The sequence below is a fragment of the Citrobacter sp. U14242 genome (assembly GCF_046555775.1).
Classification (GTDB): Bacteria; Pseudomonadota; Gammaproteobacteria; order Enterobacterales; family Enterobacteriaceae; genus Citrobacter.
Window position 1 is genome coordinate 115344 of the sequence record NZ_JBKGLW010000006.1, and the last position, 109075, is coordinate 224418.

At 50.1% G+C, this 109075-nt stretch carries 130 protein-coding genes and 5 pseudogenes (2 of these 135 only partly in view); 87 read left to right on the forward strand and 48 right to left on the reverse strand.

The annotated features are described in order from the left end of the window. A protein-coding gene (locus ACLJXE_RS11510) for a tyrosine-type recombinase/integrase (protein ID WP_052463782.1) crosses the window boundary here: on the forward strand, window positions 1-517 show its 3' portion. The gene continues 713 nt to the left of window position 1, outside the view; 517 of the gene's 1230 nt are visible here — the last part of the coding sequence; its start codon lies beyond the left edge, outside the window; it ends in the stop codon at window positions 515-517. A gap of 218 nt (window positions 518-735) precedes the next feature. Here the strand turns inward: ACLJXE_RS11510 and ACLJXE_RS11515 are convergent, their stop codons facing one another. From ACLJXE_RS11515 to ACLJXE_RS11550, 8 genes and pseudogenes are all read right to left on the reverse strand, one after another. Then, window positions 736-978, reverse strand: coding sequence for a DUF4060 family protein (locus tag ACLJXE_RS11515; protein WP_216144117.1), 243 nt, complete (start codon window positions 976-978; stop codon window positions 736-738). 7 nt (window positions 979-985) lie between these two features. Continuing rightward, entirely contained in the window at window positions 986-1294 is a 309-nt protein-coding gene (locus ACLJXE_RS11520) for a hypothetical protein (protein ID WP_410750903.1), read from the reverse strand. Beyond that, window positions 1291-1839, reverse strand: coding sequence for a hypothetical protein (locus ACLJXE_RS11525; RefSeq protein WP_410750904.1), 549 nt, complete (start codon window positions 1837-1839; stop codon window positions 1291-1293). The genes ACLJXE_RS11520 and ACLJXE_RS11525 overlap by 4 nt, the downstream gene beginning before the upstream one ends. 34 nt (window positions 1840-1873) lie before the next feature. After that, a complete protein-coding gene (locus ACLJXE_RS11530) occupies window positions 1874-2914 on the reverse strand; it encodes a RecT family recombinase (protein ID WP_410750905.1) in 1041 nt (346 codons plus the stop codon). A gap of 14 nt (window positions 2915-2928) precedes the next feature. Continuing rightward, window positions 2929-5865, reverse strand: a complete 2937-nt coding sequence (locus ACLJXE_RS11535; protein WP_410750906.1) for a RecE family exodeoxyribonuclease — start codon at window positions 5863-5865, stop codon at window positions 2929-2931. Window positions 5866-5991: 126 nt separating this feature from the next. Continuing rightward, window positions 5992-6344 (reverse strand): annotated as a pseudogene (locus tag ACLJXE_RS11540) (DNA breaking-rejoining protein). A 21-nt stretch (window positions 6345-6365) separates the two neighbouring features. Next, window positions 6366-6527, reverse strand: coding sequence for a YdaE family protein (locus ACLJXE_RS11545; RefSeq protein ID WP_061360104.1), 162 nt, complete (start codon window positions 6525-6527; stop codon window positions 6366-6368). A gap of 11 nt (window positions 6528-6538) precedes the next feature. Beyond that, the gene (locus ACLJXE_RS11550) at window positions 6539-6745 is read right to left on the reverse strand and encodes a hypothetical protein (RefSeq protein ID WP_001568763.1); all 207 of its coding nucleotides are present in this window, start codon (window positions 6743-6745) and stop codon (window positions 6539-6541) included. Between the two features lie 328 nt (window positions 6746-7073). On the opposite strand from ACLJXE_RS11550, the gene ACLJXE_RS11555 reads away from it, so the two are divergent. Continuing rightward, the gene (locus tag ACLJXE_RS11555) at window positions 7074-7298 is read left to right on the forward strand and encodes a hypothetical protein (protein ID WP_060854835.1); all 225 of its coding nucleotides are present in this window, start codon (window positions 7074-7076) and stop codon (window positions 7296-7298) included. 28 nt (window positions 7299-7326) lie between these two features. Here ACLJXE_RS11555 and ACLJXE_RS11560 read toward each other — a convergent pair whose 3' ends face one another. The 5 genes from ACLJXE_RS11560 to ACLJXE_RS11580 form a co-directional block, all read right to left on the reverse strand. Further along, window positions 7327-7752 (reverse strand): hypothetical protein, encoded by a 426-nt coding sequence (locus ACLJXE_RS11560; RefSeq protein WP_060854836.1) that lies wholly within the window; start codon window positions 7750-7752, stop codon window positions 7327-7329. Then, a complete protein-coding gene (locus tag ACLJXE_RS11565) occupies window positions 7752-8198 on the reverse strand; it encodes a type II toxin-antitoxin system HicB family antitoxin (protein WP_223347465.1) in 447 nt (148 codons plus the stop codon). The genes ACLJXE_RS11560 and ACLJXE_RS11565 overlap by 1 nt, the downstream gene beginning before the upstream one ends. A 4-nt stretch (window positions 8199-8202) precedes the next feature. Continuing rightward, window positions 8203-8457, reverse strand: a complete 255-nt coding sequence (locus ACLJXE_RS11570; protein WP_060854837.1) for a type II toxin-antitoxin system HicA family toxin — start codon at window positions 8455-8457, stop codon at window positions 8203-8205. A 160-nt stretch (window positions 8458-8617) separates the two neighbouring features. Continuing rightward, window positions 8618-8716: a YoaK family small membrane protein gene (locus ACLJXE_RS11575; RefSeq protein WP_155021132.1), complete on the reverse strand. Its 99-nt coding sequence runs from the start codon at window positions 8714-8716 to the stop codon at window positions 8618-8620. Between the two features lie 12 nt (window positions 8717-8728). After that, window positions 8729-9451 carry an XRE family transcriptional regulator gene (locus ACLJXE_RS11580; RefSeq protein ID WP_060854838.1) on the reverse strand — a complete coding sequence of 241 codons (723 nt, stop codon included), beginning with the start codon at window positions 9449-9451 and terminating at the stop codon, window positions 8729-8731. Window positions 9452-9519: 68 nt separating this feature from the next. Here ACLJXE_RS11580 and ACLJXE_RS11585 point away from each other — a divergent pair, with 68 nt between their 5' ends. The 10 genes from ACLJXE_RS11585 (at window position 9520) to ACLJXE_RS11630 (ending at window position 14211) form a co-directional block, all read left to right on the forward strand. After that, window positions 9520-9747 (forward strand): Cro/Cl family transcriptional regulator, encoded by a 228-nt coding sequence (locus ACLJXE_RS11585; protein WP_155021131.1) that lies wholly within the window; start codon window positions 9520-9522, stop codon window positions 9745-9747. A 31-nt stretch (window positions 9748-9778) separates the two neighbouring features. Next, window positions 9779-10318 (forward strand): toxin YdaT domain-containing protein, encoded by a 540-nt coding sequence (locus tag ACLJXE_RS11590; RefSeq protein ID WP_060854840.1) that lies wholly within the window; start codon window positions 9779-9781, stop codon window positions 10316-10318. A gap of 147 nt (window positions 10319-10465) precedes the next feature. Further along, window positions 10466-11338 carry a DNA-binding protein gene (locus tag ACLJXE_RS11595; RefSeq protein ID WP_199985253.1) on the forward strand — a complete coding sequence of 291 codons (873 nt, stop codon included), beginning with the start codon at window positions 10466-10468 and terminating at the stop codon, window positions 11336-11338. Window positions 11339-11340: 2 nt separating this feature from the next. Beyond that, complete coding sequence (locus ACLJXE_RS11600; protein WP_155021129.1) at window positions 11341-12090, forward strand: ATP-binding protein; 750 nt, start codon at window positions 11341-11343, stop codon at window positions 12088-12090. An 18-nt stretch (window positions 12091-12108) separates the two neighbouring features. Continuing rightward, window positions 12109-12420, forward strand: a complete 312-nt coding sequence (locus ACLJXE_RS11605; protein ID WP_410750907.1) for a hypothetical protein — start codon at window positions 12109-12111, stop codon at window positions 12418-12420. After that, window positions 12417-12938, forward strand: a complete 522-nt coding sequence (locus ACLJXE_RS11610; RefSeq protein WP_410750908.1) for a hypothetical protein — start codon at window positions 12417-12419, stop codon at window positions 12936-12938. The genes ACLJXE_RS11605 and ACLJXE_RS11610 overlap by 4 nt, the downstream gene beginning before the upstream one ends. Then, window positions 12935-13102, forward strand: a complete 168-nt coding sequence (locus ACLJXE_RS11615) for a hypothetical protein (RefSeq protein WP_410750909.1) — start codon at window positions 12935-12937, stop codon at window positions 13100-13102. The genes ACLJXE_RS11610 and ACLJXE_RS11615 overlap by 4 nt, the downstream gene beginning before the upstream one ends. After that, complete coding sequence (locus tag ACLJXE_RS11620) at window positions 13099-13644, forward strand: ead/Ea22-like family protein (RefSeq protein ID WP_410750910.1); 546 nt, start codon at window positions 13099-13101, stop codon at window positions 13642-13644. The genes ACLJXE_RS11615 and ACLJXE_RS11620 overlap by 4 nt, the downstream gene beginning before the upstream one ends. A gap of 1 nt (window position 13645) precedes the next feature. Further along, window positions 13646-14017, forward strand: coding sequence for an HNH endonuclease (locus tag ACLJXE_RS11625; protein WP_410750911.1), 372 nt, complete (start codon window positions 13646-13648; stop codon window positions 14015-14017). Further along, window positions 14014-14211 carry a hypothetical protein gene (locus ACLJXE_RS11630; RefSeq protein ID WP_410750912.1) on the forward strand — a complete coding sequence of 66 codons (198 nt, stop codon included), beginning with the start codon at window positions 14014-14016 and terminating at the stop codon, window positions 14209-14211. The genes ACLJXE_RS11625 and ACLJXE_RS11630 overlap by 4 nt, the downstream gene beginning before the upstream one ends. A 223-nt stretch (window positions 14212-14434) precedes the next feature. Here the strand turns inward: ACLJXE_RS11630 and ACLJXE_RS11635 are convergent, their stop codons facing one another. Beyond that, window positions 14435-15430: an SDH family Clp fold serine proteinase gene (locus tag ACLJXE_RS11635; RefSeq protein WP_210941693.1), complete on the reverse strand. Its 996-nt coding sequence runs from the start codon at window positions 15428-15430 to the stop codon at window positions 14435-14437. Between the two features lie 416 nt (window positions 15431-15846). Here ACLJXE_RS11635 and ACLJXE_RS11640 point away from each other — a divergent pair, with 416 nt between their 5' ends. The 12 genes from ACLJXE_RS11640 to ACLJXE_RS11695 all read left to right on the forward strand — a co-directional run bounded on the left by ACLJXE_RS11640 (window position 15847) and on the right by ACLJXE_RS11695 (window position 22781). After that, the gene (locus ACLJXE_RS11640) at window positions 15847-16206 is read left to right on the forward strand and encodes a helix-turn-helix transcriptional regulator (protein WP_171859302.1); all 360 of its coding nucleotides are present in this window, start codon (window positions 15847-15849) and stop codon (window positions 16204-16206) included. Window positions 16207-16241: 35 nt separating this feature from the next. Continuing rightward, on the forward strand, window positions 16242-16685 hold the full coding sequence (locus ACLJXE_RS11645; RefSeq protein WP_234105141.1) for an ImmA/IrrE family metallo-endopeptidase: 444 nt from the start codon (window positions 16242-16244) through the stop codon (window positions 16683-16685). Between the two features lie 433 nt (window positions 16686-17118). Then, the gene (locus tag ACLJXE_RS11650; RefSeq protein ID WP_155021126.1) at window positions 17119-17715 is read left to right on the forward strand and encodes a DUF1367 family protein; all 597 of its coding nucleotides are present in this window, start codon (window positions 17119-17121) and stop codon (window positions 17713-17715) included. Further along, window positions 17715-17921 carry a hypothetical protein gene (locus ACLJXE_RS11655; RefSeq protein ID WP_155021125.1) on the forward strand — a complete coding sequence of 69 codons (207 nt, stop codon included), beginning with the start codon at window positions 17715-17717 and terminating at the stop codon, window positions 17919-17921. Before ACLJXE_RS11650 ends, ACLJXE_RS11655 begins: the two co-directional genes overlap by 1 nt. A 2-nt stretch (window positions 17922-17923) precedes the next feature. Beyond that, entirely contained in the window at window positions 17924-18535 is a 612-nt protein-coding gene (locus ACLJXE_RS11660) for a recombination protein NinG (RefSeq protein ID WP_410750913.1), read from the forward strand. Then, window positions 18532-18669, forward strand: a complete 138-nt coding sequence (locus tag ACLJXE_RS11665) for a YlcG family protein (protein WP_155021123.1) — start codon at window positions 18532-18534, stop codon at window positions 18667-18669. The genes ACLJXE_RS11660 and ACLJXE_RS11665 overlap by 4 nt, the downstream gene beginning before the upstream one ends. After that, complete coding sequence (locus ACLJXE_RS11670) at window positions 18666-19355, forward strand: bacteriophage antitermination protein Q (RefSeq protein ID WP_124021128.1); 690 nt, start codon at window positions 18666-18668, stop codon at window positions 19353-19355. Before ACLJXE_RS11665 ends, ACLJXE_RS11670 begins: the two co-directional genes overlap by 4 nt. Window positions 19356-19877: 522 nt before the next feature. Further along, the gene (locus ACLJXE_RS11675) at window positions 19878-20912 is read left to right on the forward strand and encodes a DNA cytosine methyltransferase (protein WP_410750914.1); all 1035 of its coding nucleotides are present in this window, start codon (window positions 19878-19880) and stop codon (window positions 20910-20912) included. A 137-nt stretch (window positions 20913-21049) separates the two neighbouring features. Continuing rightward, the gene (locus ACLJXE_RS11680; protein ID WP_137378995.1) at window positions 21050-21373 is read left to right on the forward strand and encodes a phage holin, lambda family; all 324 of its coding nucleotides are present in this window, start codon (window positions 21050-21052) and stop codon (window positions 21371-21373) included. Further along, entirely contained in the window at window positions 21357-21806 is a 450-nt protein-coding gene (locus tag ACLJXE_RS11685) for a lysozyme (RefSeq protein WP_410750915.1), read from the forward strand. Before ACLJXE_RS11680 ends, ACLJXE_RS11685 begins: the two co-directional genes overlap by 17 nt. After that, a complete protein-coding gene (locus ACLJXE_RS11690; protein WP_410750916.1) occupies window positions 21803-22273 on the forward strand; it encodes a lysis protein in 471 nt (156 codons plus the stop codon). The genes ACLJXE_RS11685 and ACLJXE_RS11690 overlap by 4 nt, the downstream gene beginning before the upstream one ends. 73 nt (window positions 22274-22346) lie before the next feature. Next, window positions 22347-22781: a hypothetical protein gene (locus ACLJXE_RS11695; RefSeq protein WP_410750917.1), complete on the forward strand. Its 435-nt coding sequence runs from the start codon at window positions 22347-22349 to the stop codon at window positions 22779-22781. 70 nt (window positions 22782-22851) lie between these two features. Here ACLJXE_RS11695 and ACLJXE_RS11700 read toward each other — a convergent pair whose 3' ends face one another. Next, on the reverse strand, window positions 22852-23184 hold the full coding sequence (locus tag ACLJXE_RS11700; RefSeq protein WP_410750918.1) for a hypothetical protein: 333 nt from the start codon (window positions 23182-23184) through the stop codon (window positions 22852-22854). A 53-nt stretch (window positions 23185-23237) separates the two neighbouring features. Here ACLJXE_RS11700 and ACLJXE_RS11705 point away from each other — a divergent pair, with 53 nt between their 5' ends. The 18 genes from ACLJXE_RS11705 (at window position 23238) to ACLJXE_RS11790 (ending at window position 38385) form a co-directional block, all read left to right on the forward strand. After that, window positions 23238-24236, forward strand: coding sequence for a terminase small subunit (locus tag ACLJXE_RS11705; protein ID WP_410750919.1), 999 nt, complete (start codon window positions 23238-23240; stop codon window positions 24234-24236). Continuing rightward, entirely contained in the window at window positions 24202-25620 is a 1419-nt protein-coding gene (gene terL / locus ACLJXE_RS11710; protein ID WP_410750920.1) for a phage terminase large subunit, read from the forward strand. Before ACLJXE_RS11705 ends, terL begins: the two co-directional genes overlap by 35 nt. After that, the gene (locus tag ACLJXE_RS11715; protein ID WP_410750921.1) at window positions 25620-26912 is read left to right on the forward strand and encodes a DUF1073 domain-containing protein; all 1293 of its coding nucleotides are present in this window, start codon (window positions 25620-25622) and stop codon (window positions 26910-26912) included. Before terL ends, ACLJXE_RS11715 begins: the two co-directional genes overlap by 1 nt. Then, window positions 26903-27754: a phage minor head protein gene (locus ACLJXE_RS11720; RefSeq protein ID WP_410750922.1), complete on the forward strand. Its 852-nt coding sequence runs from the start codon at window positions 26903-26905 to the stop codon at window positions 27752-27754. Before ACLJXE_RS11715 ends, ACLJXE_RS11720 begins: the two co-directional genes overlap by 10 nt. A 3-nt stretch (window positions 27755-27757) precedes the next feature. Beyond that, the gene (locus ACLJXE_RS11725) at window positions 27758-28906 is read left to right on the forward strand and encodes a DUF2213 domain-containing protein (RefSeq protein WP_410750923.1); all 1149 of its coding nucleotides are present in this window, start codon (window positions 27758-27760) and stop codon (window positions 28904-28906) included. Window positions 28907-28908: 2 nt separating this feature from the next. Next, on the forward strand, window positions 28909-29400 hold the full coding sequence (locus ACLJXE_RS11730; protein ID WP_410750924.1) for a hypothetical protein: 492 nt from the start codon (window positions 28909-28911) through the stop codon (window positions 29398-29400). Between the two features lie 3 nt (window positions 29401-29403). After that, complete coding sequence (locus ACLJXE_RS11735; protein ID WP_410750925.1) at window positions 29404-30372, forward strand: major capsid family protein; 969 nt, start codon at window positions 29404-29406, stop codon at window positions 30370-30372. Between the two features lie 14 nt (window positions 30373-30386). Beyond that, complete coding sequence (locus ACLJXE_RS11740; protein WP_410750926.1) at window positions 30387-30749, forward strand: DUF4054 domain-containing protein; 363 nt, start codon at window positions 30387-30389, stop codon at window positions 30747-30749. A gap of 20 nt (window positions 30750-30769) precedes the next feature. Beyond that, window positions 30770-31342: a hypothetical protein gene (locus tag ACLJXE_RS11745; protein WP_181549063.1), complete on the forward strand. Its 573-nt coding sequence runs from the start codon at window positions 30770-30772 to the stop codon at window positions 31340-31342. Further along, on the forward strand, window positions 31339-31695 hold the full coding sequence (locus ACLJXE_RS11750; protein WP_085348082.1) for a hypothetical protein: 357 nt from the start codon (window positions 31339-31341) through the stop codon (window positions 31693-31695). The genes ACLJXE_RS11745 and ACLJXE_RS11750 overlap by 4 nt, the downstream gene beginning before the upstream one ends. After that, window positions 31692-32180, forward strand: coding sequence for a hypothetical protein (locus ACLJXE_RS11755; RefSeq protein WP_155021110.1), 489 nt, complete (start codon window positions 31692-31694; stop codon window positions 32178-32180). Before ACLJXE_RS11750 ends, ACLJXE_RS11755 begins: the two co-directional genes overlap by 4 nt. Further along, on the forward strand, window positions 32181-33683 hold the full coding sequence (locus tag ACLJXE_RS11760; RefSeq protein ID WP_410750927.1) for a DUF3383 family protein: 1503 nt from the start codon (window positions 32181-32183) through the stop codon (window positions 33681-33683). Between the two features lie 10 nt (window positions 33684-33693). Then, window positions 33694-34125: a hypothetical protein gene (locus tag ACLJXE_RS11765; protein WP_137364436.1), complete on the forward strand. Its 432-nt coding sequence runs from the start codon at window positions 33694-33696 to the stop codon at window positions 34123-34125. 15 nt (window positions 34126-34140) lie between these two features. Then, on the forward strand, window positions 34141-34569 hold the full coding sequence (locus ACLJXE_RS11770) for a hypothetical protein (protein WP_137364435.1): 429 nt from the start codon (window positions 34141-34143) through the stop codon (window positions 34567-34569). Between the two features lie 153 nt (window positions 34570-34722). Continuing rightward, window positions 34723-36309 (forward strand): hypothetical protein, encoded by a 1587-nt coding sequence (locus ACLJXE_RS11775; RefSeq protein WP_410750928.1) that lies wholly within the window; start codon window positions 34723-34725, stop codon window positions 36307-36309. Continuing rightward, window positions 36309-37106 (forward strand): phage baseplate protein, encoded by a 798-nt coding sequence (locus ACLJXE_RS11780; RefSeq protein ID WP_155021107.1) that lies wholly within the window; start codon window positions 36309-36311, stop codon window positions 37104-37106. The genes ACLJXE_RS11775 and ACLJXE_RS11780 overlap by 1 nt, the downstream gene beginning before the upstream one ends. Continuing rightward, complete coding sequence (locus ACLJXE_RS11785; RefSeq protein WP_155021106.1) at window positions 37106-37441, forward strand: hypothetical protein; 336 nt, start codon at window positions 37106-37108, stop codon at window positions 37439-37441. The genes ACLJXE_RS11780 and ACLJXE_RS11785 overlap by 1 nt, the downstream gene beginning before the upstream one ends. Next, window positions 37441-38385, forward strand: a complete 945-nt coding sequence (locus ACLJXE_RS11790) for a hypothetical protein (protein ID WP_142879119.1) — start codon at window positions 37441-37443, stop codon at window positions 38383-38385. Before ACLJXE_RS11785 ends, ACLJXE_RS11790 begins: the two co-directional genes overlap by 1 nt. Here the strand turns inward: ACLJXE_RS11790 and ACLJXE_RS11795 are convergent, their stop codons facing one another. Further along, window positions 38386-38748 carry a hypothetical protein gene (locus ACLJXE_RS11795; RefSeq protein WP_155021105.1) on the reverse strand — a complete coding sequence of 121 codons (363 nt, stop codon included), beginning with the start codon at window positions 38746-38748 and terminating at the stop codon, window positions 38386-38388. Window positions 38749-38769: 21 nt separating this feature from the next. Here ACLJXE_RS11795 and ACLJXE_RS11800 point away from each other — a divergent pair, with 21 nt between their 5' ends. Genes ACLJXE_RS11800 through ACLJXE_RS11825 form a run of 6 tightly spaced genes read left to right on the forward strand, consistent with a single transcriptional unit; the run spans window position 38770 to window position 43099 of the window. Continuing rightward, window positions 38770-39387: a Gp138 family membrane-puncturing spike protein gene (locus ACLJXE_RS11800; RefSeq protein WP_155021104.1), complete on the forward strand. Its 618-nt coding sequence runs from the start codon at window positions 38770-38772 to the stop codon at window positions 39385-39387. After that, complete coding sequence (locus ACLJXE_RS11805) at window positions 39384-39764, forward strand: hypothetical protein (RefSeq protein WP_137364429.1); 381 nt, start codon at window positions 39384-39386, stop codon at window positions 39762-39764. The genes ACLJXE_RS11800 and ACLJXE_RS11805 overlap by 4 nt, the downstream gene beginning before the upstream one ends. Next, on the forward strand, window positions 39748-40929 hold the full coding sequence (locus tag ACLJXE_RS11810) for a baseplate J/gp47 family protein (RefSeq protein ID WP_410750929.1): 1182 nt from the start codon (window positions 39748-39750) through the stop codon (window positions 40927-40929). The genes ACLJXE_RS11805 and ACLJXE_RS11810 overlap by 17 nt, the downstream gene beginning before the upstream one ends. Then, window positions 40926-41648, forward strand: a complete 723-nt coding sequence (locus ACLJXE_RS11815; protein WP_410750930.1) for a DUF2612 domain-containing protein — start codon at window positions 40926-40928, stop codon at window positions 41646-41648. Before ACLJXE_RS11810 ends, ACLJXE_RS11815 begins: the two co-directional genes overlap by 4 nt. After that, the gene (locus ACLJXE_RS11820; protein ID WP_410750931.1) at window positions 41641-42690 is read left to right on the forward strand and encodes a hypothetical protein; all 1050 of its coding nucleotides are present in this window, start codon (window positions 41641-41643) and stop codon (window positions 42688-42690) included. The genes ACLJXE_RS11815 and ACLJXE_RS11820 overlap by 8 nt, the downstream gene beginning before the upstream one ends. Window positions 42691-42694: 4 nt before the next feature. Further along, a complete protein-coding gene (locus tag ACLJXE_RS11825) occupies window positions 42695-43099 on the forward strand; it encodes a tail fiber assembly protein (protein ID WP_208469302.1) in 405 nt (134 codons plus the stop codon). Here the strand turns inward: ACLJXE_RS11825 and ACLJXE_RS11830 are convergent. Together ACLJXE_RS11830 and ACLJXE_RS11835 are read right to left on the reverse strand one after the other, a co-directional pair. Then, a complete protein-coding gene (locus ACLJXE_RS11830; RefSeq protein WP_410750932.1) occupies window positions 43071-43472 on the reverse strand; it encodes a tail fiber assembly protein in 402 nt (133 codons plus the stop codon). The two genes, ACLJXE_RS11825 and ACLJXE_RS11830, sit on opposite strands and share 29 nt — an antisense overlap. Next, entirely contained in the window at window positions 43469-43792 is a 324-nt protein-coding gene (locus ACLJXE_RS11835; protein WP_410750933.1) for a hypothetical protein, read from the reverse strand. Before ACLJXE_RS11835 ends, ACLJXE_RS11830 begins: the two co-directional genes overlap by 4 nt. A 47-nt stretch (window positions 43793-43839) precedes the next feature. On the opposite strand from ACLJXE_RS11835, the gene ACLJXE_RS11840 reads away from it, so the two are divergent. Next, on the forward strand, window positions 43840-44397 hold the full coding sequence (locus tag ACLJXE_RS11840; RefSeq protein WP_155021098.1) for a recombinase family protein: 558 nt from the start codon (window positions 43840-43842) through the stop codon (window positions 44395-44397). A gap of 177 nt (window positions 44398-44574) precedes the next feature. On the opposite strand, the gene sapB is transcribed toward ACLJXE_RS11840, so the two are convergent. Together sapB and sapA are read right to left on the reverse strand one after the other, a co-directional pair. Beyond that, the gene (gene sapB, locus ACLJXE_RS11845) at window positions 44575-45540 is read right to left on the reverse strand and encodes a peptide ABC transporter permease SapB (RefSeq protein ID WP_286628743.1); all 966 of its coding nucleotides are present in this window, start codon (window positions 45538-45540) and stop codon (window positions 44575-44577) included. Beyond that, window positions 45537-47180: an ABC transporter substrate-binding protein SapA gene (sapA, locus tag ACLJXE_RS11850; RefSeq protein ID WP_410750934.1), complete on the reverse strand. Its 1644-nt coding sequence runs from the start codon at window positions 47178-47180 to the stop codon at window positions 45537-45539. Before sapA ends, sapB begins: the two co-directional genes overlap by 4 nt. A gap of 546 nt (window positions 47181-47726) precedes the next feature. Between sapA and ACLJXE_RS11855 the strand changes: the two genes are divergently transcribed. Then, window positions 47727-48179 (forward strand): SgcJ/EcaC family oxidoreductase, encoded by a 453-nt coding sequence (locus ACLJXE_RS11855; protein ID WP_410750935.1) that lies wholly within the window; start codon window positions 47727-47729, stop codon window positions 48177-48179. Window positions 48180-48244: 65 nt separating this feature from the next. On the opposite strand, the gene ACLJXE_RS11860 is transcribed toward ACLJXE_RS11855, so the two are convergent. From ACLJXE_RS11860 to pspF, 7 genes are all read right to left on the reverse strand, one after another. After that, window positions 48245-48889, reverse strand: a complete 645-nt coding sequence (locus ACLJXE_RS11860; protein ID WP_410750936.1) for a QnrB family quinolone resistance pentapeptide repeat protein — start codon at window positions 48887-48889, stop codon at window positions 48245-48247. Between the two features lie 75 nt (window positions 48890-48964). Further along, window positions 48965-49606: a transcriptional regulator gene (locus ACLJXE_RS11865; protein ID WP_410750937.1), complete on the reverse strand. Its 642-nt coding sequence runs from the start codon at window positions 49604-49606 to the stop codon at window positions 48965-48967. Between the two features lie 126 nt (window positions 49607-49732). Then, complete coding sequence (locus ACLJXE_RS11870) at window positions 49733-50701, reverse strand: threo-3-hydroxy-L-aspartate ammonia-lyase (RefSeq protein ID WP_410750938.1); 969 nt, start codon at window positions 50699-50701, stop codon at window positions 49733-49735. A gap of 26 nt (window positions 50702-50727) precedes the next feature. Continuing rightward, window positions 50728-51123 (reverse strand): RidA family protein, encoded by a 396-nt coding sequence (locus ACLJXE_RS11875; RefSeq protein WP_286628751.1) that lies wholly within the window; start codon window positions 51121-51123, stop codon window positions 50728-50730. A 376-nt stretch (window positions 51124-51499) separates the two neighbouring features. Next, entirely contained in the window at window positions 51500-52072 is a 573-nt protein-coding gene (locus ACLJXE_RS11880; protein WP_410750939.1) for a TetR/AcrR family transcriptional regulator, read from the reverse strand. An 85-nt stretch (window positions 52073-52157) separates the two neighbouring features. After that, entirely contained in the window at window positions 52158-53021 is an 864-nt protein-coding gene (locus ACLJXE_RS11885; RefSeq protein ID WP_410750940.1) for an arginase family protein, read from the reverse strand. A 222-nt stretch (window positions 53022-53243) separates the two neighbouring features. Further along, on the reverse strand, window positions 53244-54233 hold the full coding sequence (gene pspF / locus ACLJXE_RS11890; protein ID WP_286628755.1) for a phage shock protein operon transcriptional activator: 990 nt from the start codon (window positions 54231-54233) through the stop codon (window positions 53244-53246). A 155-nt stretch (window positions 54234-54388) separates the two neighbouring features. On the opposite strand from pspF, the gene pspA reads away from it, so the two are divergent. The 8 genes from pspA (at window position 54389) to tyrR (ending at window position 60608) form a co-directional block, all read left to right on the forward strand. Continuing rightward, a complete protein-coding gene (gene pspA / locus ACLJXE_RS11895) occupies window positions 54389-55057 on the forward strand; it encodes a phage shock protein PspA (RefSeq protein ID WP_006684341.1) in 669 nt (222 codons plus the stop codon). Window positions 55058-55111: 54 nt separating this feature from the next. Beyond that, window positions 55112-55336, forward strand: coding sequence for an envelope stress response membrane protein PspB (pspB, locus tag ACLJXE_RS11900; RefSeq protein ID WP_048211519.1), 225 nt, complete (start codon window positions 55112-55114; stop codon window positions 55334-55336). Continuing rightward, entirely contained in the window at window positions 55336-55695 is a 360-nt protein-coding gene (pspC, locus tag ACLJXE_RS11905; RefSeq protein WP_137381742.1) for an envelope stress response membrane protein PspC, read from the forward strand. The genes pspB and pspC overlap by 1 nt, the downstream gene beginning before the upstream one ends. Window positions 55696-55703: 8 nt before the next feature. Further along, on the forward strand, window positions 55704-55925 hold the full coding sequence (gene pspD / locus ACLJXE_RS11910; RefSeq protein ID WP_286628756.1) for a phage shock protein PspD: 222 nt from the start codon (window positions 55704-55706) through the stop codon (window positions 55923-55925). Window positions 55926-56001: 76 nt separating this feature from the next. Further along, a complete protein-coding gene (gene pspE, locus ACLJXE_RS11915; protein WP_410750941.1) occupies window positions 56002-56319 on the forward strand; it encodes a thiosulfate sulfurtransferase PspE in 318 nt (105 codons plus the stop codon). Window positions 56320-56461: 142 nt separating this feature from the next. Beyond that, complete coding sequence (locus ACLJXE_RS11920) at window positions 56462-57859, forward strand: YcjX family protein (protein ID WP_286628758.1); 1398 nt, start codon at window positions 56462-56464, stop codon at window positions 57857-57859. Further along, complete coding sequence (locus ACLJXE_RS11925) at window positions 57856-58917, forward strand: TIGR01620 family protein (protein ID WP_410750942.1); 1062 nt, start codon at window positions 57856-57858, stop codon at window positions 58915-58917. The genes ACLJXE_RS11920 and ACLJXE_RS11925 overlap by 4 nt, the downstream gene beginning before the upstream one ends. A 146-nt stretch (window positions 58918-59063) precedes the next feature. Then, window positions 59064-60608, forward strand: coding sequence for a transcriptional regulator TyrR (tyrR, locus tag ACLJXE_RS11930; RefSeq protein WP_199973940.1), 1545 nt, complete (start codon window positions 59064-59066; stop codon window positions 60606-60608). Between the two features lie 56 nt (window positions 60609-60664). Here the strand turns inward: tyrR and tpx are convergent, their stop codons facing one another. Then, window positions 60665-61171 (reverse strand): thiol peroxidase, encoded by a 507-nt coding sequence (tpx, locus tag ACLJXE_RS11935; protein ID WP_040230898.1) that lies wholly within the window; start codon window positions 61169-61171, stop codon window positions 60665-60667. 115 nt (window positions 61172-61286) lie between these two features. Here tpx and ycjG point away from each other — a divergent pair, with 115 nt between their 5' ends. Further along, on the forward strand, window positions 61287-62273 hold the full coding sequence (ycjG, locus tag ACLJXE_RS11940) for an L-Ala-D/L-Glu epimerase (RefSeq protein ID WP_286628761.1): 987 nt from the start codon (window positions 61287-61289) through the stop codon (window positions 62271-62273). Here ycjG and mpaA read toward each other — a convergent pair. Next, window positions 62248-62955, reverse strand: coding sequence for a murein tripeptide amidase MpaA (gene mpaA / locus ACLJXE_RS11945; RefSeq protein ID WP_005126515.1), 708 nt, complete (start codon window positions 62953-62955; stop codon window positions 62248-62250). The genes ycjG and mpaA overlap by 26 nt on opposite strands. Window positions 62956-63139: 184 nt before the next feature. Here mpaA and mppA point away from each other — a divergent pair, with 184 nt between their 5' ends. Further along, window positions 63140-64753 carry a murein tripeptide ABC transporter substrate-binding protein MppA gene (gene mppA, locus ACLJXE_RS11950; RefSeq protein ID WP_286628763.1) on the forward strand — a complete coding sequence of 538 codons (1614 nt, stop codon included), beginning with the start codon at window positions 63140-63142 and terminating at the stop codon, window positions 64751-64753. A 1209-nt stretch (window positions 64754-65962) separates the two neighbouring features. On the opposite strand, the pseudogene ACLJXE_RS11955 reads toward mppA, so the two are convergent. After that, a pseudogene (locus tag ACLJXE_RS11955) lies at window positions 65963-66073 on the reverse strand (SOS response-associated peptidase); the annotation flags it as partial. 275 nt (window positions 66074-66348) lie between these two features. Between ACLJXE_RS11955 and ACLJXE_RS11960 the strand changes: the two are divergent. Continuing rightward, window positions 66349-66930 carry a YrbL family protein gene (locus tag ACLJXE_RS11960; protein WP_410750943.1) on the forward strand — a complete coding sequence of 194 codons (582 nt, stop codon included), beginning with the start codon at window positions 66349-66351 and terminating at the stop codon, window positions 66928-66930. A gap of 130 nt (window positions 66931-67060) precedes the next feature. On the opposite strand, the gene ACLJXE_RS11965 is transcribed toward ACLJXE_RS11960, so the two are convergent. Further along, window positions 67061-67624 carry a MarR family winged helix-turn-helix transcriptional regulator gene (locus tag ACLJXE_RS11965; RefSeq protein ID WP_410750944.1) on the reverse strand — a complete coding sequence of 188 codons (564 nt, stop codon included), beginning with the start codon at window positions 67622-67624 and terminating at the stop codon, window positions 67061-67063. 115 nt (window positions 67625-67739) lie between these two features. On the opposite strand from ACLJXE_RS11965, the gene ACLJXE_RS11970 reads away from it, so the two are divergent. Both ACLJXE_RS11970 and ACLJXE_RS11975 read left to right on the forward strand, forming a co-directional pair. Beyond that, window positions 67740-67970 carry a glutaredoxin family protein gene (locus tag ACLJXE_RS11970; RefSeq protein ID WP_410750945.1) on the forward strand — a complete coding sequence of 77 codons (231 nt, stop codon included), beginning with the start codon at window positions 67740-67742 and terminating at the stop codon, window positions 67968-67970. A 6-nt stretch (window positions 67971-67976) separates the two neighbouring features. Continuing rightward, a complete protein-coding gene (locus tag ACLJXE_RS11975) occupies window positions 67977-68309 on the forward strand; it encodes a Rho-binding antiterminator (protein WP_410750946.1) in 333 nt (110 codons plus the stop codon). Window positions 68310-68337: 28 nt separating this feature from the next. On the opposite strand, the gene ACLJXE_RS11980 is transcribed toward ACLJXE_RS11975, so the two are convergent. After that, window positions 68338-69108, reverse strand: a complete 771-nt coding sequence (locus ACLJXE_RS11980; RefSeq protein ID WP_410750947.1) for a DeoR/GlpR family DNA-binding transcription regulator — start codon at window positions 69106-69108, stop codon at window positions 68338-68340. A 119-nt stretch (window positions 69109-69227) separates the two neighbouring features. Here ACLJXE_RS11980 and ACLJXE_RS11985 point away from each other — a divergent pair, with 119 nt between their 5' ends. From ACLJXE_RS11985 to ACLJXE_RS12000, 4 genes and pseudogenes are all read left to right on the forward strand, one after another. Beyond that, window positions 69228-69611 carry a VOC family protein gene (locus ACLJXE_RS11985; RefSeq protein ID WP_410750948.1) on the forward strand — a complete coding sequence of 128 codons (384 nt, stop codon included), beginning with the start codon at window positions 69228-69230 and terminating at the stop codon, window positions 69609-69611. 195 nt (window positions 69612-69806) lie between these two features. Further along, window positions 69807-70364, forward strand: a pseudogene (locus ACLJXE_RS11990) (carboxymuconolactone decarboxylase family protein); the annotation flags it as partial. 105 nt (window positions 70365-70469) lie between these two features. Continuing rightward, entirely contained in the window at window positions 70470-70877 is a 408-nt protein-coding gene (locus ACLJXE_RS11995) for a cupin domain-containing protein (RefSeq protein WP_410751034.1), read from the forward strand. Between the two features lie 42 nt (window positions 70878-70919). Further along, window positions 70920-71972, forward strand: a complete 1053-nt coding sequence (locus ACLJXE_RS12000; protein WP_410750949.1) for an NAD(P)-dependent alcohol dehydrogenase — start codon at window positions 70920-70922, stop codon at window positions 71970-71972. Between the two features lie 37 nt (window positions 71973-72009). On the opposite strand, the gene ACLJXE_RS12005 is transcribed toward ACLJXE_RS12000, so the two are convergent. Further along, window positions 72010-73041: a mechanosensitive ion channel family protein gene (locus ACLJXE_RS12005; protein WP_410750950.1), complete on the reverse strand. Its 1032-nt coding sequence runs from the start codon at window positions 73039-73041 to the stop codon at window positions 72010-72012. 245 nt (window positions 73042-73286) lie between these two features. Between ACLJXE_RS12005 and ACLJXE_RS12010 the strand changes: the two genes are divergently transcribed. Further along, a complete protein-coding gene (locus ACLJXE_RS12010; protein ID WP_048211538.1) occupies window positions 73287-73547 on the forward strand; it encodes a DUF2534 family protein in 261 nt (86 codons plus the stop codon). A gap of 47 nt (window positions 73548-73594) precedes the next feature. Here ACLJXE_RS12010 and uspE read toward each other — a convergent pair whose 3' ends face one another. Then, a complete protein-coding gene (gene uspE, locus ACLJXE_RS12015) occupies window positions 73595-74545 on the reverse strand; it encodes a universal stress protein UspE (protein WP_410750951.1) in 951 nt (316 codons plus the stop codon). A 278-nt stretch (window positions 74546-74823) separates the two neighbouring features. Between uspE and ACLJXE_RS12020 the strand changes: the two genes are divergently transcribed. Next, window positions 74824-74946: a hypothetical protein gene (locus tag ACLJXE_RS12020; RefSeq protein WP_410750952.1), complete on the forward strand. Its 123-nt coding sequence runs from the start codon at window positions 74824-74826 to the stop codon at window positions 74944-74946. Window positions 74947-75174: 228 nt separating this feature from the next. On the opposite strand, the gene fnr is transcribed toward ACLJXE_RS12020, so the two are convergent. Beyond that, window positions 75175-75927: a fumarate/nitrate reduction transcriptional regulator Fnr gene (gene fnr / locus ACLJXE_RS12025; RefSeq protein WP_003020397.1), complete on the reverse strand. Its 753-nt coding sequence runs from the start codon at window positions 75925-75927 to the stop codon at window positions 75175-75177. A 194-nt stretch (window positions 75928-76121) separates the two neighbouring features. Next, window positions 76122-76637, reverse strand: a complete 516-nt coding sequence (gene ogt, locus ACLJXE_RS12030) for a methylated-DNA--[protein]-cysteine S-methyltransferase (protein ID WP_410750953.1) — start codon at window positions 76635-76637, stop codon at window positions 76122-76124. A gap of 199 nt (window positions 76638-76836) precedes the next feature. On the opposite strand from ogt, the gene smrA reads away from it, so the two are divergent. Continuing rightward, window positions 76837-77400: a DNA endonuclease SmrA gene (gene smrA / locus ACLJXE_RS12035; RefSeq protein WP_286628781.1), complete on the forward strand. Its 564-nt coding sequence runs from the start codon at window positions 76837-76839 to the stop codon at window positions 77398-77400. A 12-nt stretch (window positions 77401-77412) separates the two neighbouring features. On the opposite strand, the gene ACLJXE_RS12040 is transcribed toward smrA, so the two are convergent. Both ACLJXE_RS12040 and ACLJXE_RS12045 read right to left on the reverse strand, forming a co-directional pair. Continuing rightward, window positions 77413-78645: a GGDEF domain-containing protein gene (locus tag ACLJXE_RS12040; RefSeq protein ID WP_410750954.1), complete on the reverse strand. Its 1233-nt coding sequence runs from the start codon at window positions 78643-78645 to the stop codon at window positions 77413-77415. A gap of 67 nt (window positions 78646-78712) precedes the next feature. After that, entirely contained in the window at window positions 78713-80827 is a 2115-nt protein-coding gene (locus tag ACLJXE_RS12045) for a putative bifunctional diguanylate cyclase/phosphodiesterase (RefSeq protein WP_410750955.1), read from the reverse strand. A 410-nt stretch (window positions 80828-81237) separates the two neighbouring features. On the opposite strand from ACLJXE_RS12045, the gene ACLJXE_RS12050 reads away from it, so the two are divergent. The 4 genes and pseudogenes from ACLJXE_RS12050 (at window position 81238) to dbpA (ending at window position 85405) form a co-directional block, all read left to right on the forward strand. Beyond that, window positions 81238-82404 carry a methyl-accepting chemotaxis protein gene (locus ACLJXE_RS12050; RefSeq protein WP_410750956.1) on the forward strand — a complete coding sequence of 389 codons (1167 nt, stop codon included), beginning with the start codon at window positions 81238-81240 and terminating at the stop codon, window positions 82402-82404. Window positions 82405-82561: 157 nt separating this feature from the next. Next, window positions 82562-83545 carry a zinc transporter ZntB gene (gene zntB, locus ACLJXE_RS12055; RefSeq protein ID WP_286628784.1) on the forward strand — a complete coding sequence of 328 codons (984 nt, stop codon included), beginning with the start codon at window positions 82562-82564 and terminating at the stop codon, window positions 83543-83545. A 329-nt stretch (window positions 83546-83874) separates the two neighbouring features. Beyond that, a pseudogene (locus ACLJXE_RS12060) lies at window positions 83875-84003 on the forward strand (hypothetical protein); the annotation flags it as partial. Between the two features lie 28 nt (window positions 84004-84031). Next, complete coding sequence (gene dbpA, locus ACLJXE_RS12065) at window positions 84032-85405, forward strand: ATP-dependent RNA helicase DbpA (protein WP_410750957.1); 1374 nt, start codon at window positions 84032-84034, stop codon at window positions 85403-85405. A 76-nt stretch (window positions 85406-85481) separates the two neighbouring features. Here dbpA and ttcA read toward each other — a convergent pair whose 3' ends face one another. The 3 genes and pseudogenes from ttcA to ACLJXE_RS12080 all read right to left on the reverse strand — a co-directional run bounded on the left by ttcA (window position 85482) and on the right by ACLJXE_RS12080 (window position 88778). Continuing rightward, window positions 85482-86417 (reverse strand): tRNA 2-thiocytidine(32) synthetase TtcA, encoded by a 936-nt coding sequence (gene ttcA / locus ACLJXE_RS12070; RefSeq protein ID WP_061067980.1) that lies wholly within the window; start codon window positions 86415-86417, stop codon window positions 85482-85484. A gap of 49 nt (window positions 86418-86466) precedes the next feature. After that, window positions 86467-86959 (reverse strand): annotated as a pseudogene (locus ACLJXE_RS12075) (site-specific integrase); the annotation flags it as partial. A gap of 301 nt (window positions 86960-87260) precedes the next feature. Beyond that, window positions 87261-88778 (reverse strand): EAL domain-containing protein, encoded by a 1518-nt coding sequence (locus ACLJXE_RS12080; RefSeq protein WP_410750958.1) that lies wholly within the window; start codon window positions 88776-88778, stop codon window positions 87261-87263. A 370-nt stretch (window positions 88779-89148) separates the two neighbouring features. On the opposite strand from ACLJXE_RS12080, the gene ACLJXE_RS12085 reads away from it, so the two are divergent. Continuing rightward, entirely contained in the window at window positions 89149-89442 is a 294-nt protein-coding gene (locus tag ACLJXE_RS12085) for a YciI family protein (protein ID WP_410750959.1), read from the forward strand. A gap of 216 nt (window positions 89443-89658) precedes the next feature. On the opposite strand, the gene uspF is transcribed toward ACLJXE_RS12085, so the two are convergent. The 4 genes from uspF to nifJ all read right to left on the reverse strand — a co-directional run bounded on the left by uspF (window position 89659) and on the right by nifJ (window position 95566). Then, window positions 89659-90093 (reverse strand): universal stress protein UspF, encoded by a 435-nt coding sequence (uspF, locus tag ACLJXE_RS12090; protein WP_005126652.1) that lies wholly within the window; start codon window positions 90091-90093, stop codon window positions 89659-89661. Window positions 90094-90174: 81 nt separating this feature from the next. Next, a complete protein-coding gene (locus ACLJXE_RS12095; RefSeq protein ID WP_286628790.1) occupies window positions 90175-90387 on the reverse strand; it encodes a KTSC domain-containing protein in 213 nt (70 codons plus the stop codon). Window positions 90388-90537: 150 nt separating this feature from the next. Beyond that, entirely contained in the window at window positions 90538-91671 is a 1134-nt protein-coding gene (gene ompC, locus ACLJXE_RS12100; protein WP_410750960.1) for a porin OmpC, read from the reverse strand. 370 nt (window positions 91672-92041) lie between these two features. Next, entirely contained in the window at window positions 92042-95566 is a 3525-nt protein-coding gene (gene nifJ / locus ACLJXE_RS12105) for a pyruvate:ferredoxin (flavodoxin) oxidoreductase (RefSeq protein ID WP_410750961.1), read from the reverse strand. A 274-nt stretch (window positions 95567-95840) separates the two neighbouring features. On the opposite strand from nifJ, the gene ACLJXE_RS12110 reads away from it, so the two are divergent. Continuing rightward, on the forward strand, window positions 95841-96107 hold the full coding sequence (locus tag ACLJXE_RS12110) for a DUF333 domain-containing protein (protein ID WP_003020360.1): 267 nt from the start codon (window positions 95841-95843) through the stop codon (window positions 96105-96107). 13 nt (window positions 96108-96120) lie between these two features. On the opposite strand, the gene hslJ is transcribed toward ACLJXE_RS12110, so the two are convergent. Continuing rightward, window positions 96121-96540 carry a heat shock protein HslJ gene (hslJ, locus tag ACLJXE_RS12115; RefSeq protein WP_410750962.1) on the reverse strand — a complete coding sequence of 140 codons (420 nt, stop codon included), beginning with the start codon at window positions 96538-96540 and terminating at the stop codon, window positions 96121-96123. Between the two features lie 113 nt (window positions 96541-96653). Continuing rightward, on the reverse strand, window positions 96654-97643 hold the full coding sequence (locus tag ACLJXE_RS12120; protein ID WP_137381769.1) for a 2-hydroxyacid dehydrogenase: 990 nt from the start codon (window positions 97641-97643) through the stop codon (window positions 96654-96656). A 707-nt stretch (window positions 97644-98350) separates the two neighbouring features. Between ACLJXE_RS12120 and ACLJXE_RS12125 the strand changes: the two genes are divergently transcribed. From ACLJXE_RS12125 to ACLJXE_RS12170, 10 genes are all read left to right on the forward strand, one after another. Beyond that, window positions 98351-100990, forward strand: coding sequence for a YdbH family protein (locus tag ACLJXE_RS12125; RefSeq protein ID WP_410750963.1), 2640 nt, complete (start codon window positions 98351-98353; stop codon window positions 100988-100990). Next, the gene (locus tag ACLJXE_RS12130; RefSeq protein WP_003020350.1) at window positions 100987-101178 is read left to right on the forward strand and encodes a YnbE family lipoprotein; all 192 of its coding nucleotides are present in this window, start codon (window positions 100987-100989) and stop codon (window positions 101176-101178) included. Before ACLJXE_RS12125 ends, ACLJXE_RS12130 begins: the two co-directional genes overlap by 4 nt. 7 nt (window positions 101179-101185) lie before the next feature. Then, window positions 101186-101509 carry a YdbL family protein gene (locus ACLJXE_RS12135; RefSeq protein ID WP_135321923.1) on the forward strand — a complete coding sequence of 108 codons (324 nt, stop codon included), beginning with the start codon at window positions 101186-101188 and terminating at the stop codon, window positions 101507-101509. 87 nt (window positions 101510-101596) lie between these two features. Continuing rightward, the gene (locus ACLJXE_RS12140) at window positions 101597-102202 is read left to right on the forward strand and encodes a CDP-alcohol phosphatidyltransferase family protein (RefSeq protein ID WP_410751035.1); all 606 of its coding nucleotides are present in this window, start codon (window positions 101597-101599) and stop codon (window positions 102200-102202) included. Then, window positions 102199-103116: a phosphatidate cytidylyltransferase gene (locus ACLJXE_RS12145; RefSeq protein WP_286628798.1), complete on the forward strand. Its 918-nt coding sequence runs from the start codon at window positions 102199-102201 to the stop codon at window positions 103114-103116. The genes ACLJXE_RS12140 and ACLJXE_RS12145 overlap by 4 nt, the downstream gene beginning before the upstream one ends. 6 nt (window positions 103117-103122) lie before the next feature. Further along, complete coding sequence (locus tag ACLJXE_RS12150; protein WP_410751036.1) at window positions 103123-103761, forward strand: lysophospholipid acyltransferase family protein; 639 nt, start codon at window positions 103123-103125, stop codon at window positions 103759-103761. Next, window positions 103754-105514: a bifunctional alpha/beta hydrolase/class I SAM-dependent methyltransferase gene (locus ACLJXE_RS12155; RefSeq protein WP_410750964.1), complete on the forward strand. Its 1761-nt coding sequence runs from the start codon at window positions 103754-103756 to the stop codon at window positions 105512-105514. The genes ACLJXE_RS12150 and ACLJXE_RS12155 overlap by 8 nt, the downstream gene beginning before the upstream one ends. Continuing rightward, on the forward strand, window positions 105465-106808 hold the full coding sequence (locus ACLJXE_RS12160) for a phosphatase PAP2/dual specificity phosphatase family protein (protein WP_410750965.1): 1344 nt from the start codon (window positions 105465-105467) through the stop codon (window positions 106806-106808). Before ACLJXE_RS12155 ends, ACLJXE_RS12160 begins: the two co-directional genes overlap by 50 nt. Next, window positions 106784-107185 (forward strand): hypothetical protein, encoded by a 402-nt coding sequence (locus ACLJXE_RS12165; RefSeq protein WP_410750966.1) that lies wholly within the window; start codon window positions 106784-106786, stop codon window positions 107183-107185. Before ACLJXE_RS12160 ends, ACLJXE_RS12165 begins: the two co-directional genes overlap by 25 nt. Before the next feature lie 84 nt (window positions 107186-107269). Beyond that, complete coding sequence (locus tag ACLJXE_RS12170; RefSeq protein ID WP_286628804.1) at window positions 107270-107455, forward strand: hypothetical protein; 186 nt, start codon at window positions 107270-107272, stop codon at window positions 107453-107455. 45 nt (window positions 107456-107500) lie between these two features. On the opposite strand, the gene azoR is transcribed toward ACLJXE_RS12170, so the two are convergent. Next, window positions 107501-108106 carry an FMN-dependent NADH-azoreductase gene (gene azoR / locus ACLJXE_RS12175; RefSeq protein WP_286628805.1) on the reverse strand — a complete coding sequence of 202 codons (606 nt, stop codon included), beginning with the start codon at window positions 108104-108106 and terminating at the stop codon, window positions 107501-107503. A gap of 201 nt (window positions 108107-108307) precedes the next feature. On the opposite strand from azoR, the gene hrpA reads away from it, so the two are divergent. After that, on the forward strand, window positions 108308-109075 hold the 5' end (the start) of the coding sequence (gene hrpA / locus ACLJXE_RS12180; protein ID WP_410750967.1) for an ATP-dependent RNA helicase HrpA. Its footprint extends 3135 nt past the window's final position; the window shows 768 of its 3903 coding nt (coding positions 1-768); the start codon lies at window positions 108308-108310; the stop codon falls past the right edge of the window.

The window sequence follows — 109075 nt, forward strand, 5'->3', positions numbered from 1 at the left end:
GCTGATTATGAAGTTCCTCATCATGACCGGTTGCCGTAGCACAGAGATCAGGACAGCTAAATGGGAATGGTTCGATTTCAACGAACATACGTGGACAATTCCGGCAAGTGATTATAAAACCGGAAAGACCGTAAGAAGGGCTCTTCCTGAAGCTGTAGTTAGAATGATGAAAGAGGAAAAGGAAACGTCTCTCTCAAATCATGTCGTCACGCTGTCACGATATAAAGGACCAGAAGATGACCGGCCACCTCTTCAGCCAAATGTTGCTATGTTTTCAACCCAGATAATTGCAAAAAATGGAATGAAAACGTGGTCGCTTCACGACCTGAGAAGAACGGTTGCGACGCGCCTATCCGAATTAGGCGCGCCACCACACGTAGTAGAAAAACTGTTGGGTCATCATATGTCAGGCGTTATGGCGCGGTATAACCTACATGATTACCTGGATGATCAGCGGCATTGGCTCGCAGTATGGCAGGATCATCTGGAAAAACTGATTGGTCAGCCTCTGGTTTAATGCCTACGTTTTCCTCCCATGCCAGCAAGTCTGACATTCTCCATCGTTTGGGACTGCCATTTATTCTCGGTTTCGGAAATGGCTGAGTAAAGTAGGATGGCATCCTGGACGGAGTGCTCCAGAAATACAGTGTGCTGCGCGATATCTTATACCGGGACAAAACTTCATTTGTTATTAAAATAGCGTCTGCCTGCAATGCGTTATCCATATATTACCTCTTAATTACATTGTCCCGGCAGCGCACGCAGCCGGCGCATACCAGTCATAGCCGTGGCCACGTAGCTTGCCTTACGGTTAACCACCTCAACCCATACCTTCACGCCTTCAACTCTCACAGTGTATGTCTCCTTCATCTTGCTGCGCCCGTAGTCGCCATAGCGTTCGTGATGAGTGGCCAGCGCGATGTCGCATGCCTGACGTGCTAACGGGGATTGCTGATTGCCTCGGTTAATTAGTCGCATACCCACCTCACACAAACACATCAATAGGGTCACCGGCGGCGCGTGCGTTATCGTTCGCCTCCCGCCGCAGTCCCAGCACATAGCCAACCGGATCCCAACTTGACATGATGGCGGCAAGCTCTTTCTGGCTGTGCCAGGTCGTCAGGCGCTTCTTCAGCTCAACGGCGCAGGCGCGGACGTTCGCCCGGGTCGGCCCGGCGATCTTCATGCACAGGCACATCGTCAGCAGCAGGTCGGAATACTCATCAGCTGCAACGCGCAACGCTGCTGGATCGATAGTGGCTTCGATTTCGGGCAATCTGTGTTTCAGGCTCATTGTTCGACTCCTTTCATCTGTGATGCCGCGTGCAGCCTTTTAACTTCCCTGATTAGCGACTTAACGCGCTTCTCCTCGTGGTGGAGCCTGCGATATAAATCCCTCCGCACATCGTCGTACTTAATGATTTTTTCGTACTCCCAATACGGGTAAACGCAGCCCGTGTAGGATTCACGGAGGGCCTGAAAATCACCAGGCGTTATAGCCATGCCGCCGAAAAATACGTAACACTTCTGGAGCGATGCCTGGTCGCATGCGGTTACGTCTCGGTGCCCAGGTAGGCAGCCTGACCACCAGTGATCTTTAACTTTTCTTTGGCTTCCATCCCGCATATTTAGCGTCATCTCGCTCCCAGCAAACGCTTTGAATGCCGAACTTGCTGGTGAATACAGGAGTGGACGCTTAAATGGACCGTCGCTGCCAATTAAATCCCTGCCAATCTCGTCGTAGATAAAATTGAGCGGGCGGTTTAACACCAATGCTTCGCCACTGTTGAACTGAACCACTGCGACGATTTTTAGCTCTTCATTCTGTAATTTCGCCATGTTGTTACCGGGAGGGCAAACCCTCCCGCCTCCCTTAGCCCACGTATTCCGGTTTCATATCTGCTAGGGTGATGCTGAACTGATCGTGCAGCTCGTCGCCCAGGTGACGTTTTGCAGTTGCAAGAACTCGCTCAACTTCCCCGAAACGCGTTGCTGCATCCGGTTCGTCCGGAGACGGCAGGGAGTTGATTGCGGCCTCAACCTTGTTGCGTGAATCAACCAGGTAGTAGCGTTTCACTGCCTTATTCTTCAGCTCGGTGAACAGGGCGGAACCGAGCGTGGTCTTTGCACTTTCGATATCAGCCCGGACCGTTTTGGCGCTGTCTACATCCTGCGCAGCATCGATGCGTTCGCGGAACTCATCAGCCAGTGAGTCGATATTTGCCGGTGATTCCTGCGCGCTTTGCGTGGTTGTGACGGTGTCACCTGAGATATCAGCCAGGTTAACGTGTTTCGGTGCTGGGTTAATCTCTTTCTCAGTGCGTGGCTCAACGTCATCTGGACTGTAGACGCCGAGGATGACTTCTGGGCAGTACAGGCGAGCCCAGTACTTCACTGCCAGATAAGCGATCTGCTGCTTCGGCGCTGTTTTCCACAGTGGCGAGTTACGTGTGGTGATATCTGCAAGGTAGATTGGCTCACCCCAGGTAATTTCATCTTCGCCTCGCAGTACGGCACCGACCCTGATAAACAGGCCTAATTCATCGCGGCCGTCTTTTTTGCCGGCGATCTTCTCCCAGTCACCGCCGTATTCGTAATGGAAGCGACCAACAATGGCGCTGGAGCTGGAGATTACTGCGTTAACCAGCTGCGCTTCGTAACCCAGAACGCCATTCACCAGGTGCGTTTTCTGGGCAACCGCATATGGGTTCATTCCCCACTGCATAGCCTGCATGACGATAGCCATACAGTCGGCGGGTTTCCCCGCCAGGTGTTTGGGGACGGTGACTGCAGACTGCGCCATCAATTCAGCGAAAGAGCTAAGCTGGCCGAGTGCCTGCACGTTGAACACAGCGTTGCTGGCGGAAATGGTGTTTGGTGCCTGCTCGGTCGTAATGATGTTGGTATTTTGCATGGTCAAATCCTCCATTAAGCCAGACGCAGCGCTTCAAGGCGGCGCAGGTCGAAGTCGTTCAGTTCGTCGGTGTAATCAGCGGTGATCGGCGCTGGCCATTCGCCAGTGTCAAAGCCGGTAGCGATGGCGCGCATTGATTTGCGGTACTCAAGCATGCCCAGCTCCAGTAGTTCGGCGGATGCCTCGATGATGGCGATCCAGTGGTAGTTCTCGTCTTTGTTGACGAAAATCCAGAAGAACTGGTCCAGTGCTGCGGTCTCGCAATACATTGCCGCGCTCAGGTGGTAGTCACGGTCGATGATTTCGCGGTGCAGTTTGGCGCGCAGGCCTTCCTGCTTAATGTTCCACATGCTGATGGTTTTCAGGTCGGCGCCGATGCGCACCCCGTCAAGGTCGATTTCCAGATCCGGGCGCACACGGACTTCCAGACCGGTTTCGTCGTCGAAGCCAAAGTAGCTGACTTCTACTGCGCGGCCCGGGTGTGTCAGTAGCTTGCCCGCGGTCGGGTGCCGGAGCAGGGCTTTCTGAATGTTCAGTGCAGTGCTCAGTTGCTGGCGGGTGACCAGCACTTTCCCATGCGGATTCTCGCGCCACGCATCCAACAGTTCGTCGGCGAAGACGGCTTCCGGATTAACAGACTTCACGGCCTGAATCAGATCCGCTTTGGTACCGGATACTTTCAGCGGCGCCAGTTTCTGCGCTTCCTGTGCAACCAGGTCAGGATTGATGATTGCCAGCTGCTCGAGTAACGCGTCACGGCTACCACTGGTTTTCACCTGTGCAGGCAGAGTGGCGTTGTATTCCTTGATGCAGGCTTTCATTGCCGCTGCGGTCTGCTTCTGATCCGCTTCGATACGCTGGTACTCTTCGGGCAGCGACATATAGCTCTGGCCGGTTTCCTCGGCTGAACCACCCAGCGGCACCTGTGCAGGCAGAGTGGCGTTGTATTCCTCGAGTAAAGCTTTGATATCGTCTGCACTCAGCAGCGCTGGCAGGCTGGCGTTGTACTCATCAATAAACGCGCGGATCGTTGCCGTGGTGGTAAATGCGCCTTCCGGAATTATGGGTTCAACGCTAAATTCTTCATCGAGCTGCTCTGGTTGCAGCGCCAGCGCATGCACCAGGTTGCCCATATCCAGAACCGGAGAGCGCTCTTTCGTGATGGTCTTCTCGATGTGGCGCGCATTGAAGTACATCAGCGACACACGTGCGTCTTTCACCTGGGTAGAGCTGATACCGTTGGCTGCGTGATAAACCTCGTTAGGCAGGCCTTCATAGCGGCCAGGCTCGAAGAAAGCGGGGTAAACTACAGCTGGTTCGTCAGATTGCGCTTCTGGCTCGGTTTGTGCCGAAACTGGTTCGGTTTGGTTTACAGAATCGCTGTTTTGGCTAACAGAATCCGTATTCTGGTTTACATCGGCCTGCTGGCCGGTATCTGACTCTTCACCAGTTTCCAGACTGCTCTTGCCTGTATGCAGCGCATCACCAGCCTGTTTTTCATCACTGACAGTTTCTTGAACCTGCACATTGCTGGTGGTCTCCGTAGCCTTTTTTGTGCCATGAGTTGCTGAGTTCTGCAGCAAAGCCGTAACGTCGAATATTCCGTTGCCGACATTTTTAACCAGTTCTTGTTCGACTTTCTGCGGTTGTGCTGTCGCTTCCTCTGCGCGGTGGCGTGCTCCTTCTTCACGCACGCGTTGCAGGTTATCTTCGTGAGTGCAGAAGGATTTGCGCGGAGGCTCCTTACTTTCAGGTTGGGGTATTCCCTGTGTTGCGGGTTCGGCTTCATGCAATGGCAATAACTCGATCGCGGAATTAAACGCTGCAGTCATGGTCTGGTTAACAAATTCCAGGTGAGCGACAGGAGTTAGATGAATATTTTCCGGCGCGATACGTACCAGGTTAAAAATAGCCGTGCGGTTAACGCCAAGAACGCCAGGCTGATTGCGCAGAATGCTGCTCCATGATTTCCACGGTTCCTCTTTTTTGGTCACGATTTCTTTAGCGCGACGAAGAATGCTGCCCGGAATTTCGAAGTGGTTGAAGTCCATCGGCAGAAGGGCGCAGGTAATCTCTAAATCCAGTGTATCCAGCGTGTGGTGTGCGTCCTCGCCACGGTCAGTGACGTAACCGCCGTCGGCATTGGTGCCGGAATCAGTACGCTGCACGCTACTGATGCGATTACCTGCAGCCCATTCGCGAACAAGGATACCGCGGTCAATATGATCCGTAGCGAACCACAATTTCAAAAATTGAATTAAGGTCGCGAGTTCAGGGATTTTTCCATCTACAGGGAACGCTTTCTTAACGGCATTCACCACTCTGTGGATATCGATCTCCTGTGCTTTCTTAAATGGTTCTACGTTTTCAGCAGCCAGCAGCAGGTTCTGGATGTACGATTCATCAGTATCCATTTCGAGGCCAACGATTTCTATTTTCTGCGCGGCATCGACGTGATAGAGATATTTACCATCACCGATGAACTGAGCCAGTACGCGATGACGGAAAGGCATGGTGGCGATAACAGTGAGAGCAGGCGTCGAAGTATTGCCTGTGCTCTTGCTGTCAACAGCACCTGCGCTTTCCTCCAGGATTTCGCCGGTTTTGGTATCCACGCCGTTAACGATATGCTGACGTGCTTCGGCGGCGGCATCAGAAGAGGGCAACGTAACGCTGGGGATTTGTTCCCATGTCATGTTGTCGTCGCGGAGGCGGTAGAAATCACAAAATGTTAAGCTGAGTTCACCTTCTGGAGGCAATTCGTTAACGACAGGGAAATTAGTGGACACAGCTTTAAAATAATCTTTCAGCTTTGCGCCGGTTTTAATCAACAAATAATCCAGCGTTGCATTTACAGCCTCAAAATCATCGCTGCACCAGAGCACCGCATCTTTATTACCGGATTGTTTTTTTGCTCTGCGGACTAAAAATACAGGATTAGTTCCACTCATTACTTTATCCTCGATTCGTGTAGAATGGATGTGCCTTAACAGCACCCCGATATATCAGGTTGTTATGTCCGGTACGCTTTGGTCGGTTGGACCGGACAGGGCACGCCCGCTTCGGTGGGCGTTTTCTTAATGAACGGTGATGAAAACTCTTTCTGAGTAATCGAGTTTGTAGCTGCGGTAGTTACCAAACCCGGCCTTATCGCCATCGTTTACCTGAACCGCAAGCAGTGAAATAGCTGTTACTGCACAGTGAGGGCAATCGAACTGACCGAACACATAGCCGCCATCGAGAACTACGGTTGTTTCACCGTTTTGGGCTGAGTGAATAACGCCAGACACTTTCTTTTCGCAGTTGAATAATGCGATTTCTTTATTTACTGCTTTCAGATTTAATTCGACTTTTACGATTCGCATAAATTATTCCTGTTGGTTTATTCAGGGTGTAAGAATCCACGCCAAACTAATGGCGAATTTTTAATTTCATATTTCTGGACTGCTATTTAGCCTTCGTGCGCCATCTGGTCGTGCGAAGCGCAACGTCTGGAGCAATACTCTTTCTCTTTGCGCGCCAGCTGTGAGCCGTTGCGATAGAGAAGGGTGCTTTTGATTACTTCTTCCGGTTTAACCGGCTTGCCGCAGTAACCGCATTTCTTGTCTAACATGACATCCTCCGCTAGTGGCTGAGTCCATGCCCCAGACCGTTCAGATAAACTTCAACCAGCAAATCCTTGGTGTAAGTCATCTCCACGCCGCGATGCAGATACAAACGTCCGCGAGCGTTAGCTGATGCCGTCCAGGTTGAGTCTTTGTGTTTGACGAGCATCCCCGGCTGAACTGCGCCGCGGTTTACTGTCTGTGTACCGTAGTGCTGATGAACCATGATGTTCTCCAGTTTTTCTGAGTGAACTTCGCTGGTGGCGCCGCGGCGCTGATCTTCACGGTTGAGCGTTTTAACTCTGCAGTTCACCACCGCGAAGCTCACTCTTTCCTGTGCGCCTTAAAGCCGGCCAGCTGAGAATTTGAAGTCTTATGCGCTTAGTGTTTCGCGATGGGATGATAATGTACTATAAGTTCACCAATGTAAAGTACCAAAAGTACAATTAGATGATTTGACAAGTTCATAAACACATAACAATATGAACTTTAAGATTATTTATTTTTTTCTCTACTCTTGCTATGCACAAAAAAACACCAAGTAGGGTATTGTTATGGGCTTAGGTATAGATATGTCACGTGATGAACTGCTGGAAGATCGCGCAGGTTTCATAGTTGGCGAGATTGGTGGGGCGGTGGTTGAATTAATAGTCGACAGGATGGTGATAGAACGCGATGCCATTGTCGAGAGACTGGAAGCGAAGCGAAAAACCGTGGGCAATATGATTCACAAGGGAGTGCTAAGGGATGCTGCGGAGTTCGTGAGGAAAGGGCAGTAAAAACCCGGCGCGGTGGCCGGGTTGGATATTATTTTCTAGATGATGTTGGGGACCAAGGTAACGTTATAGTATCTAATACTGTGTTTTTAAACATATTTTCAAAAACTGTTTTTGTACACACATATACATAATTTTCAAAAAACCAAGAATTTTCATTATAAAAATCCTCAGTTACTTCTTCGTCGAGGTCACACTCAAATGTTAGTGTCAAGGTAGCCTCTGCCTTGAACAATACATCCTCACCATCATCAAAATCTTTTTTGTCGCGAGGGAAACCTGTTATGGATGGCTTAACTTCAATAAAGAGCCAATTTCCATCTTCATCTTTTTGAGGAACAACGTGATGCTCAGAAAATTTTAAGCTATATTTTCCGCCTTCAGAATTATCACTGTCGTCGATAAAAAGGGAAGAACCCTCGAGATCAAATCCCTTAAAGCGAATTTTATCAAGCATCAATGTGGCACTCCGTTGTCTACTGAAACTTCCCAATAGGTCTCTTCTGTACGTCTACGGGATGAAAAGAAAGTAACTTCTCTAACATCCCTCGGTTTCTCAAAGTGGTAGTGAACCTCTTTTTTCCCATTAACTGACTCACTGACAGCCTGTTTTACATAATCGTTTAAAGTCATATTCTTAGCTTTAGCTGCTAAATATGCTTTTTTATGCAGGGATTCACCTATCCGGATGTTAAACGAACCACTCATTGTCTTATCTGGAGATTTTCCTATCTCTTCACAAGTGGAGAGGTAATCGTCCACGGCCTCCTCAAAGGCTGCACGAAGTTCTGCAACCGTTGCACCCTCATAAGTGACGAGATCATTTATACATTCGAGTTTTCCATGCATCACTCCATCTTCAAATGAAATGCTGGAGCTACCATAGTAACCTTTGTATTTCATCAAGTTATTCATGATCATCAATCTCATCTAACAGCTGTTTAACTTCTTCCAAGACGTACCTTTTGAGGGTGTTTTCAGGATGAGGCTCATGAAAAATGACCAATCTATCAACACGTTGGTTGTAAAATTTACGGCCAGAACCTCGTTTAGCATTCAAAAGCTTGAAGCCATACTGGTTCATGAGAGTAACGAACTCATCCCAAGTAAAATTTTTGGGTAAGTCGTCTAACTTTGACTTTAGCTTTTCCTTTCTTCCCACGAAGGATACATCCTCTGTTAAAGGTAGTGCAACTGAAATCTAGTTGCAAGCTATGCTATCTATAGACAAAATGTTTCATTGTTATATCAGAAGATACCCGATCTGTTTCACCTTCAACTACTATAATTTGTTATAAGCTATCAATCGGTGGATCTGCGACTTAGCCGCTGGGTGTTGCATATCCATCGATGATAAACCACACCATAAACCCCACAGCTACGATAAACACCAAGATCGGAAACACTATACCAATTCTCATGATTTTCCCTTTCTACCCATGCTTCCTGTAGGTCTGCGGCATGCTGCCGATCACCTTTCCGAAGACGAAAATCTTGTTCATCTCTTCCTTCTCAATGGGCTCCCATGGTCGATAGGTAGGGTTGTCGGAGATGACCAGTAACTTATCTTTCATCTTCTGCAGGCGCTTAACATGAGCTGTTTCGTCGTACAGGAAAGCGTAAATCCCATCACCATCAAAGTGCTGAACGCTGATATCGACAAAAAGCAGATCACCCGGCTCTATCGTGCCAGACATGCTGTCGCCGCGGACGTTAATGATGCGGATTTGTTCCTGCTTTCGTCCGTTGAACATTTGGCACGCATCTTCAACTGAGTATTCCACAGAGCGAAGCACCTCAACGAACTCGCTATTGATCACGCCCGGGCCTGCACTGACAGATACATCGAGCACATCTATGCGAAATATTTCTGTCGATTTCTGCAAGCGCCCCTCAGAGATTCCATCGGCCTCGCTGTCACCTAACAGGTAAGTTGAAGTTGTACCAATACTCGCAGCAAGCTCTTGCAGCTTCCCGCGCCTTGGAATTGATTCCCCGTTAAACCATTTGCTTACGGCCTTTGGTGTCAACTTCATCTTTTTGGCTATCTCAGCCTGACGACCATGAACCGGCAAACCAGCTTTATCGCAGGCCAGCGCTAGCCTATGGGAAAAGTCTTTTCGCGCTTTATCTTCCTGAACCATAGGTTCAATCATAATATCTCTTGCGTGAACTATCAGTTCCGATACAATATGTACTTACAGTTCATATCGAGGGTTAAAAAATGCAACCAACAAGCCTTGGCGAAATCATCAAGTTGATTCGCGTACCCGTGGTGGCCAAAGCATGCGAGCGGACTCCGCGAGCAATTTACAAGTGGATCAATAGTGGATGCTTGCCACGTACTGATTACACCGGTGAGACAGCTTATGCATCGAAAATTGCTGAGGCCTCAGGTGGTCGCTTTACCACCACCCAAATTCTTGAAATCAGCAAACCAAAAGCAGCCTGACAGGCACTTTAACAACGAAAGGGAAGGCACTATGCAATCACTTACGTTTTACCAGGATACAGGATCGCCGCAGCAGGCAATGATAAATCGCGCTCAAACGCACAAGGGACCGAGTCACGAAGATATTCGTGATGCCGTTCGCTCATGGGCGGGTGTAGATGGTCAGGATGTCGTTTCTGCTCTGATCATCGAAGAGTACCTGGCGCAAGGGGGGGACGAGATCACTTTCCCTGACGATCTCTGCCGAAAGCGTCAGAAGCTTTTCCGCTTCCTGGACAACCATTTCAACAGCGAACGATACCGCGAGAACGTTCGCCAGCTGACTCCTGCAATCCTTGCTGTTCTGCCGATTGAGTTTCGCAACCGCCTGCTGCCAGAAGACAACGTTATGGCCCGCCTGGCTCGGCTGGAGAAGGAGACCAGTGAAGCGAAGATTGCCGTCGCTATGAATGCGCCACGGCATCAGAAGCTGAAAGAGTTGAGCGAGGGGATCGTGGAGATGTACCGCGTTGACCCTGGCTTAACCGGTCCACTGATGGAGATGGTGCAGATGATGCTGGGGGCTATATGACGGGTTCAAAAAAAGGTAAAGGCCGGACCGCGCCAACGGAACCGACCTTCAGTGTAATTCCAGGCAGAAATTACGAGGTAAGTATGTCAGAAAAATCAGCCTTCAGAAAGATAGATGGGCCACCACTTTAGCGATTAAGAGGTCTTTATGCGTGATTACGCAACTGTTGCACCTCAGTTCTGGCTTGGAATAACAGGTCGTGAACTGAGGAAGCTAGGCGCGGAGGCGCAGGTGGTTTCGTTCTATCTGATGACCTCGCCACACGCAAACATGCTCGGGTTGTATTACCTGCCAATTCTGTACATAGCCCATGAAACGGGTCTGGGCTTGGAAGGGGCTTCGAAGGGGCTAAAAAGCTCCATTGAAGCGGGATTTTGTAGCTATGACGAGGACACTGAGATGGTTTGGGTGCATGAAATGGCCGCTTATCAGGTGGGTCGATCACTGAAGCCAGGGGATAACCGTTGTGCTGGCGTCAGGAATGAGTATGTTTCATTACCTGAAAACCCTTTTTTATCATTGTTTTATGAGCGTTATAAAACAGATTTTCACCTTAATTTAAAACGTGAATCGCGCCAAATTTCCGAAGGGGCTTCGAAGGGGCTACGAAGCCAAGATCAGGAACAGGATCAGGAACAAGATCAGGATAAAGATATTTCGGGGCATGGCGCCGCCACACCCCAGGGGAAAAATACTTATCCGGATGATTTTGAACTGGCGTGGCAGGAATACCCAAAACGCGCAGGTGGTAACAGCAAGGCTGATGCGTTCAAAGCCTGGACTGCGCGTATTAAATCTGGCGTAACAGTGCAGGAACTTATCGATGGAGTTCGGCGATATGCGGATTACATAACTGCTGCTGGAAAACTTAACACCGAGTATGTGAAACAGGCATCCACGTTTTTTGGACCCTCAAAGCACTACGAAGAGTCGTGGTCTTTTGCGGCGTCAGATGGAAAAAGAGATCCGAACAAAATTTCTCAGCCAGATAAAGCGATTCCGAGCGGATTCAGGGGGTAGCGATGAAAAACATGGTGGGTACCGGAAGTGCGCTCGAACGCCTGAAAAAACTCATTCCACCTGGGGTTCAGCCGAAGTTCACCAGCGCCGCAGAACTACTGGCGTGGCAGCGTGAAGAGGGTCTGAAGCGGTGTGAAGAACTTGACAGGCTGAACCAGAAAGCCAGGACAGAGAAAATTTTCGGTCGCTCAGGAATTCAAAGCCTGCACCGCAACTGCACGTTCGCTAATTACCAAGTAACCGGGGAAGGGCAGCGCAAAGCCTTCACGATGGCAAAGAGCTACGCACAGAATTTCGGTGCCGGATTCGCAAGTTTCGTGTTTAGCGGTAGTCCTGGTACCGGGAAAAACCATCTGGCGGCAGCGATCGGAAATCATCTGTTGTCTGGCGGACATAGCGTGCTGGTAGTGACTATCCCTGACCTGATGCTGCGCGTTCGCGAGTGCTACGACGGTGGACAGTCAGAGGCTTCGCTTCTCGATGACCTCTGCAAAGTCGATCTGCTGGTGCTGGATGAAGTGGGTATTCAGCGCGGTAGCAGTGGCGAGAAAGTCATTCTGAATCAGGTTATAGACCGTCGCCTGTCATCGATGCGTCCTGTAGGCGTTCTCACAAATCTTAACCACGACGAACTTCTCGGTGCGTTGGGAGCGCGGGTTATCGATCGCCTCCAGATGGATGGCGGGATGTGGGTGAACTTTGACTGGAAAAGCTTTCGCAAGAACGTTAGCCATCTCCGGATCGTTAAATAACTTCGAGGGAAAAACACTATGGCAAGCAAATCACTGTGGGCAATTGTCGATTTTCTTCGGGTTAACCAGACCATCACGCCGCGTCAGGTTCAGAACCTGCTGGGATGCGACTGCAAGAAGGCACACAACCTGTTGCTTCACCTGGTACGCAGAGCTGTAGTAATCCGCTCTGGCGAGCCGCATCGTCCAGTCTACACGTTTCAACCTGGCGGGGAGCAGAATATCAAGCAGCTCAAATCGAACATGAACAAAAACATGGTCACATCAGTATGCCGCACAAGTCCGGCTATGCAGCGTGTACTGGCATTTTACGGGAGAGCATCAGCATGAAACCAACCTACGAAGAACTGGCAGTACAGCTCGCTAATGCCGAGAGCAAGTGCAGGGGGCTGGCGGCGGAGAATGCTCATGCGCGTGATCGCCATGTATTCATCCGTGCGTTGGCAGTTTCGATTCTTGAGCATAGCGGCGGCCGCATGGACTGGCGTGGCGCGATGGAGGACGCAACCGAACTACTGCAAACGGTGGATTCAGTGTATGCAAAAAAACCAGCCACTGACGCTTTCCTGGCTGAAGTGCTGGCAAGTGCAATCCCTGAAGGTTACACACTCGTACCTCAACAAATCTTCCTTGACGCATCCGACATTGAGTCTATTTGCTCGCAGTGCGGAAACGGTGGCGAAAACTACGGCGATTACACAGACGGAATATTGTGGGTTGGTGATATTCAGGATGATGAAGGCAACATCACACACGGCCTGCATATCTCGTCAGCCGATTACCCAGAGGAGGGTGGCGTAACAATCTGCGAGTTCGCCACCCAACTTCGCAAAGGAGCCGCGCAGTGAATAAATCAATATATGGGCTATCTCAGAACGAATTGACTGCTCTCTACGATAGCTTTGTTTTATATCGTGACCGTATTTGTGCGGGCTCGGCAGAAATGAGCGTAGCGGAGTTTTATCAAAAACACGGGATAGTTGCAGCGCAAAAACAGGAGCGTACAGCATGACAGACAAACAGGCGCTGCGCCAATTAGCAACTGATGCGCACGAGCTTGGCATCATCAAGCGTTACACGAAAGGCATCGAGGCCAATAAGAGATTCGCTGCCATCGCCACTCCTTTGACCTTTCTGGCGCTGCTGGATGAACTGGAAGCAGCTAAGCAGGATTCAGCAAGATGGTTCAAGGCATTTGAAAAAGCCGTTTCCATTGGTGCCCGCTATGAGGAGCGCATAGCAGAAATGGAGGCGCGTGCATTCAATCCCGCAATTCTGGATGTTATAGCCGAACGCCATCGGCAACAATCGGTTGAAGGATGGACTCCTGAGCATGACAACGCATATCAAAATAGCGAATTAGCAGATGCAGCGGCTTGTTACGCAATTCATGCGCACAACCAAGGCTTCTCCACTCCAGCGTATTGGCCGTGGTCGCCTGACTGGTGGAAGCAATCAGGAGCACGCCGCGACCTGGTAAAAGCAGGCGCGTTAATTCTGGCAGAAATTGAACGCATTGACCGCGCCGCTGGCATTGGCGTGAAGGGGGAGTGAGATGGCACTGACGAAAAAACAACGTGCAGAGTTGCGCATGAAGTTCGGCGGTCGCTGTGCTTATTGCGGCTGCGAACTACCAGAGAAAGGCTGGCATGCTGACCATGTTGAGCCTGTTATCCGGTTCGGCAACCAAATGACCCACCCTGAGCGAGATAATGTGGAAAACCAGGTTCCCGCGTGTCACCCATGCAACCTGCATAAATTCAGTCAGTCGCTCGCTGATTATCGCCGCGTTATTGACGATGGTCGCCGGGAGTTTCTGCGCTCAGGCAAGGGAAAGGCCCTAGTGCGTATGGGGCTTGTCGAAATGAAGCCCGACCCGATTGTGTTCTGGTTCGAAAAATATCAGGCAAAAGGAGCGTCAGCATGACAACTAACAACCACCCGGCGCAAGGTCCTGTATCACTCGATCGCCTGCACCAGATAAGCGAAATACTCAGCAAAGCAGCAGCGCAAAGCGACGGCGGTAATCTCGGCTACGCAATGGTTGATGCAGTGAAAGTGATTGATGAGGTGCTGACGTCGATGGCTCGTGAGCAAATAAGCCGCGGGCATACAACATGAACATAGGTGAAGACCCCATTGGTCTAATGACGCACTTTTCTAAAGAGGCGCTCGATGCTTCAGCTAAATCTGGCGAGTTTACATACAATTCCTGATCTATGGTGTTCAGAGGTGCAATGGAAAACCCGATGAGTTCATTCCGAAGGATGTTGTAGAAAAACTATCAATAAAAGAAACCCGACCAGAAGGTCGGGCTGGAAGACTCGATTACATAGCGTAGATATCACGCTTCAGGTTGTGGTCCATCAGGCTGTTGAACAGGTATGGTTCCAACTGGCGTTTGATCTCGTTTAGGTCTTGCTCTGCTTTTCTTGCCAGATCTTGGCTTTCCTGGATCTGGTTTTCCAACATTCTGTTGAGTATCTCCATCTCCGGTTGCAGATTCTTTGACATCGGTATCTTCCTCTTCGTTATCTGGATCATGGGTGAAATCAACAACTCTCGGTTTTCCGTAAGTGGCAATGTCACCATCATGAATTTTATCGCAAAACAATGCATACAGAGCTTCGGTTAGACCGCTTGGGCTTTCTACACATTTAAATAGTTCTTTTGCTTCCTTCCGGTCGATCACGAAACCATGAGAAGGATAAGAAGCAATCAATTTGCCCAGAGCACCTTCCTTGAGAATTTTGGACTTAGCTGTAAGTCTCTGACCATAAGTAAAGGCAATGCTCATCGCTCTTTGGTGCTCGCCAAGTTTAATTGGGTCAATTTGAGCAGCCATAGGTGATACAAGTGCTTCAGTAAGTCTAGTCGCAATATCAGCTGACATCTTAGTACTTATCTGATTTTCGTATCTTATCTTAACTAAGTGAGAGTTAAACGCTGAAATAGAGCGATCTTTTAACGCATCTAAAGCGGTCATGATAGCGAGACCCGAGCTCATCTCACCAATCTCATCATTTTTTTTCAGCTGTATATCTAACGGGCCTAACTCACCCATGTCGCCAATCACGATCTTGTTGGCTGCGATAGCAATCAGTGTACCAGCACTTTTACAAGGACCAACTACTAACAAAGTTAACGTCTCGTAGTTGTGCTGTAACGCTCTACCTATACGATATCCTGCATTTGGATCACCACCATATGTAGCCAAGCAAAAGATAACATCTTTTCTAAGTCCGTGTTTAGCTTTTCGTTTCTTTATTTCATTGGTGAGGTCCTGGTAACCATCCCGGTGTATATCACCTGTATATATGTAAACGTCATGTTTTTCCATTGCTTTTCCTTTACGCGTACTCAGGGTTACCTGAGGAAAGCTCCTTTAGGCAGGAAGATAGTAAACAAGATATTGGAATTTTCCTTAAAATCTTCAAGTTTTTTCAAAATGATGTGTGTAATTTGAATCTGGATCACCACCTACAGGTACAGGTTTCCAATCACGCTCCTTCAAGTTTTCTTCTGTAGCTTCCCCGGAGATAACTCGGATAGAAGAACAATTAACCAATATCCTACCAAGGATTTTACCAAAGAAAGCGTTAAGCACACATTTCTGATGAATTTTTTTCACCCACCGCCACGTATTTTTTAACTAAAAAGGTTGATTTTTTAAATCAGGCTGGTATCGTTCAAGCATTGAAGTGAAGTAACCCGCAGGTCATGAATCTGCTATCAACCCAAACTGAGGAATTAATTATGGCACTCACTGAATTCGGTAAGGCCGTCAGAAAAGCGAGGATAGATACTGGCAGCACACTGTTAACAATGTCCCAAGAATTGGAAACCACACCAGCATTTTTGAGTGGTTTAGAAACCGGCAGTAAAAAAATCCCGCAGAAGTGGGTAAAAAAAATCGACTCCTATTTCACATCTAAAGGGGTCCAGCTTGATAGTTTAGAAGAGCTTGCGGCGGTTGCTAATGAAACAGTACCAATTGATGGGCTATCCCAACAGCAACAGATGCTTGTGGCTGGTTTTGCTAAATCGCAATTCACGCCGGAGCAACTCAAGAGCTTTGCTGAGCTGTTACAAAAGATAAATAATAATGAGGTTTAGGTATGTATCAGATGAGAGGCAACCGGGTATCCCCAATGCAAGAAGAGGAAATAGCTTTTAAAGCTATCAATTTTTGTCATGCTTTTGGTATTAGTGCTACCAAGCGCAAACGAAAGCGATATGATGTATTATTCGAAAAATTATCTAGTTACGGTATAACATTAAGCGTCATTGATGACAGGCAATGGGAATCTCTAACCTACGATCTCACCATTGGGCACTGTGACCCCGCATCTCTTACTATCACTGTACCGAATAAAATTTATGAAAATGCCTGCTTAGGTGAAGAGCATGCTTTAGCTGTAATTTTTCATGAACTCGGGCATTTGCTTCTAGGGCATAAACCAGTTTTACATTTTTCCAGCAAGGACCCTACTCGATTGGAAGATGCAGAATGGCAGGCGGATACGTTTGCTGACATTGTTTTAGAGACTATTGGTGTGCGTACAAGTCAAATGTCATTAGATTTTTATATGTGAAAGCCCTGCGCTAACAGGGCTTTCGGGGGCGGAAAGCCTAGGAAACTTTCCGTTGTGTATGGAGGTAACCCACCGCTACACTTAAACTTGACAATTTCAGTTTAGCGGATCTCCTAACAATGCGCAATCTGTATGGGTTTACAGGTATGCAGGGATTCGCTATTTATGGCAATGGGAATCTGTAGTAAATGCGGGAAGACGTGCGAAATCATTTTTCGCTACTCCGTTTGTGTCAATGGAGTAATGCGTTATGCGAGAAAGGGGCATCCTTTCCCGATTCCTGTATGTGATTGCTCTGAACAGAGCGCTGCGTAATATTAAAGAAAACCCGCTACGGCGGGTTTTTTCTTGCATTGATTTTCCATTATCAGCTGTACATAATGTCAGTGTCAGCCTGAGAAACTGACAAGTCTTATGCGCCACGGAGAGCACCATGGCGCAGCTACAACTAATCAAGCAGTCTTCAGGTATCCTGATCCCCGCTACGCCGGAGACCAGTGATATTCTGCAATCAAAAATAAAACTCGGTGCCGTGCTGGTAGCCGAATTTCGTCAGGTGAGGAATCCCGCATTCCATCGCCGTTTCTTTGCGCTCCTGAATCTCGGGTTTGAATACTGGGAACCTACTGGAGGGGCGATATCTTCCAACGAACGTAAATTGGTGACCGGGTACGCTAAATTCCTCGCTTCGTTCGGGGGAAGTGAGGCCGCTCTTTTGGATGCTGCAGAACAGTATCTGGACCGTATCGCCGATAAGCGAGCAGGTAGCATTAGCATCTGCAAATCCTATGATGCTTATCGCGCCTGGGTGATCGTCGAGTCTGGTCACTATGACGCTATTCAGCTTCCTGATGGAACACTTCGCAAACATCCCCGCAGCATTGCCTTCGCCAACATGGACGAAACCCAGTTCCAGCAACTGTACAAAGCCGCGCTTGATGTTTTGTGGCGCTGGGTATTGTCCCGGGCATTCAAGACTCAGCGAGAAGCGGAAAACGCCGCATCGCAGCTTATGAGCTTTGCGGGGTGATGGTGATGAAATATTCCTGGTTCCACCATCACGAATGCACAACCGAGCAGGCCGACGAACTGGTGGCAAGTTACCGCCGTCGTGGCGCCACGGTAGAACGCAGCCTGAATCGCGACAACATCACCTGGACTGTCAGCTCAAAATTACCTGAATGCGAGCATCCGGCGCGTACACCAAGAACCTTTCGACAAAAGGTCTGGGGGTGATTATGGCTAAATTACCTCGCCGCAAGTGTGCCAACAAAGAATGCCGGAAGTGGTTCCACCCGGTGCGCGACACGCAGACCGTGTGCGGTTACGAATGCGCCAGCGCCGTCGGAAAGGAGCAGACCAGAAAAGCACGGGAGGATGCGCAGCGTAAGGAGTCTGCCAAACAGCTTGCTGCCGAGAAAAAAGAGCGCGCAGCCTGGCGCCAGCGCAAAGCAGCAGTTAAACCGCTGAAGCACTGGGTTGACCTGACGCAGCGCGCTGTAAACGACATTTGCCGCGAGACCGAGTTGGCGGAGGGGCGGGGCTGTATTTCCTGCGGAACTAAAACGGCGTTCGCCTGGCATGCTGGCCATTATCGGACTACGGCCGCCGCCGGGCATCTGCGCTTCACTCGCTTCAACATCCATCTTCAGTGTGACGTCTGCAACGTCCACAAATCCGGGAATATCGAAGCATACCGGGCTGCGCTGGTGGAGCGTTATGGTGAAGAGCCGGTACTGGCGCTCGAGAATAATAACACCCCGCATCGCTGGACCGTCGAAGAACTGAAGGAAATCAGACTAACCGCGCTGGCCGACTTACGCGCACTGAAAAAGCAGGAGGCAGCGTGACATTCGAACCCTTTTTTGCCGATCATCTCCGCGTTCGCTGGCAACGATTGCGCTTATACCACTTTCCGGGCTCTGTGCTAACGGACTACCGAATACTGAAGAACTACATCAAAACCATAGGCGGTGCTGTATGAACACTCAATTTCTTGAATACGTGCGCCAGCAGCTGATGGTGGCCACCGCCGATTTAAGTGGTGCGACGAAAGGGCAGTTAATGGCCTGGCTTGAGAACGCCCAATTTGATACGGGCACGTTTAAACGTAAGAAGCCTCGAGTGCTGGATGAAGTGACCGGGAAAATGATTACGCTGGATAACCCACCAATACCGGGCAAACAGTCGCATGCTAAGGGTTCACATATTCCTCTGGTGCAGCCGGTTGAATACTCCACAGCATCATGGCGCCGTGCGCTGCTGTCTCTGGACGAACACCAAAAGGCATGGCTGCTGTGGAACTACAGTGAAAACATCCGTTGGGAGCATCAGGAGACGATCACCCGGTGGGCATGGGAACAATTCAGCGCGCAGTTGGCCGGGAAGCGCATAGCGAAGAAGACCATAGACAGATTGCGCCAGCTTATCTGGCTGGCGGCGCAGGATGTGAAGGCCGAGTTGGCCGGGCGGGACGCCTATGAATACCAGAAGCTGGCGGAGCTGGTGGGCGTGGCAAAATCCACTTGGACAGAAACCTATCTACCTCACTGGCTGGCAATGCGCAGCGGCCTTAAGCGACTTGATAGCGGTGCACTTATCTCTGTAACGCGATCACGTTCACAACAAAAGGCGACAAATTTGGATGTTATTATTGCAAAACCGAACTGAAACGCATATATTTCATGTAAATCTGATATCGTCGCCATAGGTTCGATTGTCGACAAAAAGAATGCAAGCCCTGCGGTTAACCCCGTGGGGCTTTTGCGTTTCTGGAGGGTAAGAAAATGCACGAGTAGAACGGACAGACCGCAACCGTTAGGCAAAGCAGCAGTCATGATGCTGCCCCGAGTCTCTATGAGAGCCAGATGCAGATCCAAACTGCAATACGCGCTGGTGAGGGTCAATAAAGAAGAAGGCGTACCGGTACTCCAGAGCGATCGCTAGTCGTTCACCGGTTAGAGGTGAGGGATTCATGAGATACCCCTGACTACGGACTCAAGGGCATGAGCGCGGCCACTGCGTAAGTGTGGTTTGAATGAAGAGCACCCGCTATTTGCGGGCTTCGTGAAAATGGGCGACCGTTGACAGTCTAGACCCTGCCAACAGCCATTTACCCATGAATACGGTCATGAAGTAAACCAAGGCCCACCATGCTAGCTAGCCTGGTGATACTAATGGAATACTGTATAAATGACCAGTTATTTAACGCCTGTAACTTACGGCTCTGTTTGTTCAGGAATAGAAGCCGCATCAGTAGCCTGGAAATCGCTCAAATGGAAGGCAGAGTGGTTTTCAGAGATTGAAAAATTTCCCTGTGCTGTATTGCAGCACCACTGGCCCAACGTACCTAACCTTGGCGACATGACCCGAATTAGTGGTCGAATTCGTAAAGGTGAAGTTGCAGCACCAGCTGTTCTGGTTGGCGGAACGCCATGCCAGGCATTCAGTGTTGCCGGGAAGCGTAAAGGTCTGGATGACGAACGCGGTCAACTTACCTTGTCTTTCGTTGAGCTGGCAGATCAGATCGACAGATCTCGTATTGAATCTGGGAAAGAACCGGCGATTATTCTTTGGGAAAATGTAACAGGGGTACTAAATAGCCATGACAATGCATTCGGTTGCTTTCTTGGTGCGCTGGCCGGGGAAGGTTGCGCACTACAGCCAGCAGGGAAAAGATGGGCAAACGCTGGTGTTGTCTCTGGACCATCGAGAACAATTGCCTGGCGAGTCCTCAACGCCGAATTTTTCGGAGTGCCCCAGTCTCGTAAACGAGTCTTCGTTATGGCAAGTGCTCGACAAGGATTTGACCCAGGAACCGTTTTATTTGAGTTCCCATCTTTGCCGTCGCGCTCTGACAAATATTACGGCAAACAGAAAAAATCCGGCACCAATGCTTATTCAGGCATTGAGAGAGAATTCCACCGATATTGCCTGAGCGCTATACCTGAAACGGCGGGAACGTTGCTTGCGAGCTATAACGGAACGTCAAATCAGGATATGCGTATGCGAGGTGGCTTAATTGTCGAAGTTACCCCATCGCTTAGGGTTCGTCGGCTTACTCCATCGGAGTGTGAGCGGCTCCAGGGCTTCCCTGTGGGTCACACAAACATTCCCTGGCGCTCGAACTCTCCTTTACCTCGTTACAAAGCGCTCGGCAACTCAATGCCTGTGCCAGTAATGAAATGGTTAGGTGAAAGAATACAGCAAGCAATCTCATCAACGTAAAGGCTGCCATTTGGCGGCCTTTTAAATTTTCAGGCTCACGGGAATCAATTACTACGTGCTTTGTTGATAAATCCAGCCCGTGAAGCCTGACCCTTACATCACACACAGCGCCATCCGAAAAATCGGAGGTGAGGCCTATGAAAATGCCATACAAACAAGATTTCATCGCTGCGCTACTTGCCGCCAAGGAGCAGGGTATTGGTGCAATGCTGGCTTTCGGCATGGCGTACCTGCGGGGGCGCTACAACGGCGACACGCTGTCAAAGACGCTAATCGATGGCCTCATGTGCGCCATGATCGCCTGGTTCGTTCGCGACATCCTCGACTTCATCGGCCTGAGCACAAACCTGGCCTATATAGGCAGCGTGTTCATCGGCTATCTCGGTACCGCTTCTATCGGTTCCCTGATTAAGAAGTTCGCTTCAAGAAAAGCAGGAGTAAACGATGCAAACCAGCCTTAACGGAATTGCACTAATTAAAAAGTTCGAAGGCTGCCGATTGACTGCCTATCCAGACCCGGGTACAGGTGGTGCGCCGTGGACGATTGGTTATGGCTGGACTCACCCGGTAGATGGAAAGCCCGTAAGGCCGGGGATGACGATTGACCAGTCTACTGCTGATCGGTTGCTAAAGACGGGGCTGGTGAGCTATGAAAACGATGTACTAAAACTGGTCAGAGTGAAACTAACACAAGGCCAGTTTGATGCGCTGGTATCGTTCGCTTACAACGTCGGCTCGCGTGCGCTATCAACATCCACGTTGCTGAAAAAGATTAATGCCGGCGATACCAAAGGCGCTGCCGATGAGTTCATGCGCTGGAATAAAGTTGGCGGTAAGGTCCTGAATGGGCTGACCCGTCGGCGTGAGGCGGAGCGCGATCTGTTCCAGTCGTGATTGGCGAACTGGTTAAGCGTTACTGGTTGCAGTTGCTGGTGATTGTGTTAATCGGCGTGCTGGCGTTCTTCGTGAACCACTACCGCGACAACGCCATCGCCTACAAAGACCAGCGCGATAAAGCCACTAAGAAACTCACCCTGGCGAATGCCACCATCAAAGACATGCAGACCCGTCAGCGCGATGTCGCTGCGCTGGATGCCAAATACACCGGAGAACTGGCAGATGCCAAAGCTACTATCGATCAGCTTGAGCGCGATGTTTCTTCTGGCAAGCGTCGGCTGCAGCTCAATGCAAAATGTCCCGCGAGCGGAGCGACCAGTACCGGCGGCATGGGCGATGCTTCCGGCCCCCGACTTACTGACTCCGCTGAACGGGATTATTTCACCCTCAGAGAGCGAATCGTCACAGTGACGAAGCAGGTTGGCTATTTGCAGGACTATATCAATACTCAGTGCTTGAATTAACACCCTTACTAAACTTTGTTATCTTATGGTAATTATGATTTTTATCATGCAGAACATAGTAAGGATGATCTAAATGGCAAATTACAGGATAAAAGCCGCTGGGAGTCATAGCGCAGCCTTGGGAACAGTAATCAACAAGGTGTGTGAAATTGCTTCAGCAAAAGAAAACAAAGATGTGCTGGTTTTAGTGTCTCAAATCAACTATGCGAAAGATGATGAAAGAATCGAGCAAATCTTTGGCGAGGTTATGTTCGATTTATTGATTAAAAAAAGAGAAAACACCGTCGGTGTTGGAGATGTTAATTTTGAAGTGCAGAATTTCAGTTACTTAAAAAATGCTACTCATCGGGCATATGACCGAACTGTTGTTGTTTTAAACCCCACCACAAAAGAATTGAACAATTTTTTGCAGAACGGAAATACAACGGTCGATTGGATAGCTGTAGAAATGACTTTAGATGGAGAACTCGATAGTTGGGTGCAGGCAAACCAAGCTGCCGACATTTGAACCTATAACTATCCAAGCCGCCTCTGGGCGGTTTTAATGGAAGCCATTCTGTGAGTGGCTTCCACAATGCTTACTTGCGCTTTGGTTTTGTATCCACCATACGTTTAACGTTCGCATCCAGCTCAGCCATTTTTTCGGGAGTCAGTTCGCCTTTCTCGATAAGAGGTAGTAAGAGCGAATACCTGTATAGATATATCTCTGGGGGTTGTACCGAGCCGACCCCTGCTTGTTTCATCATCGCTGCATGAGCCTCCCATTCTGTAATAGCCATTTTCATCGCTAAATCTGCAAGCCGTTTTCTCTCTTCAGCCTTGCGTTGAAGATGTGAATTCCAGAGCGTGAGCAGACCGGACACCACAGCAGATATAACTGCGCTTGTTGCTACAACAGTGAGCCATTCCATCAAGTTCTCCATTAACTTTTTGAGCATATTAACAACATCATCAAGGAATTGTTATGGCAAAACCGGACTGGGGCGAGCTTCAGCGACGGTTCCTGTCCGATCATGCCGCAACCGGCGTATCACCGAAGGAATGGTGTGAAGCGCAGGGACTGAATTACGCAACAGCCCGCCGATACATTAAAAAACCAACTGCGCAAAAAACTGCGCAGAAGAAAGAGCGCAATGCGCAGACTGAACACGCCCCCGCAACTGCGCAGCATGAGCAAACATCAATCGATGTGCAGACTGATACACAGGAAAGTGCGCAACCCTTCAACCTGCGCAATTACGGCCTTAACGATATGCAGATCAGGTTTGTCGAAGAGTATCTTCTCGATCTGAACAGGACCGCTGCATACAAGCGGGCTGGCTATAAAGGCGAAGGAAATACGGCTTACGTTAACGCCTCGCGCCTGCTAAGAAATGCTAAGGTCAGCCAGGCAATCCGCGACGCGCTGGACGAACGCTCGCGAAGAGTGAAGATAACGCAGGACGAAGTGTTGAAATGGTGGTGGGACATTGCGACAGCAGACGCTACGCAACTGACTGAACATCACCGCGGTTGTTGCCGTTACTGCTGGGGACTCGGTTTTAACTACCAGTGGCGCGATGCAGTTGAGTTTGAGGAAGCGGAAGAAAAGGTTAAGGGGAAGGAAGGTGCCATGCTGCCTAAGGATACGGGCGGCTACGGCTACGACGGCACACTGGACCCGAACCCGGATTGCCCCCGCTGCAATGGTGTTGGTCTGAGCCGTCCTGTTTTCCACGATACGCGAGATTTGAAGGGCGCAGAACGCCGCCTTTTTGCCGGGATTAAAGAGGGCAAATTTGGCCTTGAAATGATCACCCGCAATCAGGATGAGGCTATGAAGATGGTCGCACAGCATCTCGGCATGCTGAAAACCAAAACTGAGTTAAGCGGCCCGAATGGTGAACCCATACAGCATAATCACATAGTAAGCGCGGAGGATCTGACTGATGAGCAGCTCGCCGCAATTATCGCTGGTAAGTAAGCAGGAAGCAGCGGCCGAGTTACTCAAACGACGTAATGCGCGGGCAAGTCTCCACGCCTTCATTCAGTACATTAACCCCGAATACATCACCAGCGAGTTCTCTCAGACGGTTTGCGACGCTCTGGATCAGTTCCTGCTGGATATGATGAACGGACTGCGCCCGATACTGATTCTCGGCGCGCCGCCTCAGCATGGTAAATCGGATATCGTTTCGCGTAACCTGCCAGCGTATTTCTTCGGAAAATATCCTGAAATGCGCGTTGGCGCTTTGTCTTACTCTGCTGACCTTGCCGGAGATATGAACTCCGATGTTCAGCGCATTATGTCTACGCCGGAATATCGCAACGTATTTCCTGGCGCATGGCTTGGAAATAAGCCGGCTGATGGTGTGGCCGTAAAGCGTAACACTGACGAATTCGGCATAGCCAACCATAAGGGGACGTATGTTTGTGCTGGCGTAGGCGGCCCGTTAACGGGTAAGAAAATCGATCTCGGTATCATCGATGACCCGATAAAAAACGCCAAAGAAGCACTCAGCCCGACGACCAAAAAATCTATCTGGAACTGGTACGTTTCCACGTTTAAAACGCGTCTGTCGAAAAACAGCGGCGAAATCATCATGGCGACCCGCTGGGCGACGGATGACTTATCCGGCCGTGTAGTGGAGATTACGCCGCGCGCCAAGGTTCTGGTGTTTCCTGCTATCAATGAGCAGGGCGAAGCGCTGGTGCCTGAACTGCACCCGAAAGAAAAGCTGCTCGAAACCAAAATCATCCTCGGGGATTACTTCTGGTCTGCGATGTATCAGCAGTCGCCAAAACAGGCCGGCGGCTCAATCTTCAAAGACGAGTGGATCAAGTATTACCTCCCGAAAGACTTGCCGACCAACTTCGATATCGTCGTCCATAGCTGGGATATGACTTTCAAAGACAGCGAAGGCACTGACTACGTTGTCGGTCAGGTGTGGGGTAAAAAGGGCGCCAATGCCTATCTGCTTCACCAGGTACGCGCGCGCATGAGCTTTACCGCAACGCTGAAAGCCGTTAAACGCATGGCTGACGAATACCCCAAAGGCTTACGTAAGCTGGTGGAGGACAAAGCCAACGGCCCGGCGGTCATTGATTCACTGAAAAGCACGGTGGCAGGTCTCGTTCCTGTTGAACCGGACGGCAGCAAAGTTGCCCGGGCACATGCGATCACCGCTGTATGGGAAGCGGGTAACGTTTTCCTGCCTCACAAAGACATTGCCCCTTGGATCACCGAGACGGTCGAGGAAATCACCACCTTCCCGGTCGGCGCGAACGATGACGTTGTCGATGCAATGACGCAAGGGTTACGCGACTTGTACCAACGTAAAACACTCAGCCCACTGGACCTCATGTAATGACGAAAAAGAAGAACTTTGTCGGCCGTCTGAATGATGGCCTGGTTAGTTTGATGACTTCTCTCGGTGAGAAGATCGGCGCGGTGCGTTACAGCAGCAGCAAACCCGATGTGTCGGATAAAGAACTGCTCGCGATGAATAAGAAATCGTGGGTGGTGAAGAAGTACATCAACAAAACGGCTGATGACATGCTGAAACTACCCCGGAAGTTCTCGGGCGATGTTGATAGCACTATCACTCAGCGCATCGCTGATGCTGAAAAAGAACTGAAATTGAACGCAGTCTTTCATAGCGCGCTGGGGTGGGCATCCTTGCTGGGTGACTCGTTAATCGTGGCTATCACTGATTGTGCTGACGAGCAGATCACCTTGCCGCTCAATTTGCAGAGCGAAGATATCGTTAAATTCCTGGTATTCCGAAAAGGTGAGTACACGCCGGACAGTAATGTCATTACCGACATACGTTCGGACTGTTTTGGTGAACCGCTGACGTATCAACTGGATGTAGGAACAAAGCAACTCAAGTTTCACCATTCCCGCTGCTGCCGAACAAAGCTCGGTAATCACAGCATTAAGGACCGCGCCAAGTTTGGCACGTCAGACCTACAGGCTCCTTATGAGCATATCAAAACCTTCGATACGGCAATCCTGAGCACCGGCGACACCATTCAGGAGGCAAATGTTGACGTGCTCTTTGTCCCAAACATGAACAACCAGATCGCCGCAGGGCAGGAAAGCAATGTTCGCGAATATGCCAGGGTGATGAAGGAAACCAAATCCTCTACCGGGCTGCTGCTGATTGATGCTGGTGATACAACGGCTCAAGGGCGCTACGAACAGAAGAACGCGCAATTCACCGGGCTCTCTGACGTGATAAGCAAAATGGCGATAGTGTTGGCCGGGGCGCTGGACAGGCCCATAACGGTTCTATTCGGAGAGTCGGCCAGTGGGTTCAGCAGTGGCGAGGAAGACAACAAATCCTATTACGAGACGATAAACGGCCTGCAGGAGTCGCGACTTCGTCCAATGCAGGATTTCGCCGACCAGTTCACGCTGGATAAACTCGCCATTACGGAAAGCCTTACCTACGAATACCCGACAATCGACAGCATCAACGAATCCGATGAGGCGACGCGGTTTAGCCAGTACGCCACCGGATTTAATACGCTGGTGGTTGGTGAGATCCTGACGGAAGAAGTCGCTATCAGGGAAATGGTAAACCGTGGCGTATTGAAGACGGTCACTGAAGCTGAAATTAAGACGATTGTGGCAAGGGGCGGCACATGGACTTGAAACTGCTGCTGGAACGCAAGCAGGGACGCCTCAAGCCAAGACGCCGACGGATGCGACCACCAACTGCCAGCAAGCGCGCCGAGGTTTGGTATCGAGACAGATTGATTGAGTTTGTCGATAGCATGCTTCAGACGCTCCTTGATGAGCTGGACAAGCCCACACTCACCGATGCACCCGATACCCCCCCTTTGACGATTACGGCGCGCCTTGCGGCTGTTATGCAGCGATTAGCGAGTATTTCAATTCAGGAGGTCGCCGCCCGACTTTCTGCCGGGTTTGTTGCACGTGCGAACTTGCAGAACAAAGAACAAACGCAGCGCACTTTCTCTCAGACATTCGGAATTGATCTGACCGGGATGCTCGGCGATGGCGCGATAAAACCAGAAATGGAAAAGGCTGTCAGTGACAATGTTGACCTGATTACCTCCATCCATACCGATTTTATCCACGATATCGGCGCGGCGGTTTTCGAGAACATGAAAGACGGCGGCCGACATGAAAACCTGATCGACATAATCAAGGAGCGCGGGAACGTCACCCGCAACCGCGCCAGGCTAATCGCACGTGACCAGACCTCGAAACTTAACGCAGACCTGACTGAAGCACGTAATGTGGCGCTTGGCCTTGACCTGTATGAGTGGGGCGGCACTGGCGATGAACGTGAACGGGAAAACCATTTCGTTCTGAACGGCATGCTTTGCAAATATTCGGATCCGACAGTTTATTCAGACGACGGCGGTAAAACGTGGAAGAAACGTTCCACCATCGGAGCATTTATCGGTAAGCCAGGAGAAGACTATCAATGCCGGTGCCTGGCTCTCCCTTACGTCTCATGGGATTAATCAATGAAGTGGAAACGAACACCGCAGGGGTATGTGATTACCACTGCGACGATCACCCGCGCCGGACCGATTGAATATTACGGTCACGAGCTGGGGCTGACTGGCAGCGATGCCAACAAAAAAATCACCGTTGTTCGCACTCTCGACGAACTATCAAAACCCGAAACTCTCGCTTCATTCAATGGACTCCCGTTCACCATAACGCACCCCGACGACGGGGAGGTCACCGCAGCAGACCACAAAGACAAAGCATCCGGACACATCGCCAACACTCGCATTGAGGGCGGTGAAGTGGTCTGTGACGTTTTTCTGACGGATGCCGCGGGAATCGAGACGCTGGAAGAGACGGGGATCCGAGAAGTGTCCGTTGGGTATGAGCCTGCCGAACTCGAGGAAAGGGGGGGGAAGTTTTACCACATCAACATTCGCGGCAATCACGTCGCGGGCGTGGCAGCGGGGCGCTACGGGCCTCAGTGTAAGTTAAACGATAAAAAAGGTAAGCCAATGTTCATAACATTAACTGACGCCCTGAATTTCCTGAAGGGCAAAAAACTGAAGGATGCCGACGGTGTTGCGTTAACGCCTGATGAGCTGGTCGGCATGATTGCCGCGCTGGAAAAGGCGCTGGAAGAACTACAGGGGCAAGGGACTGAAGAGGCCACTGCTAAAGCACAGGAAGTGCTGGCGCAGCTCGCAGACCTGAAAAAGCAACTGGAAGGCGCGACGGGAGCACCATCGCCAAACGATGACGATCCATCTGCTGGTGGTGGTGACGACAAGGACGCGCAAATCACCGCGCTGGAAACCGAAAACGCCGATCTGAAAGCGAAGGTTAAAGCGCTGGAAGAAGAGCTGGAGCAGTTGAAATCCGGCAATGAAACCAGCACCACACTGGCAGACGCGAAAGCCCGTTTCCCTAAAGTCAGCTTCAATGATGCCAAATCAGCGCGTGACGTGCGCGCCGCCGTACTGGTGAGCACTAAAGCATTTAACGATGCTGAGGTCAAAGCAATGACTGACAGCGAAGTCCGTGCGGCTTATGCAGCCATTCAGGCCACCTCGAAACCACGCAGTGAAATCGGTGCTCATCTGTTTAACGACTCCGCCAACAAAAGCACTAAAACCGCAACTCAACGCCTTGGGGGTAAATAACTATGGCTTTCGGATTTACTGACTGGGATGGTGCCGATGGCACTATTAAACCGGGTTCAATCAAACGCGCCTCCAGCTCAAACGACAAAGTCTGGGGGGAAGAAAATCTGACCGAAACGAAGTTGCCCTACGGCACGTTTGTAGCTGTCAACCCGGATGGTGGCGTGATGCCTCTTGCAGCTGGCAAACGCATTCATGGGATTGTGGTGCGCGATATTTACGGTGATGCTGCACCGCATAACAAACAGGTCAACGTTGGGCATTTTTCCCACGGCGATTGTGTTGGCGCGCTGACAGTCGATGACGCTGATTTTACTCGTGGTGCGGCGGCTTACATCGTGGCGACGGGTGCCGATGCCGGGAAGGTGACCACAGAAGCAGCCGGCAATATTGATTTGGGCTACTGGGTGGAAGATGTGAGCGCGGGTAATAACTGCGTGGCTATCACCTTGGGCTATGTACAACAGGCAGTTCAGCAGACGGAAGGAGCATAACCAATGCCTATGGGATCAGCAGATTTCGAAGAAGTGCTGCAGGAAGCGCTCACTGAACGTGACATGGAGTTGCAGGAAAAAGAACTGCCGGAGATTAATATCGGCGAGGCTCTCCCGGTCAAAGAAGGCCTCGATTTCTCCCTGGAATATGTGGATTTCGGCGTGTCCGAAGTGGTCGGCTCGGTGAAAGACGGCATCATTGGTAACAAAACCAACAGCCTGAAAACCATTGATAGTGATATCGAATGGCTGAAAGCGCCTGTTGGTCAGTGGGCTAAAGCCGCAACCTGGACTCAGCAAGAACTGGAGAAGATTGCGCGCCTGAACATCAACCTGCAGACGAAAAAACAGGATGATTTGTATGCCAACGCCCTCGCAACAATCCAGTACGCGGGATACGTAGGGCATCGCGGCGTTAAAGGGCAGGAAGGGTTGCTGACAGGCGCGAAGGTTCAGGTTGTCATCGATGCTTCAGGCAAAACCATCGACGAAATGACCTCTGATGAGTTCGTGAAGCTGGCGCTGGATGCTTACAACGTGGCCTGGCGCAAATCCAGTTACCGTATTCAGCCTACGCATATCGCCATGGACGCCAGCGACTTTATGCTCGCCATGCAGAAGTTCGACCCTAACCCGATCATTGTGGGTACTGACCTGCTGCCGATTGCAGCGATGGATCGCATTATGGCTGCGCTGCGTAAGGCTTCTGGTAATGAATCATTCAACATTACTTTCGTGAAAGTCCCGAGCAATTACGCGGTAGGTATCAAATCGGGTAAAACCCGCCTTGCCATCTACACCTACGAAGCCGATTACGTCGAAATGGAAGTGCATATGCCGGAGCTGCTGGCGGCACGACAGCGTGATCTGCTGACCTATGAGTGTGGTTATCGTTCTGCCTTCGGTGGCGCGATGTGGAAACAGCCGCAGTCCGCGGTGTACGTGGATTACAAATCCTCTCCGGCAGAGTAATCACAGGGGGTAGCATGGATTTCACCGTTCGTTACCCCGAGTTCGCCAGTGTTGCCCCTGCTCGCATAGAAGGGGCGCTACAGGATGCAGCAAACCAGATGAGTCGCAAGGTATGGAACAAGCTCTATGAACAAGGGCTTCATGCTTTAGCGGCGCATCTGCTTTATGCAGCTGGCGTGCTTACTCCCTCCGGCAGTACCAATGGCAAGCCAGTCCAGACAATCACCAGCCGATCCGTTGCAGGCGTGTCTCTGGGCTACTCTGCGCCCGATGCCGGGTTTGGGGCCAGCCATGATGGATACGGCTCAAGCTCATTCGGTCAGGAGTACCTGAGGCTTCGTAAGCTGGTAGGTGTGCATGTACTGGCAATACGGTAGTTATCAGGGAGTGGTTTTTTATGACTCCGGAAGAAACGCTAAAGCTTACCACCGAATACCTGAAGAACCTGCAGGCGATGAAAACGCATTACGTCGCCGTGGGGTTGCCCGCTGGCAAGGTGGGAAACAAAACCAATGATGATGGGACATCAATAATCGAGATTGGGGCAGCGCACGAATTCGGCGCTGAAATCGATCATCCTGGTGGTACCGGATATATGGCAACAGGGGGTAAGGCTACTTTTTCGAAAAATAGCTTTATGGGGCCGGTTAGCGGCTTTACAGCAGCCCACAAGATAACACTCCCTGAACGCTCCTTTCTTCGCGCTCCATTCACCCTCAAAAAGTCGGAAATTAATCGGGCGATCGAAAAGGCATGTGAGGCCGTAGGCTCCGGGCGAATGGATGCTGACACCGCTTTAAATTTGATAGGCGCGACGGCGCGAAATATCAGCGTGAAAGCCTTTGAAACGGCGGGGTATGGCACGTGGCCAGATATCACAGAGGCAACGAAAAAAGCTAAAGGTTCGTCGGCGATCCTGATTGATAAAGGGCAATTGCGAGGAACAATTACATGGGAGGTTCGTAAGTGAGCGACTTATCAGACCTTGATATGAGCGATGCGTTAATCGGCTGGGAACAGCCTGTAAAACTCAAAACCCGCACTGAAACCACTATCGATTTTGAACCGTCCGTGACTGTTAGCAGCCAGGACATTCTGGCGGTGGTGCAAAGTGCGAATAAAGAGAATCTGACGCTGGATAGTCTGGACTGGTCGAAAGAGTATCTGCTGATTCATGCTCGGCTGAAAATTGAAACCGGTCAGTTTATCGAGAAGGGAGGCAAGGACTACAAAGTCGTGTCCCCGGCCGATTTTATGGATTACGGATTCTGCGCTGTCATCGCAGAGGAAACCCGGCTCCCGCTACTGGTGCCAACGCCATGACACAACCCCACCTGAAAGCGGTCGCGCGTTTCGTGCGTGACCTTCTGGACTACGACGAGCAGCTGATCAAGTTCGACCGTCGGAACGTGCAGGCGTCCGACTTTTCCACCAGTTATATCGTGGTAAACGGCTCACTACCGCAATCAATGCTGGCCCGGGGCCAGCGCTTTAATGGTGACGCTGAAGTGATGACTTATAGCGCCTCAGTGAGCCACGCGATTGTCCTGGAGTTTTACGGGGATAAGGCTTACGTCAACGCTGAAAGCTTCCTGATGCTGAGTGAAAGCCAGCACGCGAACGAACTGCGCCGCACGCATTCACTTACCATCATGGCCGTCTCAAACATCATCGATGTGGGGCAACTTCTGGGACAGTCCCACGGCAACCGTGTTCACCTGAGTTTCAATGTTCAGTATGCCCCTGCGCGGGACGTGCAGACACTGCGCATCGATACGCCGCAGTTTCAATTTTTAGAGGACAAGTAAATGTCGGCATCAATTAATAACGTCATTAATGTGACGCTTCTCGAAGAGGGGCGGGCGGCGGCGCGCGATAACATCAACGTCTGCGCAATTCTGACCAGCCAGACGGGGGTACTGAGCACCGCTGAACGCTGGCGTTCATACAAAAGCGCCCCCGCGGTTGAACAGGACTGGGGGGCTTCTTCAGTCACCGCAGCTTTTGCGAATGTGTTTTTCGGGACCAGTCCTAACCCGGTATCCGCGGGCGGCACGCTGATCGTCGGTTACTGGAACGCTGCCGGGGAAACGCTGCCTGCGACCAGCGGTGTACTACGTGGCGGTGAGATTTCTCAGGCAGTTGTAGTGCCAGCATTACGCGAGAAGTCTGACTGGTCATTCAGTATTGAGATTGACGGCACGAAGCACGATGTGGCCGCAATTAATGGCATGACGGCTGCGACACTGTCAGATGTCATTGCCCAAATCCAGGCGAAAATTACGCCAGATGTCGCATCGGTTGTTTTTGATGGTAGTCGTATAGTGATCACCAGCAAATCGACAGGAGCTAACTCTGTTGTTGGTTTTCCGAAAGCGATGGATGGCGGTTCTTTTATTGGCGATCTGCTGGCGGTTGCGGAAGGTTCCGGCGCTTCGCTGGTAAACGGTAGCGCATCAACTGAGATTTCACCTGAAACACAACTGGAGTCTCTCAGTAAACTTAAAGCACAGGTCAATGTAAAAGGCGCGACTTTCATCGACAAAATTCTCGATGTGCAGGTGCCATTGATCGCTTCATGGGCGAAAGCGAATGCGGTAATCGTGTATGAGACATTTACCGGTTCGGCAGCTCTGGAAGTTGCCCCGGATAACCCGGCATGGGCAGTAACACTCGCCAGCCAGAGTAATTTCCGCATGCTCTACAGCAAAGCAGGTAACAGGAAATTTGGTGTCAGCTATATGGCGCGCACGCATACCGTCAATTTCAACGGTGAGCGTACCGCAATCACGTTGCACCTCAAAACGATGAACGTGCCGGCTGAAAGTTATGAGCAGACGGAGATCGACAAGGCTAAGCGCGTAGGCCTTGATATCTACACCACGATTAAAGACGTTCCCTGCGTGCTGTCGAGCGGTGCCAATGATTTTGTGGACAACGTCTATAACCTGATGGCCTACGTTGACGCAGTGCAGACGGATTCCTTCAACCTCCTTAAAACCACGCCGACGAAAGTCCCACAAACCTATTATGGCGTTGATCAGTTAGAGGACTGTGTAGAGAAAACCACGCATGGGTTTGTGAAGGCCGGGGTGTTCAATCCGGGGACCTGGACGCTGCCTGACTTCTTCGGGGATCGGGATATGTTTCTGCGAAATATCGAGCAAAACGGGTATTACGTGCTGGCAGGTGACCTGAAAGACCAGTCAACTGCAGACAGGCAGGAACGCAAATCCCCGGTTGTTCAGGTTGCAGTAAAGAATGCTGGTGCTGTTCACAGTGCCGATATCATCATCAATTTCAATAAATAAGGAGCGGTGAATGTCTCAGATTGTTATCAGTGCAGATACCGCGACCACGGTTCTTAATGGGCGAATCATTACGGATATCGCAGCGGGGGACTACTTCACGTTGACGCCATCCAATCCGCTTACGAGCCGTGCCAATAGTGCGAATAACGGCGTCACAATCTCCGGGCGTGTCGATGCCGGGGTGCATGTGATGGTGATACGCGTCCAGAAGTTTTCTAATGATGATATCTGGCTCAACCAGCAGCGTAACGCTGCGATTCCCGTTGTCTTTAATGGCTCAGTTAAAGAGTCGTTCGTGCGTGACGGCGCGGCACTGAAGGAAACCTACGATCTACAGGTCGGTTCTATCACCACTCAACCGACGCAAACCAAAAACAACCAGGACGTTAATGCACTGATGGAGTACACCATCGAGTTCCGTAACGTCGTGCGCAATGTATAAGGTATCCCCATGCCCATGAATAACGAAAAAGAACGGAAAGAAAAACAGCAGAAAGCCCTTGAGATGATCAAGGCGGTCTACGATGACGGTTTTGCTGAGATTAACGGCAACCGCTACGACTTTGCTGCGATGACGCATAAAAAACGCCGCAAGATTTTTGCCTTCTTCACAGGCATTGCTTCTGAGTTATCGCGGGAGTCCCTGGAGTTTCTGGACTCAGAGCGATTCGAGGAAATTGAACGCCTGATGTTTGATTATGTTCTGTTTGACGGTGTGCAACTGTCCAAGCAGCAGGAACACTTCGAATCCTTCCCAGGTGATTACGTCATGCTAATCACAACAGCGCTACAGGTTATCAGCCTGCCTTTTATGGGCGGGAGCGATATGAACTCACGTTCAGAAGCTCCAGACGTTCAGAAATTTACGTTAAATCCTCGAACATAAGCGACGACATGAGCATGTATCTGGCGCTGTCAAAGGCCGGATACGGCCCCTATCACGAACTTGTCAGATTAGACACACCAGAGCTGTTTGACATGCTCGAGTTCGAGAATATCAGCGCAGACATTCAGCACTACGAGATGGAGAAGGCCCGGAATGGCGATAGTTAACGAACTTATTACCAAATTCGGTTTTATTGGTGATCTGGCACCACAGGAAACCTTCAACGCGAATCTGAAAGCATCCATTGGTCTGCTTGCCGGGCTTGGCGCAGCTATCGCCGGTTCGGCTGCTGGGGTTGCTGGCTGGGTGACGTCTATCAGTCAGTCTATTGATCCGCTGGTCCAGTTCTCCCGGGAAACGGGAGTGGCGATCGAGACTGTCCAGACTCTGGGCTATGCGGCGTCCGTAAATGGTTCAAGTGTTGATGCGTTGCAGGCTTCGCTCGGCGAGATGACAAAAAGAGTGGGGGAGTTCGTTTCCACCGGAGAGGGGGAAGCGAAAGACGTTGCGGAAAGGCTGGGTCTTCAGTTCAAGGATATGAACGGGCAGGTAAAAAACTCCGATGTGATATTTCGTGAACTGGCCGACAAACTGCACGGCATGAGCCAGGCAGAGAAGTTTTCTGTTCTGGATAAGATGGGTATCGACCGTTCCATGGTGCAGTTGTTATCCATGACGGGTGACGAAATATCTTCGTTGCAGGACAAGGCTGAGGCGCTTGGTGTTGTCACGCAAGACCAGGCCGATCAGTTTGCTGCCTATAACGATTCTCTTACCACGCTAGGGAAAGGCTTTGATGGTATCAAATTTCAGGTTGCCGTCGGATTTGTACCGGTGCTGAAAGACCTGGTGGATGGGTTTACAGACTTTCTCATTGCTAACAAGGATCTCATCAAGAACGGTCTGGCCCATCTTGGGGAAATTATCTTCTCCGTTATGGGTATGATCCGCCGCTTCCTGCCGATTGTCGCTGCTATCACTATCGCTTTCTCTGCCTGGTGGCTTGTCACTGGCGGGCTTGCAACGGCAATGGGCGTGCTGATGTCTCCAGTAGTCCTTATCACCGCAGCAATCCTGGGCGTTATCCTCGTCATAGATGATCTGTTAACGGCGATGGAAGGCGGCCAAAGCGTTATTGCTGATTTCTTTAAAGACACATGGGGGATCGATATCGTCCCCGGTTTGCTGGCGATTAAAGACGCGGTCATGGTGGTGGTCGATTACATCATCGATGTATTCAAACAGGGTGTTGAGAATATCAAACTGCTCTTTAGCGCGCTGAGTAAAGTGGTTACAGGCGATTTTCAGGGGGCGTGGGATGATGTTGTGAAATCTTTCACTGAAAGTGTCGCTCTGCTCAGAAAACCGTTTGATGAATTTATGCAGTGGGTAATGGGGCTGTTCGCAAACCTCGGTGAGACGATTAAAAACACGATCAACAATGCTGCTTCAAATACCTGGAATGCCACGAAGTCTTTCTTCGGGTTCGGTGAGGATGAACAGCAGCAGGGTGTAACCGGCGGCGGTAACGGTGGCATTAGTCCTGATGGTATTCCTTACGGCATGAATGCTGCGGTGGGTATCGCTGGTGGTGGTATGACAAGCAATTCAAATGTCAGCCAGCAGAACACGATTCACATCAATACATCTGATCCAGTTGTAGCCGGGAATACCGCGGCAGATAGCCTGCAACAAAACATGAAGGATGCCAACCGGTTGAGTGGCAGAGGAGGGCGTTAATGGGAATTCTAGACGGCCTCATGCAGGCGCAATCTTCTGGCAAGGATACAGTTAAAAAGGTAGGGATCGGCGGGTTCTCAATGTTCGCTCGCGTGAGTGATTCGACTGATTACCCCTCTCAGGTTCCGGTAGACGTGCTGGAGGACGGTAGTAACGCGTCTGACGATATTATTAATGGCCCGCTGACGATAAAAATCAGCGGTGTTGTGGCCGATATCTATGTCGATGCAAAACCAAACTCTTCTTTTAGCCTGATGCCTGATTATTCGAAGTATGGCGAGGTGCTGGAGTATATCCCCGCAAAGACGCAGCAGCAGTTGCAGAAAATGAATGAGATTGCCGACCGCGCAGAGCAGGCCATCTTAAAGGCAAAACGCCTGGCTGATAAAGGCGCCGACCTGTTTGGGCTGGTGGGCAGCCCGTCTACTGGTGGCGCAAAAGGTATCAGAGAGCAATTCCTCGATTTTATTGAGGGTGTGTACTACGGCAAGCAACTTATTTCCGTGGAGGTAGATTATCGCACCCATGAAAATATGGCATTAAGCGGCCTGCTCATCAGCACTGACAATCAGACGATGGAAACTAAGTTTGAGGCCAGTTTTACAAAGATCACCTTCACGCAACTAACTACCGCACCGATAGAGCAGCACTTCAAATCGCCGTCGGCAGTCGCTAAATCAAAAACGGCGGGCGTTGCAAATAAGGGGGCGCAGACTCCGGCAGATAATTCAAAAAAAAGCGGCCAATCGAAATCTGTAGCTTATTCATTTAAAGATGCAATCTTTGGTAAAAACTGATGAATCAAATAACTAATGTTACAGATGAACCTATTCAGCGGCATGCCTTGATTTTTGACCGTGGTGAGGTTGTAGTTACCCTCCGTCACCTGCCCACAGTTGAAATGTGGAAGATGCGTGTTGAGTACAATGGCGATTACATCGATGGCGTAAAGCTTTCGCTGGGAACGCTACATTTTCGTCACAAAAACTGGCCTTTTGATATTGCGGTGCTTGCTACAGATAACGCCGGCATTGATCCGTATCGTGCTGATGATTTTCTTACCGGGCGCTGTAATCTTTATATGCTCACACCGGAAGAAATGATAGAGATTCGCGGGGGGGACGTGCCGTGATGGAAACCTTTTATCGTGACTATCGCCTGACGGTTGGGATCGGCAATCAGGCTGTAACTATTCAACCGCCGATAACGATATCTTTCAAGGCGCTTGAATCGGTCAGCAAAAAGTCTCTGGGTAAGTTGAGTGTGTCCATCAACGGTTTAAATCCCTCCACGCGTCTGCAATTGCTCAAATCTGAAGATGAAGAGAAGTATATCCCCGTTCGCCTCGAGGTTGGTTACAATGGCAGGCTGCGCCAGGTGTTTCAGGGTTCAGTTAAAAGCGGGGCAGTAAAGCGCGAGGGTGCTATCCACATCGTTAGCCTGGAATGTGAGGATGGCGGTCATGACTATATCAATTCCTTCACATCGCGCACGGTACACGGGAAAGAGCAGGTCGTCGATTCTGTCTTGCAGGACATGCCGAACACGAAGAAAGGCTCTGTGACGAAGCAACAGGCACTCATCAGGCCGAAGGTTCTGGTAGGTAGCTCCAGTAAAATTCTTACCGATACCCTTGCGCCTGACGAGTCATTTTTCATCAAAGATGAGCGCGTCCACATCCTCAAAGCTAATGAGGTTACATCGGGTAACATTCCAGTCGTGAACGCGCGAAGCGGTCTGCTAAACACCCCGCAGGCCACGAAGATTAGCGCACAGGATGACGGCGGTAAGAAGGCCAAAACTCCAACCAATGATCCTGATACTGATCCGGCAGGCAAAAAAGACACCGATTCGAGCACCTTAGCCAAGTCATCAAAAGGGCAAATAGTATTCGATACGAAACTGAATCCTATGCTGGTAATTGGAGGACTTTGTGCGATGGAGAGTGTCATGAACCCCGCGTTAAACGGGGTTTATAAGATATACCAGATTGAAACCAGTGGGCAGAACAACGGGCCAGCTTGGTATCAGAAGGTCGTCTGTCAGCCAGCAGGGAGCTACAGGGTAATTAAGTGACTATTTCATATCGATGCAAATAGTTGCGACATAATCACCACCCGCAGAAAGAAATGACTCGACAAAGTCTTGATCCGGCCAATCTTCCTTTTCCATCATTTGTTTTTGTTCCTTGATGAAGTCTCGCTTTATCTTAGAACATGACTTTTTTTCTTTTAAGCCTTCACGAACTACCCCTCTCATTTGTTTTTCCATGGCTGGTAACTGAGACATGCCTTCATTTATTTTTTTCTGATTAGCATTAGTTGCCTGAAGTGCTTCGAGCATGGCGCTTTCAAACTTAGATTTCGCAATTTCTGCGTAAGGCCCAGCGATAGATGCTGTGGCAAATAACAATCCAGCAATGCAAATCAATTTTTTCATAATTCATCCCAGAGAAAAAATATGGTTGAAGAACTTCACGACACAATCGGCCTGGGTGTTGAATTTGCTCTGGCCGATGTTCACACCATTGTTGTCGCAAAAATAACGTCTGTAAATGACAAAACAATCAGTTGCGCCCCCGTTATCAATCGGGTTGTGAAGGGGAGCAGCAGGCAGCTCCCAGAGTTCATCGAAGTACCCCCGGTAATTTTGCAAGGTGGTGATAGTTATATCGCTGAACCAATTGCGGCTGGTGACTATTGCCTCGTTCTAATCTCTGAGCGTTGCTATGACGCCTGGTATGCGGGTAGCGACTTTGTTTCACCACTTGAAATGCGCATGCACGATTATTCAGATGGCTTTGCTCTATGTGGGGTTAATCCACAGGCCACCGCTATCGCTATTCCTAAGAAGAACCGGATGATTAAGGGGGATACTGACCATGAAGGTGATTTAAACCTCACAGGGAATATTACCCAGAAAGAGGGCAAGACGACTCTGGAAGAATGCGATGTTCTGAATGTACTTCAATATTCCCAGGTAAAGACAGGCGGCAAATCAGGTGTGTCTGGTTCATTTCGAAGCGATGACGGGAAAACAATCACAGTTACCAACGGTATCGTCACGGAGATCTCATGATTGTTTCAGCACTGGATAAAAATCACGACTGGGGATTTGGGCGCGGGCGAGCGAATTATATTACTGGCGGTGTAGCTATCGCACAGAAAGTGAAATGCCGGATTCTCTCGTTCAAAAACGATAACCCTCTCAACATGGATGACAACATCGACTGGCTTTACCTGTTATCAGAAAAAAACACCGAGCAGGAAATTTTGCGGGAGATCGAGCGTGTGACACTGGCGACGGACGGAGTTATGCGCATCACAGAGCTGGCGATGGAGGTCAATAAAGCCACCCGGTTACAAAAAATCGAACTCAGCATTGAGACCGTCTATGACGAGCAGACGATCACCTTCCCAGTCAGCGGAGCGTTGAAAAATGGCACTACAGTTTAATGACAACGGTCTGGAGATAAATACATTCAGAGATTTGTTTCAGATGCTGAGTGATGGCTATAAAGGGATTTATGGGCAGGATATTGATTTAGACCAGGAGTCTCCAGACGGTCAACGTGTGGCAATCGAAGCTCAGGCTCGGGCAGATATTGAAGCCGCGCTGCAATGGCTTTATTCCCAAATGGACCCTGATTTTAATACGGGTGATATGCAGCAGATTATTGCCAAACTTCACGGTCTTTTCATGCGCCCGGGTTCACGTTCGCAACGTGACCTTAAAGTCACAACAGACAGGCCGTTACTTCTCTATAGCGGGTACAAGATACGGGACCAGGCCAATCAGGTCTGGGTTATCCGACAGGATGTGACCATTCCGGCGGGCGTCACAACTGCTACCTTTTTTGCTCAAAATTTTGGGAAGGTTACAGGACTGATCACCGATACCTTCACTCAACTCACACCAGAACCAGGGATTGTGAGCATTATCTCTGATTCAGAGGTTGTGGTGGGGCGTGATGAAGAGACGCCAGAAGAGTTCAGGCAGCGCCGGAATCGGTCTCTTGAGAATCCGGCAACAGGAAGCACTGGTGCTGTCTTCGCAAAAGTTGCCCAACTGACAGGCGTAATTGATCTGAATATTGGTGAGAACGACACGAAAATCGATGATCAAACTACGGGTATTCCGGCAAACTCTATATGGCTTGTCGTGGAAGGCGGTGCGATCTCAGAAATTGTGGAGGTCATGGTTAAACAGAAAGGTGGTGGCACGGGAACGAAAGGCAGTATAACCGGTCGCTACACCGAAACCCTGATTCGGCCTGACGGCACCTCATTTCCGATAGCCCATGAGCTTCAGCTTGATCGTCCCATCTACAAACCGCTTCATATCAGGCTTACTGCCCGCCGTAAGATTCAAAACGAACCGATAGATATCGATACCCTCAAAAAATCACTTATATCTCGCACCATGCACATCGGTGAGTCTGTGGATGCCAACGAATTTTATGAGAATGGCTACGGTGTCGGGCGGGTGAATTTTGTGCTGACCAACCTGCAAATTAGCAGCAATGGAGTCGATTACACCGATGCTGAGCTTTCGCCGGGTTTTCAGGGAAAGTTCACTTTGGGTGTGGAAAATATAGACGTTAATGAGGTACTCCAGTGAATGACGACATCATTAACCGCTACACACTAATGCTCATCAAGCAGTATTGGGAGAAGAAAAAAGCAAGGTCAGAGATACAGACCATGCTCAGGCACTGGCAAATCATCGCCGATTTTATTCGTAACCCAGATAACTTTGATCTCGACCGGGTTACCGGATACCGGCTTGATGTCATTGGCCGGATAGTCGGCCTTCCCCGTAGCGTCCCTGCTGTTATTGCCCGTGTATTTTTCGGGTTTGACGGGCATCTGAATACCGCAGGCTTCGACAGCAAATCTAATGCGGCGTATGCCGGAGCACCTTTCTACAGCAAGTTTTCTCCGGCATATGGCGACTATCAACTGGCTGACAATGAGTATCGCAGGTTCCTCCGGGTCAAAATTGCGCGAAACGCCGCAGGTACAACGATAGCGTCAGACGATCGAGTCAGCCTGCAGGATGTTATACAGACGGCATTCAACGGCGAAGCTTACGTGACCGACAGAAAAGACATGACACTTGCGCTGAACGTTTCGCCGCAGGTATCAGTTGAAGAGTTACGCTTGATTGTGAAGCTTGGCCTGCTGCCAAAACCTGCAGGCGTTCGATACGATTATTTTTATCAGGTGACTCCAGGTCTGACATTCGGTTTCTCGCGAAACCCTTCGGCCAGAGGCTTCGCCAGCAAATTCAATACCGCCTACCAGGGCGGTTTTTTTTCGAGGAAAATCCATGTCTAAGATTGCACGATACCAGGGAAATGTTCGGGCTTTTGCCTCTGATGCTCAGGGGCTGGAAAGAACTGTGTTTGGTGAAACAAATCAGGCAGATGATCTGACCTCGCAGATCACGGCATCTTTCCTGCGCGGATGGGGCATTGTTGGCGCTTCAGAGCACCCCTCGCTTGAGGACTTCAATGCGGCAATGTATGCAATGAGTCAGTTCATTGCGTATCAGCACCAGATGGGAATTCCAGAGTGGCATGCTGAGCAGGAATATCATCTCGGTTCAATCTGCACACATAACGGTGAATCTTATCAGTCCTTACAAAATGCCAATGTTGGTAGCCAGCCGCCATCCGCGAAATGGACTCCTGTCTTAACTTCAAAAAACGGTCTCGCAAACCTTGGTTTGCACGAAACCGGATTTGCCACCTTTACGACGAGTGGAAACTTCACTGTTCCTGCGGGCGTTACTGAACTGTGTATCTCCGCTGCTGCGGGTGGAGGTGGTGGCGGTTCTGGTGGTGGCGGTGATTCATCATTCTTTGGTGGCGGCGGTGGTTCTGGCGGGGCTGGCGAGTCCATTGTAAAAAGGAAATTCGCAGTTACACCGGGAACGGTTATCAACATCACCATTGGTTCAGGTGGGGTTGGTTCTATTGCCAGTACTGCAACCGGGTCTGCACCTACCGCTGGAGGTGATACGGTTATTGGAGACCTGATTAGGTTGCATGGTGGCCAGCCTGGAGTAAATGCCGGTAACGGACAGAATACTGCCCCAGGAGGCGGTTACGGGCAGGGTTTCCCGACCGGAAGCTATGGTGGTGATGGAAATTTAAGTGTCGGTTCGGGTAACGGAGCACCTGGAGCATCGTCGCCGTTCGGGGGCGGTGGTGGCGCTGGTCGTGCGGGAACGGATCAGGGAACTGACGGCACGGCGGGTTCCGGGTACGGCTCCGGTGGTGGATCAGGCGGTGGTAAATATGGTACTGCCCCCTTAACTGCTCGCGGTGGAAATGGCGGTAACGGTGCGCCTGGTATTGTGATGATTGAGTGGTGATGCGATGAGCAAAACATACGCAGTAATTGAAAATAACACCGTCGTGAACGTCGTCTTATGGGATGGTGAATCAGAATGGTCACCTGATAATGGCGTTGCAATACCGGCTGCTGATGGTGTAGGAATTGGCTGGTTATATGCTGATGGCACTTTCACTGCTCCTGATATTCCCGAGCCGGTAAAATCTCACGATGAATTAGTCGCAGAGGCTGAAGCGGAAAAACGCGCCCGTATTGATGCGGCGACCAGCCGAATTGTCGTCTGGCAAACCAAGCTGCTGATGGGGCGTAAGCTAACGGATACTGAATCCGCCAGCCTTAACGCCTGGATGGACTATATTGATGCGGTGACAGCAATAGATACCAGCACCGCACCGGATATCAACTGGCCTGTTCCCCCGGAGGCGTAGGCCAGACAGGTTTTGACGTATCAACCCGCATCAAATCCAGCCGGTAGTCCTGCCATGCAATCAAAGCGGCGGCTTCTTCTTCCGTCGCTTTGCCTCTTTCAACAGCGTACTGTCGCCACTCAATTTCTGTATCAGCGACCAATTTTAGCGACCGTCGTTTCTGCTCTGCACGTTCCTGCTGCTCATCTTTAGTTAATTCAGGGTACGGAACCAGAACAGGAAAACCATTATCATCGGGCTGAATCTGACCATTAATTTGGCTGTCTAAAATTCGCTGGCCTTCGTCGTCGCTGATATGCACAAAACTCCCCGGGATTTTGTCATCGGGAGTGTTGTCGCCATAAAATCCGTTATTCAATGCGCAATACTTCATACAACCCCCTTACCAATTGCGATATAAGAAAAGGTGGTAGCGATCCCCGAAGATTTAGAGTCAGCAGAAAGAATTCTGGCTCCTGCTGCCGTGCTATTTGATAAATCCCACCCGACAGCATTAACCCCTTCAGGACCTGAAGAAATATCTGACGGTGCAACCAGATATGGTATGCCAACAAAAGCGCGTGGAAACTGAACATTTCCTGTACCGTTGCTGCCCGTTGAACCCCGCCCCCATACAACCTGGAAATCTCCTAACTGGAAAAAACCAGATTCAGAAACGCTTTCTCGCAGACCAACGTTTTTAATAATGATCATTTATCGATCAGGTGGCATGATTCCGGCCTTTTGGGGGAAGGAAACTCATGCTTATTGGCTATGTACGCGTGTCAACAAATGACCAGAACACTGCACTCCAGCGAAATGCGCTCGAGAGTGCAGGATGTGAGCTGATTTTCGAAGACAAGATCAGCGGTAAGGTGTCCGACAGGCCAGGATTAAAAAAGGTGCTCCGGACGCTATCTGAAGGCGATACGCTGGTGGTATGGAAACTGGATCGGCTCGGTCGCAGCATGCGACATCTTGTTGTGTTAGTGGAGGAACTGCGGGAGAAAGGGGTTAACTTCAGGAGCCTGACGGATAGCATCGATACGAGTACGCCTATGGGGAGATTTTTCTTTCATGTAATGGGCGCGCTGGCTGAAATGGAAAGAGAGCTTATTGTAGAACGCACCCGGGCCGGTTTAGCAGCCGCACGTGCAGAAGGGAGGATAGGTGGAAGGAGGCCAAAGTTTAGTGATGATGAGTGGGCCCAGATGGGGAGATTGATAAAAGGTGGTATGGACAGAAAGCAGGTAGCGATCATATACGATGTTGGATTATCGACATTGTACAAAAAGTTTCCTGTAATCGTGGTGAATTGAAACCTGTGGGCCACTGATTGGGGAGAGAGGAAATATCCGGCAGTTAATGAATTGATGATAACTGCCGGAAAGAAAAAAATAATGTGTACATTTTTGTGTATTAAAATCAGTAAATTCACGAAAATAATATTTCTAATCTACTGATTTTTATGATTTTATTTGCGCTATTTATAAGTGCTATCGTAGGGCATACCATTCCTTATGTTTCAGAGGGTTAGCCATAGCACCCAAAATATCAGAGATGACGTTAACGATAATAACCAGCGAGCCAATCACCATCACCCCCGCCGAAATCGCGGCGTAGTCTTGCTGGCGAATGGCGTTAATCAACCAACGCCCCAGCCCTGGCCAGCTAAAGACCATCTCGGTGATCATCGCCAGCGTCAGCATGGTGGAAAACTGTAATCCCAGACGAGGAATGACCGGCGGAAGGGCGTTGTGCAATACGTGGCGACGCAGAATGGTGAAGCGTGACAAACCGCGCGTGGCTGCCGCTTTGACATAGTTCTGATCGAAAACCTCAATGGTACTGATCCGCATCAGGCGAATAACCTCCGTCGTGGGCGCGACGGAAAGCGTCAATACCGGAAGCACCATATGACGGATTGCGCTGACCACCATTTCGTCGCGCCAGGGGGAGTCAGAGATCCACGCATCAATAATGGCGAAACCGGTCACCGGTTTTACTTCGTAAAGCAAATCGAAACGTCCCGAAACGGGTAACCAGCCGAGAGTCAGTGAGAAGAGGAGTGTGAGCAGCAGCGCCAGCCAAAAAACGGGAATGGAAAATCCCATCAACGCCAATGCGCTGATGCAGCGATCCTGCCATTTATTGCGCGTGATGCCGGCCAGCATGCCGATGGGGATCCCGACCATCAGCGCAAACCCAAAGGCAAGAATACACAGCTCCATCGTGGCGGGGAAAACCTCTTTCAGCTGTTCTGAGATTAACTGACCGTTAATACTGGAAACGCCAAAATCCCAGTGAATCAGACCGTTGAACCAGAATATCCAGGCGTTCCACAGCGATGCACCTTGTAACGGCGCATGGGGGGTGAAGTAGCTCAGGCTGAATCCAATGAATGTCAGGAAGAACAGGGTGACCAGCAGCAATAAGAAGCGACGCAGGGTGAAGATAATCATGGTTTTTTCACCTCGTCAGTCTTTTCCCTGGAAACCCCGGCAAAGGAGGCATTCCCGAACGGACTTAGCACCAGACCTTTGATGTCATAACGGTAAGCCTGTAGACGCAATGATGAGGCCAACGGCAGGATCGGCAACTCTTGCGCCAGGATATTTTGTGCTTCGTCATAGGCGTCAATACGTGAGGAGAGCTGCTGCGAGGACAATGCTTTGCGCAGTATGTTGTCGAACTGCGGATTACACCAGTGCGCGAAGTTGGTCTGTGAGTTGATGGCGGCACAACTGAGCAGCGGTCGGAAAAAGCTGTCAGGATCGTTACTGTCCGTCGCCCAACCGGACAACGTCAGATCATGGTTCATATCCATTAATCGCGCCTCCTGAAAACGACCTTCAACCGGGATGATCTTCACTTTCACACCCACCTGCGCCATATCTGCCTGGATCAGTTCCGCTGTTTTCAGCGGACTCGGGTTCCAGGCCTGAGAGCTGGTCGGGACCCACAATTGCAACGTCAGGTTCTCCAGTCCCAGTGCTTTTAACTGTTCACGGGATTTAGCTGGGTTGTATTCAGTAATCTTAGCTTCGTTGTCATAAGCCCACGAGGCGCGGGGCAAAATAGATGCTGCAGTTTCTGCCGTACCGTAGTAGATAGACTGCATCAGACGCTGGTTGTTAATGGCCAGTGCCAGCGCATGCCGCACTGCGGGGTTATCCAGCGGCGGTTTATTGGTGTTGAATGCCAGATAGGCAATGTTCATTCCAGGACGCAGCGTCAGGCGCAGACGTGGGTCATCACGTAATATGGTGAGCTGACTGGCCGCAGGCCAGGCCAGAACGTCGCACTCCCCGGTCAGGAGCTTTGATAGCCGTCCGGTTCCGCCTGAACCGAGATCCACAACGACCTGTGGCATCAGGGGCGTGCCGCGCCAGAATTTTTCGTGACGTTGTAGACGAATATATTGTCCCGCGCGGTTTTCTGAAAGCAGGAACGGTCCTGTGCCGACGGGCTGTCTGTCGAGTAATTCCTGGCGATCTTGTTTGGCCAGTTGTGTGGCATATTCAGCTGACATTACAGAGGCATAATGTGTCGCCAGGTGCCACAGGAAGGAGGCATCTGGCTGAGTCAGACGAAATTCGACCGTGTTGTTATCCAGCTTGCGCACGCTTTGCACGTTGTCAGCGAATTGCAGGCTATCGAAGTAGGGAAAACTGCTGCCATTGACGTTGTGCCACGGATGGTGGCGGTCAAATATGCGCTCGAAGGTAAACACCACATCATCTGCATTTAGCTTACGGGTAGGCGCAAACCAGGCCGTCTTTTGAAACGAGACGTCGCGGCGCAAGTGGAAACGGTAGGTTGCACCGTTGTCCAGCACTTCCCAGCTCTCAGCCAGTTCTGGCACCAGTCGGTAGGTGTACGGGTCCACATCAAGCAGCCGGTCATAGAGTTGGGCAGCCAGGGTGTCGACAATCAGGCCGCTGCTCGCTTTCTGTGGGTTGAATGTATTGACTTGCCCGCTGACGCAATAGACAAAGCCGCTGTCACGAATATCAGCGTGCGTGGTCTGCTCAGGCGCGGCAACAGCCTGACCACTCAGAAGTCCAGCCATCACGATCAGAGTTGATAAAACCAGGCGCATAATTTTAAGGGGCTATGAATAAAGAAGCTATCTTACTAATATTTAATGACATTCGCCATTACCGTTTGAGTTTGGGCGCAACCATACAGTTCGTTGCAAATTCAACGTTGCGGCCTGGTCAATATTCATACCAGCGATCCACTTTGAATATAACTCATAAACTATCTTAGCATTTTCATGCCCCATCTGACCCGTAATAAACGAAGCGCGAGCCTCGTGAGGGTATAGCTAAGCCAAATTTATGCGCTGTAGTGCCGCAAGTGCCGAAACTTAAGGAAGAGATAGCGTTAGGGGATCTGGAAGAGGTACAGAAATCATATGAATGCTGAACTATAATCATTCAGGTAGTGGTTTATGTTAAATACAGAGCAATAAAGAAAAAATATCTAATTATTTCATCGTATTACTTACCCATCTTTTTTCTGGCGTCTTTATTTTCTACACCCGGCGTAGGTTAATGGTTTCTATTGGTTATTACAGGTGAGTTGACTATCCGGTTATCAATGACCTTCTCGCGGCCATCTAACCATTAATGGAATGATTACTATGAAGAAATTATTTGGTTTTGCAGTTTCACTGATCCTTTTATCGGGTCCCGTTTTTGCGACTCCGGCTCCAGAATGTGTGAAGGTGAGCAACGCGCAAATCGAAGCGCTATTCGACAAGTGGAATGAATCACTGAAAACGGGTAATGCGAAGACGGTATCCGAAAATTATCTTAGTGATGCAGTATTACTACCCACAGTATCGAATAAAGCCCGTTTAACAGATGCTGAACGTGAGGATTATTTTGAGCATTTCCTGGCGAAAAAACCTACCGGGAAAATTGACAGTCGAACCATTCGCCTTGGCTGTAATAAGGCGATTGATGCTGGTACTTATACCTTCACCTTCGCAGATAAATCGACTGTTTCGGCCCGTTATACGTTTACTTACGCATGGGATGGGAAGGCGTGGAAAATTTCCACCCACCACTCTTCAGCAATGCCTGAGGGGTAACAGAGCAGATACGCAGGGGCGGGGATCCTCCGCCTCTTGTGTACTGCGCGCTTGACTGGCCGGGGCTAACCGATAATGGCAATCCCAAGCCGTTCCAGGATCAAAGAGGCCTGGTAGCTGTCCAGCTTAACGCCTTGTAAATCGACACCCCGAACATCTAAATCACCCAGTTCAGAATTGGTCAGATCGCAATGCGTGAAGTTCGCGGCTCGCCAGTCGAACGATGTAAACTCACCACCAGAGAGATCGGAGCCGCTAAATGTTGCACCGAGGATCTGCGTGCCAATCCAGCGGTTTTCCCACAGCTCACACTTTTCTAACACAACTTTTGAAAAATTGGCGTAGCTCAGGTTGGTGTTGGTGATATATGCGCTGCAGAACCAGGTACGCGTGGTTATCATATTCATAAAACTTGCGCCGCGAAAATCCGCACCCTGAGCGCGGCATCCGCGGATTTCAACACCCAGTGCGCTGATATTTCTGAAGTCTGCCATTGATAAATCACAGTTTTTAAAGATGGCATCCTTCAGGATAGCCCGGCTGAAATGACACCCTTTTTGGCTCTCACGGTCGTAAAACTGACAACCGATAAATTCAGTGCCACTAAGGTCGGTGCCAGAAAAGTCGCAGTTAAAAAACGTGCTGTTTTCAATTTTCGCCCCGGTAAAGCGGTTCCTGTCGATTTTTTCGTCTATTAACGCTAGAGTCATAATGCTAACCCTGTTTTTATATACAGTATTTGCAGCATGGTAAACTGATTCCAGTCCTCGCGTCAAACGACCAACTTATTCGCCGATAGCGTTAGCCTGACGGGCGTACAGGTAGGCGGTTGCTCTGGACACCCCCAGATGCTGCGCCACCGTATCCATGGATTTTCGTACGTTCAGTAAACCTTCTTTTCGCAATTGTTGAATCAGTACCTTTCTGTCTTCTGTTTTCAGCGCCCGCGCCGTTGTTGCGCGTTTAGCCGCAAAGTCATCAATACGCTGGCGAATCACTTCATTACTGCCAGGATCGAGGTGTTCGCTGACCGGTGAGCACTCGGTTTCAGTAAACCGTGCAAGCGCACTCTGCATCCCGCGAAATAGCGTCATATCAACATTCAGGCAGAGCGCCGCGACGTATATGCCTTGTTCGTCCTTGATGCCAATAGAGGTACTTTTTACCGGACGGCCATCAGCAAACTGATTGCTGTAGTTGGCAACGATGTTGGGAAAATCAGGTGATGCGATCCGCGCCAGTCCAAGCTCCGTTGCGGGCTGACCAGGTTTGCGACCGGACAGATTATTGTGTATGGATAAGATCGCATGCTCAGGGTTCTTGAGGTCATGAACCACAACCTCGCAAAACGGAGAGAATGTGTCGCTCAGTCCTTTGGCGATGATATCGATTTGATTGAGTAGCGAGTTATCGTTGGTTTTTGGCATGCCAGTCTCCTGCAGTGATGCCTGTTGCCATTTTGGCGGCCAGTTTACAGCGTCCCGGGACCTCTTTTCCAGACTGGAACAGGCGCATAGGGATAAGGCATCCGCACCGCAGATACCTTAATGAGATTACCTGGCAAGGAATTCACTGTAGCGGCTGATATCAACATTGCCACCACTGATGATAATGCCAATTTTCTTTCCTCGAAGGTCCGCTTTTCGCGCTCTTGCGGCGGCAAAACCAAGGCAGCCCGTCGGCTCCACGACCATTTTCATTCGTTCCGCGATAAATTTCATCGCGGCAATTAATTCATCATCTGAAACCGTCAGAATATCGTTAACATGTTTCTGGATCAGTGGAAAGGTATGCTGTCCAAGATGTTGGGTCTGCGCGCCATCTGCAGTGGTTTTCGGCGTATCGATGTGCACAATTTTGCCACTGCGAAACGACTGTTGACCGTCGTTGCCTGCCTCAGGCTCTACACCATAGATAAGACAATCAGGGGACAAGTGTCGCGCAGCCAGTGCGGAACCAGACAGAAGACCGCCACCACCCAGACAAACAAAAAGGGCATCCAGAGCACCAACTTCTTCAATCAGTTCTTTCGTGGCGGTACCCTGGCCTGCAATAACGTGCGGGTGATCGTAAGGTGGGATCAGCGTCAGTCCCTGTTTTTCTGCCAGATCCCGGCCAATTTTTTCACGATCTTCAGTGTAACGGTCGTACATCACAACATGTCCGCCATACCCTTTCGTGGCCGCAACTTTAGCGGCTGGCGCGTCGTGCGGCATGATAATTGTCGCTGGAATACCCAGCAATTTTGCGGACAGAGCAATTGCCTGAGCATGGTTTCCGGATGAAAAAGCCACGACGCCGGCCATGCTCTGTTCTGACGTAAACTGACGCAAGGCATTCATCGCGCCACGGAACTTAAATGCCCCCATCCGCTGGAAGTTTTCGCATTTAAAGAAAACCTCAGCGCCAAATTCTTCATTCACCGTTCGTGATGTCATAACCGGTGTCTTGTTAGCATAACCTGCGATGCGCTCAGCGGCTGCGGCAACATCGTGGTAATCAGGTAGTGTCATTTCAGTCATTGTTGTTCACCTGTAGCAGTTAAAAGTCACACTTGTTGTGCTAACGCAATGGCTTCAATTTCTACAGCAAAGCCGTAATGAAGCTCGGAAACACCAGCAACAGCACGGGCTGGACGTGAATCACCGATCCATTCGCCGTAGAGCCGGTTAAATGTCGGCCACTGGTTAATGTCCGTGACATAAACGCGTACCGATACCAGTTGCTGGCGAGAAACGCCGGCCCCCGCCAGACAAGCATCAACATTCTGTAGAGCCAGTCTGGTCTGTTCTTCAAAAGAAGCATCCGCTTTTCTTTCACCATTAGTCGTGACAGGTAACTGTCCGGAAATGAAAACGAATCCTCCGGCAGTCACACTGTGTGAGTAATGGCCCGCTGGCGGGAAGCTATCCGTCGTTGTGTTCAGGGTAATATTTGTGGGCATGTTTCAATCTCCAGCTTAAATAATGATGATTCATTTGGTATAAAATAATACTATTTGTATTATCTTATACACCTTCGTCATCCATGCATCCAGTCTCTTTTTGCAGCGACTGCTGCCCCTGTGAGCGGCGTAAAGCGCTCGGCATATCAGCTGAGATATTTGTATAGCATCAGGGTGTATGGCTGTAATGCCGGATAGAAATGATGAGATCGCAGAAATGATTTTTTGTTTTTTCTCGTGGTTGGGATCTCAGGTGCAATCCACCATTAATTGTACAAATTGATACGTTGTGTATTGATTGTGTTGATGTCCGCAATACCCACTTCTGGCGCGAAGTGGGTAGGGGAAAGATCAGAAAACAGGTGAGAGAAGTGTTTTATTTGAGCAGTTTTGACATTAAATCAGGGAACGCTGGCACATCTGTGGCCAATGAGAACGCAGGGTTAATAGCCTTACGGGCAATCAGCCCGTCAATAAATGCAAACAGAATGATGGTTATCGCTTCCGGGTTAATATCCCGACGAAACTCTCCTGCGGCGATACCTTGCGCAATTATTCCCGCAATGCTTTGTCGCATTATGTTATCGCTGGCGATAAACGCTTCCCTGAGCGCCGGGTTGCGTGCCGATTCGGCCATGATTTCTACCCAAAGGTGGTGCGTGACAGGGTAACCGACATTGCTTATACAAGAAACGACCTGCCTGCAAAGACGATCAAAAAACGATCCGCTACAGGGCTCATTATGGGCAGCCAGGGCAGTGTTTTGCTCTTCCAGAACGATTGCCCGTATAAGCTCATCCTTACTTTTGAAGTAAGTGTACATAGCTCCCTGGCTGATACCTGCACGCGTGGAAATTTCGCGCACGCTGGTAGCATTGAATCCTTTCTCAGCAAAACAGGCTGCAGCAGCGGTAATAAGCTTATGGTAGGTTTCAGTATTCTTTAGCATATCGACCTTTATTTTTGAATCTATGGCGAAACTTTACCGCGCTTTAAGGCCTGGAACCAGCGATGAGATTGATAGATATCTTGCGTTACTTCATGAGAGGTAATGCACTGAGCATATTCTTGAGATTTACCATATCCCATGGCAGATGTTCAGCAATGGTCAGCCCGACGGCCTCTGCGTTTGCGGTGGCAAGATTAACCAGTTTAAGCACCTCTTCAATAGTCAGTTTACCCTCAGCCACATCGCCAAAATCATGTTCCCCTCTGCCTGGTTGGGCGAACAAAACAGAACGGAAAAGTGACGGGTCCAGAACATCCAGATCAATATGAATCGCCAGATATTCAATGTGCTCGCGGACAATCCACGCCATAACCTCGTTTGCACCGTTTTTAACATCATCAGGGCCAGTCGTCGCAATACTGTGATGGGTCAGATAGTCGCTTTCGTATATCAGTAGATTGTGAATACCGGCAATCATAATTTTTGACGGAGAAACCTTGTGCGTGACGTGGGCTACTAAATCTTTATCGCCCGTGCCGATCAGCGCGCCAAGTACATGGGCATGCGCATTTGGATACTGTTCAGCCGTCTGCACGTCGGGGTGAGAGTCGATCCAAAGCACCCCCAGCGTATCACCGTACTTATGCAGCAGATGCGCGAAGGGCACCAAAGAAACCAGGCAGTCACCACCTAATACGACAATTGCGTCGGGATCGTGTTTTTCAATAAGCGTCGCTGCATCGTTTAACTGTTTAAGAATCTGTGGTTTACCAGTAATGCCATCGATTACAGCCAGCGGCTCACTTTCTGGCAAAGCAACGGGAACATCCTCGACGGGGCCATTCGCTTCAGGCGAGAGAAAAGACAACAGAAGTGATCCGAGATGATAGGGGGGATTGTTGCCTCCCTGCCATTGGGGGAAGGAAAGTCGAAGCGTTTTTTTGGCCATAATTTACCTGCTGTCAGTTTCTAAGGAGGATCGTCAAGGCGTATCCGTTTTGGTCGCCTTGTGATGACTAAATGAATGAACGTTCATTCATTATGGGATCGGTACGAAACTTATGCAAGAATGCGGCGCAATATTCTCTATCCCTGCCTGATTTTGACGTCTGTCAAATTTACCACCAGACATTTGTTACCGTAGAATAGGATTTTGTATAACCATGAATCGCTAAATCTGGTGTTTTTTAAGCAACGCGCGGAGCTGATGGTACGTCAGCCCAAGCAGTTCGGCGGCCTTTTTCTGGTTGAATTTTGCCTGCTGTAAGCTGGTTTGCAGAAACGTCTTTTCTTGCTGTTGCTGGAATGCGCGGAGATCCAGCGGTAACGTTGCCATTGTAGAGTGGGTTTCCTGCTGCTGAACGTCTGTGGTGTGGCGCTTAAACGGATCTATCACTACCTCGTCCAGTGGATATTCGCTGGTACCATGTCGGTATACCGAGCGTTCAACAACGTTTTTCAATTCACGGATATTGCCCGGCCAACGATAGTGGAGAAGTGTTTCTCTGGCTTGTGCGCTAAAACCGGGAAACAGCGGCAATCCAATCTCGCGGCACATTTGAATCGCAAAATGTTCGGCCATCAACATGATGTCGCTTTTACGTTCCCGTAAAGGTGGAAGTTGCACGACATCAAAGGCCAGTCTATCCAACAGGTCTGCGCGGAAAGTACCTTCACTGACCATTCCCGGTAAGTCGGCATTGGTGGCACAGACCAGTCGCACGTTAACCTGCAGCGGCTGGCTACCGCCTACGCGCTCGAGTTCTCCATACTCAATAACGCGCAGTAATTTCTCTTGTACCAGCATCGGTGCGGTTGCCAGTTCATCAAGAAAAAGCGTCCCGCCGTCGGCGCGTTCGAAGCGACCAGGATGGCGTTTTTGCGCCCCGGTAAAAGCGCCAGCTTCGTGGCCGAAGAGTTCGGAATCGAGTAAATTTTCGTTGAGCGCCGCACAATTAAGAGAAATAAACGGTCCTTGCCAACGTGTGGAAAGGTAGTGCAGACGGTTGGCGATTAACTCTTTTCCTGTTCCACGCTCACCGATAACCAGCACAGGTTTTTCCAGGGGGGCCAGATGGGAGACTTGTTCCAGCACTTCAATGAAGCTGTTTGCTTCGCCCAGAAGATTATCTTTGTATCCTGCCATGATGAAATTCACCATTTGTTAGTGTTATTCACCAATCTACCCTAATTATCTCGTCAGGTAAAATTAGATATTATCATTAAAATCAATAATATAAAAAATTGGCACGACAAGTGCATTATGGAAGCAGCAGGGCATTGCCCGATATCAGAACAGTAAGTGAGGATTACATTATGGGTATTTTTTCTCGTTTTGCCGACATCGTGAACGCCAATATTAATGCGTTGCTGGAAAAGGCCGAAGATCCGCAGAAACTGGTGCGGTTGATGATTCAGGAAATGGAAGACACGCTGGTTGAGGTTCGATCTAACTCAGCGCGTGCACTGGCAGAAAAGAAACAGCTGTCCCGCCGGATTGAACAGGCCAGTGCGCAGCAGGCGGAGTGGCAGGAAAAAGCGGAGCTGGCGCTGCGTAAAGAGAAAGAAGATCTGGCGCGTTCTGCCTTAATTGAAAAGCAGAAACTGACTGATTTAATTGTTTCTCTGGAGCATGAAGTGACGCTGGTTGACGATACGCTGGCGCGTATGAAAAAAGAGATTGGTGAGCTGGAAAACAAACTCAGCGAAACCCGAGCTCGTCAGCAGGCATTGATGTTGCGTCATCAGGCGGCGAGTTCTTCCCGCGATGTCCGTCGTCAGTTGGACAGCGGCAAACTGGATGAAGCAATGGCCCGCTTTGAATCTTTTGAGCGCCGTATTGATCAGATGGAAGCGGAAGCCGAAAGCCATAACTTTGGTAAGCAAAAATCTCTGGATCAGCAATTTGCTGACCTGAAAGCAGATGATGAAATCAGCGAGCAGCTGGCGCAGCTTAAAGCCAAAATGCAGCAAGACAAGCAATAATAACAACTGGCGGCGCCCGAACGCGCCGCCGCTCATCACCTGTAAGGAGTACTCATGAGCGCGCTATTTCTGGCCATTCCGTTAACTATCTTTGTGCTGTTTGTTTTGCCGATCTGGCTGTGGCTGCATTACAGCAACCGTTCCAGCCGTGGTGAGCTGTCGCAAAGCGATCAGCAACGTCTGGTGGAACTCAACAATGATGCACAGCGCATGCGTGAACGTATTCAGGCGCTGGAAGATATCCTTGATGCCGAACATCCAAACTGGAGGGACCGCTAATGGGGGGCGTTAACCTGAACAAAAAACTGTGGCGTATCCCACAGCAGGGCATGGTAAAAGGGGTCTGTGCCGGTATTGCGCACTATCTCGATGTCCCCGTGAAGCTGGTAAGGATCCTGGTGGTACTGTCAGTCTTTTTTGGTCTGGCCTTTTTCACTGTAGTTGCCTACATCGTGTTGACGTTTGTGCTGGATCCAATGCCGGACAACGTCGCATCCGGCGAGCAACAGCCATCGAGCGGGGAACTGTTAGATTCCGTCGATCGTGAACTGGCCGCGAGCGAAAAGCGTTTGCGTGAAATGGAACGTTATGTGACATCGGATACCTTCACATTACGCAGTCGTTTCCGTCAATTGTGAGGATTGAAATGAATAATCGCTGGCAACGTGCCGGGCAAAGGGTTAAGCCGGGCTTTAAAATAGCAGGCAAGCTGGTGCTTCTGACTGCGCTTCGCTACGGCCCCGCGGGCGTTGCGGGGTGGGCGGTGAAATCCGTAGCTCGCCGTCCGTTAAAGATGTTGCTGGTGTTGGTTCTGGAGCCATTATTAAACAAAGTTGCCAGGAAAATTTCCCAACGCTATGGCCAGTGATAGCATGCTCGCAATATTTCCTTAAGATCAAGTATATAGTGTTAGGTGACTTTCCATCATTTAACGGAACGATACTATGTTGAAAAAAGGAGTATTCGCGCTGGCGCTGGTCATCGGCATGCCGGTATTTGCGGCCGAGCACTGGATTGATGTTCGTGTTCCTGAGCAATATCAGCAGGAACATGTTCTGGGGGCCATCAACATCCCTTTAAAGGATTTGCAGGCACGAATTGCAGCAGAAGTCCCTGATAAGACCGACACTGTGAAGTTGTATTGCAACTCAGGTCGCCAATCCGGGATGGCAACAGATATGCTGACCAGGATGGGCTATACACAGGTAACCAACGAAGGCGGTATCAGCGGGATTAATCTTCCTAAAGTAGAGAATAAATAATCTGCATACTTTCTTTTGGCTAAAGGCGACATGAATGATGTCGCCTGATTTCTTTCAGGCAGTTGATAACCCAGTATTAAACCTTATCTTTACTTCCTGTTTGTTATAATTTCTTCGGTTCCTTCAGCATAACGGGATGGCGATGAAGCGACTTAAAAATGAACTCAATTCGCTGGTTAATCGCGGCGTAGATCGGCATCTGCGCCTGGCTGTCACCGGACTTAGCCGCAGCGGTAAAACAGCGTTTATTACCGCAATGGTAAACCAGTTACTCAATATTCATGCCGGTGCTCGTCTGCCGTTGCTCAGTTGTGTGCGTGAAGAGCGCCTGCTTGGCGTAAAGCGGGTTCCTCAGCGCGATTTTGGTATTCCGCGCTTTACCTATGACGAGGGGCTGGCCCAGCTTTATGGCTCTCCACCAACCTGGCCGACGCCGACGCGCGGCGTCAGTGAAATTCGCCTGGCGTTGCGCTACAAATCCAACGATTCTTTGCTGCGTCATTTTAAAGATACGTCCACGTTGTACCTGGAAATCGTCGATTATCCGGGGGAATGGCTGCTTGATTTACCGATGCTGGCCCAGGATTACCTTGGCTGGTCCCGGCAAATGACCGGGTTATTGCAGGGACAGCGGGCAGAATGGTCGGCAACATGGCGGCAGTTAAGTCAGGGATTAGATCCGTTAGCGCCTGCCGATGAGAATCGTCTGGCGGAGATTGCTGCTGCGTGGACGGACTATCTGCATCAGTGCAAACAACAGGGATTGCATTTTATTCAGCCCGGGCGCTTTGTGCTGCCGGGGGACATGGCTGGCGCACCTGCGCTGCAGTTTTTCCCGTGGCCGGATGTTGATGCTTTTGGTGAGTCAAAACTGGCACAGGCGGATAAACACACCAACGCAGGCATGTTGCGCGACAGGTTTAATTACTACTGCGAAAAGGTCGTGAAAGGGTTCTACAAGAATCACTTTCTGCGCTTTGACCGCCAAATTGTGTTGGTTGATTGCCTGCAACCGCTTAACAGCGGACCACAGGCGTTTAACGATATGCGTCTGGCACTGACACAACTGATGCAAAGCTTTCATTATGGTCAGCGCACGTTGTTCCGGCGGTTGTTCTCGCCGGTAATCGATAAGTTGCTGTTCGCTGCCACTAAGGCCGACCACGTCACGGTCGATCAGCATGCCAATATGGTGTCGTTGTTGCAGCAATTGATTCAGGACGCCTGGCAAAATGCCGCGTTTGAAGGCATCAGTATGGACTGTCTGGGACTGGCATCGGTGCAGGCAACCACCAGCGGGCTGATTGATGTGAAGGGCGAGAAGATCCCCGCGCTGCGCGGCAATCGTCTGAGCGACGGCGAGCCGTTGACCGTCTATCCGGGAGAAGTCCCTGCGCGTTTACCGGGCCAGGCTTTTTGGGATCGCCAGGGTTTTCAGTTTGAAGCCTTTCGCCCGCAGGTCATGGATGTGGATAAACCCTTACCGCATATTCGCCTGGATGCCGCGTTGGAGTTTTTAATAGGAGATAAATTGCGATGAGCGAGCCGTTAAAACCGCGTATCGATTTCTCAGGTCCTCTGGAAGTGGAACAAAACACGGCATTTAAAGCACAGCAAATGTTCAACGATACGGAAGCGCAGACTTTCTCTCCGGCGACAGTGGATGAACAGCTGGAAGACGAAGGTCAGGCTGAAGCCGTGATTGATGCCGCATTACGTCCTAAGCGCAGCCTGTGGCGCAAAATGGTGATGGGTGGGCTGGCACTGTTTGGCATCAGTGTGGTTGCTCAGGGCGTGCAGTGGACGATGAACGCCTGGCAGACTCAGGACTGGGTTGCGCTGGGGGGCTGTGCTGCGGGCGCGCTGATTATTGGCGCAGGCGTGGGGTCGGTGGCAACCGAGTGGCGTCGGCTGTGGCGTTTACGTCAACGCGCCCACGAGCGTGATGAAGCGCGTGAACTGTTGCACAGTCACGGAACCGGAAAAGGTCGCGCATTTTGTGAAAAGTTGGCGCAACAGGCGGGTATCGATCAGTCTCATCCTGCGCTACAGCGCTGGTATGCCTCTATCCATGAAACGCAAAATGATCGGGAAGTTCTGAGCCTGTATGCCCATCTGGTGCAGCCGGTGCTGGATGCGCAAGCACGACGTGAGATCAGTCGTTCTGCGGCGGAATCCACGCTGATGATTGCCGTCAGCCCGTTAGCGTTGGTGGATATGGCGTTTATTGCCTGGCGAAATCTGCGTTTGATTAACCGCATTGCAACGCTGTATGGCATCGAACTGGGGTATTACAGCCGTTTGCGTCTGTTCCGTCTGGTGCTGTTGAATATCGCCTTTGCCGGGGCCAGCGAGCTGGTGCGTGAAGTAGGGATGGACTGGATGTCGCAGGATTTAGCAGCCCGGTTATCCACGCGTGCCGCGCAGGGGATTGGCGCGGGCTTGTTAACAGCGCGTCTGGGGATTAAAGCGATGGAGCTGTGCCGTCCATTACCGTGGATTGATGATGATAAACCGCGACTGGGGGATTTCCGCCGTCAGTTGATTGGTCAGGTGAAAGAGACCTTACAAAAGAACAAATCCCCGCGTGAAAGTTGAGTAAATACGGGCACCGATCGTATAACTTTACGCCCCGGTGCCCAATTTTCCAGCGTGCTGTCAATATTTGTTGACAGAGTTCTTCCTGCTAACCCAATACTGGCTTATCATCTAACACATGATCCCTTGTCCAGGTGAAGGTTCCTATGCGTTTGGAAGTCTTTTGTGAAGACCGTCTTGGTCTGACCCGCGAATTGCTCGATTTACTGGTGCTGAGAAGCATTGATTTACGCGGTATCGAGATTGACCCCATCGGGCGAATTTATCTTAATTTTGCGGAACTGGAGTTCACTAACTTCAGCAGCCTGATGGCCGAAATCCGCCGTATCGCAGGGGTAACGGACGTCCGTACCGTGCCCTGGATGCCTTCCGAACGCGAACATCTGGCGCTTAGCGCATTGCTTGAAGCATTGCCTGAACCCGTTCTTTCTCTGGATATGAAAAGTAAAGTGGAGATGGCAAACCCGGCAAGTTGCCAGCTTTTTGCCCACCCCCAGGAGCGGATGCGCAACCACACGGCTGCACAGCTCATCAATGGGTTTAACTTCCAGCGCTGGCTGGAAAGTAATCCGCAGGATTCCCATAGTGAACATGTTGTGATTAACGGGCAAAACTTCCTGATGGAGATTACGCCAGTCCATTTGCAGGGTGAAAACCAGGAGCAGATGCTAACCGGTGCCGTAGTGATGTTACGTTCTACCCTCCGCATGGGTCGTCAATTGCAAAACATGACCACCCAGGATCTGAGCGCATTCAGCCAGATTATTGCCGTCAGCGCCAAAATGAAACACGTTGTTGAACAGGCGCGCAAGCTGGCGACGCTGAGTGCGCCGCTGCTGATCACCGGGAATACCGGTACGGGCAAAGATCTCTTTGCGCATGCCTGCCATCTGGCGAGCCCACGTGCGTCAAAACCCTATCTGGCGTTGAACTGCGCGTCTATTCCTGAAGATGCGGTAGAAAGCGAACTGTTTGGTCACGCACCGGAAGGTAAAAAAGGTTTTTTTGAGCAGGCGAATGGCGGTTCCGTGCTGTTGGATGAGATTGGCGAAATGTCGCCGCGCATGCAGACGAAATTGCTGCGCTTCCTCAATGACGGGACGTTCCGTCGTGTGGGGGAAGATCATGAAGTTCATGTTGATGTTCGCGTAATCTGCGCGACGCAAAAGAACCTGGTGGAACTGGTGCAGAAAGGTCTTTTCCGCGAGGACCTCTATTATCGTCTGAATGTCCTGACGCTTAATCTGCCGCCGCTACGCGATTGCCCACAAGATATTATGCCGCTCACCGAGTTGTTTGTGGCGCGTTTTGCCGACGAACAGGGTGTACCTCGTCCGAAGTTGTCTGCCGATCTCAGCACGGTGCTAACCCGCTACGGCTGGCCGGGTAATGTGCGTCAGCTTAAAAATGCTATCTATCGGGCGTTAACTCAGCTTGAAGGCTATGAACTGCGTCCGCAGGATATTTTATTGCCGGATTATGATGCAGCGACCGTTGCCGTCGGAGAAGAGGTGATGGAAGGGTCACTGGATGAAATCACCAGCCGCTTTGAACGTTCCGTGTTGACGCAGCTTTATATGAATTATCCCAGCACGCGTAAATTGGCCAAACGCCTGGGGGTTTCGCATACCGCGATTGCCAATAAGTTACGCGAGTATGGTCTGAGTCAGCAGAAAAAAAGCGAAGAGTAATGATGCAAATAAAAATGCCTCCAACTGGCTGGAGGCATTTTTGTATTCAGGGCAACTTAGGCTTTCAGCACGGCCAACGCTGCATCATAGTCAGGCTCGTTGGTAATCTCATTTACCAGTTGGCTGAACACGATGTTGTCATTTTCGTCGATAACGACAACGGCACGAGCAGCCAGACCTTTCAGCGGACCTTCGGCAATTTCAACGCCGTAGTTTTTCAGGAATTCTGCGTTACGCAGGGTGGACAGCGTGATAACGTTGCTCAGACCTTCCGCGCCGCAAAAACGAGAGTGGGCGAATGGCAGGTCGGCTGAAATACACAGTACAACGGTGTTGTCGATTTCTGTCGCCAGTTGGTTAAACTTACGTACCGATGCCGCGCACACGCCAGTATCAATACTTGGGAAAATATTCAGCACTTTGCGCTTGCCTGCGAACTGGCCCAGCGTAACGTCAGACAGGTCTTTAGCCACAAGGGTAAAAGCCTGAGCTTTGCTTCCAGCCTGAGGAATGGAGCCGGCGACTGCAACCGGGTTGCCCTGGAAATGAACGGTTTGTGACATGGTTATCTTCCTGTTTACATATAGTTAACGTCAAGGCTAGTTTATGCCATCAGCAGTTAACACGGCAAACGCTATTTGCGGATATCCGCTTCAGGGACTGCATTAAGGAAAACAAATGAGATCAGTTAAGGTGTATGAGGAAGCCTGGCCGCTACACACTCCCTTTGTTATTGCCCGTGGGAGCAGGACCGAAGCGCATGTGGTGGTGGTTGAACTGGAAGAGAATGGTGTAAAAGGGACTGGAGAATGTACGCCTTATCCTCGCTATGGCGAAAGCGATGCGTCGGTACTGGCTCAAATTATGAGTGTTGTGCCACAACTGGAACACGGTTTGACGCGTGAAGCGCTGCAGGCATTGCTGCCCGCGGGGGCGGCGCGTAATGCCGTTGACTGTGCGCTTTGGGATCTCAATGCACGTCAGCAACAACAGTCTCTGGCCGACTACGTTGGTACTGAACTGGATGCAACAGTAACGACCGCGCAAACCGTCGTGATAGGCACGCCGGAGCAAATGGCAGCGAGTGCGACTGCGCTCTGGGATAACGGCGCCCGATTGCTGAAAGTCAAACTGGATGCACACTTAATCAGTGAAAGGATGGTTGCGATCCGGGAGGCTGTGCCTGAGGCGACAATCATTGTCGATGCTAATGAGTCCTGGCGTGCTGAAGGGCTGGCCGCACGCTGTCAGTTAATGGCGGATTTAGGCGTTGCGATGCTGGAGCAGCCTCTGCCGGCTCATGATGATGCCGCGCTGGAGAATTTCGTGCATCCGCTGCCTATCTGTGCAGATGAAAGCTGCCATACCCGAAGTAGTCTGAAAGCGCTGCACGGCCGCTATGAAATGGTGAATATTAAACTTGATAAGACAGGCGGACTGACGGAGGCGCTGGCGCTGGCGGCAGAAGCCCGCGAGCAGGGATTTGCGTTGATGCTCGGATGTATGTTGTGTACATCCAGGGCGATCGGCGCTGCATTGCCGCTTACGCCACAGGTCAGCTTTGCCGATCTGGATGGCCCAACCTGGCTGGCCCGAGATGCAGAACCTGCGTTGCATTTTACAACCGGGCAGCTTCATCTCAAGGATGCCAGCGCAAAAGGTTAGACATTGCCAGCAGATATTTTTCGCTCGCTTCATCCGATGAAATGGGCGGAAATTCTGCAGTAATGCAATGCAGGTTTAGATCGGCGCACCAGCTACCAAAAGAACCTGGCGTTTCATAACCGACGCTGGTTACCAGCGGCAATTCGAACGACTGCGCCAGCCACGCGCCTAATTCGCTGTGTCTGGGATCTTCAATACAGGCCAGCGGGTCGTGAAAAGAAACTACCCATGCAGGATGAATGTGGTGAATAAGTTGGCATAGTGCCTGGGTCTCGGGCTCTGATCCCGGATGATCGCCGGTCAATAACACCACATCACGCTCTTCTGCGCTGCTGTTCCAACGATATACCGTTTCGCCAGATTTCCAGTTTGCAGCCGGAAAGTTACGGTTAAGATCAACGCCGTTTGCATTTGCACGCAGACCCAACTGGCAACCGTCAGGGTTAACGGCCAGCACTACATGATGACGACGCAGGGAAGGGTTCAGCGTACGTAAGGCACAGGACAGGGTGACGACTGATGAGTTTTCATCACCGTGAGTCCCCGCCAGTATCAAACCGCTTTCACGATCGGCTGCCAGCGCCGGGAACCAGATTAGCGGGGCGCCCAATAGTGAACGTCCGTAATGTTCAGTTCCTGGCGGAAATGCGCCACGCTCGGCACGGGGACGGGTAACGGTCATAATCATCTCTGAATGCATGAATTGTTACTCGCAGTGTTGTGCAAAATGTATGGATAATCAAATCGTTTTCACACACTTATCTTTTCAGGTGTAATATCACTTTCCTGTTGGAAGTTAATTGCATTTCCTGCTGGCGATACAAATAATGACTCATTCACTTAGTGGCCAGAATTGAGGGTATTTTATGAGGCATTCTGTTTCAGTAACCTGTTGTGCGCTGTTGGTTAGCAGCATTTCTTTATCTTATGCTGCGGATGTTCCCAGCGGGACGGTACTGGCAGAAAAGCAAGAACTGGTGCGTCATATAAAAGATGAGCCAGCGTCACTCGATCCGGCAAAAGCCGTTGGGCTTCCAGAAATTCAGGTTATTCGCGATTTATTCGAAGGGCTGGTCAACCAGAATGACAAGGGTGAGATCATTCCTGGTGTTGCCACACAGTGGAAGAGTAATGATAACCGCATCTGGACGTTTACGTTGCGCGATAATGCTCAATGGGCCGATGGTACGCCGGTAACAGCACAGGATTTTGTCTACAGTTGGCAGCGTCTGGTGGACCCGAAAACACTATCGCCTTTTGCCTGGTTTGCCGCGCTTGCGGGGATCAACAATGCCCAGGCGATCATCGATGGCAAAGCCGCGCCCGATAAGTTGGGTGTCAGCGCGGTGGATGCGCATACCTTCAAAGTGCAGTTGGACAAACCGCTACCCTGGTTTGCCAACCTGACAGCGAGCTTTGCGTTTTATCCCGTCCAAAAAGCCAATGTCGAAAGCGGTAAAGAGTGGACGAAGCCAGGCAACCTTATCGGTAACGGTGCCTATGTGCTGAAAGACCGTGTGGTTAATGAGAAACTGGAAGTTGTGCCGAACACACATTATTGGGACAACGGCAAAACAGTGCTGCAAAAAGTGACTTTCCTGCCGATTAACCAGGAATCTGCCGCGACCAAACGCTATCTTGCTGGCGATATTGATATTACTGAGTCCTTCCCGAAAAATATGTATCAGAAGCTATTGAAGGATATTCCTGGCCAGGTTTATACGCCGCCGCAGCTTGGTACCTATTACTATGCGTTTAACACGCAAAAAGGACCGACTGCCGATTCACGCGTGCGTCTGGCGCTCAGTATGACTATCGATCGCCGTCTGATGGCGGAGAAAGTATTGGGGACTGGAGAAAAACCCGCATGGCATTTTACGCCTGATGTGACGGCTGGATTTATCCCGGAACCTTCTCCGTTTGAACAAATGAGTCAGGAAGAGCTTAACGCTCAGGCGAAAACGCTGCTGCGTGCGGCCGGTTATGGTCCTCAGAAACCACTGAAATTGACGTTGTTGTATAACACGTCTGAAAATCATCAGAAGATTGCTATTGCTGTGGCTTCCATGTGGAAGAAAAATCTTGGTGTGGATGTGAAATTACAGAACCAGGAATGGAAAACGTACATTGATAGCCGTAATACCGGTAATTTTGATGTGATCCGCGCATCCTGGGTAGGAGATTACAACGAGCCATCCACATTCCTGTCGTTATTAACCTCGACCCATACGGGAAATATTTCCCGCTTTAACAATCCGGCATACGATAAAGTGTTGACTCAGGCGACGCTGGAAAATACAGAGAAAGCACGGAACGCTGATTATAACGCAGCAGAAAAGATCCTGATGGAACAGGCGCCTATTGCGCCGATTTATCAGTACACCAACGGGCGTTTAATTAAACCGTGGCTGAAGGGGTATCCGATTACCAACCCGGAAGATGTGGCATACAGTCGCACTATGTATATTGTTAAACACTAGTTGCGTATGTTCTCCTGTTAACCTTCGTTAACCACTTCAAAAACCAGAACTGGCGCTGACTTCAGCGCCAGCATCTCCGGATAACCAGTATTAACCTCATTAGCAGCAACATGTCATATTTGAAGGAAAAAGAGATCGTGCCGCCCAGGCGATAGCATTTAAGATACGTCAACTGATGAACAAAGTATTCGAAAATGCCATGGTGCGTAGTCCTGAAATGGATGATGATTGTCATCATTGCAATAAATCAACGCTTGTTAATATTATGTCATGTGTTTATGCCTGTGGTTAGACTTCAGTCTAATTAAGTCACTATTGGTATCTGGTCGGGTTATCAGATTGTGATTGCGGTTATTTGCAGGTGTGAAAAATAATATGGATTGCATGTGGGTTAGAATTAATTTTATTGGCACTGCGCAAGAGATTTCTACTATCTACAGTGGCGCCATTGTCTGTTGAATAAACGGGTTTCTCTCCGGAGAAGCCTTATGTAATAGGCATTGTAGCTTAACCGGACCCCAGTTATCGTAACGTTAGTATCTGTGCCAGACATATACCCAAACCAGCCTCTTCTCTGGGGGGGTATTTCCTGGTGTTTCAGGGGCCTGCATTATATTGCTAAACAGCAGGGAAAAACTGTATATTTCGCATGGTTGACATGCTCTGACTTGTAAGTGCAGTTACTCGCTTATAAACAAAGGATTATGGATGTTTTTGATTACTATCTGTTACGCGTTTTTTGTTTTGTGTCTTTTTGCAACATTGTATGTCTTGATGACATATGAACAACCGGGAAAATTGCATAACTGGGAAATTATAGTATTAATATTTATTTCTACATTCTGGCTTCCTGAACTGATTATTCTGGTTGTCTCTTTTGCGCTTCTGGGACCAATGCTTTTGGGGATCAGTCATCTTCGCCGGCAGAGTGTTTCCGCCTGAATCATCGGTACCTTAACCTTACCTTGTACAAACGATGCCCGGCATCTAAACGATAAATTAGGGTCGTGCAGGAGATCCAATTTTAATTGTCCGGGTGTCGTTTCCTGGCGCACGACGGCGAGAATGCAGGTAACGATTATAGTCGTGAATTAGTATGAAATATATCCATAGAGACTTTTCCTTGCCGTGTTTCATCTGGTTATCTGACGCAATTTAGTTTGGTTCTCTGATTTTTATATTCTTGCCTGTATGTGTTACGACCTGTCATATCAATTTTGCTGCTGGCACGAAACCATCGTCTGCAATCTCCTCGACTTCTTTCCCTTCAACATCCGGCCTCATCCATTCGCGTGCGGCCTCTGGCGGCAGCCCCATAGGTCACGGTAAATGACGCTCAGTTGAATACCTTCCTCTGTTTACCTTCGTTAACAACATCAAAAAATAAAGCTCCTCCAACAGTATCTCCAGACGTTCAATCTGCTGCTCATCCCACTGTTACTTTGCTTCAGTGCGTCACAACAAACGTTGTTTATTGGGTGAATTTGCAATCTGTTTAACAACTATTGAAATAGATAGATACACAATATTTTTTGGCTGAGGCAACTCTTCGTTGAGGCAACTCCATTTCACGTAGGGTAAAAATAAAAAACATTATGAAGCAAGTACTTATATTGAAAGATGAAGACTTACTGGCACGAGGTAACGATCGCTACGTCTTCCAGCATCCACAGGATTGTAAACTGCTGGTTAAAATCGTGATTCCAGGCATCGCGAAGTATAAAAGCAAGCTACGTGAGGTCTACCGGGACATCAAAGAATGTAAGTTGAGTCACCAAACCGACGCATTTTATATGCAAAAAATTGAAGGATTGGTTGAAACAAATAAAGGAATAGGACAACTCACTGTGAAGGAGTGTGATGAGCATGGTCACATTGCTCAAACTCTTTATCAGCTTGCTCTGAACAAAGAACTTGATGCCAGCAAATTGCAGAAGTTGAATGTTTTTTTAGCGTGGTTTGTCAGTACCGGTGTCATTATTAACTCCCTACATTGTAAAAACATCGTCTACGCCTGGGATGTCGCGCGCCAGGAATATTGCTTTAAAGTCATTGATGGTTTTGGTGACAAAACGTTTTTTCAGCTCAGTAAGTTTTCAGCGGCAATACGCGATAAGAATAAAATCAAATGCCTCAAGCGGATGCTAAGGGATCTGAACCACCTGCAACATACGTAATCCGCAGAAATGTAGACGATATGGCGTCGGAACTCGGTTACCATGATATCGACGCGTCAAATGCCTGGCGCGAGTGGTTATCCTGGAAAGCGGCAACCCGACCACATTGAAGACACTAAATCAGAGAAGATTAGACGTCCGGGGGCTGATGCTCCCGACAAATTAACGTCGAGTCATCCTCGCTCAGCGGTTCTTTCGTTAAATCACAAAAACCTCGACCATTTACTTTTTGGTGGAACCGGCAGCTCTGGCAAAGACCAAATCCCGGCACATTACTGGTGCGCTGAATGTCTCGCAGCAGTTCGAAAAGTAGCTCCTTGAGTAAACCCGCGCGTTCACCCATCGCAGATTCTCCCGTTACCAAAAATGAGGGGGGAAGTAGGGCATCCAGCAGATTTTTGGCCGACTCGGTGAGCTGCAGATGAACGCTACGCTTATCCCTGTCATCCTGCGTTCGTACCACCAGTCCTTTTGATTCCAACAACTTTAGCGATTGTGACACCGTTCCTTTGGTGAGGCCGAGGTAGTCCGTCACGGCGAGAGGCGTATTGGAGTAGCGATTACAGCGTGCGAGATACATCAACGCACTGAGCTGTACTGGCTGAAGATCCGCCAGTAAAGGATGCTGGCGAAACCACATCCGCGTCAGACCAGACAGCCTGTCCAGTACGTCAAAAAGCGACATGTCATGCATAACAAAATCCTCCTCGACATATAGTATCGACTAAAAACTATATTGACAAAGCATAAAACTGGCGTAGCATCAATTATAGTATCGAATCGATACTATAATTCAAAGGAGATATATCATGACCAAAGCCCGTTTTTATCATGCTGGTTGCCCGGTTTGCGTTTCCGCAGAAGAAACACTGCTGCAGCATCTGTCCCGCGATGTGGAAATCGACGTTATTCATTTGGGAGAACAACCTGATCGCGTTGCAGAGGCGGAGCGAATCGGAGTGAAGTCTGTTCCTGCACTGGTGATCGACGGCAATGTGTTGCATATCAACTTTGGCGCACCTATTGAAGCGCTGAAATAGTGTCGCATGTTCGGGAAGTCGCGTGAGCTATTTCCCGAACTGGCGTGGACGTTGGAAAGGGGGGCATTTATGTGTGCTGCAGAAAAGTACCATCCCGTAGATTGCGATCTGCATGACTATCTGGAGATTGCCTGTCTTTATCACTATTTGCTGCGCATTGAACTGACTACTGGGGAACACTTTGATGCCAGGGCTGTGACGACATGTACCACAGCAGACAAAGAGGAATTCTTGCTTGTGGAGTGCCATGAACACCATCACAGAATTCGCCTGGACTATCTGTCAGCCATTACCCCATTGACGGCTGGTGCTACTTTTAGCACCGTGATATTCCGTTGAATCTGTAAGTAAAAAGACTGCGCTACCGTTATACGGTGTAAATGCGGATGTCATGCGCCTGAAAAGCGGTGCCGTACTGTTTGCTGATGTTTTCCTCCACGACAATGACATCAATATTACTGCTGGCAGTGACAACATAACGTGCGACGGCAGGGATCTTATCCGCAGTCAGTGCGACGATAGTTTCGTTACACTGCTTAATTACCGCTTTTTTAAACTCACAATCGGCGTAATCAAATCCGGTTAGTCCGGACTCCGGTGCCATTGCACAACCACCAATAAAACCTTGATCAAATAAAATATCCTGTACCTGGGCAATGGCTGTCGGACCCACGCACCCACCGGACGATCGCTGCACGGGCCCACCTAACATGATGACCTCGAATAGCGGTTTTTTCAGCAGTACGGCGGCAATATCAGGTGAATTTGTCACGACGGTTAATGCCAGCTCAGCGGGAAGGGCTTCAGCCATTGCCAGGTTGGTTGTTCCTGTGTCGATAAAAATACAGCTACCGGATTTTACTAGCCGGGCGCATTTTTGCGCGATGCTGTTCTTTTTCGCTGCATTAATATTCTTGCGTACTGCGATGTCAGCTGACTCTGGTAGTGAAATGACAGCTCCGCCATAGACTTTCTTGCAAACACCTTCTTTGCACAACTCATGTAAATCACGGCGGATCGTATGTTCTGACACCCCCAAGCGGGCGGCCAGCTCCGTACAGATCACTCTGCCGTTTTCCTGCAGGATCTGATAGATAAGCGCCTGGCGTTGATCCGGGAATGCTGCGTAATCGAGCATGAGAACTCCATAAAAATAAACATCGAGCAATAACGTGCATAATCGTGCATTATAATGCAGGATGTCAATATCCCTTAGCGGGAGCGTACCGTTCAGAATAAAACGATGAGAGGATCGCGATGAAAATTGCACACATGGCGTTATGGACCCGGGATCTTGAGCGACAAGCCCGGTTCTGGGTGTCGCTTTTTGATGGTGTGATAAACGAAAAATACTGCAGCAAAACCAATCCCGGGTTTGAATCTTATTTTGTCAACATTGGTGAGGACATTGCGATTGAGTTAATGACCAAACCGGGACTGACCCACCCTGTACCTGACAATAACACTTCAGGGTGGGTGCATCTTGCTATCTCTGTCGGTGGTACGGGGCATGTTGACGCTCTGGCGATACGCGCAAAAGAGCAGGGCATTCTGGTCTCCGGACCACGAACCACCGGTGACGGGTATTACGAGGCCGTAATTCAGGACCCCGACGGTAATTTAATCGAGATTGTAGCGTAATACGTAGATTCTGCCGGATGACAAAGTTGCCCGCGCAGGATCTGTAGTGGATAGTGCGCTGGCAGCGCTATTCATGACTTGTCCTCATAGGTTTGTCCTTATTTAACCCTCTAATCGTCGATACGCTGAGCCTCTATAATTTTGTCGTTTTCAGCATCCGGCGGCAGAGACTGTCGCCTGTCCGGAGAATCGAACATGTCAAATCATTTGAATGCCAGACAGCTGGCAGTCGTCCCCATTGCAGCTTTCACCGCAACAGGACAGATAGATAAGCTGGAGGCCGCGCTTAATGCAGGGTTAGATGCAGGGCTAACGCTGAATGAAGTGAAAGAGATTTTACAGCAGCTTTACGCTTACTGTGGTTTTCCCCGCAGTCTGAATGGCCTGTCGTGCTTGATGTCGGTAGTGAATGGCCGTAAAGAAAACGGGATTGTGGATCCAGAAGGGAACTCCGCTACGCCGCAACCCGCTGACTGGAACAGCCTGCTGGCGGGAAGCCAAACGCAAACCCAACTGGTTGGACAGCCGGTTAGCGGCCCGTTATTTGATTTTGCTCCTGCCATTGATACCTGGCTTAAAGCGCATCTGTTTGGCGATATTTTTCAGCGTGATGTGCTGGACTGGCCGACCCGTGAACTGGCAACCGTCTCTGCGTTAGCCGTACTGGGCGGCGTGAACAGCCAACTGAAAAGTCACTTCGCGATCAGCCTGAATGTTGGGTTCCGCCCTGAGCAACTTATCGAGTTTATTACGCTACTTGAGCAGCACTGTGGTGCTGAGATTGCGGAAAATGCCCGTACAGTTCTTGATGAATGTGTTTCAGGAATACAGTCAGTTAATACCCCTGCAGGCGTCACGATGAACAAACAATTTGATGGCAACAGCATTTTTCCCCGGGGAGAGAAAAATGAAGCCTATGCAAAGTATTTCACCGGGACCAGTTATCTGACCATGCTTTCAATGGAAGGCGTGGTGATTGGTAACGTGGCATTTGAACCTGGCTGCCGTAATTTTTGGCATATTCATCATCAGGGCGGTCAAATCCTGCTGGTGACTGGCGGCAGAGGCTGGTACCAGGCGTGGAATCAACCCGCGCGAGAACTGAAAACGGGGGATGTGGTTCATATTCCGGCGGGCATGAAACACTGGCACGGTGCTGCTCGTGATAGTTGGTTTGCCCATATTGCGGTAGAAATCCCGGCAGCAGGCGCATCGAATGAATGGCTGGAGCCGGTCGCTGACGCCGAGTACAACCTGTTGCCCTGAGCTATGCTGGTTGAGGTGCACTTTATCCCTGAGGAGATCTGAATGGTCATGAATGTGAAGGGTTATGCCGCGCTGGCGGTGAAAGAAGATCTGGTCCCGCACAGTTTTGTTCGCCGGGATCCGCGTGAAGATGATGTCGTCATTGAAATATTATTCAGTGGGGTGTGTCACTCCGACATCCACAGTGCCTACAATGACTGGGGCGGCGCTACATATCCGATGGTACCCGGCCACGAAATAATAGGCCGTGTAGTGCATGTTGGGAAATCGGTAACAAAATTCGCGGTCGGCGATCTTGCCGGCGTGGGGTGTATGGTTGATTCATGTCAGCACTGTAGCGCCTGCGAGCAGGGTCTTGAGCAATATTGCGAAGAGGGGAACACCCTTACGTATAACGACACGGACCGTCATGATGGCCTGCCGACTTTCGGTGGCTATTCTGACAAGATTGTCGTGACCGAGAAATTCGTCGTGAGGGTGCCGGAAGGCATCGACTTACGTGGCGCTGCACCGTTGTTGTGCGCCGGTATCACCACATGGTCGCCGTTACGTCACTGGCAGGTTGGACCGGGGAGTAAAGTCGCTGTTGTTGGATTGGGTGGGCTGGGACACATGGCGATCAAGCTTGCTAAAGCATTGGGGGCTGAAGTTACGTTGTTCACGCGGTCGCCAGGCAAAGAAGCTGATGCCAGACGCCTGGGAGCCAGTCATGTTGTGCTTTCAACAGACAGCGAGCAGATGAAAACCGCAGCGAATCAGTTTGACCTGATTATTGATACTGTTCCATACGTACATGATCTGAACCCGTATATTCCAACGCTGGCGCTGAGCGGAACGTTGGTGCTGGTTGGGTATCTGGGGCCGTTGGATCCGTTCCTGAACACGGTTCCGTTGATCCTCGGTAGAAGATCCGTTGCGGGTTCGGTCATTGGGGGGATTGCGGAAACTCAGGAGATGATGGATTTCTGCGGTCAGCATGGCATTACTGCCGATGTTGAGGTTATCAATATTCAGGATATTAATACCGCGTGGCAACGGATGTTGAAAAGCGATGTGAAATACCGCTTTGTCATTGATATCGCGTCACTGAAATAAATGCAAAAAGACGCGGATATCCGCGTCTTGGTTTTGGTTAGTGGGCAGAAGGTTGTGCCTCGGTGTTATCCATATACAACGTCTGACTGGGGAACGCAAAGTCAGCACCGTTTTCCTGAACTATTGTAATAATTTTCAGGTACACATCTTGCTGTACAGCAAGCCACTCCTGCCACACGGTGGTTTTCGTGAAGCAATACACCATGATATTCAGCGATGAATCGGCAAACTCATTAAAATAGACCAGCAGGGTTTGCTTTTGATCTATTCCGGGATGATTTTGCAGCATTTTTCTGACCGACTCGACAACTGCGCCAATTTTATCAGCATCTTCATAACGTAACCCGATCACCGTTTTGATTCGTCGATTACTCATCCGTCCCGGGTTTTCTACACTTATGGAAGAGAAAATTGAGTTCGGCACATATAACGGACGGTGGTCGAAGGTATTTATTTTGGTCATTCTCCAGCCAATTTCAGTCACCGTACCTTCGATATTTCGGTCCGGGGAGCGGATCCAGTCACCGATGCTAAACGGTCTGTCAAAGTAGAGCATAATGCCAGAGAAAAAATTACTCAGGATATCTTTACCTGCCATACCGACAGCGATACCGCCGATGCCGCCGAACGTTAACAGCCCTGACAAGCTCATGCCGAAATGCTCGCCGTACAGCAAGATGATGGCGACGACGATCGTAATCTTTATGATGCGCGACATGATCCTCGCACTGGTGATATCTCTGCCCTTGTTAATCTGCGTTTTTTCAAACTGGTTGATGACCAGAAAGAGTTTTATCGTCAGGATCAACGCAATCAATGAGGTACAGATAAAGTCGACCACGCTTGGGGAGATAAATTTCAGCTTATAACTCTCGATGACGTTATTCGCAATAGTGCCAAACGTACCAATGATAATGGCATAAACAAAAAACTGTGCTGCATGGAATATGAATCCTTTGCAGTGTTTTTCACTACGATGAAACCAGACGCTCATCAGGACTAACGCTGCACAGCTGCTGAGAATTACCGTTAAATTAAACGCATTATTTATAAACAGTTCAGCGATCATGATTCTCCCAGGTAACTTCGTGTTAGCTAAATATCATCTGACATCCTTCATCAGCGGATATTTTACCCAGTTCAGGCTGTCAGATCATTAATCAAAAGGAGAGAGAAATAATACAATCAGCGTTATTTTCAGGCGAAGAGTGCGCATGTCAAGTCTGAGTGTGGTGTATGTAGCAGACAGTAAGTTGATGTCATGGTATTGTTGCTGCAAAGTAACACGGTTTTCATCTGCAAAAGGACGGTACTATGATCATGGCTAAGTTGAAGACAGCGAAGGGACGGAAGTTTCTGTTATGTCTGCTTGGGGTATTCATCATTGCGGCATCGGTTGTGACGCGCGCGACAATTGGTGGCGTCATTGAACAGTATGACATTCCGCTTTCCGACTGGACAGCCTCGATGTATGCCATTCAATCCGCAATGATTTGCGTCTACAGTATGGTTTTTACCATTTTGCTGGCTATTCCGCTCGGTATCTATTTCCTCGGAGGCGAGGAAAAGCACTAAGTACATGTCATGCCGGATGACATCGCCATCCGGCATTTGCTACAGGATTAATCGTCTTCTTCGTCGTCCAGTTCAACCGGGGTCTGGTACTGATCTGGTTTGATAACCAGCAGGTCGCAACGCAGATGGTCGATAACCTGTTCTGCAGTATTCCCCAGAAACGCAGCTGATATGCCGGTGCGCCCAACGGTGCCGAGTACCACGATACCCGCCTGTAAATGCTCAGCTAAATCCGGGATGACCTCTTCAGGCAATCCTTTTTCAACGTGCGTAACTTTTTCATCAATACTGAATTTTTGGCGTAATGCCTTCATGGCCAGCAGATGTTGTCCACGGATGGCGTCGTTGTACACGCTGGGATCAAATTCAGGTAGCTCAATCGCAATGTTAATAGGCGTTACAGGATAGGCGCCCACCAGATGTACTTCGGTATGGTTAACCTGTTCTGCGAGCTGCAATGTTTCCTTGACCAGTTTTTCGTTGAGTGCATTGTGATATGCCTCTTCACTGGCGAGGTTCACCGCTACCAGCGCTTTACCACCTTCCGGCCACGGCTGATCTTTGACCATCCACACCGGGCTTGGACATTTACGCAATAAATGCCAGTCGGTTGGTGTGAAAATCACGGCTTCAAGGCGGTCGTGTTGGTGTGCCATTTTGAGCACCAGGTCATGCTTAGCGCTGATAACTTCCTGGATGATGGCTTCGAAGGGACGGTTGTGCCAGACCACTTTAATATCAAGCGGGATCCCTGCTTCGATATAGTATTTCGCTTGCTCACGTATCCATGCTGTTCGCTGGCTGATGACCCCCTGACGCATTGCCGTACGTTCGTCCGGCGACAGCAGGGTGGTCATCTCGTAGGAAAAGTCATAGATCGGCAAAAAGGCTTTAATGTTGCCACCAATCCGTTGATGCAAATAAACAGCTCGCCGTAATGCTGGTTGATCGTCCTGGTTTGGATCGATGACTACCAGCATGTTTTGATACATAGCCATACAGGGTCTCCTTACAACTGTCACCGCAGTTTGTATTTAAAAGAGTAACCCAATAATGTGGATTGAAACAGGGGAGAACCTCTTACCAGATCAATAAACTGGGGAAATCTCCAGCTTTTCCCCACATCCCGCTCAATTTAAACCATTTTCCGTTGTTTCTATTGTGCTTGCGCGCTACACGGAAAAAGTTTGGGTGTGTGGACGTTTCAACTGCCCGGATAACGGGTTGACCTCTGTTGATGCGGGTGAGGTAGCCTGGGATACCCGGCGCGATAAAGATGCTCACCCAAATACGTTTTCCTGCGCCTGTCACCGTTGCTATTGGTGTGCTGACTTCTGCTATCCTGCGCCATTATCCCCCGGTTGATAATATTGGACAATTTATAGAAGTAAACGCCTGACCATGGAATTGTCTGGTTATTTAACTGAATCACCTCAGAGGTTTTTTATGCTACCAGGCAGGAAAGCGTGTTTAACCGTAGTTATTGTGACAGCATTAATGATGGGGATATTTATATTGAGTACGCTTTGAGTATTTATCTTTTAATTATGCTCAGAGCAGAAGTGCCTTCTGCCAAACCATTAAATTGGGGTAATTTAGCAATTTGACAGAAGGTTAACTGAGAAGGTTACGCAACGTTACGCGTGTGGCCAGCAAGGACGGCCAGCGCGTCGCTATTCTCAATAGTGATATATTTACCTTTCACCGCCAGCATACCGCTTTTCTGGAAGCGACCGAGCAGGCGGCTGATGGTTTCAACCGTCAGGCCGAGGTAATTACCGATATCACCACGGGTCATTGTCAGACGGAACTCGCGTGGAGAGAAGCCGCGCTGGGCAAAACGGCGGGACAGATTGTAGATAAAGGCCGCCAGGCGCTCTTCAGCATTTTTCTTCGACAACAGCAGGATCATGTCCTGGTCGCCTTTGATTTCGCCACTCATCAGGCGCATCATCTGTTGACGCAGGTTTGGCATTTTACCGGACAGGTCATCCAGGGTTTCGAAAGGAATTTCGCATACCATTGATGTTTCCAGCGCCTGGGCAAAGCTTGGGTGATGACCGCTGCCAATCGCGTCAAAACCAACCAGGTCGCCCGCCAGGTGGAAACCGGTGATTTGCTCATCGCCTTGTTCGGTAATGGTATAGCTTTTAATCGTTCCGGAACGGATAGCATAGAGTGACTTAAGTTCGTCACCTGCTTTAAAGAGCGTCTGCCCCTTTTGGATAGGCTTTTTGCGCTCGATGATGTTATCGAGCTGGTCAAGCTCATGCTCGTTAAGTGTGAACGGGATGCAAAGCTGGCTGATGCTGCAATCCTGGCAATGGATAGCACAACCGCCAGACTGAATGCGCCGTATAATTCGCTTTTCCGGGATCATAGGTCTGCTCAAGCCGTAATTGATATTTGTCAATTTTAACATCTTTTTGGGGAGCACGTAAGCCTGAGCTACTCCCAATAGAGAATAATTCAGGCATAAGCGAGTTGAATGTTTGTATCTATATGATTAACCGCACTTTATTTGTGGGCGTATTGTGTGGAAGTGTGATGAATAAGGCATTAATTGCCTGGATTCTAGAGTAACAGATAGCCTTCATGGCGCAATAACCACTCTTTTCGCTGCACGCCACCCGCATATCCCGTCATTGTGCCATTCCGTCCAATCACGCGGTGGCACGGGACGACGATGCTGACAGGATTGGAACCATTAGCCGCGCCAACGGCTCTGGCGGCACCGGGGCGCCCCAACTGTTCAGCCAGTTGTCCATAATGCATGACCTGCCCGCAAGGTATAGTACGCAACGCTTTCCAGACCTCGCGCTGGAAAGGGGTTCCCGCTGTTGCGGTTTCAAGCGTGTCTATAATGCTGAGATTTCCCGCAAAATACTCTGCCAGCTTATCGCTTAGCCCTCCGGGGTTTTTGGCAGCAATACGCTGATAACCCTCAGAACGATAATGAATATCCAGCAATTGCTCCATACGAGCGCGATGTTGATCCCATTCAACCGCACGCAGGCGAAATTGCTCATCGCAAATTACCCACAACGGGCCAAGGGGCGTTGCAATGATGTCTTCAAGTAAGTTCAGCATCCGTTTCTCTCATTACAGGCGGGGTTACACATTATCATGTCAGTGATAGTCGCATCTATACCCCTAAAAACGGATCTTAACTTGTGGGGGTAACGGAATGTCGAACGGTGCGTTATTGGAAATAACCGTAAACCGTTGTCGGTATAATAGTGCGCGGTTATGATAATGACCGTCGCAAGTAATCGCTGGAGGATGAAACATGAACCTTGATGACGCATCGCTGTTTCTTGACGCCATGGGGGATGTTCAACCACTGAAAGGATGCGCTGATGTTCACTGGCAGCCAACGCGTAATCTTCGAGCTCCGGCACGTATTGATACGCTGCAGCTGGATAACTTTCTCTCGACAGGTTTTCTGGATATCGTCCCGCTGAGTGTTCCGCTGGCGTTTCGTCGCGAAGGGGTACAGCATGGCGTGACTGACAAGCTGCGAACCGGGAAATATCCGCAACAAGCAAGCCTTAATCTTGTGCGACAGCCTGTTGAAATCTGCCGCCAGATGCTATTTAGCTTTATTTTACAGGCGCAGCAGGATGGGTTGCGCAACGTCCTGGTGATTCACGGTAAGGGGCGTGATGATAACTCTCATGCCAACATCGTTCGTAGCTACGTCGCGCGTTGGTTAACGGAGTTTGATGATGTGCAGGCCTTCTGCACCGCACTGCCGCACCATGGCGGCAGCGGGGCATGTTATGTGGCGCTACGTAAAACGGTACAGGCGAAACGGGATAACTGGGAGCGCCACGCTAAACGTAGTCGCTAGACAGGGCAGTCATCAGGCAGCCAACACTCTGTTTCTACCTTCATTTTTGGCTTTGTACAATGCGTCGTCCACGCGCTTAAATAACTCATCAATACTTTCATTGGCTTCGTGTCGCGCCACACCAATACTGACGGTAAAGCGGGGAAGGCCAGGGAGGCTCACCTTGGCTACCGTCGCGCGTATGACTTCAGCGAGATTAAGGGCTGCATCTAAAGACGTTCGTGGCAAAAGCAGTACAAACTCTTCTCCCCCCCAACGAAAAACCAGATCGTCTTTTCTTGCACAAGATTCCAGCGTGCGTGACAGCGCGCAAAGTACATCATCCCCTTTTAAATGCCCGAAAAGATCGTTAATGCTTTTAAACCGATCGGTGTCGATTAGCAGCAAACTGTAATCCTGCGTTAACGATGTTGTGTGTATCTGTTCTGGCTCAGTTATCTGATAAAAATGCCGCCGGTTGAGTAACCCGGTTAAAGCGTCATGCAAGGCGGCACGTTCCAGTTCCAGTTCCAGACGTTTTTGCTCGGTAATATCGTGAATAATGCACAGCATCAGCTTATTGCCGTAGATTTCGATAGGACCGGCATAGGTTTGTACGTGACGGGTGCTTCCATCGGCAAGTCTGTGGACAAAATGTAAAGGTTTATGGCCACCAGGCAGATGCGCAATTTTATGCATTACCGGCAATATGTGGCGCCCCAGCATATTGATTTCCCAGGTATGCTTCTGACACATCATGTCATGATCATAGCCATAGAAATTCAGGGCACTGAGGTTTGCATCCACAATCAATCCGTCGCGTGATGGATCGATAAGCAACATGGGGGCTGAGTTAGTCTGGAAAAAACGGGCATAGAATCCCTGTTTTTTCCGCTGATAGGTGGCTGAGCGACTGGCTTTCAGTCCTTGCGCTGTCGGTGTTTCAATGCCTTCATAGAGGATAACATCACCTATATCCTGAAGCGTTCTGATGGACAAACGACAGGCCAGCGCGATTTCCTCGCTTTCGCGGTAAACCGTGAGGATCTCCACAATGTCATGATGATTGCGCAAATCGCTGAGATACATAGGTAAATCATTTTGTGCGTGCGTGGAAAATGTGCCTTTTCTGAGAGGAGTGAAACACGGGGCCTGCATCAGTTCCCGAGCAACGGTATTGGCGAACACCAGTTCTTCGGTATGTGGCGAAACGATCCAGACCGGAATGGTTAATAAATCCAGTGAATGCAGCTCGTTTATGCTCATCGATAATCCCGTTATCTTCATATGCTGTGTTGCCGGTTTATTGGCGAATTTTTTTAATTATGCAATCTCACAATGTTATTGATTGTCGGTGAGACAATGGTTGTACCGTTGGTTTTACTTTTGTGGTGTTTTCAGTTTGTATCAATTCATAGATTTTATGTGCTGGCAGCGGTTTCGCATACAGGAAACCTTGCAGCACACCGCAGCCCATCTGGGTTAACAGCGTTTCCTGCTCCTGGGTCTCTATACCCTCCGCCACAACGCACATATTCATAGAGTGCGCTATGTCAATAATAGTAGACACGATTTTTGTATTTTTGCTGTTCTCACTTATATCTTTAACAAATATTCTGTCTATTTTTAATTCTCGCGCCGGAAGTGATTTCAGCATCAATATATTTGAATAACCGGTGCCAAAATCATCAATAGAAACGGTGATCCCCAAATCGGCAAACGCGCTCAGGACTTCCACGCTGCGTTTTAAATTTTTAAGAGCCGTACTTTCAGTCAGTTCCAGCGTGAGATGTGCTGGTGAAAGCTGATGTTGCGTCAGGGCGTTGCAGACTATATCGACAATGTCAGGTTGTTCAAACTGGGCTGGTGAAAGATTAACGGCAAGGGTCCACTCCGTGTGGCCTTGTGACTTCCATTGATATAACTGACGGCATGACTGCTGGAGAACCCAGGTGCCGACAGGAATAATCAGACCCGTTTCTTCAAGTGCGGGCAGGAATTCAGCCGGTAGCAGAATGCCGCGTTCAGGATGATGCCAGCGTAACAACGCCTCAAAACCCGTCAGAGAGTGGTCCCCGGCGGTGTATTTAGGTTGATACCATAATTCGAATTGATTCCGCTCAAGTGCTTGTGACAGTTCCTGCAAGAACGTTGGCGGCGTATCGGCGATAGCCTCCATCTCTGGGGTATAAATCGCCCAGCCGTTTCTTCCAGCCTGTTTGACATGATACATCGCAGTATCGGCTTTTACTTTTAGCTCATGTAACGTTGAGCCATGTTCGGGATAAATACTGCTTCCCGCGCTTAGCGAAACACGAATGGTATGTCCAAACAGTGTAAAAGGTTCTTTGACGGTGCTGGCAATGCTGCTCATCAGCACCGAAATTGCTTCCCGGCTGCAGTTTGGCACCAGCAGAATAAATTCATCACCGCCCAGCCTCGCCAGCGTCATGGTGTCATCAAGGCAGCTGTATATGCGTTGCGTGCTGGCGATAAGCAACTGATCGCCAATGTGATGGCCCCAGGTGTCGTTTACGATTTTGAATCGGTCAAGGTCGATAAAGACCAGGGCGAAGTGTTGTTGATGCAGTTTGGAATGACGCAGGCAGGTCTGTAAGCAGGCGTCTATTTGCGTTCGATTGGCAAGGCCGGTCAGCGCATCGAAGTGGACCTGGTGCTCAAGCTGGCAGTTCAGTTGATGCAGATTATCAGCAAGTCTTGAGGTGCGTAGCTGAGAATCCACCATCGAAATGACCAGCATAATACCCAGAATCACCAGCGTGACGGCGCAGACCCAGATAGAGAGTTCCAGTGTGCTCAGTCCATCGTGCGTAGTGTGTCCGAAATGAGTGAAGGTGGCCGCCCCCATCCCGGTGTAATGCATTGAGGCAATCGCCAGTGCCATTACCAGAGCGGCAATAAGTCGGTTTATTAATGCGCGTCGGGTATTTTGACGCAAATGAAAAGCTAACCACAGACCGATCCCTGACGCAATAATGGCAATGACCACGGAAAGCAAAATGAGTGAGAACTGCCAGTGGATAGCAACATGTTCAACGATTGCGACCATACCAACGTAGTGCATGGTTACAACACCGGTGCTTAATAGGCTTGTTGCAACAATAAGCCGCCTGGTCGAAAGCGTTTGACCTGATATTGCAATATTGATGGCAAGCGTCGCGGAAATGAGTGCGATCAAAAATGAAAATGCCGTGAGTGAAAAGTGATAATTAATTGGCATACTCATTTTCATGGCCAGCATGCCAATAAAATGCATCGACCAGATCCCCATCCCCAGCGTTGCCCCGCCAGATAAACGCCAGAAAGTCGATTCCCGACGACTGGAGATCGCCACTTTCCCTGCGCTATCGAGGGCAATAAACGAAGCAATGAATGCGACAACAAAGGAAATCCCAATCAGTACAGGGTCCCACGACACGTGCAACATCTTACTACCCATCGATAAAAAACCGTGATGATAAATCTAGCAGATTCTGTCCAGTTAACCTGGTAAAACCAGACGCGTTGTTATTTTCCTGTCAACAGTATTAGTCTGAGTCGCTATAACGGTGGAATATGTGATGCTCGCTTATGAAAACATTCACCATATTTATGATTTGGCGTATTTTTGTTCATTTGAGCACTGGGTGACAATAGTCTGGCAACTGGCGTGAACGCCAGCTTATGCAGGATAAACAACCAGACTAATGTAAACTGGTGGTGTGATAGAGTGCTTTAAGTGAAAAGGCGGCATGCTCTCATTAAAAGTGGAACTTTCGGTATCGCGGAATGGCAATCTGCATTGCAGGTGCTATAAAAAGTAATACTCCGCGTTATTCTCTGGCAGGCAGGATTAAAATGTTAAATAATATAAGCGTCAGGACGTTTATTGTTTTATTTCTGGTATGTACCATAGTTGCTCTCAATATCGTTGAGGTAATATTATCTGCAGGTTTTGATGTCATTATTGGTACCGATGTGGTTTGTACTATTTCACTATTATATTTATGGTGGTATATGACAAAATATCTCGTCGTGCCGATTAATACGGTAAAAGAAAGCATTGAAGAGGTGACCGCAGGGAATATGGCGATGAGTATTCCTGAGTTCGGAAATAACTGTGCTGGCAGACTTATCCCGGGAATTAACAGTCTGGCAAGTAACATTTCCACCTTGGTCAGTGAGATCAGAACCTCTTCGCGTACCGTGATGACGCTTTCTGAACAGCTCGCAGAGCGTAGCGCCGAATTGTCAGTAAAAACGGAACAGCAGTCTGCCGCGTTAATGCAAACAGCTGCGAATATGGATGAGATAGCAGTTAGTACACGCAACAATGCAGAGAATACGCAAATGGCGAGCGCCCAGGCAAATATTGCGACACAATCTGCTCGTCAGGGAGGTGATTTAATGGTGCAGGTCGCCACCAATATGCGCTCGATCACCGACTGCGCCCAGCAGATGACTGAAATTATCGCGTTAATAGATGGTATTGCATTCCAGACGAATATTCTGGCATTGAATGCGGCGGTTGAGGCGGCGAGAGCCGGCGAACATGGTAAAGGTTTTTCTGTCGTCGCAGGTGAAGTGAGAATATTGGCACATCGTAGCGCAGAAGCGGCAAAAAGTATTAAACGGCTTATCGATGAAACGCATCACAATGTCCAGCAGGGTGCGGCGGTTGTACGTGAAGCCGAAAAGAACATGCAGGATATTGTGGGTGGCGCAGGGCAATTAAATCAGCTGATGGCGGAGATATTAACAACTACACGAGAACAGGATAATGGGATCATCAGAATTACCCAGGCCCTGACCGAACTGGAAAACGTGACGCAAAGTAATGTCAGCATGGTCGATGAGTTATCTGGTTCGTCCGGTATCCTGAAAAGTCAGGTGAATGATCTTCTGTCACGCACACATAAATTTCGCTTAAGTAATAACATATCTGTCGAAACAACCACGCTTTTGCATCGAGATTCCCCCGCCTCCGGATTACGTCAACGGGTTAAATACGGTTCTTCATTTTAAGATTCAACATCTGCTGGCAACAGCGCCGAACCCGTCGGCGCTTTTCATTTTCTTGAACACTTTTATGAATCATTTCAGCATAATGGGACAATACGATATTGCTTAACATATACTGAAGACTAGACTAACGAAAAGTTTGAATGTTTATGGAGGCGCTGTGGAAGCCATTAAGGGAACTGAAGTTAATGTGCCGGATGCCGTGTTTGCCTGGCTGCTGGATGGTCGCGGTGGCGTAAAACCGCTGGAAGACAACGATGTTATTGACAGCACGCATCCGTGCTGGTTGCATCTTAATTACACCCATTCTGATAGCGCGCAATGGCTGGCGACAACGCCTCTGCTTCCTAATAATGTGCGTGATGCGCTGGCGGGAGAAAGTACTCGCCCACGCGTAAGCCGGGTCGGGGAAGGGACGCTGATTACGTTACGCTGTATTAATGGCAGCACTGACGAACGCCCTGATCAGCTTGTCGCCATGCGCTTATATATGGACGAACGCCTGATTGTCTCAACGCGCCAGCGTAAAGTGCTGGCACTGGATGATGTGGTGGGTGACTTGCAGGAGGGGACAGGACCGTCTGATTGTGGTAGCTGGCTTGTGGATGTTTGTGATGCCTTAACCGATCATGCCAGTGAGTTTATCGAACAATTGCATGACAAAATTATCGATCTGGAAGACAACCTGCTGGACCAGCAGATCCCGCCTCGCGGTTTTCTGGCATTGCTGCGCAAACAACTGATTGTGATGCGACGCTATATGGCTCCTCAGCGCGACGTTTATGCACGCCTGGCGAGCGAACGTTTACCGTGGATGACTGACGATCACCGACGTCGGATGCAGGATATCGCCGACAGGTTGGGAAGAGGGCTGGATGAGATCGACGCGTGCATCGCCCGGACGGGTATCATGGCGGATGAAATTGCTCAGGTTATGCAGGAGTCTCTGGCGCGAAGAACTTATACTATGTCGTTGATGGCAATGGTTTTTCTTCCCAGCACATTTTTAACCGGACTGTTTGGCGTCAATCTTGGGGGGATTCCCGGTGGCGGCTGGCAGTTTGGTTTTTCACTATTCTGTATTCTGTTAGTTGTCCTGATTGGTGGTGTTACTTTATGGTTGCATCGTAGTAAATGGTTGTAACAACTACGTTTTTTAGCGACTTTCGTGAGTGAAAACGGCGAAGTTTTTGAGCGAGGTCAATAAACCATCTACCTATTCGGGGCAATATCTCTCTCGCAGGTGAATGCAACGTCAAGCGATGGGCGTTGCGCTCCATATTGTCTTACTTCCTTTTTTGAATTACTGCATAGCACAATTGATTCGTACGACGCCGACTTAGATTAGTCGGCTTTTTTTTGCCTGCAGGAAACCAGCGTCTACCCTAAAAGGGTCAGTCTGAATCACTGGAGGGTAATATGACCTGCTTATTCGCCCCGTTGCAGTTGCAACGCCCCCATTCCGATACTGTCCCCACCGATCCGGTTCCGATTCCCGACTCAATACCTCGTCCGCAACCTATGCCGGACCCGTCACCGGATGAAGAGCCGATTAAATTGTCGCATCACGGGCGCAGATCTGCGAGGATACGCGCCTGCTGAATGTGAGTTTTTACCGCGAGATTAAATTGTGACCGCTTTTTCAACCCTGAATGTTTTGCCTGCCGCCCAACTCGAGAATCTTAACGAGCTGGGTTATCTTGAAATGACGCCTGTTCAGGCTGCCGCGTTGCCGGCAATCCTGGCAGGAAAAGATGTTCGCGTGCAGGCAAAAACCGGCAGTGGCAAAACGGCCGCGTTTGGTCTTGGCCTGTTACAGCATATTGATGCTGCGCTGTTTCAGACCCAGTCGCTGGTACTGTGTCCGACACGCGAACTGGCTGACCAGGTCGCCGGTGAATTACGTCGATTGGCGCGTTTTCTGCCAAATACCAAAATTTTAACGCTGTGCGGTGGTCAGCCCTTTGGCGCGCAGCGTGATTCTCTGCAACATGCCCCACATATTATTGTTGCCACGCCGGGGCGTTTACTCGATCACCTGCAAAAAGGTACCGTCTCCCTTGAGGCGTTGAATACACTGGTGATGGATGAAGCCGACCGGATGCTGGATATGGGATTTAGTGATGCAATTGATGACGTGATCCGTTTTGCGCCAGCGTCACGTCAGACATTGCTGTTTTCCGCAACCTGGCCGGAAGCGATTGCCGCGATCAGTGGCCGCGTGCAGAACAATCCGTTAACGATTGAGATTGATACAGTCGATGCGTTGCCAGCGATTGAACAACAATTCTTTGAAATCTCCTCACACGGCAAAATTCCGCTGTTGCAAAAATTGCTTAGCCAGCATCAGCCGGCATCATGTGTGGTTTTCTGTAACACCAAAAAAGATTGTCAGGCTGTTTGTGATGCACTGAACGCAGCAGGGCAGAGCGCCTTATCGCTTCATGGCGATCTTGAGCAACGAGATCGGGACCAGACGCTGGTACGTTTTGCCAACGGCAGCGCTCGTGTTCTGGTTGCCACCGATGTGGCGGCGCGTGGCCTGGATATTAAATCGCTCGAGCTGGTGGTTAACTTTGAACTGGCATGGGATCCGGAAGTTCATGTACACCGTATTGGACGTACTGCCCGTGCGGGTAACAGTGGCCTGGCGATTAGCTTCTGTGCGCCGGAAGAAGCGCAACGTGCCAATATTCTGTCCGAGATGCTGCAACTGAAGCTGAACTGGCTACCTGCACCAGGTAATGGCTCAATTCTGCCGCTGGAAGCTGAAATGGCGACGCTGTGCATCGATGGCGGTAAAAAAGCTAAAATGCGGCCTGGTGATGTATTAGGGGCGTTGACCGGAGATATTGGTCTGGACGGGGCAGATATCGGCAAGATTGCCGTTCATCCGGCGCATGTCTACGTGGCCGTTCGCCAGTCTGTGGCACATAAAGCGTGGAAGCAACTGCAGAACGGTAAGATCAAAGGCAAGAATTGCCGGGTTCGTCTATTAAAATAAATGTCCGCAGGAGTGCCTGATGGTGCTCTGCAGTAGGCCGGATACGGCATTTACGTCGTATCCGGCATTCTCTAAATTACTTCACTTCCACCACGTTCAGACGCAATTCATCTAACTGGTTTTCATCTTCTTCCGGCTGCCAGCCTGCAGGTTGCAGTGGGATCTCTTCACGATCGAATGCCAGATCACCGCCATCTACCACTTCTGAGCCGTGTTTGATGCCTTTAAAATCGAACAGATTGATATCGCTCAGGTGAGAAGGCACCACATTCTGCATCGCACTGAACATCGTTTCAATACGACCTGGATAGCGCTTGTCCCAGTCACGCAGCATATCAGCGATCACCTGACGTTGCAGGTTAGGCTGTGAACCACACAGGTTGCACGGAATAATCGGGAATCCTTTCGCTTCAGAGAAACGCTCGATATCTTTTTCGCGGCAATAGGCCAGCGGACGGATCACAATATGCTTACCATCATCGCTCATCAGCTTAGGTGGCATACCTTTCATTTTTCCGCCGTAGAACATGTTTAAAAACAGTGTTTGCAGGATGTCGTCGCGATGGTGTCCCAGCGCAATTTTGGTCGCACCTAATTCGGTTGCCGTGCGGTACAAAATGCCGCGGCGCAGTCGGGAGCAGAGAGAGCAGGTCGTTTTGCCTTCAGGGATTTTATCTTTGACGATCCCGTAGGTATTTTCTTCGACAATTTTATACTCAACACCCAGTTGTTCCAGATACTCCGGCAGGATGTGCTCCGGGAAGCCCGGTTGTTTTTGATCCAAATTTACGGCGACCAAAGAGAAACTGATCGGGGCGCTTTGCTGCAAATTCCGCAGGATTTCCAGCATGGTGTAGCTGTCTTTCCCACCGGAAAGACACACCATAATGCGATCGCCGTCTTCGATCATATTGAAATCGGCAATAGCTTCACCCACATTACGGCGCAGGCGTTTCTGTAATTTGTTCAGGTTGTATTGTTCTTTCTTTGTAACTTGTTGATTATCTTGCATTATTACCATTCTCAAAAACCAAAAGGAGCATGTAAGGGGCAAACTTCCATCACAGGGCGAGTTTGTTATTCAACATTGCAACCTGATCGCCATTCATTTTTTCAATCCATGTACTGTAGACGTCGTACACCATTTGCGCGTTTTCATGCCCCATCTGATTAGCTATAAATGATGGGTTTGCTCCAGCCGATAACAGCCAGCAGGCAAAAGTATGCCGCGTATGGTACGGATTACGGCGACGAATACCAGCACGTTTTACAGCGGCGTTCCATCTTGCACCGATGCTACTCATAGAGTAGTAAGGTTTTTGCTCTCCTTTTCGCATCCGGGGCATAAAAACAAAGCCAGTGCAGACTCCTGGCGTTTTATCGTCCTGATCCTGGCATCTATCTTGGGTGGTCCGAAAGTTCCGATGATAGTCAGGTTGCGGCAGACTCTGACTGCTCCCGCCGCCAGGTCTACATCCTTCCATGCCAGAGCGGCCAGCTCGCCGTGACACAGACCGGATAAACAGCGAAACGCCACATATTTTGGCTCTGCCCAGCTACCGGTGGGCTCCAGGGTTACGCGGCTGGCGTCTCTGAACAAATAAATGAACGTGTCACCTCTGGTATGTTAGCCATCCACTTCAGCCCGGCGGGGAGCTGAATAGCAGGCAGCTCAAATTGAACATGAGCAAAAACATGGTCACATCAATTTGCCGAACAAGTCTGGCTATGCAGCGTGTACTGGTATTTTACGGGAGGGCAGTAATAGGCCGAGTTTGAGATTAGTTGCTCGGCGTTGACGGTAGAGAATGGGCTTACACATGAGCGTTATATGTTTACCTTGGTGCCACTTAGATTAAATTACCTTAGTTTTAGACTTAGACAGCAGAATTCTTATCAACTCAGTAAAGGGGACTGGCTTAAAAAAATAGTATCCCTGTAAAAAGGTGATGTTGTTCCGGTTGAGGTAGTTAAGTTGCTCCTGCGTTTCTACACCTTCGGCAACAATGCTGATGTTGAGTTTACGCGCCAGATCTAATACTGAATCCAGTATTCTGGTCGAATCTTCATGCTCAGTGACCCGGCTGACAAAGCTCTGGTCGATTTTGATGTAATCGATATGCAGGTCATGCAGATAGGAAAGTCCTGAGTACCCTGTCCCGAAATCATCCAGTGCAATGGCAAAGCCATTTTCATGCAGCACATTTAAGGTCTGAACAATGCTTTCATTAACATCCAGATGCTCTCGTTCTGTGACTTCAATGACCAGGTTCAAATCTTGCCTGCAGAAACTGCCTTTATAGTTAATGCATTCTTCCACGAATGTGGGAGTAGCAATGTGCGAAGCGCTGTAGTTTATCCCAACGTGAAAGCCCTCAGGCAATTTGCTGGCAATGGCGTTCATATCGTTCGCAACCTGGGTCATCAGGCTCTGTGTCAGCGGAACAATTAACCCTGACTTTTCAGCTATCGGTATAAATGATGCGGGTGAAATATATCCGGCTTGCGGATGTTTCCACCGGGCCAGTACTTCAACGCCGCGTAGAGTCCCTTCCTTACCATTTACGATGGGCTGATAGAAGGGGATTACCTCACCTTTCGAAATCGCCCAACGTAGCGCTTCTTCAGGCAACGTATTTTTATTGAGATACTTAGCCAGTAAGTAACCGGCAAGACAGGAGAGCAGCAATAAAAAGAGCAGGATCCCTCCTGCGCGGTAGATGAGTTTTGGTAGGCTAAAAACAGGAGGAGCAGTGTATTGAATACTATAAGGGTAGTTTTGAGCGTCAACTAAACGAAAGTGACTCAGGGTTTCATTTTCTGTCGTGACGTCACCGGATCTTCCAAGAGCGCTATTTCCTACTTTTAGTGAATACGAAATACCTTCCAGCGGAATATCCAAAGCATCACGTATATGTCGATCGCTCATGGTTACTACAATACGATTGTCGGCAACGTTCGTCTGGTACAACAGGACAGGGAGATTGTTTACTGTGCCCCTGGCCGGTACGAGAAGCAACTGCGAATCGGGTAATGAGTCAACGTTTACTAACAGGACACGATTCCCAGGTAGTGATGAACACCAGACCTTGCCATGTCTGAGGATAACGATAGTCCGGAGATGCGGAAGTAGGGCCGCTTCAGTGCCGAGTTGATATTGCTCTTCCAGACTACATCTGTTCTTAGCGATGTTTATTGCTGTCCGGGTGGCGAGGTGAGCTTCATCCAGGATGATATTCATATTTTTTATAGCATACTTAGCTCCCGCAAGACTGTCCGTCTGCGCGGAATACCATAGTTGTGTATTCAGAATAAAAACCCCTAACACAAACATTGATATGGCAACGGCGATTGGAATGAGAAAATTGCGCATTTGCATACCCGGGCATGAGTGAGTTCCCCGACGCGGCTGGTGTCAGAAGATCCCTATCTGGATTTATAAAGAGCATGGTCGACAAAATTCAAAATAACCATACGAAGACAAAAATTCCGCATTGAAAGTTTTCGAAAAAAACGCCACCAAACGGCTATATACACGAAGATTGATTAAATGACTGGCCCGCTTCATGGGGGGCAGTCCATAAGTGGGCTTCTTATTCCTCCTTTTACACTCGCAGTTGAGCGAGGCGAGAGCATGAATCGTACGGGATGGAGATGATGCACTCTCAATAATGCTTGATCGCTTTCTCCTCACTTTGCGCAGTGATACTATCCGAATACCTTCCTTCTATAAGGACTATAGGATGAGTATCATTTATGTTGTTGTTTTAACTTATGTAAAACCGCTAGAAGAAGTTGACTCTCAAATTCCAGCGCATGTTGAGTGGCTTAAAAAAGGTTACGAAGACGGCGTGTTTTTGGCATCAGGAAGAAGAATTCCCCGTAATGGTGGGGTCATACTTGCGAAATGCGACAGTATTGAAGCATTAGAAGAACGTCTTCACCAGGACCCATTCCAGAAGTTAAATATTGCTAAAGCCGACATAATTCCCTTCGAAGCGAGTATGCGAGCTCAGTTCATGGAAAATATGCTCTGACCATGTATCGACTCATTTGCTCATATTGAGTTGAACATCGCTGATATGGGCAAATGACGATGAATTGATCTGCCGAAGCCACTAAACAGTCTGCTATAAAAACTGTGGCGTGTATGGTACGGATAAGCGGAAAAAATGTCAGCACTGTTAAGTCAGGAATCGCGGGGTAAAAGAGGGAGAACTAAAAAGCCCGCAACGATGTGCGGGCCAGACAGCTTAGCGAACCACCAGAACTGAACACTCCGCATGACGCACCACGGCTGCGGCGTTAGAGCCCAGCAGATAAGTGGTGATGTCCGGTCGGTGTGACGCAATAATGACCATATCTGCAGGTAATTTCCTGGCGATCTCCAGGATTTTATCTTTTGGTGCACCTTCAGCAACGTGAACATGCACTCTGTCCGTTGGGATATTGAACTTCTTGATAATCTCTTCCAGTTGAGATTTCGCTTCGGCTTTCAGATCGTCCATGGCCGGTAACTCTGCCGAGTAGGCCAGTCCCAAAGAAGCGTAATAGGGCAGTGACGGAATAACGGTCAAAAAATGGACCTGGGCATCGTCAATTTTTGCCTCTGCTTCAACATGGGCAATAACACGTTGAGTTAATTCTGAGTCTGAAATATCGATGGGTACAAGAATCGTTCTGTTCATAAAACCTCCTGTTTAAGTATCCACCTAAAGCTTACCGCGTAATGGCACTTTATGTACAATGACAAAGATCACATTTTGGCATCACTTTATTTTGATTTCAGGAAATTTCCCTTTTATAACCCCATCATAAAATCGGCCTTTTGATACCACAGTCAGGAAATCACGAAAAATACGCGCAGGGACATGTTGATACTGCAATGTAGTCAGTTGATGAAAGCGAATTTCAAGTGTGCGAGAGGATTCGTCATAGCCGACGGATGCAATACGGGATGATTTAACAGGGTGATGATTCATTGCAGATATCCTCTACTACAGGTATTAATGCAAGATATCATCTATCAAAGGTGTGTTTTAACGCAATAGATATAATGTTTTGATCTACATAAAACGGAATTGTGATGCGGGGAAACGAGAGTAGCCCGCTGTTTCCAGCGGGCTGACAGATTAGAACTGGTAAACCATTCCCAGTGCTACAACGTCATCGGTAGAGATATCGTTTTGGGTGTAGAAGTCTTTGTCTTCATCCAACAGGTTGATTTTGTAATCAACGTAGGTGGAGAAGTTTTTGTTGAAGTAGTAAGTCGCACCTACAGAGGCATATTTAACCAGATCCTGGTCGCCATCAGATCCGTTTACACCCAGATCCTGACCTTTAGACATCAGGAAAGAAACTTCCGGACGCAGACCAAAATCGAACTGGTATTGCGCAGTCACTTCAAAGTTCTGAGTTTTGTTGGCAATAGTATTATTACTACCGTCTGAGCCGCCGTAAGGGGTCATATTCCGGGTTTCGGAGTACATGGTTGCCAGGTAGATGTTGTTCGCATCATATTTCAGACCAACTGTCCATGCGTCAGCTTTATCACCACCCGCAGTAGAATGGTTAACCTGCTCGTTTGTACGGTCAGAAGAAGTATATGCCGCACCGAAGCTTACGCCCATACCCAAGTCATAGGTAGAGGAAATACCGAAGCCGTCACCGTTGGAGTTCTTCATGTTACGATCGGTGCCACCGTTATTGGTGCCTTCCTGCTCTGGCGACTGATTTTCGTTCGCGCCCTGGTATTGCAGCGCCACGTTCAAACCGTTAACCAGACCGAAGAAATCGGTATTACGGTAGGTTGCTACGCCGTTTGCACGGCCGGTCATGAAGTTGTCGGCTTTGGTGTAGGAGTCACCGCCGAATTCTGGCAGCATATCGGTCCAGGCTTCAACGTCGTACATGACGCCGTAGTTACGACCGTAGTCGAATGAACCGTAATCACCCACTTTAATGCCAGCGAAGGCCAGACGAGTCCAGGAATCGCCTTTATCACCTTCGGTGCCGTTAGCCTGAATCTGATATTCCCACTGGCCATAGCCGGTGATCATATCGTTAACCTGAGTTTCGCCTTTGAAACCCATACGCATATAAGTTTGATCGCCATCACTGTTAGCGTCATCAGAAAAATAACGCAAGCCATCAACTTTTCCGTAGAGATCTAATTTGTTGCCGTCTTTATTATAAACTTCAGCAGCGTGAGCAGCGCCAGCAGCTAACAATGCAGGAATGACAAGTGCCAATACTTTTCTGTTCATTGAAATAATCCTTTAGTTTTTTTATTAACCTGTGACTACCCGTGTAGGGAGTAAAAGCATGCTAAAGGAGAAGTTCCGTAAAGAGATAAATATGAATTGTTACGCCTTAAGTAAAACCTTAAATAAATAATTCTGCTGAAATGATGATAATTATCATGAATGTTTTATTGTGGAGGTATATAAATTAAAAATTATACAAGAGAATCTTATTGCGCTATTCTGCGCAGGTTATATGCCTTTATTGTCACGATTTAATTTATTTTCGTTGGTCTGTTGGCAGGAATGCTCACTACCCAGCGAATAAATTGACAAGCCCGAACAAGTGTTCGGGCTTTTTTTTTGACTCCAGATTAATACCTCACTGAGCGTATTAATCTGTGCTGCTCTTTTCTGCTTTTCCTGCCAATTGCGCCAGGAAATCGTAGCGTTTTTGCAAGTCAGCCGTTGCGTCTTTCCACAATTGCTCCGCAACGTCGGGTTGTTGAGCATTCAGACGACGGAATCGCTGCTCATTAAGCAATGTTTCAGCCAGCGCATCTGATGGTGGACGAGAATCCAATGCCAGCGGCAATTTGCCTTCATCTGCACGACGCGGGTCAAAGCGATACAATGGCCAGAACCCGGTTGCGGTGAGCTGACGCATCTGATCGTGGCTCAGCGCGAGATCGTAGCCATGTTCTTCACAAGGGCTGTACGCAATAATCAGCGATGGGCCCGGATAAGACTCCGCTTCCTGAATTGCTTTCACTGTCTGGTTTAGCTGTGCGCCCAACGAGATCTGTGCAACGTATACATGACCGTACATCATCATACTGACACCAAGATCTTTGCGGGCCTTGCGTTTACCATGCTCGCCGAATTTAGTCACGGCACCGAGCGGCGTGGCTTTTGACGCTTGTCCGCCAGTGTTGGAGTAACACTGGGTATCCAGTACCAGAATGTTAACGTTCTCGGTCAGGCTTAAAACATGATCCAGACCACCAAAGCCTATGTCATAGGCCCAGCCATCACCACCAATCAGCCAGATGGATTTCTCCACCAGCGCATCGGCGTCGGTCAGTAACTGCTGTGCGCCTTCGACACCCTGCAGATGCTGGCGCAACGCGGCAACTTGCTCACGACGGACTTCTGGTGTTGCTTCCGTGTGCAGAGCGTCATTCAGCTCAGCCGGGATTTTGTCGGCAAACTGTTCCAGTAAACGCATGACGCGCACACGATGCTGATCTACCGTCAGACGGAAGCCCAGACCAAACTCGGCGTTATCTTCAAACAGTGAGTTCGCCCACGCCGGTCCACGGCCATTGGCATCGGTGGTATACGGCGTTGATGGCAGGTTACCGCCATAAATTGATGAACAGCCAGTGGCGTTGGCGATCAGCATACGATCGCCGTACAGCTGCGTAAGGAGTTTGATATACGGCGTTTCACCGCAACCAGAACAGGCCCCGGAATATTCAAACAGTGGGGTAATCAACTGAGATGTTCGGATATCAATGCGCTCCAGCTTGCTGCGATCGATCTCCGGCAGATTGAGGAAGAAGTCATAATTCACTTTTTCTTCTTCAACATGTTCAAGGCGAGACATCATATTGATGGCCTTGATCTCAGGATTCTGCCTGTCTTTCGCCGGGCATACTTCGACGCACAGATTACAGCCGGTGCAATCTTCAGGTGCAACCTGCAGTACGTACTTCTGACCGCGCATATCGCGTGATTTCACATCCAACGAATGCAGGCTGGCAGGGGCGTTTTCCATCGCTTCTGGTGATACCACTTTGGCGCGGATAGCCGAGTGCGGGCAGGCGGCAACGCAGTGGTTACACTGTGTACACAGATCTTCTTTCCAGATAGGAATTTCTTCGGCGATATTGCGTTTTTCCCAGCGCGTGGTGCCCATCGGCCAGGTACCGTCCGGCGGTAACGCAGAAACGGGCAGGGCATCGCCGAGACCTGCGAGCATCGCTGCTGTCACGGTTTTTACAAAATCAGGCGCGGCATCAGAAACCACTGGCGGACGGTTGGCGCTGTGCGGATCAACCGGTTGCAGTGCCACTTCGGCGACGGATTCACGTGCCAGCGCCAGCGCCTGCCAGTTACGTTCAACGAGATCCTGCCCTTTGCTGCTGTAGCTTTTGGCAATTGCACCCTGCAGTTCAGCCAGGGCGCTGTCACCTGGTAAGATTTGCGTCAGGTGGAAAAACGCCATCTGCATCACGGTGTTAATACGCGCTGCGAGGCCGCATTCGCGGGCAATTTTAGCAGCATTAATCACGTAAAAACGGGCTTTCTTCTGATTCAGTACCGCCTGAACTTCCTGTGGCAGGCGAGTCCAGACTTCATCCACGCTGTACGGCGTATTGAGCAGGAAAATACCGCCAGGCTTCAGACGCTCGGCCATTTGATATTTATCGATAAACTGCAACTGATGGCAGCCGACAAAATCAGCTTGTGATACCAGATACGCCGAACGGATAGGTTGCTCACTGACGCGCAGGTGAGAAACGGTCAGGCCACCTGCTTTTTTCGAATCATAGACGAAATAGCCCTGCGCGTACCACGGCGTGGAGTTACCGATAATTTTGATATTGTTTTTGGTGGCCGATACGCTGCCGTCGCTGCCCAGACCATAGAACAGGGCTTCGAGCTTGGCGGTACCGGGCAGGGTATTCTCTGGCAGAGGTAGCGACAAATTGGTGACGTCGTCATAAATACCGACCGTAAAACGCGATTTGGGCCTGGCGCTGCTCAGTTCATTAAATACTGCCATCACGCAGTCCGGGCCAAACTCTTTAGAAGAAAGCCCGTAACGCCCGCCAATGACGCGTGGTAATGTTTCCCGCTCGCCGCAGTTAAAGGCTTCTGCCAACGCGGTCATCACATCCAGATACAACGGTTCTGCCTGGGCGCCAGGCTCTTTGGTGCGATCCAGAACGGCAACGCTACGCGCAGTTTCTGGTAATGCCTGCAGCAAATGTCGGGCCGAGAACGGGCGGAACAGTCGAACTTTCAGGACGCCGACTTTCTCTCCACGAGCAAGTAACTCTTCGACGACTTCTTCACAGGTGCCAATGGCGGAACCCATCAGGATAATGACACGCTCCGCCTGTGGATGACCGTAATACTCAAATGGCTGGTACTGACGGCCTGTCGCCGTGGCGAAATCGTTCATCGCCTGTTCTACGTGATCGTAAACCGCGTTGTACCATGGGTTCGTCGCTTCGCGTGACTGGAAGTAAGTGTCCGGGTTGGCAGATGTCCCGCGAATAACGGGATGTTCTGGGTTCAGCGCGCGGGCACGATGCGCATCAATTTCAGCTTGCGGCATCAGGCTGAGGATCGTGTCATCTGCCAGGGGGACAATTTTATTGATTTCATGCGATGTGCGGAAACCATCAAAGAAATGAATAAAAGGGACACGGCTTTTCAGCGTGGCGATGTGTGAAATCAGCGCGAAATCCTGTGCTTCCTGGACGCTGCTGGCACAGAGCATAGCGCAGCCTGTCTGACGCACTGCCATTACGTCGGAATGGTCACCGAAGATAGACAGCGCATGAGTAGCAATGGTACGCGCGGCGACGTGCAGCACAAATGGCGTCAACTGACCGGCCAGTTTGTACAGCGTTGGGATCATCAACAGTAGGCCCTGCGATGAGGTAAACGACGTTGAGAGTGCACCGGTCTGCAATGCGCCGTGAACGGTCGCGATTGCGCCGCCTTCTGACTGCATTTCTACGACGCGAGGTGTATCTCCCCAGACGTTTTTAAGCCCGTTCCCGGCCCAGGCGTCTGCCTGTTCAGCCATCGTCGAACTCGGCGTAATCGGGTAGATGGCGATAACCTCGCTGGTACGAAAGGCGACCGAAGCAACCGCACCATTACCGTCAATTGTGATCATACTGACACCCTTACATTGCGCAAAAAGAGGGACACGCAAAACAGCAGCGAGTCCTGTAATTATTCTTTTATTTTAGCAAAAGGCTTTCAGGCACATTTTCGCTTTTGTGTCCCTGGAATAAACAGAATGAATGGTTTGATCAAAGGAGTAGCCAAAAAATTGCCAGAAAATGTAAACAGCACGCATAAATGCGCATTTTGCCTCTCGACGGCAGTGTTTCTGCTGCCTATTATTTATGGCTGTGTCGTTTGGTTAATATTCAAAGGGGAGTAAGATGCGCGCAGCGTTTTGGGTAGGGTGTGCCGCGTTATTATTATCGGCTTGCAGCAGTGAACCTGTTCAGCAGGCAACGGCCGCACACGTTGCACCGGGCATGAAAGCAGCAATGTCCAGTTCCGGAGAAGCCAATTGTGCCATGATTGGCGGTTCGCTATCCGTTGCTCGTCAACTGGATGGTTCTGCCATCGGGATGTGTGCATTACCCAACGGCAAACGCTGTAGTGAGCAGTCGCTTGCCGCCGGAAGCTGCGGGAATTATTGAGCCACTACTTTTACTACATTAAATCCGCCAGTTTAAACGTCAACGTTTGTTCTGCCGTAGCCAGTGTTAACTGGTCAGCAGTCAGATCGACCTGTGCGCCTTGCTTAAACATCTCGCTGACGATGCCGTCGAGCGCGTTAAGCTGTGGATCGGCGCACATCATGCGTGTCATTGCCATGTCTTTCACCTTCAATTCTCCGTCGGACAGCTTGCCCTGACCGTGGAACTGATTACACATTTTTCCCGATACCGTCATATTTTCACCGAAACTTAATTCGGGTAGGTTTTTGGCGACGGTTACCGGCTTGCCATTGACGCTCTGTAAAACAAAACGGTGGTGCTGTAACTGTTCGCGATTGACGGAAATTTTTCCATTGCTCACACAGCCAGCCATAAGCATGCTGAGCGCAATCAGCGTGACAATTTTCTTCATTAACTATCTCTACGTTCGTGACGGGATTACATTCATTATGATAATGATATCGCCAGATTTATCATTGAGGGTTATCTGAAAATGCTCCCCTGGGGGACAGGGGAGCGGAATGATTAGAAAAGGGCGTTCGGGCAGGTTTCGCCTTTGGCAATTTGTGCCAGATTCTGCAAGGTTGTTTCAGAAATACTGGTCAACGCTTCGGCTGTCAGGAATGCCTGATGCCCGGTGAACAGGACGTTATGGCAGGCTGACAAACGACGGAACACATCATCCTGAATCACGTCATTGGACTTATCTTCAAAGAACAGGTCGCGTTCATTTTCATACACGTCCATACCCAGGGAACCGATCTTCTGGTTTTTCAGCGCATCGATTGCTGCCTGAGAATCAATCAGCGCACCACGGCTGGTGTTGATGACCATCACGCCATTTTTCATTTGCTCAAAGGCTTCGTGATTGAGCAGATGATAATTTTCCGGTGTTAACGGGCAGTGCAGGGAAATAACATCAGACTCCGCAAACAGTGTTTTAAGATCGACATATTCAACCCCTAACTCAAGGGCGGCGGCGCTGGGATACGGATCAAACGCCAGCAGGCGCATACCAAACCCTTTCAGGATCCGCAGTGCGGCAATACCGATTTTACCGGTACCAATCACCCCGGCGGTTTTGCCGTACATGGTAAAACCGGTCAGGCCTTCCAAAGAAAAGTTGGCGTCACGGGTGCGTTGATACGCGCGGTGAATACGGCGATTCAGCGTCATCATCATACCGATTGCATGTTCGGCGACGGCTTCAGGTGAATAAGCAGGAACACGTACAACCTGCAAGCCCAACTCTTTCGCGGCATCCAGATCGACGTTATTGAACCCGGCGCAGCGCAGCGCGATGTATTTCACACCGTGCTTTTTCAGCTCTTCCAGAACAGGGCGGCTGCCATCGTCGTTGACGAAAATACACACGGCTTCGCAGCCGTGGGCTGTTTTGGCCGTCTTTTCCGTCAACAGAAAGTCAAAAAATTCAAGTTCAAAACCAAAAGCCTCGTTAACCTGCTGCAGATACTTCTTGTCGTACTGTTTTGTACTATAGATGGCGAGTTTCATAAGACTTTCTCCAGTGATTTTGACGTCACATTAATTCAACTAAAATTATTTTACAAAATCTAAAAAATTATTGATAGTCATAGACGTAATGAATGATTTCGACGTATCTGTTGTTAGTGTGGGCAGGTTACTCGTTTTCAACAACTGGATAATTTTCATCCAGCTCAACGTCCGGTAAACATAACGTGGTTAAAAAGCCAGCTAAACCACATCCAGACAGCTACGCTTATACAGGTATCAGATATCGGGAGGGGTTATGCTAACTCACTCTGAAGCAAAACGATGGGCCACATTAATGCTTAAGGCGGCATTATGCGATGGTATGAAACCTGAAGAGATTTCCCGCCAGGTGCATCTTGTCTGTGATCATCATGGTAAGGCATGCCTTGAGGAACTGATAGAGGAAATTCTGATAGAAGCAGGTCGTATAGGACCTAAACATAGTGATGGACAGCTGAGGCATCATTGAGCCTGCATTTTCCGCTTCTGTGTTGAAATCATTCCTGACGGCACGTGTCACAGCGTGCCCTATCAAATCACCACCTATCTCATTGAATTAAATATTATTTTATGAGTGGCTCACTATTTATAGATAATCCGTATGTTTTGGTGGCACCGATTCTTAATGTGGGCATGCTTAGCTAAACATGCCACAATACAAGCCGAAACCGGCTTAAATTTTTGCTAAATCAGGATATTAACTACCCATGAAGGGTAAATATAAAGCCGTATTGGCGCTACTATTATTGTTGACCCTCGTGCCACTGACGTTGTTGATGACGCTGGGCCTGTGGGTTCCGACGCTGGCGGGCATCTGGTTGCCTGTCGGTACGCGCATTGCGATGGATGAGAGTCCGCGGCTTACCCGGCACGGACTGCATATTCCCGAACTCCGCTACCTGGTCGATGATTGCCCGCTCGCACGTATCACCCAGGCAGATTTGTCGCATCCCAGCCGTTGGCTGCTGAACGTCGGTCGTCTTGAACTGGATTCCGCCTGCCTGGCCAAACTGCCGCAGACGGAGCCATCGCCCGTCGCGCCTAAAACGCTGGCTGAATGGCAATCCATGCTGCCCAATACCTGGATTAACATCGATAAACTCATTCTCTCTCCGTGGCAGGAGTGGCAGGGCAAGCTGTCGCTCTCGCTGACGTCTGCCATTCAGCAGGTGAGTTATCAGGGGGAAAAGGTTAAATTCCAGGGGCGCCTGCATGGACAAAATCTGACGGTAAATGAACTGGACGTTGCGGCATTTGAAGGGCAACCGCCGGTAAAACTGGTTGGGGAATTTACGATGCCGCTGGTTCCTGACGGGTTGCCAGTGAGCGGGCATGCGGTCGCAACGCTCAGCTTACCGCAGGAACCAACGCTTGTGGATGCGGAACTGGAATGGCAAGAAAATAGCGGACAACTGATCGTGATGGCGCGGGATGCGGCCGATCCGCTTCTCGATCTGCCATGGGAAATAACGCGTCAGCAACTGACTATCAGTGACGGTCGCTGGAACTGGCCGTATCAGGGATTCCCGTTAAGTGGTCGGCTGGGTGTAAAAGTCGAAAACTGGCAGGCCGGTGTGGAAAATGCCGTGGTGAGTGGGCGTCTGAATATTCTGACGCAAGGTGAAGCCGGCAAAGGGAATGCGGTGTTAACCCTGGGGCCCGGCACGCTCAGCATGGATAACAGCGATATGCCGTTGCAGTTAACCGGCGAGGCGAAGCAGGGCGATCTGATTTTTTATGCGATGTTACCCGCCAAACTCAGCGGCAGTCTGAACGATCCGCAGCTGGCTTTTGAACCTGGCGCGCTGCTGCGTTCCCGTGGCCGCGTCATCGACTCACTCGATATTGACGAAATTCGCTGGCCATTGGCTGGCGTTAAAGTGACACAGCGTGGTGTAGATGGGCGTCTACAGGCCATTTTACGAGCGCATGAAAACCAGATGGGCGGCTTTGAGTTGCACCTTGATGGTCTGGCAAATGATTTTCTTCCTGATGCCGGTCGCTGGCAGTGGCGGTATTGGGGCAAAGGCAGTTTTACGCCGATGCATGCGCTTTGGGATGTCGCGGGCAAAGGGGAGTGGCACGACAACACTCTGAGACTTTTCGACCTCTCGACCGGATTTGACCATCTGCAATACGGCACAATGAAGGTGGAAAACCCGCGTCTGGTGATGGATGAACCGATCGTGTGGGTGCGGGACGCGGAACAGCCGACGTTTAGCGGCGCGCTGTCGCTGGACGCCGGAAAAACCACCTTCTCCGGGGGCAGTACTCTGCCGCCTTCAACCCTGAAGTTCAGTGTCGAAGGGACCGACCCGACAATATTCCAGTTCAAAGGGCAGTTGCACGCTGGCGCAATTGGCCCGGTCCAGTTGAATGGCCGCTGGGATGGGATCCGCTTGCGTGGTCAGGCCTGGTGGCCAAAACAATCGCTTACCGTATTCCAGCCGCTGGTACCACCTGACTGGAAGATGAACCTGCGTGAAGGTGAACTGTATGCCCAGGTTGCTTTCTCCGCCGCCCCGGAACAGGGCTTTGAGGCGGGCGGTCATGGGGTATTAAAAGGCGGTAGCGCCTGGATGCCCGATAACCAGATCAATGGCGTCGATTTTGTGCTGCCGTTCCGTTTTAGCGAAGGGGCATGGCAACTTGGCACGCGCGGGCCGATTTCATTACGCATTGCGGAAGTCGTGAATCAGGTTACGGTGAAAAATATCACCGCCGACCTGCAGGGCGGCTATCCCTGGAGTGAAGATAACCCATTGCTGCTGAGCGATGTCAGCGCCGACTTGCTGGGCGGCAAAGTGGTGATGCAGCAACTGCGCATGCCGCAGCACGATCCGGCATTAGTGCGGGTGCAGAATATCTCTTCCAGTGAACTCATCAGTGCGGTAAATCCGAAGCAGTTTGCTATGTCGGGTCCGGTCAGCGGCGCATTGCCGTTATGGTTAAATAATGAAAAGTGGATTATCAAAGACGGCTGGCTGACCAACCCGGGACCGATGACGTTGCGTATCGACAAAGACACCGCGGATGCGGTGGTCAAAGATAATATGGCGGCTGGTGCGGCGATTAACTGGTTACGTTATATGGAAATCACCCATTCCTGGACGAAAATTAATCTGGATAACCTCGGTGTGTTAACCATGCAGGCCGCTGTCACCGGTAATAGCCGGGTGGATGGCAAAGTGGGAACGGTAAATTTGAATTACACCCATGAGGAAAACGTCTTTACGTTATGGCGCAGTTTGCGTTTTGGCGACAATTTACAGGCATGGCTTGAGCAAAATGCAGCGCTGCCAGAAACCCAATGCCCGGAAGGCAAGGAATGTGAGGAACAACAATGAAAACTATCGCGGCCATGCTGGGACTGCTGGCGTCATCTTTGCTGGTAGGGTGCACCCCGCGCATTGAAGTTGCAGCGCCGAAAGAGCCCATTACCATCAATATGAACGTCAAAATCGAGCATGAGATCCATATTAAAGTGGATAAAGACGTCGAGAGCCTGTTGAAATCACGCAGTGATTTATTCTGAGGTGACGATGAAAAAACAGCTAAAAGTGACCATATTGCTGCTGAGTTTGTTGAGCGCTAACGCCTTTGCCCTGACCCTGGCGGACGCCAGAACCCAGGGACGGGTGGGTGAAACGCTCAATGGCTACCTTGTGGCATTGAAGACTGATGCGGAAACCCAGTCGCTGGTGAGTGAGATTAACAAGGCGCGCAGTGCCAGCTACCAACAGCTGGCCGAGAGTAACAATATTCCCGTCGATGAAGTGGCAAAAATGGCCGGACAAAAGCTGGTGGCTCGCGCCAAACCGGGGGAATACGTCCAGGGCATTAACGGGAAGTGGTTGAAAAAGTAATCTGATTTTTAATCAATGAGATGTATCTGGCAGGCAACGATTAATTGATCCAGTATAATTGAATCAACGAATTATCAAGGAGTGATGATGACGCTTTATCAGATAAAGCCTGCTTTTCAGGCTCTTTTACGCCCGGTCATGTTCTGGTTATACAAAAAAAGCGTCACGGCCAATCACGTTACCCTTGCCGCGATAGCGCTTTCTTTTGCGACCGGCGCGGTGCTGTTTCTTTTCCCCCAGCCCGAACTCTTCGCGCTGCTGCCCATCGTATTGTTTGTGCGTATGGCGCTCAATGCGCTGGATGGCATGCTGGCGCGGGAATGCAATCAACAATCCCGCCTGGGGGCTATCCTGAATGAATCCGGGGATATTCTCTCCGACCTCGCGCTGTATCTGCCCTTTATGCTGCTTCCCGGCAGCAACGCGCTGCTGGTGCTGGTCATGCTGTTTTGTACGGTAATGACGGAGTTCTGCGGCGTGCTGGCACAAACCATCAATGGTGTGCGCAGCTATGCCGGGCCGCTGGGTAAAAGCGACAGGGCGCTGGTGTTTGGCGCATGGGGGCTGGCGCTGGCGCTGTGGCCGCAACTGGTGCAGTGGAACAACATCGTTTGGGGCATTGCCACATTATTGCTGCTGTGGACGGTCGTTAACCGCTGCAAGAGCGCATTACGTGAAGAGGGGGCAAAATGATGCTGCTGGAAAAATCGCTGGCGGTGATTTTTGCCCTGCTGCTGATTGCGACGCTGGTGAACGGTCTGCTGGTATGGCGGCGTCCGGGTAAAGACTGGCGCGAACTGACGCTGCGTATCCGCACCTGGTGGGTGATCATTGTTCTGTTTTCGCTGGCTATCTTAAGCCCGCACTGGCTGGCGTTGACCTTCTTCGCGCTGGTGAGTTTTATGGCGTTAAAGGAATTTTTAACGCTGGCCCCGTCGCGCCAGACCGATCGCATGCCGCTGTTGTGGATGTTTATTGCGATCCCCATCAACTACTGGCTGATTGGTATCAACTGGTACGGCATGTTTGTGGTGTTTATCCCGGTGTATGCATTTTTATTCTTACCTGTACGCATGGTGATCGCCGGTGATACGCAGGGATTTTTACGCTACGCCTCCCAGCATCACTGGAGCCTGATGACTACCGTGTTTGCGTTTAGTCACGTGGCATTTTTGCTGGTGCTGCCCGCAGACGGCAAGCAGACCGGCGCACTGCTGGTGCTTTTCCTCGTCGGCTTAACGGAATTCAACGACATTGCGCAGTACCTGTGGGGTAAATCAATGGGCCGCATTAAGGTGATACCAAAGGTCAGCCCCAACAAAACGCTGGCAGGACTGGTTGGCGGCGTGGCGACCACCACGCTGGCGGCGGCGTTGCTGGGACCGTTAATGACGCCATTAAGCGTACCAATGGCGATGCTTGCAGGGTTTATTATCGGGATCAGCGGCTTCTGTGGCGATGTGGTGATGTCGGCCATTAAGCGCGACATTGGCGTGAAAGACAGCGGTACGCTGTTGCCCGGCCATGGCGGTATTCTCGATCGGCTGGATTCACTGATCTTCACCGCCCCGGTGTTTTTCCACTTCATTCGCTACTTTTACTACTAACTTATGATCAATTCATTTCTGCGAACGCTGTTTACACTGTGCATCGTCTGGCCAGTGATCTGGCTGTGGCTTGGGCTGCGCGTCAGGCACCGGGATCGACTGCCGAAGCAGGGTCCGGCGATCGTGGTGGCGAACCACAACAGCCATATGGATGTTTTTGCGCTGTTGTCGCTGTTTCCTCTGCGTCGTCAGGGGGCCATCCATCCGGTGGCGGCGGCTGACTATTTTCTGCGGAATAAATGGATGGCCTGGTTTGCGCTCAATATTCTCAACATTATTCCGATTACGCGAAAGGGCGGTGAAACAAACCCGCTGGCGCAGTGCGAACAGGCATTACGCGACGGCAAAATACTGATCCTGTTCCCTGAAGGGACGCGTGGTGAACCGGGGCTGCTGGCCCCGCTGAAATCCGGTGTCTGGCACCTCAGCCAGCGCTTACCGGAGGTGCCGATTATTCCCGTCTGGCTGCGTGGGACAGAGCACGTGATGGCGAAGGGGAATCGTATTCCTCTGCCGCTGTTTATTGACGTCAACATTGGCAGGCCGCTGGCCGCCGATTGCGATAAACACATCTTCATGGACGATCTCAGGCAGCAACTGTTGCTGCTTCAGCAACAAACCACAGGACAGCACCCTCATGACTAACACTCGAGTGCCGGATGAACGCCCGTTTTTGACCAGCGACAACACCGCGCTGTTTTTTCGCCACTGGCCGGCATTAGCCGCGGGTTCTGCGCCCAAAGTGATCGTCCTGTTTCATCGTGGGCACGAACATTCCGGGCGTTTGCAACATATAGTGGATGAGCTGGCGATGCCGGACACCGCGTTCTATGCCTGGGATGCGCGAGGTCACGGACAATCGCCGGGCCAACGCGGGTATAGCCCGTCGCTGGCGCGTTCGGTGCAGGATGTTGACGAGTTTGTGCGTTTTGCTGCCGCCGACAGTCAGGCCGCAATGGAAGACGTGGTGGTGGTGGCGCAAAGCGTGGGGGCGGTGCTGGCAGCGACCTGGGCCCATGATTACGCGCCTTCTATTCGCGGGCTGGTGCTGGCGTCACCGGCATTTAAAGTCAAATTGTACGTACCGTTTGCCCGTCCAGGGTTGGCGTTAATGCATCGCCTGCGCGGCCTGTTTTTCGTCAACTCCTACGTCAAAGGCAAATACCTGACGCACGATCCTGAGCGCGTGGCAAGCTTCAACCAGGATAAATACATCACCCGGGCGATTGCGGTGAACATCCTGCTCGATCTCTATAAAACCGCGAAACGCATTGTCAGCGATGCCGGCGCCATTACCTTGCCGGTGCAGTTGTTGGTCTCCGGGGACGATTTTGTTGTACATCGCCAGCCACAGATTGATTTTTACCAGCGCCTGAGAAGTCCGCTCAAGGAACTGCACGTGTTGCCGGGGTTTTATCATGACACGCTGGGTGAGAAGGACCGGCATCTGGCGTTTGACAAAATGCGTGATTTTATCGACACGCTGTATGCGATGCCGCCGCAGCGCTTTGATTACCGTAATGAAGACCGCTGGAGCCCCGGTGCGGATAGCTGGCGGATGCTGAGCGGTGGGCCTGCGCCATATTCGCTTGACGATATTGCCTACCGTGGCCTGCGCTATGGCATGAAATTACTCGGAACGCAATCAACGGGCGTCCGTCTGGGGTTTGATACCGGTTTTGATTCGGGGAGTACGCTGGATTATGTCTATCGCAACCAACCTCAGGGCAGCAGCGCGCTGGGGCGCTTGATTGACAAAAACTATCTGAATAGCGTGGGCTGGAAGGGGATTCGCCAGCGTAAGGTCCATTTGCAGATGCTGATCCGCCAGGCGGTTGCACAGCTTGCAGAGCAGGGAAGTGCGGTGCATGTGGTGGATATCGCCGCCGGACACGGGCGCTATGTTCTCGACGCGCTGGAAAGCGAAACGGCGGTCAACTCGATTTTACTGCGCGATTACAGTGAACTGAACGTCAAGAAAGGCAGTGAGATGATTGCCTGTCGTGGCATGGCTGAAATTGCCCGCTTCGAGCAGGGCGATGCCTTCAACCGCGAACAGCTTGCGTCGCTGGGACCGCGTCCTACGCTGGGTATTGTCTCGGGTTTATATGAACTCTTCCCCGAAAACACGCTGGTACGCAATTCGCTCGCCGGTCTGGCAGACGCAATAGCGCCGGGGGGCGTGCTGATCTACACCGGTCAGCCCTGGCACCCGCAGTTAAAAACCATCGCCTGGTCGCTGACCAGCCACAAAGATGGCAAAGCCTGGGTGATGCGCGTACGTACGCAGGGCGAAATGGATGCGCTGGTGCGGGAAGCAGGATTTGATAAATGCACGCAGCTGATTGATGAATGGGGGATTTTCACCGTCTCCATGGCGGTGCGCCGTGGGGGCTGAACGTCGTAAGGTGATGGTGCAGGCGGTTGGTTGGTTATTGCTGCTGGCCCCTTTCTTTTTCCTTACGTACGGGAAGGTCAATCAGTTTACTGCCTGGCAGGACGCACAGCATGATAACGTCGGCAGTATCGTGTTTGGCTGGGAGTCCGCCATTCCTTTTATTCCGTGGACCATTCTGCCTTACTGGAGTCTGGACCTGTTTTACGGGCTGTCGCTGTTTGTCTGTGCCACGCGCTTCGAACAACGGCGGCTGGTGCTGCGTCTGATACTGGCGTCGGTTATCGCCTGCGTCGGTTTTTTGCTGTTCCCACTCCAGTTTAGTTTTACGCGCCCTGAAGTCAGCGGCGCGGCAGGCTGGCTGTTTGCCCAGCTTGAACAGTTCGACTTGCCCTATAACCAGTCGCCGTCACTGCATATTATTCTCTGCTGGCTGCTGTGGCGGCATTTTAGTCACCATCTTAGCGGTGGCTGGCGCAGGCTGTGCGACGGTTGGTTCTTATTGATCGCCGTGTCGGTGCTCACCACCTGGCAGCATCATTTTATCGATATCATTACCGGCCTGGCGGCAGGTATGCTGATTGACTGGATGGTGCCGGAACAGCGCCGCTGGCGCTGGTGTCAACCCGATGCGGCGCGATTAAGGTTGATGCGCCGCTATCTGTTGGGGGCCGTGTTGTGCCTTGCCGCTGGCGTATGGCTGACCTCCTGGCTGTTGTGGCCTGCCGTATCGTTGCTGATGGTGAGCTACGGCTATGGCGGATTCGGCACAGCGGCTACGGGTAAAGATGAGCAGGGCCGACTGCCGCCCGCCGTGTATGGGTTGACGCTGCCGTGGCGAGTCGGAATGTGGCTGTCGATGCGCAGGTTTACCCGCCGTTTGCCGCCAGTGAGCGACATTGCTGCTGGCGTTTATCTCGGTAGCTTTCCGCGCAGTGTTCCTGAACAACATGCGGTGCTGGACCTCACCTTTGAGTTTGCGCGTGGGCGCGCTACCGCTATGCGAGCCTATTCTTGCATACCGATGTTGGATCTGGTTATTCCCGAGGAAGCAGAGTTACAACGGGCGGTAGACAGGCTGGAAACGCTGCGTCAGGAGCAGGGGACGGTGCTGGTGCATTGTGCGTTGGGGCTGTCGCGCAGTGCGATGGTGGTTGCGGCGTGGCTGTTGCAGTATGGTCATGTAGCGACGGCAGAGCAGGCGGTGGCACACATTCGCGAACGTCGGGCGCAGGTGGTGCTGACGGATAAACATCTGGAGATGCTACAGCAATGGCAACGGAAAGTGACGGTGTAACTAATCATGAAGCGCTGCAGCGTGATTTGCTGCGGCACACGCTGACAAGCTGGCGCTTTATTTTGCTTTTTAGCGTCCCGCCGATGGTGTGGGTGATTTTTGTCGCACAGCCAGGTGTGTTCCGTGCGGTTATCGCGCTGCTGTGCGCCAGCGTCTGGTTTGGCTGCTGGCGACTGTGGCTTGACGTTCGTTATTTTTCGCTGCTCGCTGAGCAAAACAACACGCAGGCCGGAGAGGCGCTCTACGCTATCTGGCGGCGCGACAGGCTGAAGACGCTCACCCTGACCGAGCGCCAGGCGGGGGCGTTGACGCAGTTTCGGCGCACGCTTTATTGGGTTGCTGCGTTGTGGGCGGCCTGGTTGATGATGCTGGTATAGTGTTTGTGGCAGCGCAATAGTTGCCACACGGCGCGGTGTTGATACTGATATAGTTCCCCTCCGGTAGCGTCCTGGGGTGAAATCATGTGGCTTTTCAAGTGGTATGTCTGGAATCGTTGGGTATTCAAACTGTTAAGCCGGGATGTCGCGGAGCCTGAACAATTTTTGCGTCATTGCTGGGAAGAGAATCTGGCGAAGTGCAGGGATTATGCAACTATCTGGCGTGATATTAATCGCATTCACGGCAAGCAGGCGCGGGCAAAAAAGTAACTGAGGGTGGGAACCCCTCCCACCGGATGGTGAGAGGGAAAGTTATCAGGCAGCGACGACGCTGTCGATTGCCGCTTTTGCATCGGACTGCGCTTTAGATGCCACTTCCGGACCGTAAGCAATACCTTCAGCAAACACGAAGTTCACATCGGTGATGCCGATAAAGCCCAGGAAGGTGGACAGATACGGGGTCACCAGGTCGGTCGGCGTATCTTTATGGATACCACCACGGCTGGTCAGCACGATAGCACGTTTGCCGGTCACCAGACCTTCCGGTCCTTTCTCGGTATAACGGAAGGTTACGCCTGCACGGGCAATCAGGTCGAAGTAGTTTTTCAGCTGTGTCGGGATGTTGAAGTTATACATCGGCGCGGCGATAACAATCACATCATGCGCTTTCAGCTCAGCGATCAGCTCATCAGACAGCGCCAGTGCTTCCTGTTGACGCGGCGTCAGCGGCGTATCGCTCGGGCGCATCGCACCCACCAGTTCGCCATCCAGTACCGGAACAGGATTTGCAGCCAGGTCACGGACGGTGATTTCGTCAGCAGAGTGCTTTTCACGCCACTGTTCAACAAAATAATCAGACAACTGACCAGACTGAGAGTACCCTGCCAGAATACTGGATTTGAGAACTAATACCTTGCTCATGGGTGTTTCCTTTTATGTGTTTGAAGGGGATGAGCCCCGTTGCTTGTTGACACTTTATTCACAATCCTGCCGCAGTGATAGCGCAATATATCGAATCCTATGTTCGAAATTATTGAACAACACATGAAAAGCGCCGATGTGGTACTCTATACCCATCATCTACAAGAGATTTAACCCGGCAGAGCACTGCCCTCTAACGCTATGACAGAACAACAAAAATTAACCTTCAACATCCTGCAGCAACAGCTGGAATCGCTGATGCTGCGCGACAGACAGCGTTTTTCTCGTCGCCTGCACGGCGTGAAGAAGGTTAAAAATCCTGATGCACAACAGGCCATTTACCAGGAGATGGCGAAAGAGATTGATCAGGCAGCCGGTAAGGTTGTGCTGCGTGAAGCCGCCCGACCGACAATTACCTACCCGGAAAACCTGCCTGTCAGTCAGAAAAAACAGGACATCCTGGACGCCATTCGCGACCATCAGGTGGTGATTGTTGCCGGGGAAACGGGTTCCGGTAAAACCACACAGCTACCAAAAATCTGTATGGAACTGGGCCGCGGGGTGAAAGGGCTGATTGGCCATACCCAACCGCGTCGTCTGGCTGCGCGTACCGTGGCTAACCGTATCGCCGAAGAGTTGCAAACCGAGCCGGGCGGCTGCATCGGCTATAAAGTGCGTTTCAGCGACCATGTTAGTGATAACACCATGGTTAAGCTGATGACGGACGGTATCTTGCTGGCGGAAATCCAGCAGGATCGGATGCTGATGCAGTACGACACCATCATCATCGATGAGGCCCACGAACGCAGCCTGAACATCGACTTTCTGCTCGGTTATTTGAAAGAGCTGCTGCCGCGTCGCCCGGATCTGAAAATCATCATCACCTCAGCGACTATCGATCCGGAGCGTTTTTCAAAGCATTTCAATAACGCGCCGATTATCGAAGTGTCCGGTCGGACGTACCCGGTG

What these genes read in the sequence shown, in the direction of transcription:
- ACLJXE_RS11515 (WP_216144117.1), bottom strand. Translation starts at nt 978, where the DNA reads ATGCGACTAATTAACCGAGGCAATCAGCAATCCCCGTTAGCACGTCAG.
- ACLJXE_RS11520 (WP_410750903.1), bottom strand. Translation starts at nt 1,294, where the DNA reads ATGAGCCTGAAACACAGATTGCCCGAAATCGAAGCCACTATCGATCCA.
- ACLJXE_RS11525 (WP_410750904.1), bottom strand. Translation starts at nt 1,839, where the DNA reads ATGGCGAAATTACAGAATGAAGAGCTAAAAATCGTCGCAGTGGTTCAG.
- ACLJXE_RS11530 (WP_410750905.1), bottom strand. Translation starts at nt 2,914, where the DNA reads ATGCAAAATACCAACATCATTACGACCGAGCAGGCACCAAACACCATT.
- ACLJXE_RS11535 (WP_410750906.1), bottom strand. Translation starts at nt 5,865, where the DNA reads ATGAGTGGAACTAATCCTGTATTTTTAGTCCGCAGAGCAAAAAAACAA.
- ACLJXE_RS11545 (WP_061360104.1), bottom strand. Translation starts at nt 6,527, where the DNA reads ATGTTAGACAAGAAATGCGGTTACTGCGGCAAGCCGGTTAAACCGGAA.
- ACLJXE_RS11550 (WP_001568763.1), bottom strand. Translation starts at nt 6,745, where the DNA reads ATGGTTCATCAGCACTACGGTACACAGACAGTAAACCGCGGCGCAGTT.
- ACLJXE_RS11555 (WP_060854835.1), top strand. Translation starts at nt 7,074, where the DNA reads ATGGGCTTAGGTATAGATATGTCACGTGATGAACTGCTGGAAGATCGC.
- ACLJXE_RS11560 (WP_060854836.1), bottom strand. Translation starts at nt 7,752, where the DNA reads ATGCTTGATAAAATTCGCTTTAAGGGATTTGATCTCGAGGGTTCTTCC.
- ACLJXE_RS11565 (WP_223347465.1), bottom strand. Translation starts at nt 8,198, where the DNA reads ATGAAATACAAAGGTTACTATGGTAGCTCCAGCATTTCATTTGAAGAT.
- ACLJXE_RS11575 (WP_155021132.1), bottom strand. Translation starts at nt 8,716, where the DNA reads ATGAGAATTGGTATAGTGTTTCCGATCTTGGTGTTTATCGTAGCTGTG.
- ACLJXE_RS11580 (WP_060854838.1), bottom strand. Translation starts at nt 9,451, where the DNA reads ATGATTGAACCTATGGTTCAGGAAGATAAAGCGCGAAAAGACTTTTCC.
- ACLJXE_RS11585 (WP_155021131.1), top strand. Translation starts at nt 9,520, where the DNA reads ATGCAACCAACAAGCCTTGGCGAAATCATCAAGTTGATTCGCGTACCC.
- ACLJXE_RS11590 (WP_060854840.1), top strand. Translation starts at nt 9,779, where the DNA reads ATGCAATCACTTACGTTTTACCAGGATACAGGATCGCCGCAGCAGGCA.
- ACLJXE_RS11595 (WP_199985253.1), top strand. Translation starts at nt 10,466, where the DNA reads ATGCGTGATTACGCAACTGTTGCACCTCAGTTCTGGCTTGGAATAACA.
- ACLJXE_RS11600 (WP_155021129.1), top strand. Translation starts at nt 11,341, where the DNA reads ATGAAAAACATGGTGGGTACCGGAAGTGCGCTCGAACGCCTGAAAAAA.
- ACLJXE_RS11605 (WP_410750907.1), top strand. Translation starts at nt 12,109, where the DNA reads ATGGCAAGCAAATCACTGTGGGCAATTGTCGATTTTCTTCGGGTTAAC.
- ACLJXE_RS11610 (WP_410750908.1), top strand. Translation starts at nt 12,417, where the DNA reads ATGAAACCAACCTACGAAGAACTGGCAGTACAGCTCGCTAATGCCGAG.
- ACLJXE_RS11620 (WP_410750910.1), top strand. Translation starts at nt 13,099, where the DNA reads ATGACAGACAAACAGGCGCTGCGCCAATTAGCAACTGATGCGCACGAG.
- ACLJXE_RS11625 (WP_410750911.1), top strand. Translation starts at nt 13,646, where the DNA reads ATGGCACTGACGAAAAAACAACGTGCAGAGTTGCGCATGAAGTTCGGC.
- ACLJXE_RS11630 (WP_410750912.1), top strand. Translation starts at nt 14,014, where the DNA reads ATGACAACTAACAACCACCCGGCGCAAGGTCCTGTATCACTCGATCGC.
- ACLJXE_RS11635 (WP_210941693.1), bottom strand. Translation starts at nt 15,430, where the DNA reads ATGGAAAAACATGACGTTTACATATATACAGGTGATATACACCGGGAT.
- ACLJXE_RS11640 (WP_171859302.1), top strand. Translation starts at nt 15,847, where the DNA reads ATGGCACTCACTGAATTCGGTAAGGCCGTCAGAAAAGCGAGGATAGAT.
- ACLJXE_RS11645 (WP_234105141.1), top strand. Translation starts at nt 16,242, where the DNA reads ATGCAAGAAGAGGAAATAGCTTTTAAAGCTATCAATTTTTGTCATGCT.
- ACLJXE_RS11650 (WP_155021126.1), top strand. Translation starts at nt 17,119, where the DNA reads ATGGCGCAGCTACAACTAATCAAGCAGTCTTCAGGTATCCTGATCCCC.
- ACLJXE_RS11655 (WP_155021125.1), top strand. Translation starts at nt 17,715, where the DNA reads ATGGTGATGAAATATTCCTGGTTCCACCATCACGAATGCACAACCGAG.
- ACLJXE_RS11660 (WP_410750913.1), top strand. Translation starts at nt 17,924, where the DNA reads ATGGCTAAATTACCTCGCCGCAAGTGTGCCAACAAAGAATGCCGGAAG.
- ACLJXE_RS11670 (WP_124021128.1), top strand. Translation starts at nt 18,666, where the DNA reads ATGAACACTCAATTTCTTGAATACGTGCGCCAGCAGCTGATGGTGGCC.
- ACLJXE_RS11675 (WP_410750914.1), top strand. Translation starts at nt 19,878, where the DNA reads ATGACCAGTTATTTAACGCCTGTAACTTACGGCTCTGTTTGTTCAGGA.
- ACLJXE_RS11680 (WP_137378995.1), top strand. Translation starts at nt 21,050, where the DNA reads ATGAAAATGCCATACAAACAAGATTTCATCGCTGCGCTACTTGCCGCC.
- ACLJXE_RS11685 (WP_410750915.1), top strand. Translation starts at nt 21,357, where the DNA reads ATGCAAACCAGCCTTAACGGAATTGCACTAATTAAAAAGTTCGAAGGC.
- ACLJXE_RS11695 (WP_410750917.1), top strand. Translation starts at nt 22,347, where the DNA reads ATGGCAAATTACAGGATAAAAGCCGCTGGGAGTCATAGCGCAGCCTTG.
- ACLJXE_RS11700 (WP_410750918.1), bottom strand. Translation starts at nt 23,184, where the DNA reads ATGGAATGGCTCACTGTTGTAGCAACAAGCGCAGTTATATCTGCTGTG.
- ACLJXE_RS11705 (WP_410750919.1), top strand. Translation starts at nt 23,238, where the DNA reads ATGGCAAAACCGGACTGGGGCGAGCTTCAGCGACGGTTCCTGTCCGAT.
- terL (WP_410750920.1), top strand. Translation starts at nt 24,202, where the DNA reads ATGAGCAGCTCGCCGCAATTATCGCTGGTAAGTAAGCAGGAAGCAGCG.
- ACLJXE_RS11715 (WP_410750921.1), top strand. Translation starts at nt 25,620, where the DNA reads ATGACGAAAAAGAAGAACTTTGTCGGCCGTCTGAATGATGGCCTGGTT.
- ACLJXE_RS11720 (WP_410750922.1), top strand. Translation starts at nt 26,903, where the DNA reads ATGGACTTGAAACTGCTGCTGGAACGCAAGCAGGGACGCCTCAAGCCA.
- ACLJXE_RS11725 (WP_410750923.1), top strand. Translation starts at nt 27,758, where the DNA reads ATGAAGTGGAAACGAACACCGCAGGGGTATGTGATTACCACTGCGACG.
- ACLJXE_RS11730 (WP_410750924.1), top strand. Translation starts at nt 28,909, where the DNA reads ATGGCTTTCGGATTTACTGACTGGGATGGTGCCGATGGCACTATTAAA.
- ACLJXE_RS11735 (WP_410750925.1), top strand. Translation starts at nt 29,404, where the DNA reads ATGCCTATGGGATCAGCAGATTTCGAAGAAGTGCTGCAGGAAGCGCTC.
- ACLJXE_RS11740 (WP_410750926.1), top strand. Translation starts at nt 30,387, where the DNA reads ATGGATTTCACCGTTCGTTACCCCGAGTTCGCCAGTGTTGCCCCTGCT.
- ACLJXE_RS11745 (WP_181549063.1), top strand. Translation starts at nt 30,770, where the DNA reads ATGACTCCGGAAGAAACGCTAAAGCTTACCACCGAATACCTGAAGAAC.
- ACLJXE_RS11755 (WP_155021110.1), top strand. Translation starts at nt 31,692, where the DNA reads ATGACACAACCCCACCTGAAAGCGGTCGCGCGTTTCGTGCGTGACCTT.
- ACLJXE_RS11760 (WP_410750927.1), top strand. Translation starts at nt 32,181, where the DNA reads ATGTCGGCATCAATTAATAACGTCATTAATGTGACGCTTCTCGAAGAG.
- ACLJXE_RS11765 (WP_137364436.1), top strand. Translation starts at nt 33,694, where the DNA reads ATGTCTCAGATTGTTATCAGTGCAGATACCGCGACCACGGTTCTTAAT.
- ACLJXE_RS11770 (WP_137364435.1), top strand. Translation starts at nt 34,141, where the DNA reads ATGAATAACGAAAAAGAACGGAAAGAAAAACAGCAGAAAGCCCTTGAG.
- ACLJXE_RS11775 (WP_410750928.1), top strand. Translation starts at nt 34,723, where the DNA reads ATGGCGATAGTTAACGAACTTATTACCAAATTCGGTTTTATTGGTGAT.
- ACLJXE_RS11780 (WP_155021107.1), top strand. Translation starts at nt 36,309, where the DNA reads ATGGGAATTCTAGACGGCCTCATGCAGGCGCAATCTTCTGGCAAGGAT.
- ACLJXE_RS11785 (WP_155021106.1), top strand. Translation starts at nt 37,106, where the DNA reads ATGAATCAAATAACTAATGTTACAGATGAACCTATTCAGCGGCATGCC.
- ACLJXE_RS11790 (WP_142879119.1), top strand. Translation starts at nt 37,441, where the DNA reads ATGGAAACCTTTTATCGTGACTATCGCCTGACGGTTGGGATCGGCAAT.
- ACLJXE_RS11795 (WP_155021105.1), bottom strand. Translation starts at nt 38,748, where the DNA reads ATGAAAAAATTGATTTGCATTGCTGGATTGTTATTTGCCACAGCATCT.
- ACLJXE_RS11800 (WP_155021104.1), top strand. Translation starts at nt 38,770, where the DNA reads ATGGTTGAAGAACTTCACGACACAATCGGCCTGGGTGTTGAATTTGCT.
- ACLJXE_RS11805 (WP_137364429.1), top strand. Translation starts at nt 39,384, where the DNA reads ATGATTGTTTCAGCACTGGATAAAAATCACGACTGGGGATTTGGGCGC.
- ACLJXE_RS11810 (WP_410750929.1), top strand. Translation starts at nt 39,748, where the DNA reads ATGGCACTACAGTTTAATGACAACGGTCTGGAGATAAATACATTCAGA.
- ACLJXE_RS11820 (WP_410750931.1), top strand. Translation starts at nt 41,641, where the DNA reads ATGTCTAAGATTGCACGATACCAGGGAAATGTTCGGGCTTTTGCCTCT.
- ACLJXE_RS11825 (WP_208469302.1), top strand. Translation starts at nt 42,695, where the DNA reads ATGAGCAAAACATACGCAGTAATTGAAAATAACACCGTCGTGAACGTC.
- ACLJXE_RS11830 (WP_410750932.1), bottom strand. Translation starts at nt 43,472, where the DNA reads ATGAAGTATTGCGCATTGAATAACGGATTTTATGGCGACAACACTCCC.
- ACLJXE_RS11835 (WP_410750933.1), bottom strand. Translation starts at nt 43,792, where the DNA reads ATGATCATTATTAAAAACGTTGGTCTGCGAGAAAGCGTTTCTGAATCT.
- ACLJXE_RS11840 (WP_155021098.1), top strand. Translation starts at nt 43,840, where the DNA reads ATGCTTATTGGCTATGTACGCGTGTCAACAAATGACCAGAACACTGCA.
- sapB (WP_286628743.1), bottom strand. Translation starts at nt 45,540, where the DNA reads ATGATTATCTTCACCCTGCGTCGCTTCTTATTGCTGCTGGTCACCCTG.
- sapA (WP_410750934.1), bottom strand. Translation starts at nt 47,180, where the DNA reads ATGCGCCTGGTTTTATCAACTCTGATCGTGATGGCTGGACTTCTGAGT.
- ACLJXE_RS11855 (WP_410750935.1), top strand. Translation starts at nt 47,727, where the DNA reads ATGAAGAAATTATTTGGTTTTGCAGTTTCACTGATCCTTTTATCGGGT.
- ACLJXE_RS11860 (WP_410750936.1), bottom strand. Translation starts at nt 48,889, where the DNA reads ATGACTCTAGCGTTAATAGACGAAAAAATCGACAGGAACCGCTTTACC.
- ACLJXE_RS11865 (WP_410750937.1), bottom strand. Translation starts at nt 49,606, where the DNA reads ATGCCAAAAACCAACGATAACTCGCTACTCAATCAAATCGATATCATC.
- ACLJXE_RS11870 (WP_410750938.1), bottom strand. Translation starts at nt 50,701, where the DNA reads ATGACTGAAATGACACTACCTGATTACCACGATGTTGCCGCAGCCGCT.
- ACLJXE_RS11875 (WP_286628751.1), bottom strand. Translation starts at nt 51,123, where the DNA reads ATGCCCACAAATATTACCCTGAACACAACGACGGATAGCTTCCCGCCA.
- ACLJXE_RS11880 (WP_410750939.1), bottom strand. Translation starts at nt 52,072, where the DNA reads ATGCTAAAGAATACTGAAACCTACCATAAGCTTATTACCGCTGCTGCA.
- ACLJXE_RS11885 (WP_410750940.1), bottom strand. Translation starts at nt 53,021, where the DNA reads ATGGCCAAAAAAACGCTTCGACTTTCCTTCCCCCAATGGCAGGGAGGC.
- pspF (WP_286628755.1), bottom strand. Translation starts at nt 54,233, where the DNA reads ATGGTGAATTTCATCATGGCAGGATACAAAGATAATCTTCTGGGCGAA.
- pspA (WP_006684341.1), top strand. Translation starts at nt 54,389, where the DNA reads ATGGGTATTTTTTCTCGTTTTGCCGACATCGTGAACGCCAATATTAAT.
- pspB (WP_048211519.1), top strand. Translation starts at nt 55,112, where the DNA reads ATGAGCGCGCTATTTCTGGCCATTCCGTTAACTATCTTTGTGCTGTTT.
- pspC (WP_137381742.1), top strand. Translation starts at nt 55,336, where the DNA reads ATGGGGGGCGTTAACCTGAACAAAAAACTGTGGCGTATCCCACAGCAG.
- pspD (WP_286628756.1), top strand. Translation starts at nt 55,704, where the DNA reads ATGAATAATCGCTGGCAACGTGCCGGGCAAAGGGTTAAGCCGGGCTTT.
- pspE (WP_410750941.1), top strand. Translation starts at nt 56,002, where the DNA reads ATGTTGAAAAAAGGAGTATTCGCGCTGGCGCTGGTCATCGGCATGCCG.
- ACLJXE_RS11920 (WP_286628758.1), top strand. Translation starts at nt 56,462, where the DNA reads ATGAAGCGACTTAAAAATGAACTCAATTCGCTGGTTAATCGCGGCGTA.
- ACLJXE_RS11925 (WP_410750942.1), top strand. Translation starts at nt 57,856, where the DNA reads ATGAGCGAGCCGTTAAAACCGCGTATCGATTTCTCAGGTCCTCTGGAA.
- tyrR (WP_199973940.1), top strand. Translation starts at nt 59,064, where the DNA reads ATGCGTTTGGAAGTCTTTTGTGAAGACCGTCTTGGTCTGACCCGCGAA.
- tpx (WP_040230898.1), bottom strand. Translation starts at nt 61,171, where the DNA reads ATGTCACAAACCGTTCATTTCCAGGGCAACCCGGTTGCAGTCGCCGGC.
- ycjG (WP_286628761.1), top strand. Translation starts at nt 61,287, where the DNA reads ATGAGATCAGTTAAGGTGTATGAGGAAGCCTGGCCGCTACACACTCCC.
- mpaA (WP_005126515.1), bottom strand. Translation starts at nt 62,955, where the DNA reads ATGACCGTTACCCGTCCCCGTGCCGAGCGTGGCGCATTTCCGCCAGGA.
- mppA (WP_286628763.1), top strand. Translation starts at nt 63,140, where the DNA reads ATGAGGCATTCTGTTTCAGTAACCTGTTGTGCGCTGTTGGTTAGCAGC.
- ACLJXE_RS11960 (WP_410750943.1), top strand. Translation starts at nt 66,349, where the DNA reads ATGAAGCAAGTACTTATATTGAAAGATGAAGACTTACTGGCACGAGGT.
- ACLJXE_RS11965 (WP_410750944.1), bottom strand. Translation starts at nt 67,624, where the DNA reads ATGCATGACATGTCGCTTTTTGACGTACTGGACAGGCTGTCTGGTCTG.
- ACLJXE_RS11970 (WP_410750945.1), top strand. Translation starts at nt 67,740, where the DNA reads ATGACCAAAGCCCGTTTTTATCATGCTGGTTGCCCGGTTTGCGTTTCC.
- ACLJXE_RS11975 (WP_410750946.1), top strand. Translation starts at nt 67,977, where the DNA reads ATGTTCGGGAAGTCGCGTGAGCTATTTCCCGAACTGGCGTGGACGTTG.
- ACLJXE_RS11980 (WP_410750947.1), bottom strand. Translation starts at nt 69,108, where the DNA reads ATGCTCGATTACGCAGCATTCCCGGATCAACGCCAGGCGCTTATCTAT.
- ACLJXE_RS11985 (WP_410750948.1), top strand. Translation starts at nt 69,228, where the DNA reads ATGAAAATTGCACACATGGCGTTATGGACCCGGGATCTTGAGCGACAA.
- ACLJXE_RS11995 (WP_410751034.1), top strand. Translation starts at nt 70,470, where the DNA reads ATGAACAAACAATTTGATGGCAACAGCATTTTTCCCCGGGGAGAGAAA.
- ACLJXE_RS12000 (WP_410750949.1), top strand. Translation starts at nt 70,920, where the DNA reads ATGGTCATGAATGTGAAGGGTTATGCCGCGCTGGCGGTGAAAGAAGAT.
- ACLJXE_RS12005 (WP_410750950.1), bottom strand. Translation starts at nt 73,041, where the DNA reads ATGATCGCTGAACTGTTTATAAATAATGCGTTTAATTTAACGGTAATT.
- ACLJXE_RS12010 (WP_048211538.1), top strand. Translation starts at nt 73,287, where the DNA reads ATGATCATGGCTAAGTTGAAGACAGCGAAGGGACGGAAGTTTCTGTTA.
- uspE (WP_410750951.1), bottom strand. Translation starts at nt 74,545, where the DNA reads ATGGCTATGTATCAAAACATGCTGGTAGTCATCGATCCAAACCAGGAC.
- ACLJXE_RS12020 (WP_410750952.1), top strand. Translation starts at nt 74,824, where the DNA reads ATGCTCACCCAAATACGTTTTCCTGCGCCTGTCACCGTTGCTATTGGT.
- fnr (WP_003020397.1), bottom strand. Translation starts at nt 75,927, where the DNA reads ATGATCCCGGAAAAGCGAATTATACGGCGCATTCAGTCTGGCGGTTGT.
- ogt (WP_410750953.1), bottom strand. Translation starts at nt 76,637, where the DNA reads ATGCTGAACTTACTTGAAGACATCATTGCAACGCCCCTTGGCCCGTTG.
- smrA (WP_286628781.1), top strand. Translation starts at nt 76,837, where the DNA reads ATGAACCTTGATGACGCATCGCTGTTTCTTGACGCCATGGGGGATGTT.
- ACLJXE_RS12040 (WP_410750954.1), bottom strand. Translation starts at nt 78,645, where the DNA reads ATGAGCATAAACGAGCTGCATTCACTGGATTTATTAACCATTCCGGTC.
- ACLJXE_RS12045 (WP_410750955.1), bottom strand. Translation starts at nt 80,827, where the DNA reads ATGTTGCACGTGTCGTGGGACCCTGTACTGATTGGGATTTCCTTTGTT.
- ACLJXE_RS12050 (WP_410750956.1), top strand. Translation starts at nt 81,238, where the DNA reads ATGTTAAATAATATAAGCGTCAGGACGTTTATTGTTTTATTTCTGGTA.
- ttcA (WP_061067980.1), bottom strand. Translation starts at nt 86,417, where the DNA reads ATGCAAGATAATCAACAAGTTACAAAGAAAGAACAATACAACCTGAAC.
- ACLJXE_RS12080 (WP_410750958.1), bottom strand. Translation starts at nt 88,778, where the DNA reads ATGCGCAATTTTCTCATTCCAATCGCCGTTGCCATATCAATGTTTGTG.
- ACLJXE_RS12085 (WP_410750959.1), top strand. Translation starts at nt 89,149, where the DNA reads ATGAGTATCATTTATGTTGTTGTTTTAACTTATGTAAAACCGCTAGAA.
- uspF (WP_005126652.1), bottom strand. Translation starts at nt 90,093, where the DNA reads ATGAACAGAACGATTCTTGTACCCATCGATATTTCAGACTCAGAATTA.
- ACLJXE_RS12095 (WP_286628790.1), bottom strand. Translation starts at nt 90,387, where the DNA reads ATGAATCATCACCCTGTTAAATCATCCCGTATTGCATCCGTCGGCTAT.
- ompC (WP_410750960.1), bottom strand. Translation starts at nt 91,671, where the DNA reads ATGAACAGAAAAGTATTGGCACTTGTCATTCCTGCATTGTTAGCTGCT.
- nifJ (WP_410750961.1), bottom strand. Translation starts at nt 95,566, where the DNA reads ATGATCACAATTGACGGTAATGGTGCGGTTGCTTCGGTCGCCTTTCGT.
- ACLJXE_RS12110 (WP_003020360.1), top strand. Translation starts at nt 95,841, where the DNA reads ATGCGCGCAGCGTTTTGGGTAGGGTGTGCCGCGTTATTATTATCGGCT.
- hslJ (WP_410750962.1), bottom strand. Translation starts at nt 96,540, where the DNA reads ATGAAGAAAATTGTCACGCTGATTGCGCTCAGCATGCTTATGGCTGGC.
- ACLJXE_RS12120 (WP_137381769.1), bottom strand. Translation starts at nt 97,643, where the DNA reads ATGAAACTCGCCATCTATAGTACAAAACAGTACGACAAGAAGTATCTG.
- ACLJXE_RS12125 (WP_410750963.1), top strand. Translation starts at nt 98,351, where the DNA reads ATGAAGGGTAAATATAAAGCCGTATTGGCGCTACTATTATTGTTGACC.
- ACLJXE_RS12130 (WP_003020350.1), top strand. Translation starts at nt 100,987, where the DNA reads ATGAAAACTATCGCGGCCATGCTGGGACTGCTGGCGTCATCTTTGCTG.
- ACLJXE_RS12135 (WP_135321923.1), top strand. Translation starts at nt 101,186, where the DNA reads ATGAAAAAACAGCTAAAAGTGACCATATTGCTGCTGAGTTTGTTGAGC.
- ACLJXE_RS12140 (WP_410751035.1), top strand. Translation starts at nt 101,597, where the DNA reads ATGACGCTTTATCAGATAAAGCCTGCTTTTCAGGCTCTTTTACGCCCG.
- ACLJXE_RS12145 (WP_286628798.1), top strand. Translation starts at nt 102,199, where the DNA reads ATGATGCTGCTGGAAAAATCGCTGGCGGTGATTTTTGCCCTGCTGCTG.
- ACLJXE_RS12155 (WP_410750964.1), top strand. Translation starts at nt 103,754, where the DNA reads ATGACTAACACTCGAGTGCCGGATGAACGCCCGTTTTTGACCAGCGAC.
- ACLJXE_RS12160 (WP_410750965.1), top strand. Translation starts at nt 105,465, where the DNA reads ATGAATGGGGGATTTTCACCGTCTCCATGGCGGTGCGCCGTGGGGGCT.
- ACLJXE_RS12165 (WP_410750966.1), top strand. Translation starts at nt 106,784, where the DNA reads ATGGCAACGGAAAGTGACGGTGTAACTAATCATGAAGCGCTGCAGCGT.
- ACLJXE_RS12170 (WP_286628804.1), top strand. Translation starts at nt 107,270, where the DNA reads ATGTGGCTTTTCAAGTGGTATGTCTGGAATCGTTGGGTATTCAAACTG.
- azoR (WP_286628805.1), bottom strand. Translation starts at nt 108,106, where the DNA reads ATGAGCAAGGTATTAGTTCTCAAATCCAGTATTCTGGCAGGGTACTCT.